The organism is Bacillus cereus group sp. Bc010 (assembly GCF_027716745.1).
Classification (GTDB): Bacteria; Bacillota; Bacilli; order Bacillales; family Bacillaceae_G; genus Bacillus_A; species Bacillus_A pacificus.
The window spans coordinates 288,356-403,698 of the sequence record NZ_JAQFUY010000001.1; the positions used below are offsets into that span (position 1 = coordinate 288,356).

A 115,343-nucleotide genomic window follows, 5' to 3' on the forward strand; every position below is an offset into this window, starting at 1 on the left:
ATAGGACAAGATTTGAAAACGCTGTAAAAAGGGGATTTAATGTATGAATTATGAAGATTTTAAAGAAGTAATTCACGGTAGACGAAGTGTTAGAAAGTTCACGGAACAAGAAGTAGCCACTAGTGATATAAAAGATATTATTGATTGTGCTCGTTATGCACCGAGTGATACAAACTCACAAACTTGGGAGTTCTTGGTCATTATGAACCGAGAGAAAATTAAAGAAATTGAACAAATGACATGGGATGCATTACATAAACTTGCGGCAAAAGCGGCAAAAAACGGAGAAGAGAAAGCGGGGAAATTACTTACACGTTCTTTTGGACCATATGCAACAGCTTTCTCGGAGGCACCAGTATTAATCGTATGTTTGGCAACGCCATATGAATCAAAGTTTCGTGAAAAGATATTTGATCCGATTGCTTTTGTTCCAGCTTCAGTTTGGGAAGAAGAAGGAATTAAGAGCAGTTGTTTAGCGGCACAAAACTTAATGTTGGCTGCACATGCGAAGGGGCTTGGTACATGCCCAATGACAGGACCGGTATTGTTAGCTCAAGATGAACTACGACAATATTTACAAATTGAGCCTGAAAAACAAATAAATATGGTTATATCGCTCGGTTTTCCGAAAGATAAGCCGAAGAAACTTCCAAGAAAAGAAGTAGATGAGATTACAACATTTGTTTTTTAAAGTTCAAAATAAAAGGACATTGAATAAACAATGTCTTTTTATTTTGGATAGGTATGTAATTAATCTGTTAGGCTAAAATGATAGATAAGAGGGAATTACTATTTATCCCAATTTATTTCATAAAAAAAATTAATGTTCTATTAAGGAAAGTATGATACATTAATCGTGAGCAATATTCTATTTGTTCATGAAAGTGTTGAAAATAGTTTTAAAATTTAAAAGTTATTTTTGTATAATAAATTATAATGAAATGACAGGGGGGATGAATTTTGAAAAAATTCATAATCACTGGATTGTCTGTATTGTTATTAGCCGGTTGCGGCGCTCCACAAGAAAAAGAGGGTGCGCAATCAAAGCAGGAAGAAAGAGTTGTAAACGCAAGTAATGAGAATATAGTAGTATTTCCTGAAGGAGCAGTGCCAGTCGGAGAAGGAAAAGTAAAAGTTATTACACCAGACGGTACTTCTGAGAATGGTAATATACCAGCTGTATTCATTAAAAAGGATACTTTAATTCAACACGTTGAATTAGAGCTCTCTAATTTTCAAAATGATAAAGAAACATTCGTATTTGTAGATCGAGTGTTTGCAGATAAATATCAAGTAACTAGTACAACACAGACAACAGTACAATTAAAAGAAAAGACGCTTGAAACAGGTAGTCATACGATTACGGCAGTTCAGTATGAAAACAATGATCCGAAAGGAAAGGTTATTAGTTTTAATCAAGCAACATTCGAAACAAAACCAGCGTCATAAGAAGAATAAAAAGTACATTGCTCAAAAAGTAGTGTACTTTTTTGTTTATACTAGAGGATGTAATAGTGAATCACTTGTTTTGTTTTCTAATATGATTAAATTAGGAAGAGATCACTCGTTACTACTATGACAGAAAAAGCGGTTGAAGAGGTGAACCGGTATATTTGTATCTTCTTGATTAATATGATGATGTCAGTAATTTGGTTTATGATGCAAGTTACGTTCCATTATCAAATTTATGACTTATCGATAGGGTCTATTTGTTTTACCATTGTTTAGCTATTATATGATAAACTCGGAATAAGGTAAGTTTCAGAAGAAAAATGTAGGTATTTCATTTGAAATGTCGAATAGTACGTACGATGTCGTAATAACAAATTTTCTATTGTTTACTGTGAAACAGGAGAAGGAGAGATAGTAATGAAACGAGCTCTTATAAATATTGATTATACATATGATTTTGTAGCAGAGAAAGGTGCTTTAACTTGCGGTAAGCCAGGCCAAGAAATTGAGAAGGAAATTGTCCATTTAACGAAGCAATATATTGAAAATGGAGATTATGTTGTCTTTGCGATCGATAAACATGAAGAAAATGATGTATATCATCCTGAATCAAAATTATTCCCGCCTCATAACATAACGGGTACAAATGGAAGAGATTTGTTTGGTGAATTACAAGATGTGTACGAAACATATAAAAATGCAGAGAATGTATATTACATGGATAAAACGCGATATAGTGCATTTGCAGGAACAGACCTAGAGATGAAGTTACGAGAAAGAGGAATAGAAGAAGTGCATCTTGTAGGGGTTTGTACTGATATTTGTGTTCTTCACACAGCCGTAGATGCTTATAACAAAGGATTTAAAATTGTAGTTTATGAAAAGGCAGTTGCATCTTTTAGTGCGCAAGGGCATGAATTTGCACTTGGACATTTTAAATCTTGCTTAAACGCAGAAGTGAAGTAAAAAAAAGAGGCCTTTAAAAAAAGGTCTCTTTTTACGTTTAAATTGAGACGAGGTTTTGCTCAATTAATTTTTTTATAAATGGGCTAATATTCTCTGGTAGCTTATCAAAATCAAAAAATTGTACACTTAATGATTCGATCCCATCAGCTTTTAGCAAGCCGCCTTTAATGTCTTTGCAAAGATATGCGATTGTTATAGGATAAAACTCATCCCCGTTTGGTAATTTTACAAAAAATTCTTTTCCAGAAAATACGCTTATTAACTGTAAGGTTCCTATTTCAATCCCTGTTTCTTCGAACACTTCTCGTCTCCCAGCTTCTTCTGTTGATTCACCAAGTTCAACGAATCCACCAGGGACACCCCAAATACCATTCTGCCTTTGTTGAAGTAATATTTGTCCTTGTTTATTGAAAACAGCTACAGCAACTCCTGCTAGATTGAGTGGTCTTGATCCGACAACTTTTCTAAGTTCTTCAATATATCCCATTGTATGTAACCTCCGTAAGAAAAAATAAGAGCAAATATACTATTCGTTGTTGTGTAAATATTTTCCTCTTTATAAGAGGGAGAGATGTCCTATAACCTATTTGTTTTATTTGGTAAAATATACATCAAAAAAGGTCAAACAAAATCTTTGACCTTTTTTGACCAAGTGTTATAATAAAGATAGAAAGAGATAATCTTTCATTCATAAATAATAAGGAGGAAAAAATATGCGTAATTTATTTCCAGAGATAACAAAACGTCAAAATGGTATTTTTGATTTTGGGCCTTCTTTATTAGAAGGGATGACAGATGCTTTCTTTAAACCGATGAACATGGATACTTTTAAAGTAGATGTTCATGAACAGTCTGATAAATATACAGTAAAAGCAGATTTACCTGGTTTTCAAAAAGAAAACATTCAAGTTGAATTTGAACAAGATGTATTAACGATTCAAGCAACTAATCATAATGAAGTAGAAGAAAAAAATGAGAATGGCATATATATTCGTAAAGAACGTTCTATAGGTTCTGTAACTCGACGCTTTAATTTTCAACAAGTTGAGGAAGAAAATGTTAAAGCAAATTATAAAGATGGCGTACTGACAATTGAATTGCCAAAATTGAAAGAAGAAAAAAACAGTAAAACAACAATTAATATCGAATAAAAGAGCTGATAAATTCAGCTCTTTTTTTATCTAGTTAATGAATAAATTAGTTGAAATCGTAATGAGTAGAATAAAGTTTTAACGTTTAAAAAATTTCACGATTAGCTCCCCTTAGGTTATTAAAAAGGGTATATTTAAAGGGAAAGGAAAAGAACAGCTAGACATACTGTTTAAAGTGAATTAGTAATAAAGTCAAAATACATAGTAAGGGTAGCAGCATTTTAGAGTAGATAATAGATTGTTCTAGAACAAACTGAGACGATTATGAATTTTTTAATTAGTAAGGAAGTGGTTAGATGAGTTTATTAACGTATACTGAAGAGTTTTTTAATTATGTAAGAGAGTTTTTACTTTTAAGATTTTTACTATTTGCTTTCGTTCTAATCATTATTTCATTTGTCATAAACCGCATTATTGATTGGTTTTTTAGGAAATCAAGCTTTTTTGATGAAGAGGTAGAGCAAACGATTCAAAGTGTGATTCGATCTATTTTTAGATATATCATTATCATTAGTCTAATCATATATTTAATTAGCCAATTTGTAGATATAAAAAGTATCATTGCAGGCGCAGGGATAGCGGGGGTTGTTATCGGTTTTGCTGCACAACAGATGCTGAAAGATGTTATATTAGGCTTTGCGAGATTAGCGGACAAAGAGTTTCGTGTTGGCGATTTTGTTACTTTTAACGGAACAAACTCAGGAACGATTGAGGAAATTAGTATTCGTTTTATGCAAATTCGTGAATGGTCAGGAAAACTCCTTACCATACCACACGGAGAGATTAGAACGATACAAAATTTTAATAAAGGCTGGATGCGCGTAATTGAACGAATTACGGTAAGTTATCAGGAAGATCCGACAAGAGTTAAGGAATTGTTAGAGGAAGTTTGTGTGAACTGTAATGAAAAATTGGCCTCAAGTCTTTATAAAGTAGAGGATGAAGCTGTTGAACCTTTTAAATATGTAGGTGTTACAGATTTAAATCCGAATCTGAAATACGTTGGATATGAATTTTGTATTACAGGTTTAATAAAGCCAGAAGATTATTTTGAAACTTCTAGACAAGTAAGATTTGAATTAATGTCTATATTTCATAAGAATCGAGTACAAATGCCAGCAGCAAATATGGTCGTTACTACTGAAAGTTTACAGCATACCCATAGCGGACAATCTGTATCGGACAGCTAAAGTAGAATAGTTTGGTAACGGAAATGCTGCTTTCAACATTGGATAGAAAAATAATAATAAAATGATCGATATAAACAAAGAGCTGAAGAAATTCAGTTCTTTTTAATTTGTAGAATTTAGAAATTTCTTAATGTTATAATGATAGATGGTGATGAAAATGAACTTTGAAGAAAAAGAGATGCATCGTTTAGAGGCATTAAAAGCAATTGCTGAATTATTAAATGAAGCAACAGACTTACAAGACATGTTGGAAAAAGTGTTACATACATTGTTACAAGTTATGAATTTGCAAACAGGCTGGATCTTTTTTATTGATGAAAGTGGAAAGCACCGTATGCTTGTGGATGAAAACTTACCGCCAGCTCTTACGTGGCAAGAGAAGAAGCCGATGTGTGAAGGAAATTGTTGGTGTGTAGAGCGTTTTGTGAATGGAAGATTGGAAAAAGCGACAAATATTATTGAATGTAAGCGAATAGAGGATGCGATTGAATGTAATTGGGGAGATACCGAAAATGTTACGCACCATGCGACAATTCCCCTTAGGTCTGGATCGGAGAAGTTTGGTCTATTAAATGTCGCCTCTCCTCAAAAAACACATTTTTCAGAGGAAGAATTAGCATTATTAGAATCGATTGCATTTCAAATAGGAACAACTATACAACGTATTCAATTAGTAGAGAAAGAACGTAAATATGTAGTTGTAGCAGAACGAAATCGACTTGCACGTGATTTACATGATTCAGTAAAACAATTGTTATTTTCTATCATGTTAACCGCAAAAGGTACGCTAAATATGACGCAAGATAGAGACTTGCAAGAGATGTTGAGCTATATTGGAGAATTATCACAGGAAGCATTACAAGAGATGACACTCTTGATTTGGCAATTAAGACCGGAAGGATTAGAGAAAGGGTTAGCTGAAGCAATTAAAAATTACGGAAAGTTGTTAGGAATTCACGTGGAAGTTCGAATTGATGGAATGGTTTCAATTGGTGATGAAATAGAAGAAGTTTTATGGCGTATTAGTCAAGAAGCGATACATAATTGTAAAAAACATGCTTCGTGTGAAAAGGTACATGTTCTTTTAAAAATAGAAGATAACCAGTTATATTTTTGCATAGAGGATAACGGAATAGGATTTATACAAGATCAGGTACGAGAGTCAGCACTCGGTTTAAAAAGTATGAAGGAACGTATTCAGTTAATGAGGGGATCATTTCAAATAAAAACGGAGCTGAAAAAAGGTACGAAAATTGAAATTCAATTGCCAGTTTGAAGGGGAGAAGAAGGTTGAAAATTAAATTACTACTAGTTGAGGATCATCATATCGTTCGAAGAGGACTTGTATTCTTTTTGAAAACGAGAGAAGAATTTGAAATTGTTGGGGAAGCAGAAAATGGAGAAGATGCGTTAACATTCGTCCAAACAAAAAGGCCAGATGTAGTATTAATGGATCTATCAATGCCGAAGATGGATGGCATCGAAGCAACAAAACGAATAAAACAATATGATGAAACGATAAAGATACTAATATTAAGCAGTTTTTCAGAGCAAGATTATGTTTTACCAGCACTTGAAGCCGGAGCAGATGGTTATCAATTAAAAGAAGTACAACCTGAGCAACTTGTAGCTTCTATTATTGCAGTACATGAAGGAAATACGAATTTTCATCCGAAAGTAACACCAGCACTATTAGGACGATCAGTAGTCAAGAAAGAAAAAGAAAACCCTTTTTCTATGTTAACGAAAAGAGAACAAGAAGTACTTCGTGAAATTGCGCAAGGGCGAAGTAATAAAGAAATTGCAGCAGTGCTTCATATTACAGAACAAACTGTAAAAACACATGTTTCAAATGTTTTAGCTAAATTAGAAGTAGATGATCGTACGCAAGCTGCATTATATGCGGTGAAATATGGGGTTATTTAGGAGGAGTGTATGAAAGTAAGGACTACATTACAGCGGTACATGTCAAGTTTGTCTGAGGCTAGTTATTTTAATGGTACGGTACTAATTGCAAAAAATGATGAAATATTGTTAAGTGAAGCATTTGGAACAGCGAATTTCACATTTAACATTCCTCATACTATTGATACAAAATTTCGAATTGGTTCATTAACGAAAGGGTTTACCAGTACAGCAATTTTACAATTAGAAGAACGTGGATTGCTCTCGGTAGAAGACTCAATTTCAAAATATATAGAGGGATTCTCTTATGGAGAAGATGTTACAATTCACCACCTATTAACTCACACATCGGGTATTTCAAATTTTACAAGTTGGCCTAATTATTGGTCGGATATAATGAGAAAATCTGTATCTAAAGAAGACATTGTGCATGTATTAAAGACGTACCCGTTAGAGTTTAAACCAGGTGAGAGATATAGTTATACAAATTCTGGTTATATTTTATTAACAATTATAATCGAAAAGATTACTGGTTTATCATATAAAGAATATATACATAAATATATATGTCAACCACTTCAAATGCATAATACCGGATGTGAGGATGAGGGTAGAGAAATAGTAGAATCTTTATCAACAGGATATACGATATTTGGAGATATAAAACAAACTGAACATATTGATATGTCATTTCCATTAGGGGCATATGGAATGTATTCGACAGTTAAAGATTTGTTTAAATGGCATAAAGCATTGCGTAGTAGAGAGGTGATTTCAGAAAGTTCACTTCAAAAAATGTTTACTGCATATTCGGATCATTATGGATATGGTTGGGCTATTGAACAAGAAGAATATATTTCTACTAGTCATTTTGGTGATATAAATGGTTTTGTGAATTATTTGATTCGATATGAAAAAGATAATGTTTGTATTATTGTACTAAGTAATATAAATATTACACCGGTCATAGAGATTGCAAATAACATAGCTAAGATTATAAATGGGGAAGAGATTCAGATGCCGAGACCTATAAAGGTGTATGAGGTGAATTTTTTCGATAAATTAAAATGTGTGGGGAAATATATAACAGAAAACAATGAAGTAATTCAAGTTATAGAAAAACAAAATAAACTCTATGTTATAGTGCCGAAACGTTATGGTGTATTGTATAAACTTGAGCTGTATCTTTGTTCTTTTCAAGAGGAAGTTGCAATGTTTCGAACGAAATACGTTGATGAAAAAATAAAAATAAATACAAAAACAGGATCATTATCTTTTGAAGATGTTACGAAAAAATGCATAAAAGCTAATAAAATATATAGTGAAGCTGAATAAAGGTTTTTCTTCTTTCAATAATTAGGTACAATAAAGTGAAACTTTAATCAGTGGAGGGGCTATTCCCCACTGATTATTAGCGCATACCAATTGTGTTTTTACGGGATAAAGCTACGATGGAGGGAGAAGATATGCTATGCCTGGTACAAGAAGTGGGATTGGAAAGATTCAAGCTTCGTTAAACGGTTTATCACCGAAATTGCGAAGTATTGCTGAACATATTTTAAAACATCCACAAGATGTTGTACATAAATCTATTACTGAATTAGCAGAAGTTACGAATAGTTCCGAGGCTACGATATTTCGCTTATGTAAACACCTTGGTTTGCAAGGGTTCCAAGATTTAAAGATTACATTAGCTCGTGAAATTGTCCATACACCGATGCAAAATATTCATGAAGAAGTATCAGCAGAAGACAGTATGGTAACTGTTGCTAAAAAAGTTTTTCATTCACATATTACAGGACTACAAGATACATTGCATTTGTTAAATGATACGGCATTAGAGCAAGCTGTAAAAGCTTTGCAAGAAGCAAATCGAATCGAGTTTTACGGAAATGGTGGTTCTGGTATTATTGCGATGGATGCATATCATAAATTTATGAGAACGGGTATTTCATGTATTGCTCATACTGATTCGCATTTTCAAATTATGGGAGCAGGTTTACTCTCGAAAAATTCAGTTGTTATCGGCATTTCTCATTCTGGTAGCAATAAAGGGTTACTGGAAGCGTTAGAAGTAGCGAAAGCAAGAGGAGCTAAAATTATTGCGATTACGAGCTATCAGAAATCGGCATTAAGTCAACTGGCTGATATTACATTATACACTTCAACACGTGAAACGGAATTCCGCACAGAAGCAAGTTCATCAAGATTAGCGCAGTTAAGTTTATTAGATACTTTGTACGTTGGGTTATCGTTACAACGCCAAGAAGAAACGTTGCAAAATTTACAAAGTATCCGTGAAACAATTTCGATGAAACGAATATAAAAAAGAGGCTGTCCCAAAAGGTGCTTTTTAGCCAAAATCGAATAAAAAGTGAAAGGCAGAAATGTTGATTTTATAACGTTTCTGCCTTTTCAATTTCATGTGATCTTACTTCGAAAGAGACTTATGAGACAGCCCCTTTTTTATTAGTGAATAGTTTATTTATTTTCTTGTAGAAATATGTGACTTACTTATAGCCAGTGATGACTCTCATTTAAAAAAATAAAAAACGATTTATACAACAATTCAAACATTGTTCATAATTTCACAATTTGTTTTTGAAGTGTCATGTTATGATGAACATGTAATGATGATTGAACACTTAAACTTGGCACAATGATTAGCCAAACTAGTGAAGACAGAAGTTATGAGATGAACTCATGAAAAATTCTAAAACACTAAAGGGGAGATCACATATGAAAGCAGTAGTAGTTAATAAAAATAGTAAAGCAAACATTGAAATTATTGAAAAGGAATTACGTCCGTTACACTCAGGTGAAGCGCTAGTAGATGTAGAGTATTGTGGAGTTTGTCATACTGATTTACACGTTGCAAATCATGATTTTGGAAACACAGATGGCCGTATTCTTGGTCATGAGGGTATAGGTATTGTGACGAAAATTGCTGATGATGTTACTTCACTAAAGGTGGGGGACCGTGTAAGTATTGCATGGATGTTCCAATCTTGTGGGCGTTGTGAATATTGCGTAACGGGTAGAGAAACATTTTGCCGTGAAGTGAAGAATGCTGGTTATTCAGTAGATGGTGGTATGGCTGAACAATGTATTGTTACAGCAGATTATGCGGTGAAAGTACCAGAAGGATTAGATCCTGCTCAAGCATCATCCATTACATGTGCGGGTGTAACTACATATAAAGCTATAAAAGTATCGGATATTAAACCTGGCCAACCTATCGTCATCTATGGTTGTGGTGGATTAGGTAACCTAGCTATTCAATATGCTAAAAACGTATTTGGTGCAAAGGTAATTGCAGTAGATATTAATGACGATAAATTAGCCTTAGCAAAAGAGGTTGGCGCTGATATGACTATCAATCCAATTTCTCAAGGTCCTGCTGATAAGATTGTTCAAGAAGAGTTTGGTGGTGCTTATGCAGCTGTAGTAACAGCCGTTTCTAAAGTAGCATTCAACTCAGCAGTAGATGCGGTACGTGCTTGTGGTAAAGTCGTTGCAGTAGGTTTACCAGTGGAAACGATGGATTTAAACATTCCACGACTTGTACTAGATGGAATTGAAGTAGTTGGTTCTTTAGTCGGTACTCGTAAAGACTTAGAAGAGGCATTCATGTTCGGTGCAGAAGGAAAAGTAGTGCCGGTCGTTCAAACTTGTTCTCTAGATAAAGTACAACATGTATTCGAAGAAATGGAACAAGGTAGAATTCAAGGACGTATGGTAATCGATTTTAAACACAATAATTGTGATTGCAATTCACTTTAAATATAAAAAGTATGAGTCTAGCTAAAGACATGTAAAAAAGTTAGGCGACAGAAAGAAGATGATCCCTGTTAAATGCAGGGATCATCTTCTTTGCATTTCACTACTATCAATATCGAGTAATGGGAAAGGATTAAAGGTTCACTTTATCTACAAACGAAAAAGAATCTTTACCTTTAACAAATTTTTTACGATCTGGAACGCTTTGAATTGCTACAACTTGCGTATCTCTTGCTTTCAGTGCATCTTGAATCCCGATTGTCATAAGCTTAATAAATAGAATCGTAATAAAGAATGAAGCAAGGGTGTAAAAAATAATCCACCATGAAAGATTCATTTCATTACGATTTAATCCAATAAGTCCTGCCCAATCATTAGATAGAGAAACAGGTTTCAGCACTCCGTCATAGAGTTCCCGCATTTGTATCCCGCCAATTACAATGTTAAGCAACGCTAAATGGATAACGAGTATGAGTGTTTGGACGATATGTTCCATAAATAATACAAATAAGCGGTCAAGTAATAAGACTCGTAAGTGTTTTTTCATAATATGAAAACGGCTAGCACCCAATAATTGTGAACTTAAAATGTAATCTCGTTTCATAAATTCATCAACCTCTGAGGATATATATAAAGAAAGTGTAGGCAGAGCGACGAAAATAAGTACGAGTACTTGATAAAACGTAAATGAAATATTTGGATTTAACCCATCAGCATTTGATGTGATTACAATATTAACGGGTGTGATGAGTATGAATGCGATAAATAAAGTTGGAATATAATAAAAAACTTCTGAGCATGCCTGGAAAAATCTCTTGAGTTTTGGAGCAAATAAACTTAAGAGGATTCCTATACATGTTCCGCATAAAATTCGAAAGAAGCTAATTGCCACGGCTAATAAAATAGTGAATTTTGCTCCTTCTATAATTTGTAAGAAAACAGACTCACCAAAACGATCAGATCCAAAAGGCGGAATTAACGATGGTGGAAAGGGGGCCTTTCCAAGTAATTCGTTATTGTCATTGTAAAGTAACTGTGGAGGTTTTGGGATGTTATCTTTAAAGAACCAACTATAAATAAAACTAGCTGAAATAAGTATGAATAAATAAGTGAAACCGATTAAAAAGCGTTTTGATTTCCAAATAGATTTCATAATGCTACTCCTTTCAAGTGCTTGTGCCATCTATTCATCATGAATGAGATTATTTGAAAAATAGTATAAAACGGTAAAATAATCATGACCAGTATGATAAATGCAGCGGGAGGTGAAATAAACGCCTTATTAAATAAAAATTGAATAATGCCATCCATATTAAAAACAAATTCTAAAATGAATAAATTAGAAAGTAAGAAAACAAAAATCGTTTTTAAATGGTGGAAGAAGTGGATAGATATATTTTTGAATAAATGAATGCGTAGTATATAACTTGATGAAAGGCCTTTTCCATAGGCAACTTCTACATAAGCTTTTCCATGTTCTTCTTTTATGTATAACACCATCATCCGAAACATTTGTAATGTAGGTAAGACCGCTAAAGATAAAATAGGGAGTAAATAAGCTCGATTTTCATTAAAAGAAATAATGGTGACAGGAGTTTCCCCGAATTTCTTAAGTAACCATATGAAAAATATTTGTAAACAAATCATCATCATCATATCAGGGACAGCTTCTAATATGAACACAATTCGATTTACCCATTTTTTTATATAATCTTTTGCTAAAAAATAAAAAAATGCCATGCTAGCTGATAGAAAGAGCGCAAGTAAAAAGGCTAAAAATAATACAGTAAATGAATATAGGTAAGGTTCTAAAACGGTTGGGAATAAGGGTGTTTTTTTGAAACTACCAAATTTCGGGTCTGATCCTATAACCACTAATGATTCAGGGGAGAAAACATCCTTTAACATAGTAACAATCTGATTAAAAAAAAGAATTGGTTGAAAGGTAAATCCGTTTTGAGTGATAAATAAATAAGGTAAATTTAATAATAGTAACAGTGATAAAAAAATGGATGAAAGCTTAATTGTGAATTGAGATATTTTATGTAACATTAAATCCCTCCGACATCTTTTTACAACATTATACAATAAAGTTCGAAATATTGTTTTATTTTTCTGAAAAATAAAAATATTATTAGGTTTTATCCTTTTCGGCAAGAAAACTCCATCTAATTTGTGTTATGGGTGAAACCCAACAATTTAGGTGAGATTGTTTCTTCTTTTAGGTTATGTGTGGGGAATTTAAAAAACTCCTAGGGATCAATGAATACCTAGGAGGGCACCTGCGTCATATAACAAATTTACAATTATGTTGTGTTTTTGTTTGAAATGCATATTGTTTCATATACATTGTAATCAATATATTTAAGTTTATAAGAGTTATACTTTTATCTAAACTCGTAACCAAAATAACCACTAAATCCAAATAGTACTATTGCGGCTGATTTAGATATCCATTTAATTAAGATTGGATTTAGAAAAATTCTAGTAAAATGAACAAAGCCTAAAAGATACCAACAGCTATTATGATAAATGTAGATGTACTTGCATTATCTAATGAAGAGACTAGAACCAGACCGAAGACCCCTATCCAAAATACAATATTAGCCGGTGATAGAGCAATCATAAAAGTTCTTCTATTTTATTCAATTACTATTCTTTTCAATTGTTTCAACAAAAAACAAGATTGTGGTGATTCTTTACATTACTTCTAGCGAGTTACAAAAGTATCTCTTTGTTGAAGTTCATTGCTTAAAACCCCATAAGATCCTTTACATGTTTAGCGTTCTGTTTAGATGTTAGTTTTTCAAGTAATAAAAATGCAACATCAAAAGCTGTACCTGGATTTGAAGATGTAATAATATTTCCATCTTGAACAATTAAATCATTTTGTACTTTTGCACCGAAATTCTTTAACTGCTCTTTTCGTTTACTCGTTGGATGACTGTATGTGGTAGCTTTTTTACCTATAAGAATTCCACTTTTACCAAGTGCTAATGATGCAACACAAATACTTGCAATAGGTTTCTGTTTGACATGAAAATGTTGAATAACATGTAAGAATTCTTTACTGTATGCATCCCGATAAAAACCAGCTTCTTCAAACCCTCCTGGAATAGCTAGTGCATCAAACTCATCCAATTGAATATTATCAACCGTTTTTTCGGGTATGATAGTAAAATTCCAAGTACAAGTTAATTTATCCCGAAGACCAACTGTTATGACCTCGGTTGACCCGTCTCCCTCCCACTTATTCCAACCTAGTACGTCTGTAAATACACTAGCTTCTACTGCTTCAAATCCGTCAGCTAATAATAATAAAATCTTTTTCATATAGTAAATCGCCTCCTAATATCCTTATTTTATATGGATATAAAAAGCTGATGAATAAGTTAAATAAGGATATTTAATTGTTTGGCTTTATTATGTAAAGAATTTAGATTATTATATTTTATAAAAAAAGGTTGGGTACTTTATGGATCAAATTGATAAAAAAATCTTAGGGTTATTACAGTCAAATGCAAAAATTTCAATGAAGGATTTAGCTGAAGTAGTTCACTTATCTTCTCCGTCAGTAACTGAGCGAGTAAGAAAGCTAGAGGCGCAACAAATTATTGAAGGTTACCATGCACATATTTCCCTAAAAAAAATTAACCGCCCAATTTCGGCACTTATTCTGTTTAAATCAACGAATTGTAAAGCGTTATCTAACTTTTGTTATAATCATCCGGATGTAATTGAGTGTTACAGAGTAGCGGGGGAAATTAGCTATATTGTCAAATTAGCAACTGATTCTGTAGAAAGTTTAGAACAATTTATTGATGATTCAATGCAATATGGTACGCCATCAACAAATATTGTATTATCTTCTCATGAAAAAAAGGTAATCGCTCCCTTTATTAGTGAAAAATAAAAATACATGCCTAATCAATTAACTATTACTTCCTTAATGTTTTTTTGAAAATAGCCCTTATTTTTCGGACTTGTATAAAAAATAAGGGTCTCTAATCATTTTTCTTATATTGTTTTTCAACACCTTTTTCATGCAAATGAGTAAAAAGTAAAGTTTGGAAGGACTATGTATGAATGTGTTGTTAATGAAAGAAAAATAGTGTGTTGCGTAACGAATATAACGTAACTTTACCGCCGGGGGGAATTTAAATTTAGTATGTAAGTGAAATGTCATGAGGGGAATTATATTTTATTATGAAAAAAATTTTCTTTTTAAAACTTGATTAAAGAAAAAATATTTTATATACTAATTCATGTAAACGGTTTACTAGATCATATTTTGCTAGAAACGAAGGGAAGATTCGCATGGAAACAAGGAGGAGAGTAATCGGGATTGATATCGGTACCACAAGTACAAAAACGGTTGTGTTCACAGAAAAAGGAAAAGTCGTTGCATCACATGCAGTAGATTATCCAATTATTCAACCGAACGTCGGATGGGCTGAGCAAGATCCCGATGTAATATGTGCTGCTGTTTATAAAACTGTAAGCGTTGCCATAGAAAAAAGTGACGTGTTACCAGAAGATATTTCTTCAATTGGTATTAGTACAGCAATGCACGCATTAATTGCAGTAGATGAAAAGGGTGTGCCGTTAACGCGCTCTATCATTTGGGCAGATAATCGTAGTACGAAACAAGCGGAAAAATTATTACAACATATGAATGGACATGAAATTTATAGACGTACAGGTACACCAATTCATCCAATGTCGCCACTATCTAAATTATTATGGATGAAAGAAGAGGAACCAAAATTATATAAAAGTGCTTATAAATTTATTTCTATTAAAGAGTATGTTATTTACCAATTGTTTTCACGCTACGTAGTTGATTATTCCATTGCTTCTGCTACAGGGTTATTCAATTTAGAAACGTTAAATTGGGATGTTGATGTGCTGGAAATGTTAAATATTTCTTCAGAACAATTATCAACCCCAGTACCAACTACATATATTTTATCGGGTATGAAACCGGAATTAGCACAAAAGATGGGTATTCGTGAAGATACTCCAGTTGTTATTGGTGCAAGTGATGGTGTTCTTGCGAATGTAGGCGTTGGGGCCATATCGCCTGGATCAGCTGCAATTACGATTGGAACAAGTGGTGCAGTTCGAACAATTTCATCTAATGTTAATACAGATGAAAAAGGAAGAACGTTTTGTTATGCATTAACAGACGAGCACTGGGTGATTGGCGGACCAACGAATAATGGTGGCATATTACTGAGATGGTTACGTGATGAATTTGGTAGCCCAGAACAAGAAGTTGCAAGAAAACTTGGCATTGATCCGTATGATTTATTAATTAAATATGCGGAAAGTGTACCAGCTGGAGCAGGTGGATTGCTATTTTTACCTTTCTTATCTGGAGAACGTGCACCTTACTGGAATGCAAATGCTCGTGGTACATTCTTCGGAATTAATCTTCAGCATAAACGAGAACATTTTATTCGTGCAGTCATGGAAGGGGTTTGTATGAGCGTATATTCTGTTGCACTCGCAATCAGGGATTGTACAGGGCCACTTACTGAAATACGCGTTTCAGGAGGATTTGCGAGATCTGCATTTTGGAGACAAATGTTATCCGATATGATGGGGAAAGAATTGCTTGTTCCTGAAAGTCATGAAGCATCTGCGCTTGGGGCAGCGGCAGTTGCTTTATATGCTGTAGGAAAAATTGATTCTCTTGAAGAGGTTAAGGATTGGATTGATATTGTTCATCACCATGTACCGAATAAAGAAAATACGGCTATATATTTAGAAATGTTTTATATGTATGAACGACTTTATAATCGCTTGAAAGAAGAATTTGATTGTATAGCTGCTTTCCAACGTAAACAATAGGGGGATTGGGAGAAATGGTAGTTGGAATCGTACTAGCGGCAGTTGTCATACTACTTTTACTTATTACGGTAGTAAAATGGCATCCGTTTGTCGCGTTAATTTTAACAGCAATTGGTGTAGGGCTAGCAATGGGAATGCCATTGATTGGAACTTCACCAAAAGATCCAGGGATTATTGATTCTATTAAACTAGGGCTTGGTAATACGTTAGGGTTTTTAGCGATAGTTTTAGCATTAGGAACGATGCTTGGAAAAATGATGGCCGAATCTGGCGGTGCTGAACGAATTGCTAACACATTAATTGATCGTTTTGGGAAGAAACGTGTTCACTGGGCAATGATGTTTGTTGCATTTTTAGTAGGGATTCCGGTATTTTTCCAAGTTGGATTTGTACTACTAATTCCATTGGTATTTACAATTGCATTAGAAACAGGGGTATCACTTATTACAATCGGTATTCCACTAGTAGCAGGATTATCCGTTGTACACGGACTAGTGCCACCGCATCCAGCAGCGATGGCAGCGGTAGGTATTTTTAAAGCAGATGTAGGGAAGACAATTTTATATGCGTTAATTGTCGGACTTCCAACTGCAATTATTTCAGGTCCACTTTATGGAAAATGGATTGGTGCTCGTATACATAAGGAAGTACCATTAGATATAGCGGAGCAATTTGTTGAAAAAGATAATAAAAAAGAGCTTCCTAGCTTTGGAAATACATTGTTTACAATTTTACTTCCAGTATTTCTTATGCTTGGTGCATCAATAGCGGAAGTTGCATTAAATAAAACGAGTCAACTAGCACAAGTATTACACTTTATTGGAGATCCGATTGTCGCTTTATTAATTGCAACCATTTACTCTTTCTTTAGTCTTGGATATGCAAAAGGTTTCTCAAAAGATAAAGTATTACAATTTACAAATGATTGCCTTGGTCCAATTGCAAACATATTGTTAGTGATTGGTGCAGGCGGCGCATTTAATAAAGTATTATTAGATTCTGGAATTGGAACGACAATTGCAGATATGGCGAAAGAATCGCATATTTCACCAATATTATTAGGGTGGGGAATTGCGGCACTAATTCGAATCGCAACTGGATCGGCAACTGTTTCTATGATGACAGCAGCTGGTATTGTTGCACCGATTGCAGCAAGTACACCAGGTGTAAATGTTGAATTGTTAGCACTTGCAACTGGTGCAGGATCATTAATTTTATCACACGTGAATGATTCAGGATTTTGGATGATTAAAGAGTATTTCGGAATGACTGTGAAAGAAACGTTATTAACATGGACTGCAATGGAGACTATACTATCTGTAGTAGCACTTGGACTCATTTCGTTATTAAATATATTTGTATAGAATGGGAGATTGATTAATATGAAACTAGGTTTAATCGGGTTAGGAAAAATGGGATTCCCATTAGCGGAACACTTATATGAAGACAAGCATGAAGTAGTTGTATATGACGTAAATAAAGAACTTGTTGAAAAAGCGGATAAATTAGGTATCACTGCTCGCCATTCATTAAAAGAAATGATTGCTGAACTAGAAGCTCCTCGTACAATTTGGGTAATGGTACCTGCAGGGGAAGTAGTTGAGTCAGTATTAAAAGAAGTTTATCCATTATTAGAGGAAGGCGATATCGTTATTGAAGGCGGGAATTCATTCTATAAAGATACGTTACGCCGTGCTGAAGAAGCGAAAAGCTTTGGTTTACATTACGTAGATATCGGTACATCAGGAGGTGTAGAAGGAGCTAGATACGGTGCTTGCTTAATGGTTGGTGGAGAAAAAGAAATTTACGATCAATTAGAACCTTTATTTAAAGATTTAGCAGTAGAGAATGGGTATTCTTATGCTGGCCGTGTTGGTAGTGGTCATTTCTTAAAAATGGTTCATAACGGTATTGAGTACGGCATGATGCAAGCAATCGCTGAAGGATTTGAAGTGTTAGATAAAAGTGATTTTGATTTCAATTATGAAGATGTTGCAAAAGTATGGGCGAACGGATCAGTTATCCGTGGTTGGTTAATGGACTTAACTGAAAAAGCATTTGCAGAAGATCCGAAACTAGATGGCATTAAAGGTGTAATGAACTCTTCAGGAGAAGGGAAATGGACTGTTGAAACTGCGCTTGAACTGCAAGCGGCAGCACCAGTAATCGCAATGTCATTATTTATGCGCTACCGTTCTCAAGAAGATGATACATTCCACGGAAAAGTAGTTTCAGCTCTTCGTAATCAGTTCGGTGGACATGAAGTTGTGAAAAAATAGGAAATGATTTTGAAAAGAAACTTGTGTATAAGCGCAAGTTTCTTTTTTTTATAGTGTAAGAAATCTCTAATTTATAAATACCAATCAATCATTGTTTTTTTATCACATATGATGGCTTCAATATGTATTGATTGAACAATGTGCTCTATATTTTCGTCTTTCGCTAATAAAAAAGTTGTAAAGGAATCAAACATACTCATGAATGCATAATCCATGTTTTCATCAGTAATAATGAACTCACTACAGAAAAGGTTCCAAATATTTAAAGGGGTTGTATCATGTATCTGTAATGATTTGTTTGTAGCAAAGATTGGTTCAGAGAAATATAGATTTTTTGCACCTTTCGAACCAAGGAGTTTTAGTAAATTCTGTAATAAAAATATAGATGTATAATCTTCCGTTGGATAATAAAGGTCTTGTTTAAAGTTTGAATGTAGCTTTTTAGCTAAGTCATCTCTTTTATATTCTTCTGAAAAGGCATTACTGGAAGTTAACATGGCTATTGCTAGTTCTGTGTATGAATTTAGTCCACTATAAGACATTATTTCCTTCCAAGAAACGGATTTCCCATTTTGAATGATTTCTTCAGCACTTGGATATATGTGCTCGTAAGGTCTTTTTCTTACTGAGTTTTCCCACCCTAAAGGCATTTGGACAAAAGGATGAAGTAATATAGCAGCAGACTTAAAGTTGCTTGGTAGTTGTTCTAAAATGGGTGATTTGTCATCTAGCCAAATGTAATCCAACAAAATACAACCTCCTCGTAAACTATGTGTAATATACTGAGTTTCTTGTTAATTACTATATATTCATTTTGTACTGATTGTATCAAATATATAGTGAAGCATGAAATATGTCCCAACATAAAAATAAGAATAAATAAAATGAAGTTTTCATAAATAGTAAAAGGATGGTTATGTCATCAGTGTAGCTAAGAAATGATGTTACATATGAAAAGAGCGTGTTAATAAAATATGAGGTGGTTAAATGGGAAATGAGCAAGTGAAGTCTGTAAAGGAAGAAAAAAAGTTATGTCTTTGTATGATTGTTAAAAACGAGTCTAGGATTATGGAAAGATGTTTAAATGCTACGAAATCAATTGTAGATTTTGTTTCTATTTGTGATACTGGATCGACGGATAATACACCTGAAATTATTGAAAATTGGTGTAAGGAAAATGAGATACCTGGGACGGTTCATCATGAGCCGTTTCAAAACTTTGGTTATAACAGAAGTTTAGCTGTTTCGTTGGCACAAAAAACATATCCAGAAGCAGATTATTTATTAATATTAGATGCGGATATGATTTTAGAGGTTGATCCGAATTTCGATAAAACGAGCTTAACGGAAGATCATTATCTTACATTGCAATATGATGTTCATATTAAATATTGGCTTACACGTCTGTTAAAAGCTTCTTTACCATGGAAATCAGTCGGTGTTACTCATGAGTATTGGGATATAGATCGTTCCAAAGTTGGAGAGAATTACAATACGAGAGTAGCTAGACTGGAGACGCTTGTCGTTAATGACCCTGGTGATGGTGGGAGTAAAGCGGATAAATTTGAAAGAGATGAGAGGCTGTTGTTACAAGGATTGAGTGATCCAGAAACTACGCCAGATTTGCATATAAGATATTTATTTTATTTAGCCCAAACTTATTTTCATTTAAGCCAATTTGAAGATTCGATTAAATGGTATAAAAAACGAGTGGAAGCAGGAGGATGGGTTGAAGAGGTGTTCTATTCGTTGTTGCGAATAGGGTTTTGTTATGAACAATTAGCAAACCGTGCAGCAAATAAACAACATGAAGTAACAGAAGCAGATGAAATGGAAAATGCTAAGACGCAAGAAGAGCAATATTCAGCGCTAGCTATTTTTTATTTTCAAAAAGCGTGGGAATATAGACCAACTCGGGCTGAGCCGTTATATCAACTTGCAAGAATGTATCGATTAAAATCTCAAAATAATATTGCTTTGATGTATGCCCTGCAAGGGAAGGAAATTCCTTTTCCAAAAGATGATCTTCTATTTGTAGATTATCATGTGTATGATTACTTATTTGACTATGAAATTTCTATAAGTGCATTTTATATACCACATAAAAAACATTTAGGTGCAGTGTCACAAAAATTTTTGGAATCGAAAAAAGAAGAGCTACCGTTGCATATAGCAAATATGGTAGAAAGTAATGCGAAATTTTATTGAATACAATTTCGGTTAAAGGAGTAGTGGAGTAATAATGGAATTAATACGATGGGCGCTAGAGCTAGGAGAATCTGTGCATGGAAATACGTATGAAGAATTGTTGCCACTACTAGATTATTATTATGATCGTGATCATTTAAAAGCGTATTATATCGCAAATCTTCTGTTAAACATGGACGTATCAGATGAACATCAGCAAAGAATCGAATTAAGAAGGTGCATTGCTGCTTATTATGCTGGACTATATAAAGTAGCAAAAAAACATGCGAAGGATCTTTTACTGAAATATCCGGATGTGGATTTATATAAGAATAATTTAAGGCTAATGGAAGCTTATTTGAATAAAGAATATGATTATTGTTTGTTTATATGCCCAAAGACGTATGGTAGTTTTATAGATGTTGCGCGAGCTTTGAAATGGCGATTGGAGCAAGAGGGAAATACAGCAATCATATCAGAAACAATACTCGAAAATGTGGGGAATACAATTGTTTTTGGAGCGCATACATATGCACATAGCCCACATCTCCTTCCGAAAAATGCAATTATTTATAATTTAGAACAGCTATATGAAGGAAGCCCTTATGCGCATCCTCTTTATTTAATGTTATTAAAAGATAAGGAAATTTGGGATTATAGTAAACAAAATATAGAATGGTTAAAACAAAGAGGAGTAGGAAAAGAAATAAAACATGTAGGCATGAACTATGCACCAACTTTAGAAATAAAAAAAGATGCATTTGATGAAGAATTAACTGAAGACATTGATATACTGTTTATAGGTGCTCTTAACCCAAGACGGCAAGCTATATTGGATCAATTAAAAGTCGTTGCCCCGAATTTAAATATTGTTTTTAAAAATAATGCGTGGGGAATTGTTAGAAATGAGTTAATTGCCAGATCTAAAATTATATTAAATATCCACTTTTACTTATCTGGTATTCTTGAAACTCCTCGAGTTTCTTATGCAGTGGCAAATAAGAAATTTATTATTTCGGAAAATAGCAACCCAGAGGACGAAATAGATTGGCCGGGAATTGTATTTACTCCGTATGAAAAAATAATAGAAAATATTATGAAATATGTAGAATTGCCAGAAGAACGTATCAAATTAGCAGAAAAAGCGTATAACCATTTTGAAGCTAAAAGAAGCAATGGCATACTGAGCAATAAAGAGAAAGAAAAGTAAATGTGAAAAACTCATACTTTCGTATGAGTTCTTTTTTCGTCTATCATACTATTTTATTAAGCTAGTTCCCTCTTTATATTGTGTTTTGTATAGAAATTTCTGATAATATATAAGTATAACTTGAAAACAAAGGGGAGAAATGATGATGAAACTAGTTGTTATTAACGGTACACCAAGAAAATTCGGTAGAACTCGTGTGGTGGCAAAATATATTGCTGACCAATTTGAAGGGGAGTTATTCGATTTAGCAGTAGAAGAACTACCTTTATATAATGGGGAAGAATCACAACGTGAATTAGAAGCGGTAAAAAAATTAAAGGCGTTAGTGAAAAATGCAGACGGCGTAGTGCTATGTACACCTGAATATCATAATGCAATGAGTGGGGCGTTGAAAAATTCGCTAGATTACTTAAGTAGTAGTGAATTTGTTCATAAACCTGTCGCATTACTTGCAGTTGCAGGAGGCGGTAAAGGTGGAATTAACGCATTAAACAGTATGCGTACTGTTGCTAGAGGGGTATACGCCAATGCTATCCCAAAACAAGTTGTGCTTGATGGACTTCATGTACAAGACGGTGAACTGGGAGAAGATGCAAAACCATTAATTCATGATTTAGTTAAAGAATTAAAAGCATATATGGGTGTATATAAAGAGGTGAAAAAGCAACTAGGGGTTGAGTGATATGTCATCTCTTTATAAAGATTCACGCTTGTATTTCATTCTAGGGGCCAATAGTCTATCAGCTATTGGTTCCGGTATTGTAATGATAACGATTCCATGGTTGTTAATTAAAGAGAGTGGAGGAGAGACAACGTTTGGTTATGTTTCCATCATCTCAACACTGATTATGTTTTTGTTAACTCCGTTTATCGGGCAAAGTATTGATCGTTTTTCAAGAAAATCTTTATTATTATGTAATGAAGGTATTGGGATAGCCGTAATCGGAATAATGGCTATATGGGGATTTGCTGGGCAACCTTATCATTCTATTCATTATATTCTAATATATATAGCAGGGTCATTTTACTATTTATTATTTTATCCTACAATATTTGCGTTCAACCAAGAGATATTTCAAGCAGAACATTATAAAAATTTAAGCGGAACAATGGAGATACAAGGACAGTTAACGCAAGTTATTTCAGGAGCCGCTGCTAGCTTCCTTATTGAAATCATTTCTTTAAGATGGATCTTGTTAGTAGATATGTTAACTTTTGCAGGTGCATTTTTCCTTTTCTTATGTATACCGTACGTAAAGAAAAAGGAAGTGAAAAGGAAAGTAACATTTAAGAAGCAATTGTTCGAAGGAATTCACTTTATGAAAAAATATCCTAAACTCTTTTGGTTCTTACTTGCTACTTATATGCCATTTATAGGTGTCATGATGGCAAATTATTTAATACCGGTTTATATTTCGGATATACTCAAAGCTAATGCCTCTGTATACGCAATAGAGGGCATGATGTACGGTGTCGGAGCGGTTGTTGCAGGGATCTGTATTCCACTCATAATGAAATATGTCAAAACAGAAGTTTCAATCGTTATGACGATGTGCATTTATGTAATTTCAATTACCGCAATGATTATTGAACCTTCCGTAATGTTGTTATATGGACTAGCGATTTTTCATGCGATTGGAAATGCGGGGACAAGAGTGGCGAGAAATGTATTGATGATGGAGGAAATCCCAAACGAAGTAATGGGACGTGTTGACAGCTTATTTCGATTAATTGGTACAGGAATAAGAATTGTATTATTAATGCTGTTTACAGCTGGTGTATCTAAAGCTGGGGTAATGCTGCCGTTTTACGTATTAAGCTGCATATTAATCTTCTCATTAGGTATCGCTATTTATTATGTACTATCACAACGTAAAGTAAGAACGAACATTTCTAATAAATCAATCATATAAAAAATACTTCTGCCTTCCTATCTTTTTCTATATAATTAAAAAGAAAGGGAGTGCAAACGTATATATGAACAAATGGATATTACTTATAATCTTATTATTACCACCACTATACATTCTTTATATGACCTTTCGAATGAAGAAAGTTGCTCGTGAAAAGTTGAGCCATCACTCTCCGTACGTTCTTATATTAGGTGCAAAGTTATTTGGAGATAGACCGTCTTTATCTCTTCAAAACCGTTTGGATGTAGCATTGGAATATTTAGTTTCTCATCCTGAAGCGAAAGTAATTGTTTCAGGTGGTCAAGGAGAAGATGAAGATATACCGGAAGCTCATAGTATGAGGAACTATTTAATGGTACATGGTATAGATGAGAGTCGTATTTTAATAGAAGATCAATCTACAAATACGTATGAGAATTTAAAGTTTAGTATAGATTTATATGATGTGAAACATGCGGTAGTTGTAAGCAATACGTATCATTTATATAGAACGAAAATAATTGCGAAGCGTTTAGGCATGAGGATGGAGGCACTAGCTGCTGAAACGCCAATGCGCTCTAAGAGAAAAATGTATGTCCGTGAATATGCCGCTATAATGAAAACAATATTGTTAGACCGTTAGAGCTCAAGTGTGAGCTCTTTTTTTGTTGAATAATGCGTATCATTTGAAATGAATTCCATATTCCATCAAAATAAAGGAAACAACGATAAAGGAGTTGTATTTGTGATTCAGTTTAATCAAGTGTCAAAATCATATGAAGGTGGCACAAAAGCAGTGGATTCATTGCATTTAGAAATTAAAAAGGGAGAATTTTTTGTCCTTATTGGTCCGAGTGGTTGTGGGAAAACAACGACAATGAAAATGATTAATCGTTTAATTGAAACGACAGAAGGCTCAATCTTAATCGATGGAAAAGATATTCAAGAATACAATATTAATGAATTACGCTGGGATATAGGGTACGTGTTGCAGCAAATCGCTTTGTTTCCGCATATGACAATTGCTGAAAATATTGCAGTTGTTCCTGAAATGAGAAAGTGGAGCAAAGAAAAAATAAAAGCTCGTGTCGATGAGTTGCTCCAGATGGTCGGGCTAGATCCAGACGTATATCGCGATCGCATGCCTGATGAATTATCAGGTGGGCAAAAGCAGCGTATTGGTGTTGTACGGGCATTAGCCGCAAATCCGAAAATCGTTCTTATGGATGAACCATTTAGTGCGCTAGATCCATTAAGTAGAGAACAGCTTCAGAAGGATATCGTACAATTGCAAAAGAAGATTCAAAAAACAATTGTATTCGTAACACATGATATGCAAGAAGCATTATCACTTGGAGATCGCATTTGTATTATGAAAGAGGGAAAAATTGTTCAATTAGATACGCCAGAAGAAATTATACATAACCCAAAAAATGAATTTGTAGAAGAGTTCATTGGAAATCGTGGGCGACCTTGGTATGAGGGGAAAAGTATAGAAGATGTATTGCCACTTGATGAAAGTATGCGGATAGAAGGGGAAGCACTATCATTACATTCTTCTTTACAAGAAGCATTAGTTCGCCTGCGAGCTGATGAAGTCGTTCCAGTTGAAGAAAATGGTCGATATGTTGGAGCTTTAACAAGTCGTCATATTGTCAATTATATTGTTGAACAAATGAAGGAAAGAGGCTAAACAGTGACTGATTTTATACAAACGTTTCAAGAACGAAAAATAGAATTACTAACTGCATTAAGTGAGCATTTACAAATATCGCTTATTTCATTATTTTTTGCAGTAATTATTGCGGTACCGCTTGGCATTTTATTAACGAGAAAAGAACGAATGGCTGAGTTTATTATAGGAACTTCTGCAGTTATGCAGACGGTGCCATCACTTGCATTACTCGGATTATTAATTCCGTTAGTAGGAATCGGAAAACTGCCAGCCATTATTGCATTAGTTGTGTATGCACTATTACCTATTTTACGCAATACATATACAGGAATACGGGAGTTAGATGAATCTTTAATCGAAGCAGCGAAAGCTATGGGGATGAATAGCTGGAGAAGACTGTGGAAGGTAGAGCTTCCTCTTGCTTTACCAATTATTATGGCCGGTATTCGTACGGCAATGGTATTAATTGTTGGAACGGCTACATTAGCAGCACTTATAGGTGCTGGTGGGCTCGGTAAACTCATATTACTCGGTATCGATCGGAATGATCATGCACTTATCATTTTAGGGGCCGTACCAGCCGCGTTACTCGCTTTATTCTTTGATGTAGTACTTCGAGTGCTTGAGAGGCCAAAACGCTCGTCTAAGCGTGTTATATTGACGATATGTATTGTTTGTATAATGGTTGCTTCTCCATTTCTTTGGAATACAGAAAAGAAAGATATTGTTATTGCGGGCAAACTTGGATCAGAACCTGAAATTTTAATTCAAATGTATAAGCAACTTATCGAACAAGATACCGATTTACACGTACAATTAAAACCAGGTCTTGGAAAAACAGCATTTGTATTTGAAGCGTTGAAATCAGGAGAAGTAGATATATACCCTGAGTTTTCGGGAACAGCTTTATCTACTTTTGTGAAAGAAGAGCCAAAAAGTACAAATCGGGATGAAGTATATGAACAGGCTCGCGTTGGAATGGAACAGAAATATAATATGGTTATGTTGAAGCCGATGGAGTATAACAATACATATGCACTAGCTATGCCGAAAAAAATAGCAGATCAAAATAATATAAGTACAATTTCTGATTTAGGAAAAATTGCACAGAATGCGAAAGTAGGATTCACATTAGAATTTGCTGATCGTGAAGATGGTTATAAAGGAATGCAAAAATTATATAACTATAAGTTTTCAAATGTGAAAACGATGGAACCAAAATTACGTTACAGTGCAATTCAATCAGGGGATGTGAATGTAATTGATGCATACTCAACAGATAGTGAATTGGAACAATATGGACTTAAAGTGCTAAAAGATGATAAAGGATTATTTCCACCATACCAGGGTGCACCTTTATTAAGAAAAGAGACGTTACAAAAATATCCTGAACTTGAAAAAGTATTAAATAAATTATCTGGAAAGATTACAGATGAAGAAATGCGAAAAATGAATTATGAAGTAAATGTAAATGGTAAAAGTAGTGAAGAAGTAGCGAAACAATTTTTACAAAAAGAGAACTTACTTCGTTAAATTTACAAGAAATATACAAATTTATATGTATGAAATGACCGTTCATTACAAAATGAACGGTTTTTTTGTGCATACTTATACATTTTTTCAAAAAAGTATTCCATTTTTCTTCATTTTCTTTTAGAATAAGTAATGTTTTCCTGAAAAAATATAAGAGAAGCGTCTATTAGAGAAAAAGGTGACTTTAATAGTTGAACGAACATAACACCTAGAATGACAGATGGGGTGGTACAAATAGAAAAGAAGTTAGGTTTTTTTCCATTAATTGCATTAGTAGTTGGAACAATGGTTGGTGGCGGTGTTTTTAGTTTACCGCATGATTTAGCAGTAGGAGCAAATAGTGGTTCTATAATAATTGGCTGGTGTATTACAGCGATGGGAATGATTCCACTCGCGCTCGTATATCAAACGTTAGCAAGAAAAAAACCAGAGCTTGAGGGCGGAATTTATAGTTATGCACGTGCTGGTTTCGGTGAATATATTGGATTTAACAGTGCTTGGGGATACTGGCTAGCAGGAATTTTAGGAAACGTTGCAACAATCATGTTACTGTTTAGTACATTAGGCTATTTCTTCCCAATTTTTAAAGGTGGAAATAGTGTTGCGTCTATCGTAGGAGCATCACTTTTATTATGGACACTTCATTTTCTAATTTTATTTGGAATTCGTGAAGCATCTATTATGAATGTGATTGCAACAATAGGGAAATTGGTACCAATCGTATTATTTATTGTTGTAATGGTAACAGCGTTTCGCTGGGATACATTTACACATGATTTTTGGGGAGAAGGAACTATTTCAGTTTCCTCTATACTTGGTCAAGTGAAGAATACAATGCTTGTAACTCTTTGGGTTTTCATCGGGGTTGAAGGAGCGGTAGTATTATCTGGAAGAGCGAAAAATAGTCGAGACGTCGGTAAAGCGACAGTATTAGGACTTATTTTAGTAATGTCTATTTATATTTTAATTTCTGTCTTGTCAATGGGAGCGATGACAAGAGGAGAGCTTTCTGTTTTAGAAACGCCGTCAATGGGACATGTATTAGAACATGTTGTTGGGACGTGGGGCGCAGTAGCGATTAACATCGGGTTAGTTGCTTCACTTGTAGGTACATTAATAGGTTGGTTTTTACTTGTTTCTGAAATTTCCCATGTAGCAGGAAAAGATGGTGTGTTTCCGAAAGTCTTTACGAAAACAAATAAAAAACAAACGCCGCATATGGCATTATGGATCTCAAATGGCGTTGCCCAAGTTATATTTATAATCGTTCTGTTTTCAGAGTCAACATATCAAATTATGTATTTCATAGCGTCAACATCAATTTTAGTACCATATTTATTATCAGCGTTATTCCAATTCAAATTAGTAATTACAAATGAACTAAAAGATGCAAAAGTGAAAAATGGTTCGCTAGCTTTAATTGCTTCACTTTACTCTATATGGCTTATTTATGCAGCTGGTTTGAAGAATTTATTGCTCGTTTCAATCGTATACGGGATTGGGATCATTGTTTATGTGTATGCAAGAAAAGAAAAAGGAAATCGTTGTTTTACTCGTATAGAGAGATATGTAATGTGTGCAATTGTCGTAGCAGCTGTTACATCTCTTTATATGTTATTGACTGGAAATATAAAAATGTAAAAGTCCTTTTCATTTAAAGGGCTTTTTTCTTTGTCTATAGAATATTTAATACATAAGATATTCAGGAGGGATGAAAATGGAAGAAAAAGAACAGTTGAACAGAATTGTTGATTTAGCGAGTGAAGTAAGGAAAGTATTAGTGCAAGAATCTTTTTTTAATCATCATCCTGAACTACGAGGAGTGATTGAAAATTTAGCGAGTGCGGTAGAGAATTTGGCGGAATTACAGCAACATAAAGATGAAAACGCTGAAGATCGTTTACGATATGTACTTGCTAAAATGAAAATTGCTCATAATGCCATCTTACAAGAGAAAAACGCATTTCCATCTCATTAATATACGATTTCATTTTGAACCTGGCGGATAACGTCAGGTTTTTTGTTTCTAGTTTTGCGTTTCTTTCATACACTAAGAATAGTATGAAAAAAAGAAGGTGACGAAGGTGAAATTACATAAAGCTCTTCAGCCAAGTTTTATAAAACGAATGTACTATATGAGGTTTATTGGGAAGTTTACAAAAGCAGAGAGTGAGAAGAGTGGAGAGAATTTCTTTGTACAATGCCTATCGCCAATACCATTCACATTGCAAGAGCAATTGAAAAATGAACCATATGTATTTGAAGGTTTATGTAGCAATAAAAAGAATGAAAAAGTTTTTTCGGAATTAAAGAAAAGAAAACTAGAAAAGCAATTGATTATGTTTCGTCTCTATTATGAAAGAGGACATATATACGTGGAGTTAATTTGTACAGAAGAAGCGCGAGAAATAGCAAACGGTTATAAAATGATTCCAGTACCTAAAGTTTCCGATTATAAAAAGGGAGAGTCTTTAGAAAGAAAACTTAGTAATGGTTATTTGTCATTTCTAATGCCAAAATATCCGAAAGACTTTGAGCCTCCTGAGTTATTGTGGCATGAGGGAAGGTTATATGGAAATATATCTTTAAAGTCATCGTCAATTAGTTCAATCGCATATTTTGAACAGCAGCGGGAATGTAAGTATATAGAACTTAATGACTGGATGAAGTATGTAGAAATAGCGGTAGAAGATCAATTATATTTTGTAAGCAATCATGTGTATGAGCAATTAAAAAAACGAATAACTGAAGAAGGTAAGCTTGTAGAGGTAGAGGAAATAAAAGTGCAAAAGGATGAATGGGAATGGGATGAGCGTGAATCCGTCTTTTTACAGTATGTGAAAAGTTTTGTACGTAATAAAGGGCTATATTTGGATGAAACAGATATTTATAACTTTCATATAAGTACAAAAACAAATATGTTGACGATTCTGGGTGGTATACCAGGCGCTGGAAAATCCCGTTTTGTGCAAGCTTATGCAGAAGCACTTGGATTACAATACGGGGAAGAATTGGTTTGGATCCCGATTTCACCATCATATCAAGAACCACATGATTTACTTGGTTACCTTCACCCAAATGGTACTTTTATTGAAAGTGAAACAAAATTAGTTAGGGCGTTAATGAAGGCAAAAGAAAATCAAAATCAGCTGTATATAATCGTTTTTGATGAAATGAATATGTCACATATTGAGCATTGGTTTACTCCATTTCTATCTGTTCTTCAACTTGAAAAGCAAAATCGTATTTTAAATTTATATGAAGGTGTGCAAGAAAAAGAAAATCCAATTCCGCCAACAATTGAAATTGGAGAAAATATTATATTTGTTGGTACTGTGAATTTTGATGAAACGACGAAGGAGCTCTCAGATCGATTATTAGATCGGACGAATGTAATAACTTTACGAAAGATTCCGTTTTGTGAGATGTGCATGGAGCAAGAGAAAGTTGTATTACAACCACCTCTGAAAGTAACTGCAGGAGAATTTCGCATAAATTGGGTCAGGAATAAAACGATGATTGAGGTGTTTTCTGAAGAAGAGTTAGAGCTATTAGATAAGTTACATGGTGTATTGTCATCACACGATACGTCAAAGGGAATTTCTTTTCGATGTGCAAATGCAATTGCTACTTATTTGCAAAATATACCGTTCCAAAATAATCATTCTTATATGATTAGTAGAGAGGAAGGATTTGATTTACAAATAAAGCAACGTGTATTGACGAAAATAAGAGGGACTGAAATGATGGTTGGGTCTTTACTTTCAGAGGAAGTAAAAAGGGGGGCAACATTAGTACCTCTTTTGCAATCTCCACTTGCAAACAGAGTATCTACATTTGAACACTCTTTAGCATATATAAGAGAAAAGCGTAGAGAACTGGAGTTGTATGGTTATGCAAAATGATGGACGATACGAAACAGAAATCGTTGATACGAAAGAAACGCTTCCTTTTGTATTAAAGTTAATTATTGGAACGGAGTCAAAAGGAGAATATATTTTATTAAATCGTCTTTGTACCTCTGCAACAGCATTAGCTCAATGTATTTATAAAGTGCAAGAATTAAAACCAATTAGATTGCAATACCATTATGAAAATCCAATGAATATTACTTTTATATGGAATAAAGTCTATGAGGGACAGAAGAATATAAAAGAGACAAAATATGAAATAAATGACCAAAAACAAAAGGTATTAATATATGAACATGGAAAAACGGAATTCTTTTATCCATGGCGTTGTGGTTTATATCATTTTGAAGTGAATATAGAAGATCGAACGTATTATGGCGCTTTTCAAGTCGTCCCCAAAAATTTTTTTGATGATCAATTTGAAATGATTCAAAACTATGTGAAGTCGATTTTAAATGAGTTGATTTTAGATAGAGGTTATTATAAAAAGACTTTCTCTGCACTTAGCGATATTGAAGATTCTTCTTATTTAGTGTTACTTAGAAAGTTGCCGCAAAAAATGAAAAAGATAAAGCAAATTTTTAAGAAAATAGAATCGAGTTCAAAATTTATACATGAATATAAATGGGAAGAAAAGGAGCGGAAAGCAACGAGGAAAGGAGCGGTAGTGGCGGAAAGAAAACCGTATGCAAAATATTATAATCGTAAGTTTATCGAACAAAAAAATAGTATGGAAAATGCATTTCTTAAATTTAAAGCGATGCAATTTTATCTTTATTTACTTGAAGCGGAAAATTTTTTGCGTCAAACAATTGAAATATTAGAAAGAGAAAAAAAGAAGAAATCAGAAGAATTTCAAGCTGTAAAAACGATTATACAAACAATTGAGCGTAATGGATCAGTGACCGATAGAGAGAAACAAAAATATAAAAATATACATTTACTAAAAGAGGCGGATTTACGAAAAAGTTCTATGAAGATACAAGAATATAGAATTTTAGCGCATTTTGTACATGATAGTGTACAATACTTTCAAACTTTAATGTATTCTCCATTTTGGAGAGAAGTTTCTGAAACGGGTAAGATGAACTCACATAATTTACCGATACCACATCAACAATTACTACAGCATTTAGATTTACTTCCACAATATACAGATCAATCTCCATCTTTATTATTTGTTTATAAACCAACTTTTTTAGTGTATGAATATTACGCTTTCTTTATCGTTATTTCCATGTTAGAGCAAATTGGTTTTGAAGCTAGAAATTCCATTCGTGAACAAATACAAGAACATTTTTATGTAGATGGATTACAAGATGGAACGACAGTAGTTTTACATCGAGATGATATGAAAGTCCATGTCGCATTTAATGATTTAATTGAAACACATCCTCTTATTGCATTAAGTAAAGGGAGTAATTTTTATAATGGAGAAGACACGAAGAAGCCAGATATTCGATTAGACTGTTATGTAAAGGAGGAAGAGAAATACGTATATCAATCTTCTATTATTATTGAAGTGAAGTATAGCCCAATGTACAATATTTTTCAGCACGTTGGGAATACGAAAGCAACTGAGCAAATGTATAAGTACTGGTCTATAAAATTTGTAGAAGAACAGGATGGAAAGCGAATCTATCATCGAAGGGCCATTTATGAAGTCATTTGTGTATACCCAGGAAGTCATATGCATAGTAAAAAAATTGAGTCTGGATGCGGTGTTTTCTTGCAATTATATCCATATAAAACGAAACAAGGAGAAGAGAAATTAGCGGGAAAACATGGAATGGTACAAATTTTTGAGAAGTGGTTAAAAAGCATGAAGAAGTAAAAGAAATCCTTTTTTATAAAGGATTTTTTTAGATTAAGAAGAATTATATGCAGTATGGGAGACAGCTTCATATGATATGAATTTGCAAGTGATAGAAATATATTTTGAGAAGAATGGTACATGAGGGATAAAAGGCGAATATGATGGAATTTAATTTATTTTGCAGAATATAATAAGGCGTAAATGTTTTTAGTTGCATACGAAGATTTGTTCTTATATGATAGATAGTGAAAGCGTTATCAAAAACAGGGCGGCGATGGGAAAGGCGGGGAAATATGTTCCAGCGTGTTCAAACAAAGGAAGAACATTTTTGGTTCGAGCAACTATGGGGAGATTTTTGTGAAGAAAGAAACTTAATGTTCGTAGAACGTAATTTAAATCCATCACGATTTTTATTAATAGAAGATGAACATCATATCGGTACAGTAGAATGTATTAAGTATACGGTACCAGAACAATCAAATTCTGAGTTTTTCTATCCGTTTTCTAAAAATGATTTAGTGAAAGATTTGCAAAATGTATATGAAATAGGCAAGTTAAGTATCGCGAAAACGTCTCGTGGGAGAGGACACTTCAAAAGACTAACAGCTATTTTATTTATGCATGCATTAGAAACGAAAGCAGAATGGTATATTGCAGCGGTTACAAAAAGAATGTATATGTATTTATTAACACTCGGTTTCCCAATTGAACCGATAGATAAGCCATTTCGATTTCATGATACTTTACAAGGTGTACCAGTACGAATTCATGCCCGAAAAGGGGCTACGCATTTGTATTCTTTAAAAGAATTTCGAGATGTAATTCAAGGAAATGCCCATGCACAGGCATTAATCGCAGAATACAGTAAGAATATTATGTTAACCAAATAAAACGAAATGAATATGTATAATAAAGAGAATGCGATTTTAAAATGAAATCATTCTTCATGAAAAAGACCCTTATTTTTTTAATAAGGGTCTAAAAATTATAATCCAAATATACTAAAAATCATTTTACGGCGCTTCGGTTTCTTTTCACGTTCATATATTGGCTTTGTATCGGGAGTAATATAGATTGGTTCTTCTTTCTTGAGGGTAGCTTCTAGTTTTTGAATTCGCTCTAACATTTCCTCCATTTCACGGCGATGTTGTAAAAGTTGGTACGTAACAACATCATTTGCCTTATCTTGCATTTGTTCTTCCATTCGATCTAGTCTTCTCGTAATTGTGTTTAATTGAGCGGTTAATTGCTCAAAATCATGTGATGATATGTTTTGAACAATTGTATTTACTTGAGTTTTCAATTCTTCAACATCATTTGATGATGTTTTTTGAGTAGGGTGAGTGTTTTGGGACTTCTCTATTTGTGAAAGATGGTATTCTAACATTTGGTCTAAATCATCTTGTGTAAAAATAAAGTGACCATATTTATTTTTTTCTATAGTAAGATTTAATTGTTGTGCAATCCGGACAACAGCCTTTGGGCTAACACCTAATTTTTTTGCGATAAATGGTGTTTTATATTCCAAAATAATCCCTCCTATATATATCCTGTTGAATGATTTCGATCTATGAAGTAAGTTCCCTTCCAGTGTGACAAAAGAAGTGTGGAATCGGCAAAGAAAGTGTTTTTTCACGAAATGAAGTTAGGAAGAATATATCGTGAATATAAAAGTTTTTATCTTAAAATTTAGAATCATTTGACTGAGGGAAATGAATTAGATTATCATAATGATAAATATCTTTTTTATGTATGCATATAATATATAAAAAGGTGGTTGCTAATGTAGAATTTTGTTAGAGTATTAGAATGCTTACTTCACTTGAATAAAATTAAGTAGGAGGTGGCTTCCTTGCTTACAATGTAAGTAAGGAAAAGTATTTGGACATATATAGTATAAGTATAGTGATTGTTTTAATTGCCTTAACGGCATTTTTCGTTGCAGCAGAATTTGCAATTGTTAAAGTGCGAAGTTCAAGAATTGACTATTTAATTGCAGAAGGAAATAATCGCGCAACATCTGTCAAAACAGTCATTACAAACTTAGACGAATATTTATCTGCTTGTCAGCTAGGAATAACAGTTACAGCACTGGGAATTGGGTGGTTCGGTAAACCTGCGTTAAAGCAAATGTTTGACACATTTTTTGTGAATTTGAACATTTCTACTCAACTAGCAGATATTTTTGCTGTAATTTTAGTGTTTTTGTTTATTACATTTTTACATGTTGTAATAGGGGAATTGGCTCCAAAAACATTTGCGATTCAAAAAGCTGAACAGGTGAGTTTATTTGTTGCTAAACCGTTAACTTTCTTTTATCGTATGGCGTTTCCTTTTATTTGGCTATTAAATGGATCAGCCCGAATAATTACGAAATTGCTAGGGCTGAAACCACCGAAAGGGCACGATGAAGTTCATTCAGAAGAAGAATTACGGTTATTAGTTTCAGAAAGTTACAAAAACGGAGAGATTAATCAGTCTGAATATAAATATGTAAATAAAATCTTTGAATTTGATGATCGTATAGCAAAAGAGATAATGGTACCCCGAACTGAGATGCATATTATAAGTAAAGAAATGCCTGCTGAAGAAGCGTTGCAAAAAATGTCTCGGGAAAAATATACGAGATATCCAGTTGTTGATGGCGACAAAGATCACGTAATAGGCTTTGTGAATTTTAAAGATATTTTCACAGATTTTGTGCAGCATAATGCGGTTAGTAATAAGAAAGTAGAGCAATATATTAGGCCGATTATTTTAGTTATCGACTCCATCCCAATACACGACTTATTTTTAAAAATGCAAAAAGAAAGAACACATATTGCTATATTGATAGATGAATATGGTGGTACGTCTGGACTTGTTACTGTTGAAGACATTTTAGAAGAAATAGTTGGAGATATTCAAGATGAGTTTGATACAGATGAACAGCCAGAAATCCAACAAGTTAGTGAAACGAAAACAATACTAGAGGGAAAAGTACTTGTTAGTGAAGTAAATACGTTATTAGGTTTAACGATTGATGATAATGGTGTTGACACAATAGGTGGATGGATTTTAACGAAGAATATAGAAATTGCTGAAGAGGATTTCATTGAAATCGAAAATTATAAGTTTTGCGTAAAAGAATTAGATGGACACTATATAAAGAGACTAGAAGTTACAAAAACTGTAGAATCAATTGTTATTTTAGAAGATGAAAAACAAATTTCATTGCAAGAACAAATTAGTTCGTAGACTCTGCTAGATGGCAGAGTTTTTTTGAGCATAATGTTTTTTGCAGAATAAGGGCTATGTTACAATGACATAAGTCAGACCTTTCACTAGGTGAAGTATTGTTGTATACATATATTTGAAAGGGGAAGAATTATGAAAAAGCATTTATATATAAATGGAGATTGGAAGTCTGTAAATACGTATAAACCATTATATGCACCATATTCTGAAGAAACATTAGCGGAAATCGCGCAAGGAACGGAAGAAGATGTAAAAGAGGCTGTTATTGCTGCAAAGAATGCAATGAAAGAAATGAATAGATTATCTGCATATGATCGTGCGACTATTTTAGAGAAAGTCGCACAAAAAATGGATGAAAGAAGAGAAGAATTTGCAGAGATTATTGCAAAAGAGGCTGCAAAACCAATACGTGCTGCAAGGGGAGAAGTAGATCGTACCGTTCAGACATACAAATTTGCAGCTGAAGAAGCGAAGCGTATATACGGTGAGACACTGCCACTTGATGCAGCACCTGGTGCAGATGGGCGCATTGCATACACAATACGAAAACCGATTGGGGTTATAGGAGCTATTACACCATTTAATTTTCCATTAAATTTAGTGGCACATAAAGTGGGCCCTGCAATTGCTGCTGGAAATACAGTTGTGTTAAAACCAGCTGATCAAACGCCTCTATCATCTTATGCATTAGTTGAACTATTTGAAGAAGCAGGATTGCCAAAAGGGACTTTAAATATTATTACTGGTCCTGGTTCAACTGTAGGAGAAGCAATAGTTACAAATGATGATGTTGCTTCCATTACTTTTACGGGAAGTCCGAAAGTTGGACTTGGAATTAAGGCAAAGGCTGGGTTAAAGCGAGTTACGTTAGAACTAGGATCGAATGCTGCTGTTATTATTGATGAAGATGTTGAATTAACAGATGAATTAATTGAACGAGTAAAATGGGGAGCATTTGTTAATAATGGACAAGTTTGTATTTCGGTACAACGTGTTTTTGTACATGAAGAGAGAATGGATGAATTTTTATCTAAGTTACAGAAAGCGATGGAAACAGTTGTTGTTGGTGATCCGTTGCTTGAGGAAACGGATGTATCAGCTTTAATTTCGAAAAAAGATGTCGAGCGTATCGATAACTGGGTGCAAGAAGCAGTTAAAGAAGGAGCGAGCGTTTTGTATGGTGGTAACAAACGTGATGAAAGGATTTTTAAACCAACTGTATTAACGAATGTTCCAGAGCATGTATCTGTACAGTGCCAAGAAGTATTCGGTCCACTTATGACAGTAAATACATTTAAAGAATTTGATGAGGCCATAGAGCAAGTAAATCATTCGCGTTACGGTCTACAAGCAGGCGTATTTACAAATAATTTGTTTAAAGCAATGCGTGCAATTGATGAATTAGAAGTTGGTGGTGTCATGATAAATGATATTCCAACGTTCAGAGTAGACCATATGCCTTACGGTGGTGTGAAAGAAAGTGGTACGGGGCGTGAAGGAATTAAATATGCAATCGAAGAAATGACAGAAATGAAATTAGTGTGTATTAAAAAATAAAGTAACTAGAACTTAAACATCGCAAAAAAACGAGTAGGAAATGTTTACGATTCCATACTCGTTTTTTTGTTTATTTGGCGTTTCTTAGAATGATTTCATTTAATCAAGTGTACCTTTTACTTCATTTCTTGTTTGAAAATAGCATCTTCTACATAAATTTGTTCTTTGTCGACAGCAGTGCTATGAGATAATACTAAACCGATTGGTGTTTCTATACCTTTATTTTGAACAATTGTAAAAGGAACATTTTTTTCATTCGCTAATTTAATGTATTTTGATAAATGTGGGTAAGCAATGCCACCATTTAGGAATATTTGTAATGATTGAGAAGAGCGCATGCTACTAGCTACTTCAGAATATACATTACTTTGCATTACTTGACCGATAGTTAAAGCGATTTCTACACGCTCACGTAATGTAGTTAAATACATATTACGTTCTTCTGGTTTGTTTTGCTTTTGGCCGTAAATGCCTTCTTGGAGATAATCTTCCACATTTTTATTTACCATATTTTTCACACCTTTCCTTTTCTATTGTACGAAAGAATGAAGCAGGATGCAAAAAAAGTCGCATCGAATATAAAAAATTTGAATGAAAGGAAGGAAAATGGAATGTAACAATCTAAACAATTAATAAAGTTATAAAAATTTTATCAACACATATTAACAAAATGTGACAATAATCTATTAACGAATCATGTTTTTTGTGTTAATATTCAAAATATAAAGGGTGTTCGTCGCATGGAAATGGAGGAATGGAGGTTTTTCCAATCGATAAGGATATTAAAGAAGTATTTTGTTCGCACTTGAAAAACAACAGGCACCAATTCGTTGAGAACTGGAAAAACAAAATGATAATTTCCGATAAAGATCCATTTAGACTAGAAGCAGTTCAAAATGGAGAGGATTTATTAGAGTTTATTATTGAACTTACTATGGAAGAAAAAGATATAAATTATCTTCAGCCATTATGCGAGAAAATTGCTATTGAACGTGCAGGAGCAGATGCGAATATAGGTGATTTTGTTTATAATGCAAATGTGGGAAGAAATGAGCTTTTCGAAGCGATGTGTGAATTAGATGTTAGTGCACGTGAATTGAAACCAATTATGGCCCAAATACATACTTGTTTTGACAAATTAATTTATTACACTGTTTTAAAATACTCGGAAATTATATCAAGAAATTTAGAGGAAAAACAGCAATATATTAACGAAACACATAAAGAAAGGCTGACGATTTTAGGGCAAATGTCAGCTAGTTTTGTACATGAATTTCGTAATCCACTTACTTCCATTATGGGGTTTGTCAAATTATTAAAGGCAGACCATCCTAGTTTATCGTATTTAGATATTATTTCTCATGAATTAGACCAATTAAATTTTCGCATTTCGCAATTTTTACTCGTATCGAAAAAAGAAATGTGGACTGAATCTGAACGGTTTTGGCTAAATGATTTGTTTCAAGACATTATACAGTTCTTATATCCAAGTTTGGTCAATGCAAATGTTTCTATTGAAAAGAATTTGCCATATCCAATTCCGCTTACTGGTTATCGGAGTGAAGTGAGACAAGTATTTTTAAATATATTAATGAACTCAATTGACGCTCTTGAATCAATGAAAGAAGAACGAAAAATTATCATTGATGTATTTGAAGAAGATCAATCGATTCGGATTGTAATAAAAAATAACGGGCCAATGATTCCAGCTGAAAATGTAGAAACGATTTTTGAACCATTTGTAACTACTAAAAAGTTAGGAACTGGTATTGGGTTATTTGTATGTAAACAAATTGTAGAAAAGCATAATGGGTCCATCATGTGTCGTTCAGATAATGATTGGACAGAATTTCAAATTGCATTTCAAAAATAAACAGTCTACACCAAATGAATGGTGTAGACTGTTTTAATTCGTAAGTATAACGGCTTTTAATTTAGGATCTTTCGTTGAATAACCTAAAATTGAAATTGTATAAATAATGTTCGGTTCGACTTTGAAATCCGGTATAGTTAGCAAGACACTTTGATTATCTGCGAGTGAAACTTCTATATCCGCTGTACCAGGGCTAACTTCTAAAAAATCTGTTATTTGTTTAAAGAGTACATTTTCAAATAAATGATCGCCACCTTTTAAACTTACATTTACAACAGGGGTATCGGGAGAAAAGTGCGCAAAGCGTATTTTTGCCTGGCCTGCTGGTAAATGAGTATTATCAAGCATAGGTTGTAATTGTAGATGATTATCACTATTTATTGCAGCAAAAGTATAAGTGTGATTTCCCATTATTGGTACTAAAGCTGAAAAGATGGGCGTTTCATTTCCGACAGGAACAATATCTATTCGGTACTTACCTTGTACTAATGTTAAATAGGGACTAAATTGTTTAAATGAAATATTTTTAATTACCTTTTGCCCATTTACTAAAATGTCAACGGCAGGTGTATTTGAAGCAGAGTGAAAAAATCTTATGTGCGATGGTAAAGCAGCTTCTTGTGAATCTCTTTTTTCGTATGCCTGTACAAGATTCGTAAGCGCATCATAATATTTCATATATAGTTCTGCATATTTTTTTGGATTATGAAATTGATAGTAACGAGCGAGCTGTTCGTAACGTGCAGCTTCTTGTCCATATTTTTCGATTTCAGATTGAGACATGAACATTCCTCCTTTGTCATCATTAAAACTATATGCTTAGCAAGAATGAGGTTATGCGAAAAAAATTGTTTTTTAAAGGAGAAAGGTTGAAAATTAATAATAAGTATTTTTTAAGGATACGTTAAGTTTAGGTGAACGAGAGTTATAATTTTCTAGAGGATACAAAAATATATCATCCATATTGGCTGAGGAAGTGTATATTTCGAAATGAAAAATTTGAGAGCATAACACGTGACATGTCGAAACCATGTCCTGAAACCCTTAGGAAACTAGGGATTTTTTAAATTATGGGCAAATACACATACAAAGTAATAATTGTCCTACATAAATTATAAAGGAAAGGTAGTTTGAAATTAAGGAAAGGAATGAAACCTTGGGATGGGGATATCCCGCAAGGAATTGTGAATGGAGTTATGGACGGTGTTGTGCTTTATACTGTAGGATGAATTGTGATTTTGTAATACTATTGTTTCTATTTACGTTAGCAAGTGACGGTATTAACTGATAAAAGAGCGTCGTGCCGAACTGATTAATGTGGTTAATCGGTTCTTTTTTTATCCGATTTTAATGGGCAGTAAGACCCACATCTCAAAATTCAGCGAAAACAAAGAAGTTAGGTGGGGGTCGGGCTGCCCATAAAAGTCCGATTGGTGAGGGCTGATTAAAGATTCACTTTATTGTATAAATGGAGGAGAATGTATGTGAAATATTGGGTTCTATAAAAATAATTGCTATGCATTTAGTAGGATTAATTGTCGAGATTTGTTTGAAAATATGCAATATAAAGTAGGAGAACAGGAAGGAGTTTAAAGGGAGTTTCGTCGAAGTTTACACAATGTCGGCATTTGAGGGAAGCTGACATTATGTTGGAAAAATATTTAGTGAAGCGTTAATTTTATATAAGGGAGGGTTATTTGGGCGTATAGATAAGGGTTGGTCTTTAATTTAAGTTCTGAATTTTCTGTTTTTAAATTGATATTTAGCACTCATTTGTATATTTTATAATAGTTTTTTGATAAATTCACTGCTTTCGCAGAGGGTTCTTTTTTATGAAAGAAACGTCAATTTTCTTCATATATATATACAAATTGGAGAAATGGGGGAGCGCTATGCGCGATTACTTAATTAAACCACTTGTTGGTCAGCCGTATCCAATGATTTCACATGGAAAAGGTGTGTATTTGTATGATCAAAACGGAAATAAATATTTTGATGGCTCGTCAGGAGCAATTACGGCAGGTATTGGGCATGGCGTAAAGGAGATTGCGGACGTTATCAAAAAGCAAGCAGAGGAGATTGCTTTCGTTTATAGATCACAGTTTACGAGTGAACCAGCTGAAAAATTAGCTAAGAAATTAAGCGATTTAAGTGTAGGAGATTTGAACTGGAGCTTTTTTGTAAATAGTGGTACGGAAGCAAATGAAACAGCTATGAAAATTGCAATTCAACATTTTCAAGAGCGAGGTATTCAAGGGAAACATAAAATTTTGTCACGATGGATGAGTTATCACGGTATTACGATGGGCGCCTTATCAATGTCTGGGCATCCACTGCGTAGACAACGTTTCGTGTCAATTTTAGAAGATTATCCAACTATTCCAGCTCCATATTGTTTTAGATGTCCGGTGCAAAAAGTATATCCAACTTGTCAGCTTGCTTGTGCGACTGAACTAGAAAGATCAATCGAAAGAATTGGTGCAGAACATATCGCAGCTTTTATCGCTGAACCGATTATCGGAGCAGCTGGAGGCGCAGTCGTTCCGCCGAAAGAATATTATAAAGTTATTAAAGATATTTGTAGTCATTACGATATTTTATTTATTGCTGATGAAGTAATGACTGGGCTTGGTCGTACTGGCGCATGGTTTGCGATGGAGCATTGGGGTGTAGAACCGGATATTATGACCCTTGGTAAAGGTTTAGGAGCTGGATACACACCGATGGCAGCGACGGTTGTAAGTGACCGTGTAATGGAGCCAATTTTACGAGGATCGCGTTCTGTTATGAGTGGGCATACGTTAAGTGCAAATCCATTATCTGCAGCAACAGCTCTAGCTGTTATTGAATATATGGAGAAACATAATCTACCTGAAAAAACAGCTGAAAAGGGAGAGTATTTAATAAAGGGATTACAGAAAGTTCAACAACAATCGACAATCATTGCTGATGTGCGCGGAAAAGGGTTGCTAATTGGAGTAGAATTGCAACCGTTTACAAAAGCGTCGGAACTTATTTCGGTTGCAGCTAAAAATGGTCTTCTTTTATACCAAGCTGTTTCAGGGCAAGCAGGAAAAGAAGATAGTGCACTGCTTGTAGCACCGCCAATGACAACTACATATTCCGAGTTAGATGAATTACTTTCAATTTTTGCAAAAAGTGTTGAAGAAATGATGCAAAAAGGAGGGCATAGTATCGCATGACAACTATTACGAATACATTCAGTAAATTAAAAGAGATAGAGGAAGTAATTTCTTTATTCCACGATGATATGACATTAATGTTTGGGGGATTTGGGGGGATTGGATCCCCTCCATCTTTAATACAGGCGATTTTAGAAAAAGGAGTTACAAATTTAAATTTAATTGGAAATGATACAGGATTTCCTGATGTAGGAATCGGTCGTCTCGTTACGAATGAAAGAGTAAAATCATTAATTACTTCTCATATTGGATCAAATCCAAATGCAGGAAGACAGTTAAACGAAGGAAGGTTACAAATTGAGTTTTCTCCTCAAGGAACATTAGCAGAGCGTATTCGCGCTGGTGGTGTAGGACTTGGTGGCGTATTAGTTGATGTAGGTGTTGATACGATTGTAGAAGAAGGAAAACGTACTGTTGAAATGAATGGTAAAACATATTTAGTTGAAACAGCATTAACTGCTGAGGTTGCGATTGTATACGCGAAAAAGGCGGATCCATTCGGTAACCTTGTGTTTGATAAGAGCGCTCGTAACATGAACCCTCACGTAGCTATGGCCGGGGATATAACGATTGTAGAAGCAGAAGAAATTGTTCCACTTGGAAGTTTAGATCCAGAAGAAATTGTTGTCCCAGGAGTATTTGTAAATTATATCGTACCGTCGGAAGGAGTGAATTGGAAATGGGTATGGGCGTAGAAGTGAGAGATAAGATTGCTAAACGTGCGGCGAAAGAAATACAAAATGGTATGATTGTAAATTTGGGAATTGGTATACCATCGCTTGTACCGAATCATTTGCCTGACGATATAAACGTTATGTTTCATGCAGAAAATGGAATTGTAGGTATGGGACCTACGCCAAGTAAAGGAAATGAAGACGAAAATTTATGTAACGCAGCAGGTTTGCCAACTTCTCTTATTACAGGAGCAAGTTATTTTGATAGTTGCACAGCGTTTGGGATGATTCGAAAAGGTTTACTAGATATAACGATTCTTGGTTCATTACAAGTAAGTGAGAATGGTGATTTAGCAAACTGGATTGTTCCAGGGAAACGCGTTCCAGGTATTGGAGGAGCAATGGATTTAGCTCAAAAAGCGAAGCGGGTCGTTGTTGTGATGAATCATGTCGATAAATATGGAAATGCAAAAATTGTTTCCGAGTGTACATTACCATTAACTTCAAAAAAATGTGTGGATTTAATTATTACGGATATGGCAGTAATGGAAGTAACGCAGGGTGGACTTATTTTACAAGAATTGATGAGCCCATACACAGTAGAAGATATAAAAAAACATACAGAAGCGGATTTTAAAATTGGCTCTAACTTACTAGTAATTGAATGAGGGGAGATGTAATATATGGAGCAATTAAAAAAACAAGTTTGTGATTATATTGAGAGTCATGAAGAAGAAAGCGTAAAATTTTTAAAACGATTAATTCAAGAAAAGAGCGTATCTGGTGAGGAAAGTGGTGCGCAGGCAATTGTAATTGAAAAATTACGTGAGCTAGGTTTAGATCTTGATATATGGGAGCCATCATTTTCTAAAATGAAAGATCATCCTTATTTTGTATCACCGCGTACAAGTTTTTCAGATAGCCCGAACATTGTGGCAACCCTTAAAGGAAGCGGCGACGGGAAATCTATGATATTAAATGGGCATATTGATGTCGTACCAGAAGGAGATGTGAATCAGTGGGATCATCATCCTTATAGTGGTGAGAAAATAGGAAATCGTATATATGGTCGTGGAACAACAGATATGAAGGGCGGCAATGTCGCATTAATGCTTGCGATGGAAGCAATTATTGAATCTCGTATTGAATTAAAAGGAGATATTTATTTTCAAAGTGTAATAGAAGAAGAAAGCGGCGGAGCAGGAACATTAGCAACTATATTACGAGGATATAAAGCAGATGGTGTTATTATTCCGGAGCCAACAAATATGAAGTTTTTCCCGAAACAACAAGGATCCATGTGGTTTCGTCTACATGTGAAAGGGAAAGCAGCACACGGTGGGACGCGTTATGAAGGAGTAAGTGCAATTGAAAAAAGTATGTTTGTTGTAGATCATTTGAGAAAGCTGGAAGAGAAGAGAAATGACCGAATTACAGATCCATTATTTAAAGGAATCCCGATCTCAATTCCAATTAATATTGGGAAAATTGAAGGCGGTAGCTGGCCAAGTTCTGTTCCTGATTCGTTAATTTTAGAAGGAAGATGCGGTATTGCGCCGAATGAGACTATAGAGGCAGCAAAAGAAGAGTTCGAGAATTGGATCGCTGAATTAAATGATGTGGACAATTGGTTTGTTGAAAATCCTGTAGAAGTGGAATGGTTTGGAGCAAGATGGGTTCCAGGTGAACTAGAAGAAAATCATGAGTTAATTACAACGCTCGAGCATAACTTCGTTGAAATCGAAGGGAACAAACCGATTGTTGAAGCATCTCCGTGGGGGACTGATGGAGGCTTATTTACACAAATCGCCGGTGTACCAACGATAGTATTTGGCCCAGGAGAAACGAAAGTAGCGCATTATCCAAACGAATATATAGAAGTTGATAAAATGATAGCTGCCGCAAAAATTATTGCATGTACATTACTAGATTGGTGTGAGGTGAAAAAATGAAATACTATGAATCTTTTAGAGAACAGACGAATGGCCATACAGTAGAAGGCGTTTTGGACTATTTTAATAAACGTATTCGAGTAGACCACTACACAGGAAATATTGAGAGAATCATCCAAACAATTGACGAATTAGCAGAGAAACATTCTTTCACTAAATGTATTGTTAAAGGAAAGGGAGAGCATGTTTCAACATGGCTCTCTTTCGGTTTTTTATTAGAAGCAACAATACCACATTATTTTCAAGGTCACGATGCATACTTCTTCGTGAAATTTAATAATGATGAAAGACGAAATAGTATTCATTGGGCTGAGGAAGATACCATTTTAAGCGGTGTAAAAGCAAAAGAAGTAAAGGAAAAAATAGTTCCGGAAAAATTCCTATTAAGAAAAGCGACAGAAGAGGACGCAGAAGAATTAGCAGCTGTCTTTGGAGAAGTATTTGAAGTGTATCCGACTCCTTTAAACGAAGCGAGTTATGTAAAACAAACGATGAAAGAAGACGATACAATTTACTATGTGTATGAATTCGAGGGGAAAATAATTAGTACAGCGTCTGCAGAAATGAATATAAAAGAAGGAAATGCAGAATTAACGAATTGTGCGACCTTACCCGAATATCGTAAACATGGGTTTATGAAAAGTTTATTAATTAAGTTAGAAGAAGAACTTCAAGAAAAATCGATTTTCTGTTCTTATACAATTGCTCGATCGCTTTCTTTCGGAATGAATGCAGCCTTTCATCAGTTAGGCTATACGTATACAGGAAGATTGGCGAACAATTGCTACATTTTTGATAAGCTAGAAGATATGAATATATGGGTAAAAGATTTGTCTAAATAGTACGTTATAAAAATAGAACGGAATCGTCATGCTTATAATCGCACATAGGTGTGCCGGAAATTCGGCATAGTATTTGCTGGATTTTCGGCAAGAGGGGGGATGACATTGCTAGCAGTTTCGACACAAGAAGTCATTGAGGCGATTTTGGGCAGTATTGATGAGGCTATACACGCAGTAGATGAAAATGGTATTACAATTTTCTATAATACTGTAGCTGCAAAACACGATGGATCAAAAATTGAAAAAGTGTTAGGTAAACATTTGTTAGAAGCGTTTCCTTCTTTATCTAGGGAAACAAGTACGTTGATGAAAGTATTAGATACAAAAAAACCAATCGTTCATCAAGTGCAGCATTATCAAAACTTAAATGGGGAAGACATTTGTACAGTAAATACGACGTTACCTATTTTCATAGATGGAAATATTGCTGGAGCTGTTGAAATTGCAAAAGATTATTCCACAGTACAAAAACTTACCGATACAATAGTCGATTTGCAGTCGAAAATAAAGCGGTCATCTAGAAAAAAAGCGGTCAAAAAGGATGTTGCATTTGAAACGATCGTGACGAATGATGCTCGGTTTAAACAGACGAAAGAATTAGCACAAAAAGTAGCCCCAACCGATGCGAATGTTTTAATATATGGGGAAACAGGAACAGGGAAAGAGTTATTTGTACAAGCGATTCATGAAGCCTCTAAGCGAAAGAACAAGCCGTTTATTGCACAAAACTGTGCAGCTTTGCCAGAGTCTCTATTAGAAAGTTTATTGTTTGGAACGACGAAAGGTAGTTATACGGGGGCAATTGAACGAGCGGGATTATTTGAACTTGTAGATGGAGGGACATTGTTTTTAGATGAACTGAATTCAATGCCACTCGATTTACAAGCGAAAATGCTACGTGTATTAGAAGATGGTGTTATTCGTCGTATTGGTGATAATAAGACGAGAAAAGTAGATGTTCGCGTTATTACCGCAATGAATCAGCCACCAGAAATATGTTTAAAAGAGAATAAAATTCGCACTGATTTATACTATCGATTAAATGTCTTTTCATTATATATTCCGCCGCTCCGTGAAAGAACGGAGGATGTATTATTGTTAGCGTCTTATTTTTTGAAAGAATATAATAAAAGTTATAAAAAAGGTGTACTTCAAATGGATAAGGAAGCGAAAGAAAGACTACAAGCTTACCAATGGCCTGGAAATGTTCGGGAGTTAAAACATACGATTGAACATGCTGTCATTATTGCAGAAGGGAATACATTAACAGCTAATTGTTTACCGCGTACATTTCGAAAAGAGAGTTTTCCAAAGAAGAAGGGCATATTGCCTCTTAGAGAAGCACTTCATCAAACGGAAAAAGAATTAATAGATCAAGCGTTAATTGAAACAGAAGGGAATATATTACAAGCTGCAAAAATGTTAGGTATCCCTCGTCAGACGCTTCAATATAAACTGAGTAAGTACGACAAAACCGCCGAATAATTGGCGGTTTTTGTGTGTTTGCACCAATAAAAGAGCGTTTACATATATAAAAAGTAATGAATATGATAGTATGTATGGATTTCATACAGTGCTTAAAAATATTTTTTTCGCTTATATAATAGGGTTATCCGTACATTTACTTATCAATAAAGTAAAGTTGGCATAACTATTGCTTATATAAAGGATGAGCGTATAAAAAGGGGGAATAGCAATGTTACATGATGTATACAAACCAAATCGTCACTGGAAGGATATCGAATTATGGAAAGATGTTACTGAAGAGCAATGGAATGATTGGGTTTGGCAATTAACGAATACGATCAAAACGTTAGATGACTTAAAGAAAGTGATTAACTTAACACCTGATGAAGAAGAGGGCGTTAAAATTTCAACGAAAACGATCCCGTTAAATATTACACCGTACTATGCTTGGTTAATGAATCCTGATGACCCACGCTGTCCGATTCGGATGCAATCTGTACCGATCTCGGAAGAGTTATATAAAACAAAATATGATTTAGAAGATCCGCTTCATGAAGATGAAGATTCACCAGTTCCAGGGTTAACACATCGTTATCCTGACCGCGTACTATTCTTAGTAACGAATCAATGTTCTATGTATTGTCGTTACTGTACACGCCGTCGTTTTAGTGGACAAATTGGAATGGGTGTGCCGAAGAAACAATTAGATGATGCAATTGCTTACATTCGTGAAACACCACAAGTACGAGATGTATTAATCTCTGGTGGTGATGGTCTTCTTATTAACGATAAAATTTTAGAATATGTATTAAAAAATTTACGAGAGATTCCGCACGTTGAGATTATTCGTATCGGAACGAGAGCGCCGGTAGTATTCCCGCAGCGTATTACAGAAAACTTATGTAACATTATTAAAAAATATCATCCAGTATGGTTAAATACACATTTCAATACATCTATTGAAATTACTGAAGAATCGAAAAAGGCATGTGAAATGTTAGCGAATGCTGGTGTTCCAGTCGGAAACCAAGCAGTAATTTTAGCTGGTATTAATGACAGCGTTCCAATTATGAAAAAACTAATGCATGACTTAGTAAAAATCCGTGTACGTCCATATTATATTTATCAATGTGACTTATCTGAAGGTATTGGTCATTTCCGTGCACCAGTTTCTAAAGGTCTTGAAATTATTGAAGGTTTACGCGGACATACGTCTGGTTATGCAGTACCAACATTCGTTGTTGATGCACCAGGAGGGGGCGGTAAAATTGCGCTTCAACCAAACTATTTAATCTCGCAAAGTGCAGATAAAGTTGTACTTCGTAACTTTGAAGGTGTTATTACAACGTATCCAGAGCCAGAAAGCTACATTCCAGGAAGAGCAGAAGGGTACTTTAAAGAAATTTATCCAAACTACGAAGAAAAACGTTCAGATGTTGGTATCGCAGGCCTTATGAGTGATAAGAAATTCAACCTTGTTCCAGACGACTTACAGCGTATGAACCGTCGTAAAGACTATGAAGAGAATGAAACGCATGCAACATTAAAAGATAAACGTGATAAGCGGGACCAATTGAAAGATAAAAAATATCAAGCACAAATGGCTAAATTAGAAGAAAACGACAAAAAAACCGAGGGTGATGCAGTATGAATTGTATGTGGTGTGACAGTACAGAAGCAAAAGAAAGCTTAAATACTGTATATTGGGAATTGCCAGATGGTACGAAAGCCATTGAAATCCAAGAGACACCATGCATTTCTTGTTCCTCATGTGGTATGGACTATCAATCAGATCAAACAGTGAAAGAAATAGAAGATCAATTGTTTTTAATTTATACGAAAGATTTACCAAAACAACTAACATATGAAGAATTAATGGGAAGACCCCGTCTATTAAAAAGAAATTATTTTGACTTTTAACCAGCTTTTCTGCTGGTTTTTTTCTTTTTTGCCTTGTATAATGTACCCAAGTTAGAAAGGTAGGGAATATTTTTGAAAAAGACATTTTACCACTATATGATGAAGCATCGTGCAGCTTTATTTAGTAATGAAATATCGAATTTAGCAGAGGCAATGTACGATGATTTAAGTTTTCCGAAGCAATCTGAAGATTACGATGAAATTAGTTCATACTTAGAGCTAAGTGGAATGCTAGCAAGTATGTCTATATTTGATGAAGCGTGGGAGTTATACATACAAGATAGATAAAAACTATATGAACTTTTTTGACGTGAAGCTAGTCTATTTGCTAGCTTTTTTTACGTTGTAAATAAATTTTCATATAGTGATATTTTTTATTGAAAAAATTTATGAATATACGCTTCTGTGATAAGCGTTTTTATGTAGGTTGCATATACTGTTATCAAAATCACGACGTCAAAAAAAGGAGAGATATAGATGGCAAGGAAAAAGCAACCTAAATATAACGTAGGGGACATAGTCGTGATTACGCTATATGGAACCGTTGGTAAAATCACAAATATGAAGGTTTTAGATGGAGTTTACGTATACGAAGTCAATAATCATGATGGATTTTACGTAGAGCAAACATTGCAGCATGTTACTGAGCAAGATATGAAAAAAGGTGAAACTGAGTGGATTGAATTAAACTATAATTTCACATTTGGTGATCTCGTGCAAGTAACAGGATACGATAAAGATGTGTTTCGAATTGTTGGTTTTCGTACAGAAGTATGGAGATATAAAAATGACGCATGGGAAGATACAATATATGAACTATCACGAATTACGGATGGTGAATGGTTAGAAGCGGATGAGTCAGATTTAACGTTACTTGCTAATGCTCAAACGGCAAATGCAATTTTGAAGAAAATGAAACAAGATAAAGCAGGTATGAATAAATTAGATTTAGGAAAATTAAAGTCAATTAACAACTCAAAAAAAGTGAGTGTTAAGACAAATCGTCAAGAAATCATTGATGGATTACTTGATATTTATAACGATTATCAATTGTTATTTGATACATTTAAAGATGAAGAATACAAAATTGTTATGGATGTTGTTCATAATTATTTAGTTAAATTGACAGAGAAAAAATAGTTAACTAGAAAGAGAGAATGAATTGAACAACAACATATGCAGTATAAGGTATGCCTACAACTATTAAAAAAATAAAAAGCCATTTAATAAGAGAGTCTGCCCATTGATCTTCATGCATGAACTCTTCTTTTGTTTGCCCTACTTCTTGCGTTACCTCGTATTGATATTCCATAATTATTTCCCCCTTTTGATAGCTTGTACTACCATCGTATGCATCTCGTCCAAAGGATATGACCTATAAAAAAAGAAAAACTATTTTTCTAATCTCATATACATAATTTTGAGATTTTTTCATAAAACAGAAATAAAGGAGTGATGCTCATGAAGGAAATTGAAGTCGTAATTGATACGGAAGAGATTGCGGAGTTTTTTTATGAGCAACTAATTGAAAGAGGATACGTCCCAAAACGAGAAGAAATTGAAGATCTTGCAGATATTACATTCGAGTACTTATTAGAGAAATGTATGATTGATGAAGTTTTTGATGAAGAGGATGAGTGAAAGTAACGACGGGCCTAACTCGTCGTTTTTTACTCTTTACAAACTTGTCACAAATGTAGCCAGCAATAGTTGGTATAATTAAAAGAAAATTTTACTCAAGAGGTGAAGGGATGTTCAAAAAAATTATTGATTCTTTATTAGGAAAGAAAAAATATCGTTCGTATTCTAGTAGTGATTATCGCCATAGAGGTCGCTCTTATTCAAGTAGCGATTATAAACGACGTTCATCTGGTTATGGGCATCATCATTATAAAAGAAAACGTAAAAGCCGTAGCTTCTTTTCAAGTAGCTAATGAAATGGCGTCGTATACTAGCTTTATTAGATAGACCACTACGAAAAAACACAATTGTCGCAGAACGTTATAAAATTGAATCAGTAATTGGAATGGGCAGTTATGGGGTTACATATGTCGTTAATGATTTACAAATAAATAGATATAAAGTCTTAAAACAATTAAGACAAAGTAAACAAAGATATGAGTCCGGTAGAAAATCATTTGAGCATGAGAAAATGATTTTACAAACATTAAACCATCATGCAATTCCTAGTTTATATGATCATTTCGTATGGGAGAAAAAAAGCTTTTTTGTGATGGAATATATGCCTGGTAAAAATTTCGAGGATTATATTTTCTCGGATGGGCATGTATATACAGAACGTGAAGTTTTTAAAATTTTATATGAAATATTAGAAATTGTATCAGTTTTTCATAGTAAAGGTATTATTCACCGAGATTTACGCATTCCAAACATATTAATGAAAGAAAACGAAATTAGTATTATTGATTTTGGATTGGCGAAATTGAAAGGCGAGGGGGATGAACGAGCTACAACTTATGAGGGTGAACAAGCTTTGATGCGAGAAGTTCACTTTCGTAGCGATTTTTATGCGCTTGGTCATTTCTCATTATTTTTATTATATGCAGGCTATGAATCTAATGAAAAACATGAAAAGCCATGGTATGACGAATTAACTTTGGAAAATTACAACCGTGAAATGTTGATGCGAATGTTACAAATAAAAACGCCGTACTATGAGAATGTACAAGATTTAAAAAAAGATGTAGCTTTTGCTTTAGAAAGGATGGAGGATCCATGTTTCAAAAGTTTTTAGCAAGCGTTGGTATCGGTAATGCAAAAGTAGATACAGTTCTTGAAAAAGGTGAGTATATTGTTGGTGAAGAGATATACGGGAAGGTTCATATAACGGGAGGTTCCGTTAGCCAACAAATTGAAAGCATTTACTTAACGTTATCAACATCATATGTACGAGAAGTGGATGATAAAAAAGTAACAACAACATATGATTTAGAGCGAGTTCGTTTAACAGAGCCTTTTTCTGTTGAGCCGAATGAAAAAAGAGAAATTCCATTTTCATTTAAAATGCCAGTTGAAACACCGCTTACTCTTGGAATGAAAACAGTTTGGGTGCACACAGGCCTTGATATTAAACGTAGTATAGATCCAAGTGATCGTGATTACATTCAAGTGTTGCCAAATGCGCTATTAAATAGTGTGTTAGAGAGTGTGAATCAATTAGGTTTTAAAGCGCGTCATATAGAATGTGAAGAATTACCGTATCGATTACGTAAGCAAATTCCATTCGCACAAGAATTTGAGTTTGTTCCTGTTTCCGGAGAGTATTATGGAAAATTAGATGAACTAGAATTGTTGATTTTGCCAAATACTTACGATCGCTTAGAGATTATTATGGAAGTAGACAGAAAATCTCGTGGATTAGCAGGTTTATTTGCAGAAGCACTTGATCTTGATGAGAAAGTGATTCGCTTTACAGTAACGAATGAAGATATTCCAACGATGAAAGAAACAATTAACAATTATATTTTTTAATAAACTATGCATAAAAAAGAAATGGAGAGGAAAACTAAAACAACCGCTCCATTTTTTGCATAGTGAGGTTATGTATGTGAAACGATATCGACATTTATACTTGTTAAGTTCAACGCTACTCATTTGTTTTGTCGTATTATCACTTTCGTATCATACCGCTTGTATTGAGAAATTTGACAATATAGTCGCGCATTTTATTCAAAGTTTTCGAAACGATTATTTGACAGCCTACTTTACTTGGGTGTCTTTTATCGGTTCCAAAAGAATATATTTTCCGTTACTCATTATTCTTGTAATGTATTTTCTCGTTAGAAAAAAGTTGCTTAGTGCATTACTTCTAACAATTAATTATTATGGATCTCGTTATTTAAACAGTATGCTTAAACTATGGTACGAGCGAGCAAGACCTGATGTAACACAGCTTGTTACTGCAACTGGATATAGTTTTCCGAGCGGTCATACGATGAATGCTACTGCTTTTTTAGGATTTATTGCATACGTCACGATTACAGAAGAACGTATTACATTGCATAAAAAATTGTTGATTATTTTTATAGCGAGCTTTGTTGTATTATCTATTTCAGTTAGCCGAATATATCTTGGCGTTCACTATCCATCTGACATATTAGCAGGATGGGCAGCTGGCGGTAGCTGGCTCGTTTTATGCGTAATATTTCATAAAACGTTCATTAAAAAAGAACCTATGTCATAATAGGTTCTTTTTCCATTGGCTCAACATGAATGTGCGCATGATAAATGCCAAACTTTTTCCGAAGCATAGCCTCGATGTTGTCAGTGATACAATGACTTTCTCCAACATCCATACGAGCATCTACCTCGATTGTAATATCAACGTACGTTTGATTCCCGTACATACGAGCACGAATATCTACGATGTTTTCCACGCCACCAATATGTTCAATCGCATCAGCATACTCTTCCATCTTATCTGGATCGATTCCATCCGTTAACATATGAGAAGCTTCTACGAAAATCTCCCATGCAGTTTTACAAATAATAAGACCGACAATTAAAGCAGCAATAGGATCTAAAATAGGCATTTGGAACTGTGAACCGACAATGCCTACTACTGTACCGATACTTACGAGGGCATCTGATAAATTATCCTTTGCAGCTGCTTCTAATGATTTACTTCTTGTTCGTGCTGCAATCTTTTTCGTATACAAATACACACAGTACATAACGACAGCAGAAAATAAAGCTACCCATGCAGCAAGTACATTAGGTGCTGCTTGTTTCGGATTTAAAAAAGATTGAATGGCACTAATAACAACTTCTAATCCGACCGTTGCCATAATAAAAGAAGCAACAAGTGATGCAATTTGTTCTGCACGCGAATGCCCATATGGATGATCTGGATCACGAGGTTTTCGAGAGATTTTTAGACCAATTAATATCGCTAAAGAAGCACCGATATCTGTTAAGTTATTTAAACCGTCAGCACGTAATGCGCTAGAGAGGGTAATATAACTGATGATGATTTTCATAGAGGATAAAAATATGTAGGCCAAAATGCTGACAATAGCACCTTTATCAGCTTCTTTATGAGAAAGAGTATCCATTTTAATCACTCACCTTTCTACAAGGAATTTCTTTCTATAAATAGAGTATCAAACGAAAGTCGTGTGGGTCTATACAAACATTGTTGACGTTTTATAGCTTTTTAAGAAGTGGATAACAAAGTTTCATGAAGGAAAAATATGTTGTAAAGTGCAAAGTTAGAATATGAACGCGATTTGGATCTATGTATAGGGGGGAGGAGAAGGGAGTTTAAATATGTACACTTCTGACAGCTGATTTGGAAAAAATAAAAAACCCTCTAGAAAATATTTTTCAGAGGGTTTTCATCTTAGTATGCTTCTAAAAACTCAGTAACTTGCTCTTCAGTTTTTGCATTAGCACTATGTAAGTGGCCTAGCTTCTCGCCATTTTGATATACAAGTAAACTTGGAATACCCATTACTTGATACTCTTCAGCGATACTTGGGAACTCATCTTTATTAATAGAATACCATTCAAACTTATTGAACTCTTCCATCACATCTCCGATAAAGTTGTCCATACGCACGCAATCTGGGCACCATGTAGTAAAGAACTTAACAACTACTGGCTCCTCGCTTGCGATGATGTCTTTGAATTCCTGTTCAGATTTGATTTCTTTCATGTTAGTTTCTCCTTTTTCACTATCAATATTTTTGGTTATTTAGTTGGTGTATTTGCTGTGAAAGGAAAACTTACAACGAGAGCCTTTCTTTTCGAATAATTCGTTAGCAAATTCATCCACCGCAGTTTATTGAAGTCCTAGCATAACATGTGAGTAGATATCCAGTGTGATTCTACTTTTTATGTCCTAGTCTTATATGCATCTTAAATCTAGAAATAAATATTAGGAACCTCACTTTTCTTTATAAGCTTTTTCGTGAGCTGTGTCAAACTTCTGAAATTGTAAGGCTACTATTTATTAGTAAGGTAAATTGTATTCATGATAGCCATTGCTAAAACGTTCTTTTCCTCAGATATTTTTATGAGGTGGTGTGAGAGAAGAGATTAAGCGGAGTTCCAGCAACAATTACACCCAAATAAAGTAATCCATGTAAAAGAAGCAAGGCTAACTAGAAGGGGGAATTGCGGCACTGTATAGAGTGAAAGAAAAACATGATGTGGAGCGCGAAAGAAATCGTAAGAACATGTTAGGAAGTATTTAGCGGTAGAAGTCAGGGGGAATGTAGATGTGATAGAAAGACAGTATTACATTATTCTTTCAAAGGGGGTAATTAGGATGATGAAATGGGTAAAGAAACTATTTTTTAAAATGCCCACCCTGCATTGTTTGTGAGAAACAAGAAGGTGAGCTTCCATTAAACGAAAAGAATGTAATTTGTAAAAAATGTGACCAAATTACGTATGAACAAGACATAGAAAGAGATTCCTAAAACCTTTACATCTTATTCCATAAATAACAAAGCTGGTGAGCTTCTGATTCAAGAGCTATTACATGATCATTATTAATAGAGTTATTCGTATACATTTTGTTCTTTTGGATATTAAGGACCGTATAATTCACATCGTTATGTTCATTTGAAAATGTTGAGTCGTTTAATAATGTTAGTGTTGAGTTGATGTTATATTTATCAATTCGCTCTTTTTTTCCTTTGAAAAACAGTTTAATAAGATGCGGCTCATCATTAATGAGCAAACCGAGTTCAGGCGATGAGCGGACGATTAAATTATTTGATAACCAATGCGATTTACCTGGATCAAACCAAGAGACGTCTTTGTTTTTAATAAATTTTTTGTACTGCTTTATAACATCAATGTAGTTTTGCTTTTTCTTCTGGTCAACAGTCTGTACTAATGTCTCAAAACAGTCAAAAGGTAGTTCGTTTTTATGAAATTTAATAACAGTTTCTCGTAATTGTTTCCAGTAATCAAAAACCGGGTGATATTCAGGTTGAGATTTTAAATTCTTTACAAAATTTGTTTTAGCAGCACTACTTTTCAGTGTGAAGTCTAAAAATTGTGTAAGTCCCACTTTAATTTCCGCCATGTTACACCCCCTTTCCGAACATTATTAATTCGATAGCGGAAAGGGAAATCCTGCATTTTGAAGGCGGTGAAAGAAATGCTAGATGATGAAGAGTTGATGGAACAAGAACGGCTCTTTTGTTTGTATTATGTGAAATACTTTAAAGGGAAACAAGCTGTACGGAAAGTTAGGTATGTAAAGAGAAGCACGCATAGTACGAGTAGTCGATTACTTAGAAGAGAACGTATAGCATTTCAGGTCAGAGAGCTTAAAGCAAAATGGTTGAAACTATATTTGGGGAAGTAATGAGTGGGTTAAATGAGTAAATCAAGATTGCTTTTACTAATACGAAAAAAGGTCCTGTTGTTTCCAACAGGACCTTTCCTAAAATGGCAAAGAGTAACTCTTACCTTACTCTTCTCGTATATAATACATGAAAAAGATAGATGTGTATACAACAAGAAATTTCAATATAATTATTCGAATATAGTGTTTAAAAATAAAAGGGTGGAATTTTAAATAAGGAATTAAATTACAAACGCTGATTTATCAGGTGATACAAATGAATTTCTATCAAATTGTAGTTAATAAAGTGATATTGAGATAATAAGATATGTAATTTTGCATACCGGATTGTAAAAGCGAACAAGGGTATAAATGATCTAAATAATACGGAAGTTGAGGGAGAGTAATACTAAAATTTCATTTGTTTTTTTACTGTAATAAATTCATTTGAATAGAAGTGAAAAATAGAGGTTTGCCTTAGTCATTTATGAAAGTCAAGAATATTTATAACCATAGGAGTAAATACACAGGTCCGATTTTTGTAATGATGGAGGGAATTGATGTGGACATAACTCAAAGCATGGCAAGAATAGTGGTGAATGGGAAAGATCTTCCGTTTCGTTCAGTTAGTACTTCTGTATGGAATCAAGGGCCTGTAAATGATTTAATTGTTTCAACAAACCAAAGAGTCGAGGATTTTTATCAATTTATGTGGTCGCAAGTACCAGTAATGCTTGCAATGTATTTTCTTCAAGGGGCAGACTTAATGAGATTTGCTAGAATTACTGGGATTAATCAAAATGTAACGGGAGAATATATTTATCATTTCTCTTGGGGATAAAATGAATGTAAAGTAGCGTAACAGCTGCTTTTTTAATTTGTAAAGGAATTTAATGAGGTTAAGAAAATAAGATTAAAGCGTGATATAGATAATTTGTGACTGTATTTAAGCTCATAAAGATACTCGGTTACTTCTTTTAATACAATGGCTTTTACAAACAAATGTATAGAAGTATACATAAGAAAAAATGAAATAAGTCGAATAATATTTCTCTATGTATATTATGATTAACACGAAGCACGTAGGGGACTGCTATAAATATGAAGTTTTTAAGGAGCACAAGAAAATAAAAAACAGAGAGACATATTTTTGGTCTCTCTGTTTTTTTGTTTTATTCACAAATAGTTCCGGTTGCTATACCAGTTGGAGCGACACCTACTGGGACATTAGTGATAACAGTATTCGTAGCAATATCAATAACGGAAACAGTATTACTAGCTTGATTTGTAACATATGCAAGAGTGCCATCAGGTATGATGGTTACTTGATCAGGGGATAAGCCAACAGAAATTGTATCAATCACAGTATTTGTTGCTACATTTATAACTGATACATTATTGCTCACTTTATTTACAACGTAAATAAGATTTCCACCCGGTGTAATATCTATACCAACAGGTTCTGTACCTACGTTAATTGTATTAATAACTGCATTGGTAGCGGTGTTAATAACAGAAACAGTATTGCTGTTTTGATTTGTTACATAAGCACGAGTACCATCTAGTGTGAAGACGATTATTCTAGGACGAATACCAACAGGAATCGTAGCGCTAACGGTATTCGTAGCAGTATTAATAACAGAAATATTGTTGCTTAATTCATTTGCAACATATGCAAAGGCTCCATTTGGAGAAACAGTGATTCCTTGCGGAGCGTTACCAACAGGAATTGTATCAATGACAGTGTTAGTAGCAGCATTAATAACAGAAACCGTATTATTACCGTGATTTCCAACATAAACAGTTGTGTTATTTGGAGAAACAGCTACACCAATCGGGTCGCTTCCAACAGGAATGGTAGCGATAACGGAATTTGTAGAGGTATCAATAACAGAGACAATATCAGAAAAAATATTAGTAACATAAGCGCGAGTTCCATTTGGTGAAACTGTTACTTCGAGAGGTGCATTATCTACAGTAATTGTAGCTACAACTGTATTTGTTCCGGTGTTGATTACAGATACTGTATCATCGGTAGGATCATCTATGACTCCTGCGTTTGTAACATAAACAAGGAAATTACATGCAGGTCCAGTTGGACATTCACATTCCCCAGTAGGTCCTGGTGGCCCTTCTGGCCCTTGAATTCCTTGCGCACCTTGAGGTCCAGTGGGTCCTTGAATTCCTTGCACACCCTGAGGTCCAGTGGGTCCTCCTGGTCCTTCAAGCCCTTGAATTCCTTGTATACCCTGAGGTCCAGTGAGCCCTGCCGGTCCCTCCGGTCCTTGAATCCCTTGTATACCCTGAGGTCCAGTAGGTCCCGGTGGTCCTGGTATTCCCATTCCGGTCCCTGAACCAGTCGGCCCCGGTGGTCCTGATGGTCCTTGAATCCCTTGTACGCCTTGAGGTCCTTGAGGCCCTGCCGGTCCTTCCGGTCCTTGAATTCCTTGAGAACCCTGAGCTCCTTGAGGCCCTGCTGGTCCTTCCGATCCCTGGATCCCTGGCACACCTTGAGGTCCTTCCGGTCCTTCAGGCCCCTGAATTCCTTGAGAACCCTGGATACCTCTAGGTCCAGGGAATCCTCTAGGTCCACGAAATCCTCTAGGTCCAGTGGCTCCAGTCGGACCTGGTGTTCCGATGTTACTTAATAACGAACTATTCAAGATTCCTTGTAAAATTAAGTTGAATATTTGCTGCAATAATGGGTCCGATATATTTGAACAGCTAATAAGTGAAGATAAGTTTTGGAATAGAAATTGGAATAATGCTGAAATTTGAGTAAGAGATGCGGTAGGTAAGGAATTGATTAATTGATTTATAGTTCGTATAACTAAATTTTTATTTGGAGTATTTGGTTGTACTGCAATTAATAAATCATTTAACGCTTGTAATGATGATTGGAGTATTTGTATAGTTGTTGGATTTGGTGTTGTGAAAAAAGAAAAGATAGCTTGGTTTAATTGGTTAATTAGGGACAATAATTCTTGTTGCTGAGAAAATGAGAAAAAAACAGGTGTACAACAATTAGTTTGATTACAAGAGGAAATAGAAATAAAACAGGGGAATTGAAACTTTTCGCACGGATCGTTTGAGTTTTGATTATGCTTCATAATTACCTCCTTTTAAAAAATTTACATGTTAAGTATGTCTTGAAAATTTGTATCCTCTACTGAATGTGAATTATTGGTAAGTGTATGTGTAATGTAAAATGTTCAGGAATATTTTTCTTCTAAGTATATGTTTAGAAAATCGAGACGTTCTTATGGGATGTATAATCAATACTTGGTTATTAACAGGAAGTGTAAGTAAGACTACAAAACAAAATGGAAGTATATTTTTATTAGCTTAAAACATAAAAAGAGTAATCTATGAGATCGTTGCTTGCAACTACTGATTTAAATGCTTTTTTATTGAACAAAACGCCCATTTGAATAGGAGGAGGTTAATGGTGAGGAAGACATTAGAAGAATTAGGAAGGTGTTATAATGAAGCCTTAAATGAAGGAGCAGAGTATGTAGCTGTTCAGATTAAAATAGATGGACTTTCTAGCGATGAAGTAATTGTTAACGACAAATATAACATAGATTCTAAACTAGCGTATTACAAGAAAACGTACAATGAAGATCTAGAACATAAATGGAATCCAAGAATTCGTATTGTAGGTTTTGCATATAGTTATTCATTTTCAGGAATTGTACGCAAATTAGGATTACTAGTTTAGTAGTGATGAAACTTAAGATAATTATTGAGGTGGATACCACAATTTAAGTGGTATCTTTTTTTGTTAAGGAATAAATAAAAAAGAGAGCTTAAGCCCTCTTTTTATAAATGCCTAACTTTTATGCACAGATTGGAATTCCTAATGCTATTAAAGTCAATGCTACTTGAAGAGAAAGTTCTAATCTAGCAATTTCGATTCCAGCAACTGATACCACTAAAAGAGGTTGTCCATTAACGAACAAAACACAACTTTCCATATTTACACCTCCCTTCTGGTAATCTACTACAATATATGAATTAAATTTAAATAACTTTATAGTTAAATTAATGAATTTTATAAAATTGATAAATTAATCTATCATATAAAATGAATTTTCATTGGTCTAACAACTGCTTCTTTATCACCTTATATAAAGGGTATGAATATATTAGTAGTATATAAAAGCATAGGAGTGATAGATATGTTTTTTACAAAGCTACGTGGTAGAAATGAAGTTCCACCAGTAGAAACAGACGCTCGAGGGGAGGCTTTCTTTAAATTAAGCCAGGACGAGCTTAGCCTAAAATTTAAGTTAGATTTATTTGATATAGAAGGATGTAGTAGTTGCCCATCTGCATATTGGAGCAAAAGGAACTAATGGTCCTGTTGTAGCTTTTTTATTTGGACCTATAACAAATCCGGTTTCAATAGAGTGTGCAACGCTTACGGGAATAATTACTCAAGAAGATTTGGTTGGGCCGTTAGCGGGTCAAACATTAGCTACTCTTGTAAATGAAATATGAAAGTGTAAGAGAGAATAGAAATTTTTAAACCTAATCAAAGCTAATAGACTAACTTTCAGCACCCACTGAAATAAAGAATCATAACATAATTTGTAATAACTTATATGAAAGTGAGCTGAAAAAAATGTTTTATTCGTATTTTTATTCTCAAGCGGGTATGCGACCAGCATATGGTACATCAATAACGTTTAGCGGAGCACAAAGTACAGTTCAAGCTGTTCAACAAGCGTTACAAATGCAACAACAAATGCAACTGCAACAACAAGGTATCCAGCCGTATTATTCATCTATGGAGTATTTTTATCCAGTGCATCAAATCACACCGTATGGAAGTTCTTTTCTTACGATTCCATATGGAACTGTCTTCAATCTATAAGCTGAAAATTTTATGAATAGGAGCAGGTATCCCAAACCGATTATTAACCTAACCATTACCAATTGGATATATACGGGAAACCCAGCTCCCACCTATCTTTATCACAGATGCCGAATTTTGAGGTATCCGCAAATAGCGGAAATAATTGAGGGGGATGAGTGTATATGTAAGCGTCAAATAGTTCCATCTACAATTTGTAAATAGCTGATGAGATAATCTTTGTACATACTCTACAAGTTGTTTTTTGATAAGAAAATATCGTCGATCGAAGAAAGAATGAGAATTATCTTATCATGACAAATGATGGATAGTGGCACTATATGAAAAGATACATGAACATTTACTAACGCGAACCAGGACGAGAGGTAGCAACGAAATCCTATCTGTGGTTATATCGTACAGGAAGATTGTCCTATGACTATCAATTTACAAGAGCAGGAGAACATCCGAACCGTTTTTCCCCATTTTGAAGTATATTTATAGCCATAACATCTTATGTTTTGTTTATAATTGTAAATATTTATTGAAATGTATAAATATTTTTTATGAATAAAAAGGAAAAATAATGCAACTTTTTAATTTGTTTATTCGTGTTATATATGAAAGGAGGAGGGGGATGGAGATTGAAGAAATATATAAAGTTTATATAAACGATGTGTACCGATATTTATTTTCCCTTTCTCGTAGCCATCATGTAGCGGAGGACTTGATGCAGGAGACTTTTTATCGGGCGTTTCTTTATCTAGAAGACTATGAAAACCAAAAGGTGAAATCATGGCTTTTTAAAGTGGCATATCATACCTTTATTGATTTTGTTAGGAAAGAGAAAAAAGTAGCTTTTGTAGGAACGGAGGAATTAGAAACAATTCAAGCAGGTGAATCTACAGAAGAGTATGTAGTCGCAAAAAATAGTTATGAAAAATTTATTCAGATTATTCATACTTTGCCAGTGGTAGAGGCGCAAGCTATTTTATTATGTGACGTACATCAATTAACGTACGAAGAAGGTGCTTCTGTATTAGATTTAAAGTTAAACACGTATAAAAGTCACATATTTCGCGGGAGAAAGAGATTAAAAGAATTGTTAAAGGAGGAAAAGAGTCAAAATGACAAATGATAAACCTCATTCTGAACAAGATGATTATAAAGAAATGTTACAAGAAGCTCTTCATCAAAGGCCGGATGCACTTTCTAATGGAAAACAGGAACAAGTGATGAAAATAGGAAAAAAAAGAGCGCGTATTACGAATGTTTTAATTGTATTTACTTTTTTATTACTTATTCAACCTATTTTATATATATCTACACTTATATATTATACATCGGCACCTACCAACGCAATGGAGATACGGAATGTAGTAAATCAAACATTAAGTGTAACAGAACCAAATGTATTTTTGAAAGATAGGGACATGGAGCAAACATTGTTACCGCTTAGTTTACAATTGCATTTTGATTTGTATAAAAGGGTAGGGAAGAAAGATATTCGAATAGGGGAAGAGAAAACAGATTATATATTTAGTAGAGCAACGAAAGTTAGCCGTGAATATACAACAGATGAAAAAATTCCGGAAGTCCCATATATAGATAACGAGGTATTGTCTCATCCTAATAATTATAATTCATCCTATAATAGTAGTGAAGAAGCGCAAGTATTAAAGGGTCTTCCGCAAGAATCTGTTGTAGAAGCATTTATATCTTTTAGAGAATTGTTGAGTGTACAAGAGGTAACGAATATGTTTCCCACTATTGATATCGTCTGGTATGCCGTTAATACAGGGTTAGAGGAGAAGCAAACGAATGACGAGGGTATGTATGTTGCTCCGATTGGCTTTCCAGCAGATATGATTTCAAGACCAAGTGGTGCTTTTGTGAGTGATTCACCTCATGAGGAACAATTTATTGATGTGTTAAAGTCATTACAGAAGCATGAAAATTTAGCAGTGAAGCTATCTAGAGCGAAAGTATTAGAGTTGTCAAAACGTATTTCTTTCCTTGAAAAAAATGGGGTAAAAACATATGGGGCAGTTGTAACTGGACCTAAAGCAGAAGTTGAAAAATTAATGAGTCACGAAAAAGTTAGAAAATTGAAAGTAGGTGAAGCGAGATTATGGAATTGGCATTCTTAAAAAAAAGAAAGAATCATATTTATAAACAGGAAACGTGGATGGGGACTATTTCATTAATTATTGCCTTTCTGGCGTTATTGTATTTGAACATTATATTGCTTATACAAGAAACATTTATAGGTAAAGGTTTTCTGCAAATAGTTGGTATTGGATTGGTATGCTCAGTTATAGGAATGATCACAAAAAGAAAAAGTCGGAAATATGCATTGTGGGCATGTAGTTTATATCTTTTTGTGCTACTGTTTTCTATATTTGGATTTATGTTAGGTTGGATGATAAGCTTTGGACCATAAAAATGTGTGAAAGGACGAATGTAAGTTCGTTCTTTTTTATGCATAAAAAGTAAAATAGAAAGTAAAGGGATTTATCAAATTTGAATAGAGATTATTATACTACTAGGTTGTTGTGTTATTGAAATGTCTTCCGCTTACGTGTATATAAATAGGCGACAAGTATAGGGGGAAAACAATAGTTCGTCCAAACATTGCGAATCTTTTTTACATAATCTGAAGTAATAAGCATGAAAGGGGAACGAGTATGTCTTGCTATTACTACTGTAAGTATTGTAAAGAATATAAAAAGAAACAGCATAACTGTTGTAAGAACGATAGTAAGTGTAATGACAACAAGGATAGTCTTGTTAGGGCATCAGCATTTAGAGCTAGAAATACGGTGAATCAACCTGTTCCTGCTAATACTTTTGTGAAAGTGTTATTCCAAAATGAACAATTTGATTTAGCGAATGAGTATAATCCAGCAACGTCTATTTTTATTCCGAAGACTAAAGGAGTATACTCTGTTATTGGAACGATTGGTTTTTTTCCAAACGATCCTAGCTTAAATTATAGAGCTCGTGTAGAAATTCGTGTGAATGGAAACGCGGCAATAGCTATAGATAATGACTTTTTTGGTCCAATCGGTTTTGGAAATGTAGTAAGTGTTTCGACGATTATTCAATTGCATGCAGGAGATCAAGTTGAGGTTTATGCACAAAGTAGCATAGATGGAGTTTTAAGTACTTCGGAAGACGGCTCACATTTTGAAGCAGCAAGATTCCCTTCTCCAATTAAATAAAGTTGAGTATACAGCAGATAAAGTGTAATCCTCACCGAAATGGTGGGGTTTTTTCTATTGAAAATAGTATCAGTTTGTCCAAACTATTCTAATCTATATTGCATAGTATGTAATAATAAATTTAAGGGGGATTTACTACGTCTTATTATTACTGTAAGTATTGTAAAGATTATAAAAAGAAAAGTCATAATTGCTTTAGAGAAAATAGTAAATGTGATAAAAAGTATGTAAAAGAAAATTGTTGTGAGGATAAGAAGGAAAAACTTGTAAGGGCATCTGCCTTTAGAGCTGTTAATACAATGAATCAACCTGTCCCGGAAAATACTTCTGTTAAAGTATTGTTCCAAGATGAACAGTTTGATTTAGCGAATGAATATAACCCAGCAACATCTATTTTTATTCCGAAGACTAAAGGGGTATATAGTATATTAGGGAATATAACATTCTCTCCAAATGATTTTAATGTGAACTACAGAGCTAGAGTTGAAATTCGTGTGAATGGAAATCCAGCGATAGCAATAGATAATGATTTCTTTGGGACTGGAGTATTTTTTAACAATGATGTTTCAGTAACTTCTATTCTTCAATTAGAAGCAGGGGATTCAGTTGAAGTTTTTGCTGAGAGTAGTGTCGCCGGAGTAATTGTTCAAAATGTTAATGGCGTGAATACGGTTCATTTTGAAGCTGCAAGATTTCCTTCTCCAATTAAATAACGAAGAGAATAAAATACTTTTCAGTAGGTTTAGTTAATCCCCTGTACCGAATGGTGGGGGATTATTATTGTTATTTTTTTATAAGTAAATTGGTTAAATAGAGTTTGTTTCATGAGAATTTCACATGCTAAAGATGTAATGATGAAAGGTAAAGTTTTAAAATTATTTTTTACAGTTTTGATGTTGAAAGGGCTATCTTATTTTAAGTATTAGATTTTCTGCAGGTAATAAAAAGAGTAAGTAACAAGGGTGTAAAAGTTCTTTGGCATTACATTTGCTAGTTGCCTAACGGTATAAAAAGACATCTTAATTTATGTCCGTATAATTAAAGATTTTTTCATTACTATATAGAAATTACATATTTAACATCGGTTTGTGCAGGTATTACTATTGTATGGAAAGGAATAACATGAAGGCAAGTACACTATATAAAAATAAAATAAATCCTAAGATGAGTAGTATGGGATGCAACTTGAACATATTTGACCTCCTGGAGTATATAAAGAATTTTAATACATCTTTGGTGAATTTAGAAGGAAAATATATTAGATGAATGGTGCTTGAATGGATACACGAATTTAATAGAGTAGTGAATGTCTAATAAATAAAGAAGTATTATGGGGGACACCTTGACTAGATTATTTATAAAGGGCAGGTCGATTTACCCGACGTGAAATAAAAAGGTGATCAGATTTATATGTACAGAATAAGGGATAAATAAAAAAAGAGCATACATAAAAAGTACGCTCTAAAGAAAGATAGGTTTTATGAGTGGATAATCTCCATACGATAATATATGTTCGGTTGATGTAAATGTGTGAAAAATCAATAAATTATCAATGAAATATCATGAAATGAGTAATATTAGTCTATTAATAAGGTTTTGTAGTTAACCAAATTGTAAGGATTTTGTATAGAATGGATTAACAACTCGATAATGATCGTACTTCAGTTTTATATTTCGTATAGTTTGGATATTGTGTAATAGTTTGACATTTAGGTGTGGAAAGTTGATTAATTATAGAAACATTTGTAATTACTTCGTTACAAGGACCGAAAAATGTAACTTTTAATTTTGAATTTGGTGGAACTTTGAAAACAATAGGTTTTTTCTCCATGAAATCAGCTCCTATGATGCAGTATTGTATACTGCGTTTTTTCGTTCATATTATAAAGACGTACTAATATAATATGAAATTTTAGTTGAGTTGATAATGATATGGAGTTCTATGGCATGGTGAAAATGTGGAAAATACAGTAAAAACTGAGAATGTTCTATACAATGTATAATCAATATAATAGGTAAAATTAAAAAATAAGTAATTTATCTAATACGCTTTTTTTCTTGCTACATATTATAGTAGTAAGAATTGTATTAGGAGGTAATGAAAGATTGCAAGAAAATGTACAAGCTCAACCTCAGCTTTCACCACCATGGATCACATATTTCAATGAGTTAAAAAATTCAATTGGTGCTGATCCAACAGTTACAGTTGGTCCGCTAATTCCAGTTGGCGGGAATTATATTATTTTAGTGCACGCGTTAAGTGATGAAAAAGCGAGAGCGTTAGCAACGCTCCTAAAATCTTTTGTAGAATTTGGGAATGTAAGTGTAACAGTTATTGTAACTAATAATGAAAATGACATTGTAAATCCACTGCCATGTCCACTAGATGCATTTGAAATTGCCCATTTATTTCAAGTGGCGCTAGAAAATAATCCTTATTTCGAACAAGTTGTTGTACAGCCTCAACTCCCTGGTGGGGCAAATGTTGTCTTTCCTGTTTTTGCTGCACAAGTAATTCAATTTTTTAATGATGATATTTCAAATTTATGTCAAACATTTACTGGTGTTGCTGCAGATGTATTTCATGATGTAATGAACGATGATGTTTGTGGTATCCCAATATTATTCTCCACAAGCTGTGTTCCGAGCAGTGAAAGTGCACAATTACAAAATACAGATTTAACACCAAAACTGTTTTATTAAATTGTGAGAAGACATTTTCATTAATAGAAAATGTCTTTTTCGTATGCATTAACGTTATTTTGTAGAGTTATTGCGGACGATAAACGAGGCTTCCACTGATAAAATTGTTACTGAATCTTATATAGAGTGTAAAGATAGTATTTTTGAATTGAAATATAAAAGAAATGAGAGATAAATTGTTTTCGTTAATATAGAATAATCACAAAAAATACAGTAAATTAACTTTCATACATATGTTTCATAGTATAAAGAAGATTAATTACAAAAAACGAAGATTAGTAATAGAGAAAATGGTTCTAATATTAGCGCAAAAGATAGATTGATTAACTAATGTTATCTACTGATACATAGTTTTTTTACATGAAATGAATTACATGTAGAAAACACATTGTTTACACAAGTCTATTGTATAGTTATTCTTATATAATAATAAAAGTGAGGTATTTTGAATTGAAAAAGAAAAAGTTATTTTTAGGAACAATTATTTCATGTGTAGTACTGGCATTATCTGCATGTGGTTCCTCAGACAACGTAGTAACATCAAAAGTAGGAAATGTTACAGAGAAAGAGTTAAGTAAAGAATTAAGACAAAAATATGGGGAAAGTACTTTATACCAAATGGTGTTAAGTAAGGCGTTGCTAGATAAATATAAAGTTTCAGATGAGGAAGCGAAAAAACAAGTTGAAGAAGCAAAAGATAAAATGGGCGACAATTTCAAATCGACTCTAGAGCAACTTGGATTGAAAAATGAAGATGAATTAAAAGAAAAAATGAAGCCAGAAATTGCATTTGAGAAAGCGATTAAAGCGACTGTTACAGAAAAAGATGTAAAAGATAACTATAAACCAGAAATGAAGGTAAGTCACATTTTAGTAAAAGATGAAAAGACTGCTAAAGAAGTGAAAGAGAAAGTAAATAACGGAGAAGATTTTGCGGCTTTAGCGAAGCAATACTCAGAGGATACTGGTTCAAAAGAACAGGGCGGGGAAATAACTGGTTTTGCTCCAGGGCAAACGGTAAAAGAATTTGAGGAAGCTGCATATAAATTAGATGCAGGACAAGTAAGTGAACCAGTAAAAACAACTTACGGTTACCATATTATTAAAGTGACAGATAAAAAAGAATTAAAGCCATTTGATGAAGTAAAAGATTCAATTCGTAAAGATATAGAACAGCAAAGACTACAAGACACGACAGGTAAATGGAAACAACAAGTAGTCAATGAATTATTGAAAGATGCTGATATTAAGGTGAATGATAAAGAGTTTAAAAATACATTTGAATTTCTAGAAAAGAAATAATGACTGTAATTAGAAAAGGGAACCTTTAAAGGTTCCCTTTTCTAGTTAGTGTGTGAGTTATAAATAGATAGTAAGACAATACAATATTACATATAAATATTAAGAATTACAATGGAAATTTATGTAATTGTCTTGAAGTAGGTTAATCATCACTTCATAGAATGTTTATATTATAATGTTTTGTTTCATCTCATTAAATATAAAACGAATTAATTAATTTTATCCCATTATTTGTAGGCAGTAAGATTTGCGTAGGCTAATTATTAGTCAGGAATGAACAAAGCTTGAGTGGATTAAAGTTTCACTTTATAGAAGTCGATAAACATAATTTGCAGAATGAAACATACAATAAGATTGAAATATATTGACGTTAAATGAAGTGAAAAGCAGAGCATTCTATTAAGATGGATGTTCTTTTTCGTATGAAATTTTAAGGTGAAGAATGAATTATTGGATAGATAAATAAATGATGTAGGGGGAGAAAATGTGAAAGTAATTTTTCAAAGAGAAGACGGAGGGAAAATTTTTGAATCGTATGATGAAGATATAAATAACCTATTAGCTATTTTAAAAGAAACGAAAGGGATTAAAATCGGGATGGTTGAATATGAGGTATTAAAATACGAATTAGAGTATTTTCGAAACCCGAAAAAAGCAGTAACAGAGAGGGAGTTACATATAATAGTACAACCAAAATATATTTAATAATTAGAGTGAATTATTAATGAATAGTTTTATGTAGTATGTACGAAAAGAGAGTGTTTAAATTGCTCTCTTTTCATAGAAATTCATAAGGAACGAATGGAGGTCCATTATAAATCCCTTAAATTTTGTGAGTTCGTTCTTTATAATATATGCTTTCATTTATAGATGGTTAATAAACTCGAAAAAATTAAAACTTTTTAGTTGATCTTTTCACCTCCCATTTAATAGGAAGTGAAAAGATCATTTGATGAAGAAAAAATAAATCTCTTCTCAAAAGAACGTAAGTTCGTGTATAATTAGAACGAATGTTCTTGTAAGTGTAGATAGTATAAGATTTAGAAATAAAGTGAAACTGTAATTAGCGGGTGTTTAAGGGGAGTTGATCTTCGACTTACTTTCCTTGTATGTCTTGAATTTTGAGGTGGGAGATTTCTTACCTGTTCATGCGGGAGAAATATGAGCCGAGCAATTATTAAAGAATAATCGAAGCGCAATATGTTTGAAATAGAATGGATAAATAATCGAGGAGATAGAGAAATGAATGATGTAAAGATGCAAAGAGCAAAAAGAGAATGGGTTCCATTTACAGTAATGTCGGAACAGTTATTAAGTATGCGAAAGGTTATTGGGGAGAAATTTAAAGTACAAAAACCATTCTTAACAAAAGAAGCAAAAGAGGGAATTTCTGATAAATTATTAATGTCATTATTGTCTGAGAAAGAAATATTGGTGACATATTTTGAAGATGGGTACATACTTACAAGCTATATGACAGTTGTACATATAAATCCGCTAAAGCGCATTGTAATGTGTACTGACGCGTTTTATAAAACTTACGTATTTAATACTACGGATATTATTGAAATAACGTAAAGTAAGCTAAAATTTAACTTTTAGCTTACTTTACGTTATGTTAGATGTGGAACAGAAAAAATGAAACGGAAAAGCAGCTAGCTTCATACTAGCTGCTAAGCCCCAGGGAAAGGGAGAAAAAGATAGGGTACTCCAAAAATCAACAATAGCTGTATAACAGCCTGATTATAGTATGGACAAATTTAAAATTCTTAAACAGAACGATGAAAAAATAGGGTTAAGCTGTACCGACTTGGTTTTGATCCGCAAGGTCAGAATCAAACGTATTAGTCGCACTCACACCATTAAAAGTATTAACAACAAAACCAACGTTGGAAGCGCCAGATCCATTATAAGCCTTCGTATTTTCTTTTGGAGAAACGTTGTAGAAATCACCTAAGTTAAATGAACCGTTACTATTTTGTACAACTAAATTCCCTACAACTGAGGGCATAGTTTTCACCCACTTTACAATCATTTGTTAACACTACTATATGGTCTTATAGTCCAAATGGTTCATCTAACAAAAATTGCGGAATAGTAAAACGTTTGAAGTGTAGCTTAATCCCATAATAAAAGTGTGTTAAACTGAATGTAAGGTTACGTAATTAAAAATGAAAATTGTATAATTATCATATACGAAAACAAAGGAGGCAAAATGTAATGAATAATGTTATAAAAAAAGTAGATTTAACAGATGCAAAGTCAAGTAATCTTGTTGCACTTATTTATAGCAATGAAGTTATATTGATTGAAGAAGCATTTTGTCCAAATGAAATAAAATTAAAGTTTAATGAAATTGCAATTTTATCGGCTATTAAAACGGCGCATATAATGAAAGTATCCATTAGAAAAGAGCTTGACGCGTTTTTTCATGATACGGGTGTTTTATTGGTGAAGCATAGTGCTGAGTATGGAAACAGTCAATCTATCACTATGCATTTTGAACAATTTAAAAAGTTACAACATGAGATTGAGTATTTGAGTAAAAGTATGTAATAAGACAAGATGAAGATTCTTTCATAGAGGTGAACAGTTCTATGTTGAAAAAATGGTTTGAAAATTTTTTAGACGAATCTCACTGTAAACATAAATATAGTTTTATTAAGATGCAGGATAATGAAGATTTCAAAAGTGGTAAGCTAGGTGTAGCTTATGTGTATAGGTGTGAGAAGTGCGGGAAAGAGAAGTTGAAATTTAAAAGCAATAACGAAATAAATAATGATTTTTTTGATATATAGGAAAGAGTAACTGTTATGGGTTACTCTTTTTTTGTATTTTTAACACACTATAGAATGCACAAAATTAAATGTAGAAAATAAATATGAGTTAAAGGAGGCCATTTATGTATTTCGAAAGTACTAGAAAACTTCTAAATAGGTGATAAGAATGAATCTAAGCGGTTTAAAAGTGACAGGAGCATGGTTTCAAGTAGGAGGAAATCTTACAGCGGCAATTGGGACGACAAGAGGATTTATCGGGGAGGAGAAAGCTGAATCGAAAATTGTAATTGTAGGAAGCTCATTACAAGCCCTCGGGTATATATTGCAAATTATAGCGAGTAATGAAACCGAAGATGAAGGTGAAAGAGAAAATCAAAGTATGTGTTTGGAGAATAAAAGTGAAATGCTCGATAAAATGGGCATTGAGTTATTAGCGTTAGGAAATATATCAAATGTAATAGGAATATATTTTAATATAAAGGAACAATTGAAAGAGAATGATTATCTTATAATTATAGGGAATAGCTTACAATCGATTGGAGCTTTTTTAGGAGTAGAAGCGGCTTTGCTTCAGATGAAAACGGTACAGAAAATAATAATACTAGGCAATTCTCTGCAAAGTTTAGGGGCTGGACTTCAAGCGTATCAAGGCATTATTAATGTGATGAAGAATAGAATCGAAAATGAAGACAGTATAGTTGATCAGAAAGATGAGAGAATAATAGCACTCATTGGTGTTTGGATACAAGCGATAGGAACTGTTATTTCTGCAATTGGATTAACTATAATAGAGAAAGAAGAAAGATTAGAAAAAATAATCATATGAAATTGTTCATGGAAAGATTGTATGTAAAATTTCAATTTTACATAAGTAGAAAAGTTGAAGTGGTAGGTTTTTTGACATTGAAAGAGAATATATAACAGTAGAACAGTTATTAGTGGTTAATAAAAATATTAGAAATGCAAAAGTCATTGGTTTGTATAGCGTATGGAGAGAGAAAAATACAAAATAAGGAGTTTTCAAGAAATGATGTATTTGTTGGCAATTCTTCTTCCACCTGTAGCCGTATTATTTTGTGGAAAACCATTTCAAGCAATAATTAATTTCATATTAACATTAATATTTTGGGTTCCAGGCGTTATTCATGCGATATTAGTTGTACATGATAAAAAAGCAGATCGGCGTTTAAAAAAACAAATTCAAGCATATGATGAAATAAATAAAAAGAACAGAAGATAGCTGAGTTGTGAAACGATTTTAAAAAGAAAGGGGGGACCACCTCCTTTCTTTTTTTATTCTGGTTAAGTTTATATTTTGGTGTAGCGGTAAGAATTTTTAATATAAGTATTGTGATAATTCGTTTTTGAGTGTGCGTTTAGTAAACCGGTGTAAATGTTTTCAGGAACGTTAAAGAAATCATACAGTCCATTCTTTAATTGAATGCGTAAAATCATAGAAAAAGGATTATATCCAACAGCAACTATAGTTTTGGAAATCACGGGAGATAACTCCATCATTACGCAACTCCTCACTTTTCATTTTTAATAATTTCTTATAGCTGTTGAGGTTGTGATGTTGAAATTTTTATAATTAAAGAGGTATTATACTTATATGCAATATATTAAATGTTCGTTATACGTAATTATAAGGAAGTTCACACGAAGTACATATCGTTGTGCTATTTTTATTTCACCTTTGATTTATAAATAAGAAAATATTGACCATTTGAAAAAAAGGTATATTATTTATACGAGGTATTAAAAATTCACTTTTTACATTCTATGCTTAAAGGGGCAGCATTATTAGAAAAATAGAAGTGAAAATACTTTGTGTAACAAGCATTCTAAAATTTATAATCTGTGAATTAGGAAAATATTGAATGCTCCAGGTCAATATACTTTCTTAATTAAATTTATTTTAGAAAGTGACCTCAATATTTTTAAGTAAATCAACGGGAGAATTGAAAGGCAGGAGAAAGTAACATGTCAGAAAATTATCGTTCTCGAGAGGAGCGACGACAAGTTAAAAAGAAAAAACAGCCAGCTTCTAAAACACAAAAACCAAAAGGTAAAACATCATTTTTTCGCAAGTTTTTAATTACTTGTTTATTACTTGGTATTGTTGGTTTAGTGGGGGGAGTTGCTACCTTCTTCGTAATGATTAAGGATGCACCGAAACTTGAGAAAGCAAAACTTGTTAATCCGTTATCCTCAAAAATTTATGATAAAAATGGCGATTTGGTATATGAATACGGGAAAGAAAAGCGGACGAATGTTACGTATGATCAAATTCCTAAATTAGTAGAAAATGCATTTTTAGCAACAGAAGATTCACGTTTTTATGAGCATAGTGGAGTAGACTTTAAAGGTACTGCCCGTGCTGTCTTGGTGAGTCTTAAAGGAGATTACGGTTCACAAGGTGGAAGTACAATAACGCAACAGGTTATTAAAAACTACTTCTTATCGATGGAAAAAACATCAAAACGTAAGGTCCAGGAAATATATTTAGCGTATAAACTAGAACAACAATATTCAAAACATGAAATTTTAGAAATGTATTTAAATAAAATTAACTTAGGAAACCGTTCATATGGTATCGCAACAGCAGCACAAAACTACTATGGTAAAGAATTGAAAGATTTAACATTACCAGAAGTTGCGATGCTTGCAGGTTTACCGAAAGCACCGAATAACTATGATCCAACGAAAACGGAAAATATTCAAAGGGCAACAGAAAGAAGAAATGTTGTACTAGGATTAATGAATCGACATGGCTATATTACGAAGGCAGAAATGGAAGAAGCTTCAAAAGTTGAAGTGACAAAGGGACTTAAGACAGCAACGGAACTTCAAACAATGCCGCATACTGCATTTATGGATGCCGTAGTGAAAGAAGTAGAAAAAGAAATACCAGATGTTAATATTGGATCTGATGGCTTAGAAATTTATACAACATTAGACCCGAAAGCACAAGAATTTGCTGATAAGATTTTAAATGACAATATTATTAATTATCCAAATGATAAGTTCCAAGGTGCTTTCACATTTATGGATACGAAAACAGGAGAAGTTCGTGCTATAGGTAGTGGACGCGGTGAAAATAAAGCAGTATTTAAAGGGCATAATATGGCAATTGAATTAGATCGTGCAGCTGGTTCAACTATGAAGCCAATCTTTGATTACGGTCCTGCAATTGAATACTTAAAATGGGCTACGTATCATCAAATTGATGATTCTCCATTTAAATATTCAACTGGACAAGAACTTCGAAATGCGGATAGAAGTCACTTAGGCCCAATTACTATGCGTGAAGCGCTAAAAATGTCACGTAACGTTCCAGCAGTTAAAACTGCAAAAGAAGTAGGACTGAATAAATCAAAGGAATTCTCTGAGAAATTAGGTATTACATTTAATAAACCGCCGGCAGAATCTACAGCGATTGGTACAAACGAAGTATCACCAACTGAAATAGCAGGTGCTTATGCGACATTTGGTAATGGTGGAAAGTATGCAAAACCGCATTTTGTTAAGAAAGTAGTTTATCCAGACGGTAAGTCACAAAGTTTTGAGCAAAAACCAAAACAAGTTATAGCTGACTCTACAGCATATATGATTACTGATATGCTTCGTTCAGTAGTAACATCTGGTACTGGTACAGCGGCAAATATAAGTTCTTTAGATGTAGCTGGTAAAACAGGTACAACAAACTATGATTCAAAACAACTAGCGAAATATAACATTCCAGAAAGTGCAACCCGGGATAGTTGGTTTGCAGGTTATACGCCGCAATATACGATGGCGGTATGGACTGGATATATGAAAGATGGTAAAGACGAGTATATTAGTAGTAAAAATACGAAAATTGCACAGTTGATCTTTAAAGAAATGATGAGTAAGTTTGCTACTGACAAATCAAGCTTTAAAATGCCAAGTAGTGTTATTCAAGAAGGTAGTGAGCTACGTATAAAAGGGGAAAAACGTGATTCTTCTCCAAATACGAGCGTACCTGATACAACGGAACAACCAAAACAAGATCAGCAGCAAAAGACTGAAGAAGAGAAAAAGCAAGAAGAATTAAAGAAACAGGAAGAACTGAAAAAACAAGAAGAACAAAAGCAACAAGAGGAACTTAAGAAGCAAGAAGAACAAAAGAAACTAGAAGAGCAAAAGAAACAAGAAGAAGAAAAGAAACAAAATGAACAAAATAATGGTAATGGTCAAGGAACGACCCCTCCAGCAAATAACGGAGGAGGTCAAGGAAATACGACCCCTCCAGCAAATAACGGAGGAGGCCAAGGAAATACAACCCCTCCAGCAAATAACGGGGGAGGTCAAGGAAATACGACCCCTCCAGCAAATAACGGGGGAGGTCAAGGAAATACGACCCCTCCAGCAAATAACGGAGGAGGTCAAGGAAATACGACTCCACCAGCGACCACACAACCAGAGACTGGCGGTAATGCAGGAGAGGCCCCTGCTAATAATGGACAATAAGAAAATTTTATAAAAAATATTAAAAAGCACTTAAGATTTGTAAAAATTACAATCTTAAGTGCTTTTTTCTTTTAAATGCAGTAGCTATGAGACAATGTATTTTAAATATTAAAAGTACCATAGAAGTTTTGAAAATAAATTGAAGGAAAATGATAAAAAATTTGAGACTGGGGTAACGGAGGATAAGCGTGGCTTTGAAAGGTGGTACTACTTGGATGTGCGCCATGATGCCAAAATGAGGGAGTAATTTGACCTGGAATTTGATATTGTTGCCAAGTTGCAGGAAGTTCAATTCCTACATCGGAACTAGCTGTATGAATGGCTGGAACGTGTATCCCAGGAGTCGAGGGAACGACGGCTGTTACTCTTGAAGAGATCCACATAACATAATCACTCCTAAATTGCGATAATAAAGTAGTATATTCTTTTCACACATATAAAGGTACAAATAAATGGGACTTTAGGCTAAAACATACGTATAAAGTTGTAAGACCAATTTAAATTGATTTTGGACCATTTATTATAAAAAGATACGTCTATTTACGGACGGAAAAGGAACGAAGAAACTGTAAAATGGAGGTGTTAATTGCAATAACTTACGTGTTTATGGAGGAATATGAATGGAACGATTATGGACGAAATCATTTATTCAAATGACTTTCGCAATGTTATTTTTATTTACAGGATTTTATTTACTTGTTCCAACGCTCCCACTTTTTATTAAAGAGATAGGTGGCAATGAATCACAAGTCGGACTTATGATGGGAATGTTTACAATAGCGGCGGTTGTAATACGACCAATTATTGGAGGGATGTTGGATCAATATGGTAGAAGATCCTTTACTATTTTCGGGCTCATCTTTTTTGGGTTAACGATGTACTCTTATAATTTAGCGACGACTATTATCCTTTTAGCTATTTTACGTGTTATTCACGGAGTAACATGGGCTGTTTCTACAACAGCTATTGGAACAGCGATAACTGATATTATTCCAGATTCACGCCGTGGCGAAGGTATGGGTTGGTATGGGATGGCTATGACGATTGCAATGGCAATCGGCCCAATGATTGGATTATTGGTTGTACAAAATTATTCATTTCACGGCCTTTTCTTATTAGCAACTCTTTTATCCATTATGGCAGTCTTATTATCATTAATGACGAAAATGCCATTCACACCACAAAAAGAAAAAGGGAAAATGCAACTGTTTGAAAAATCCGTACTATCCATTACGATAGTTGTATTTTTTTTATCATTTGCATATGGAGGGATTACGACGTTTTTACCGCTATTTGCATCGTCAATTGATGTGAATCCTGGGACATTCTTTCTTGTGTATGCAATTGCTTTAACAATTGTAAGGCCAATTTCAGGGAAACTATTAGATAAACTTGGAGAAGTATTCATCATACTCCCAGCATTATGCATTACTATTTTAGCTATCGTTGTATTAACTCTTTCAAATGGTTTGACGGGTGTAATGATTGCAGCAATATTATACGGTATTGGATTTGGCTCAGCACAACCAGCTTTGCAAGCGGCGATGCTTACAATTGTTGACCCGAGTAAAAGAGGAGTTGCTAACGCTTCATTTTTTACTGCATTTGATTTAGGAATTGGATTGGGTGCGATTTTACTTGGAGTTGTTTCGCAAATGTTTGGTTACCGTATTTTATTTGCGGGTAGTGCAATTTCAGGGTTAATTGCTTTAATTATTTTTGTCGTTCTTGTAAAACAACGATTAAGTAAAAAAGAATTTGCGTAAACTGGAGGAACAAAGATGAAAATTTCAATTGATGATAAAGCTCTACAATGGTTTAAAGAAGAATTACGTATATCTTTAGAGATTGTTGCAGAGCAACCAGATGGGGAAATCGTGTCAGTTGAGAAGGAAGGCATTCTATTTTTTGTAGATGTTGATGATCTTTGGTACTTTCAAAACTATGATTTAGTTGTAGGTTATCATGAGGAAATGGAAGGAATTTAATTTAATTACGTAAAATAATAACTTTATTAAAAATAAATAAATTTTATATGGAAATTATATTTAGAGAATAGTGAAATAAATATAATGCGAAAAGCGAGCTGTATATGAATACAGCTCGCTTTTTTATTTAGTAAAAGCAATTGCAAAGTAGATACATATTTAATGGGATTATATGAATCAACTTTATATTTTGTTTTAAAGATAAATAAAGAGAAGTCTGTCCTTTCTTTATAAAATATGAAAATTATTGTTGAAAAACTGTATTGTTACATCGGTAAAAGTATAGGAAACTTATCATTATAAAATAAATTGAAATCTTCTAAAAACTCTGATACATTGAAATAGAAATGTAGTTTCGCAATATTGTAAAGGCTTACAGTTATGTGCACGAAGATCTATTAGGATTGGAGGAAATAATGATGAAAGCTGAAGAAAAATTTTCACCGGGATTAGATGGTATAGTGGCAGCGGAGACGAAGATCTCGTTTCTTGACACAGTAAAAGGTGAAATTGTAATTCAAGGGTATGATTTAATCGAACTCTCAAAAACAAAAGAGTATTTAGACATTGTGCACCTTTTATTGGAAGAACATCTACCAAATGAGGATGAAAAAGCAAGACTTGAAAAGAAATTAAAAGAAGAATACGCGGTACCAGAAGGTGTATTTAACGTATTAAAGGCATTACCGAAAGAAACACACCCTATGGATGGATTGCGTACAGGTGTGTCCGCATTAGCTGGTTACGATAATGATATTGAAAATCGCTCGTTAGAAGTAAACAAAAGCCGCGGATACAAATTATTGAGTAAAGTACCAAACATTGTAGCGAATAGCTATCATATTTTAAATAATGAAGAGCCAATCGAACCACTTAAGGAATTATCATATAGTGCGAATTTCTTCTATATGTTAACAGGTAAAAAACCAACTGAACTTGAGGAGAAGATTTTTGATCGTTCCCTTGTTTTATATAGTGAACATGAAATGCCAAACTCTACATTTACAGCGCGCGTTATTGCGTCTACGCAATCCGACTTATATGGTGCTTTAACAGGTGCGGTTGCATCTTTAAAAGGTAGCTTACATGGCGGTGCGAACGAAGCGGTTATGTACATGCTTTTAGAAGCTGGTAATGTTGAAAAGTTTGAAGAGTTATTACAGAAGAAACTATATAACAAAGAAAAAATTATGGGCTTTGGACATCGTGTATACATGAAGAAGATGGATCCAAGAGCATTGATGATGAAGGAAGCTTTAAAGCAGTTATGTGATGTGAAGGGTGATTATACACTGTATGAGATGTGTGAAGCTGGAGAAAAGATTATGGAGAAGGAAAAAGGAATTTATCCAAACCTTGATTATTACGCAGCTCCAGTATATTGGATGCTTGGTATTCCAATTCAACTGTACACACCAATCTTCTTTAGCTCTAGAACAGTAGGGCTTTGTGCACACGTTATTGAGCAACATGCGAACAATCGTTTGTTCCGTCCACGTGTAAATTATATTGGCGAGCGACATGTGCTTAGTAAATAAGAACAACTGGGGAGTTGTTAGCGCCGCCCGCCAGATGGGTGTTTGACCGACACCCATCCTTAATAATAACGAATTTTCGACAGAAAGGGAAGGATAGCATGATTAAAACAAATGAAATTAAACAAAAAGATGCATTATTAGAAGAGATTACCGATTATGTATTAAATAAAGAGGTAACAAGTGCAGAAGCATTTAGTACTGCTCGTTACGTATTACTTGATACACTTGGATGCGGAATTTTAGCATTACAATATCCAGAATGTACGAAATTATTAGGACCAGTTGTACCAGGAACAATCGTGCCAAATGGTACACGTGTACCAGGTACGTCATATGTACTTGATCCTGTGAAAGGTGCATTTAATATCGGCTGTATGATCCGTTGGTTAGACTATAACGATACTTGGCTTGCAGCAGAGTGGGGACATCCATCTGATAACCTAGGCGGAATTTTAGCTGTGGCAGATTATATTAGCCGTGTTCGTATTTCAGAAGGAAAAGAACCGTTAAAAGTACGTGAAGTATTAGAAATGATGATTAAAGCACATGAAATTCAAGGTGTACTTGCTTTAGAAAACAGCTTAAACAGAGTTGGTCTTGACCACGTATTATATGTAAAAGTAGCAACAACTGCAGTAGTTGCAAAAATGCTTGGCGGAACACGTGAAGAAATCTTTAATGCATTATCACATGCATGGATTGATAATTCTAGTCTTCGTACATATCGTCATGCTCCAAATACAGGCTCACGTAAATCATGGGCAGCAGGTGATGCAACGAGTCGCGGTGTTCATCTTGCAATGACTGCCTTAAAAGGTGAAATGGGTTATCCGACAGCATTATCTGCACCGGGCTGGGGATTCCAAGATGTATTATTTAATAAACAAGAATTAAAATTAGCAAGACCACTAGAGTCATATGTAATGGAAAATGTATTATTTAAAGTTTCATATCCTGCAGAATTCCATGCACAAACAGCTGCAGAATGTGCTGTGAAATTACATCCAGAAATTAAAGAAAGATTAGATGAAATTGACCGTATTACAATTACAACTCATGAATCAGCAATTCGTATTATTGATAAAGAAGGTCCATTAAATAACCCGGCTGATCGTGATCACTGCTTACAATACATTACGGCAATTGGTTTATTAAAAGGAGATATCGTTGCGGATGATTATGAGGATGCAGTAGCAAATGATCCACGTGTAGATGAATTACGTAATAAGATGGTTGTTGTTGAAAATAAACAGTACAGTTTAGATTACCTTGACCCGAACAAGCGCTCAATCGCCAACGCTGTTCAAGTTCATTTCAAAGATGGAACTGTAACAGAAAATGTGGAATGTGAATATCCACTTGGTCACCGTTTCCGTAGAGACGAAGCAATTCCAAAAGTTGTTCAAAAATTCACTGCAAATATGGCAGGTCATTATTCTAGTAAGCAACAAGAACAAATTCATGAAGCTTGTTTAAATGAAGAGAAACTAGAAAATATGAATGTAAATGAATTTGTAGATCTATTCTTAATTTAATAATAGGGGGAATTTAGAATGGCTTGGGTTGTGAATAAACAGTCAACACAAGAGGAGCTTGCGAATCGCTTCCGAGCTTTAGTAGAAGCAAATGAAATTTTGCAAATTCCAGGTGCTCATGACGCAATGGCAGCTCTTGTTGCGAAAAATACAGGTTTTTCAGCTCTTTATTTATCAGGAGCAGCTTATACTGCAAGTAAAGGGCTACCTGATTTAGGAATCGTGACTTCTACTGAAGTAGCAGAGCGAGCGAGGGATCTAGTAAGAGCTACAGACTTACCAGTTCTTGTTGATATTGATACTGGATTCGGTGGTGTCCTAAATGTAGCGAGAACAGCAGTAGAAATGGTGGAAGCGAAAGTAGCAGCTGTTCAAATTGAAGATCAACAATTACCAAAAAAATGTGGACATTTAAATGGTAAAAAACTCGTTACGACAGAAGAATTAGTTCAAAAGATTAAAGCGATTAAAGAAGTTGCACCGAGCTTATACATTGTAGCGCGCACAGATGCTCGCGGTGTAGAGGGCTTGGATGAAGCAATTGAAAGAGCAAACGCCTATGTAAAAGCAGGTGCAGATGCAATATTCCCAGAAGCGCTTCAATCAGAAGAAGAGTTCCGTCTATTTAATAGTAAAGTAAATGCACCTTTACTTGCCAACATGACTGAGTTTGGGAAAACGCCGTATTATAGTGCAGAGGAATTTGTGAATATGGGCTTCCAAATGGTTATTTACCCTGTAACTTCACTTCGTGTTGCAGCGAAAGCGTATGAGCATGTGTTTACTTTAATTAAGGAAACTGGTTCTCAAAAAGATGCACTTTCAAATATGCAAACGAGAAGTGAGTTATATGAAACAATTTCATATCATGACTTTGAAGAATTAGATACTGGAATTGCAAAAACAGTATTATCAGAAGATCAATAGATAAAGTGAAACTTTAATCAGTGGGGGTTTTCTTCATCCCTCACTGATTATTAGTTGAACCAATCGGACTTTTATGGGCAGTTGATCCCCCGCCTAACTTCTTTGCTTTCGCTGAATTTGGAGGCGGGGGTCTTACTGCCCATTAAAGCGGGATAAAACAACTAAGGCGATGAGAGTACATCTTTGGCAAAATAAACTGCTTGATGTGAAAATTCATCGCCTTCTGTTTTCAAAAATAAGATATTCCACTCATCGTAGACGAGCATATGTAGTAGCAAGTAAGGCCGAAATGATAGGGGGATTCAGATGGAGAAAACGAAGTTACCGTGGGATGAATTTTTTTCACTTAATAAAGATGTGAATCATGCTTTCTTTACGCCAGAAGATTTTTCAGGAGATGAAGATTTAATCGCAAAAACGACAGAACAATTCGTTAAACAAGAAATTGTTCCACAAATGGAGAATATTGAACAACATAACTATAAAGTTTCTCGTCAATTGTTTGAGAAAGCTGGAGAACTTGGATTATTAAGTATCGAAGTCCCAGAAGAATATGGTGGATTCGAATTAGGAAAGGCAGTTTCAGGGCTTGTAGCAGAAAAAATGGGATACGCTGGTGCATTTAGCGTTTCATTTAATATACACGCTGGTGTAGGTACATTGCCTTACATATATTACGGAACGAAAGAACAAAAAGAAAAATATTTGCCGAAAATTGCATCAGGAGAATGGGTTGGGGCTTATGCTTTAACTGAGCCAAATGCTGGTTCTGATGCTTTAAGCGCAAAAACGAGCGCAGTATTAAATGAAGATGGAACTGCTTGGAAGTTAAATGGTGAGAAGCAGTGGATTACAAATGCTCATATGGCAGATGTATACGTTGTTTTTGCGAAGACAAATAAAGGAATGACAGCGTTTATTGTCGAAAGAACATGTGAAGGCGTATCCATTGGACTAGAAGAAAAGAAAATGGGGATTAAAGGATCTTCAACAGCGACTCTTATTTTAGAAGATGTTGTCATACCTGCTGAAAATGTTTTAGGGGAAGTTGGGAAAGGGCATCACGTAGCTCTTAATATTCTTAACTTCGCTAGATTAAAACTTGCCTTTGGAAATATTGGAACAGCAAAGCAAGCAATTGGATTGTCCGTTCAATACGGAAAAGAACGCAAACAGTTCCAAACGGAATTAGTAGACTTTACGATGATTCAAGAGAAAATTGCAAATATGATCATTGCTACATATGGAGCAGAAAGTGCAGCTTATCGTACAGCAGGTGTAATTGATGAAGCAATTCATGAGAGTGATGAGGATCTTATGAAGCAAATGTCTCAATTTGCTATTGAATGTGCACTGAATAAAGTAAATGCTTCTGAAACACTTGGTCATATCGTAGATGAAGCTGTACAAATTCATGGTGGTTACGGTTATATGCAAGAGTATGAAGTAGAACGATTATACCGTGATGCTAGAATTAGTCGTATTTTTGAAGGGACGAACGAAATTAATAGATTAACAGTTGCCAAAATGTTAATGAAACAAATGAAACAAATGGAACAAATTGAAGATACTGAAATAGAGATTGATGTAGAAAATGTCGAAAGAAACCATCGTTACATTTTATTAGCGAAAAAATTGTTGAAACAATCTTTGAAAACGCTCTCTAAAACTCCAGGTTTAAAAATTGATCAAGAGCAAGAATATTCACGTGTATTATCAAATATGTTAACGGACGTGTACGTCATGGAATCAGCATTTTTACGTACGAGTAAAGCAATTAGTAAAAATGGTGCAGAAAAAGAGGGTACGAAACAAATGATAACTGACGTTATTTGTGAAGAAGGCTATCGCAAAGTAGAAGAAGCTGCGATTTCTATACTTTCCGCAGCTATTACAGAAGAACAAGATAGACACGTGATTTTAACTGAAATTCGTCAATTACTAGTGCCTTTATACACGAACGTATTTACAAAAAAGAGAGAAATTGCGAAAGCTATTATAAATCGCGGAAAGTATATTGTGTAAATAGGAGGAAAGCGATATGAAAAAGATTGGTTTTATCGGTTTAGGTAACATGGGTCTTCCAATGTCTAAAAATTTAGTTAAATCAAGTTACACAGTATATGGTGTGGATTTAAATAAAAATGCTGAAGCTTCTTTTGAAAAAGAAGGCGGAATTATCGGCTTATCAATTTCAAAACTAGCAGAAACATGCGATGTAATTTTTACAAGTTTACCTTCACCTCGCGCTGTTGAAGCGGTATATTTTGGCGAAGAAGGATTATTTGAAAATAGTCACTCGAATGTAGTTTTAATTGATACAAGTACTGTATCTCCACAGTTAAACAAACAGTTAGAGGAAGCTGCAAAGGAAAAGAAAGTAGACTTTTTAGCAGCACCTGTTAGTGGTGGGGTGATTGGAGCTGAAAACCGTACATTAACATTTATGGTTGGTGGATCAAAAGAGGTATATGAGAAAACGGAATCTATCATGGGTGTACTAGGTGCGAACATTTTCCATGTTAGTGAGCAAATTGATAGTGGGACAACAGTTAAATTAATTAATAACCTATTAATTGGTTTTTATACAGCTGGTGTGAGTGAAGCTTTAACATTAGCGAAAAAGAACAATATGGATTTAGATAAAATGTTTGATATTTTAAATGTAAGTTACGGTCAAAGTAGAATTTATGAACGTAATTATAAAAGTTTTATAGCACCCGAAAACTACGAGCCAGGATTTACTGTGAATTTATTAAAGAAAGATTTAGGGTTTGCAGTTGACTTAGCTAAGGAAAGCGAACTCCATTTACCAGTAAGCGAAATGTTATTAAACGTATATGACGAAGCGAGTCAAGCTGGATATGGAGAAAACGATATGGCTGCCTTATATAAGAAAGTTAGCGAGCAATTAATTTCTAATCAAAAATAAATTATACAAAGGAGAGAATACAATGATTACAACTGAAATTAAACGAGTAAAAAATCATATTAATGGTGAGTGGGTAGAATCTACTGGTACAGAAGTAGAAGCAGTTCCAAATCCAGCGACTGGAAAAATTATCGCTTACGTTCCGCTATCTCCGAAAGAAGATGTTGAAAAAGCTGTTGAAGCGGCAAAAGCAGCATACGAAACGTGGTCTAAAGTACCAGTTCCGAATCGTTCAAGACAATTGTATAAATATTTACAGCTTTTACAAGAAAACAAAGAAGAACTTGCAAAAATCATTACGCTTGAAAATGGTAAAACATTAACGGATGCAACTGGTGAAGTACAACGTGGTATTGAGGCAGTAGAACTTGCAACATCTACTCCAAATTTAATGATGGGACAAGCACTTCCGAATATTGCTAGCGGCATTGATGGATCAATTTGGCGCTACCCAATTGGAGTTGTTGCTGGAATTACGCCGTTTAACTTCCCGATGATGATTCCATTATGGATGTTCCCGCTTGCAATTGCTTGTGGTAATACATTCGTATTAAAAACATCTGAAAGAACGCCACTTTTAGCAGAGCGACTTGTAGAGTTATTCTATGAAGCTGGTTTTCCAAAAGGAGTATTAAATTTAGTACAAGGCGGAAAAGATGTTGTAAATAGCATTTTAGAAAATAAAGATATTCAAGCTGTTTCGTTCGTTGGTTCTGAGCCGGTAGCTCGTTACGTATATGAAACAGGTACGAAACATGGGAAACGTGTACAAGCGTTAGCTGGTGCGAAAAACCATGCGATTGTTATGCCAGATTGCAATCTTGAGAAAACGGTACAAGGTGTAATTGGATCTGCATTTGCAAGTAGTGGAGAGCGCTGCATGGCATGTTCAGTAGTAGCAGTAGTTGATGAAATTGCAGATGAGTTCATCAACGTACTAGTAGCAGAGACGAAGAAGTTAAAAGTAGGTGACGGTTTCCACGAAGATAATTATGTTGGACCATTAATTCGTGAGTCTCATAAAGAACGCGTATTAGGCTATATTAACAGCGGTGTAGCAGATGGAGCTACTTTATTAGTAGATGGCCGTAAAATTAAGGAAGAAGTTGGAGACGGTTACTTTGTAGGTGCGACAATCTTTGACGGTGTAAATCAAGAAATGAAAATTTGGCAAGATGAGATTTTTGCTCCAGTATTAAGCATTGTACGAGTTAAAGATTTAGAAGAAGGTATTAAACTAACAAATCAATCTAAATTTGCAAATGGTGCAGTTATTTATACGTCAAACGGTAAACATGCACAAACGTTCCGTGATAACATCGATGCGGGTATGATCGGTGTAAACGTAAACGTTCCAGCACCAATGGCATTCTTCGCATTCGCAGGAAATAAAGCTTCATTCTTTGGTGATTTAGGTACAAATGGTACAGATGGCGTTCAATTCTATACACGTAAAAAAGTTGTAACTGAGCGCTGGTTTTAATATAAAGTAGACAGCCAAATCAGTTGTTAAAAGAAAACCACCACTATGAATAGTGGTGGTTTTCTTCTTGTTAATTGCTTTTTTCAAAAGCTAGTTTAATACCAAAACCAATTAAGACAATTCCCGTTAACCCTTGAATATAACGTTGTGTCTTCGGTTTTTTCATAAAAGCACTAATTTTATCAATTAAAAATATATAAAAAGCGAACCAAATAACTGTTAAAACTAGGTAAGTAAGGCCCATTATAAGAAGTTGGATAAACGTATTATGATTTGGATTTAAAAATTGCGGTAAAAATGTTAAAAAGAAGACTGCGATTTTAGGGTTTAATAAATTTGTAAGAAACCCTTGGCGAAAGCAAGAAGTATGCTCGTTTGCGTTATTCAAAGATATATCGTTCGTATTGACGCCTTCTTTATTTCTTACTGTTAAAAGGGCTTTAATACCAATATAAATTAAATATAGAGCTCCAACGTACTTGAAAATAGAAAATAAAAGAGCTGACTTTACAATAAGTGCGGAAAGTCCGATTACTGCTGCTAAAGTATGAATCAATAGTGCAACACATGTACCGAACACTGTTTTCACCCCGCCTACCTTACCAGCAACTAATGTGTTTTTCGTAGCCATTGCAGTATCAGGACCAGGTAAAATAATAAGACAAATAGACATAATGATGAAAAGAAAATAATTTTCAATCATAGTCGCTCCTCCTTCTTTTATTTTTAGAATATTTAATTAAAAATAGTGTAGCACATAATTCGATTTAATAAAATTAAATTTTATTAAAATTTATTAAATAGGAAAAAGGCTATATAGGCGTGTAATTATACGACTATATAGCCTCAATTTTATCCCGTATGAAAGGGCGATTGCTTCTACTAATAATAAGAGGGAGATAAACCCTACTTATTAAATTTTCACTTTACGCATTAAGTAAGTTAAAGAACCTGTTTACATCTTCTTCTGAAACATCACTTAACTGCTTATATTTATAATTTGGATTTTGGTCTTTATCAACGACAACAGATCGTACTCCTTCAAAGAAATCTTCATGTCTCATGAAGTTTTTAGCAAGTACAAGGTCAGTAGCGAAACATTCTTCAACGGACTTATCTTGTCCATCAATAAACTGTTTTAATGTTACTTTTAGTGAAATAGGAGATTTTGATAATAACGTTTCTTTCGCTTTTAAAGCAAAGGAACTTTGATCTTTCTCTAATGAATGAATAATTTCTTCAATTGTATCGAATGCAAAATGTGAATTAATTTCTTCTAATGAAGGAGCAAGCTCGCTTTCTAATGTTGGAGCAGTTGCAAATGTACGAATGACTTCTTTTAAATGAGTATGTACATCATCTTCTTTATGCCAATTTACACTTTCCAGTTCAGTAAGGAAATTTGGTAATGAATCAGATGCCATAAAATAATCAGCAGCGTTTATAAATAATACGTCAGAAGCTTTTAAAATAGATGCTGTTAAAGCGACATAGCGGCCAGCATACCCTGGAGCTTTATTCAAGAAATAAGCAGCACCGACATCTGGGAAGAAGCCAATATTCATCTCTGGCATTGCCCATTTCGTACGCTCAGTTACAATTCGGTATTTCGCACCATTTGTAAGACCGACACCACCACCCATTACAATTCCATCTAAACAAGCGATAATCGGTTTTTTATATTGATAAATATATGTATCAATTTCATACTCTTCTTCAAAGAAACGTTCCGCATGCTGCAATGCAGCTTCATTTGAACGTGCTTCATAAAGAGTTTTAATATCGCCACCTGCACAAAAACCTTTTGTGCCAGCTCCTTTTAATACGATAAGCGCAATTCGCTCATCATTTTCCCACTCTTTCAGTTTTTGCCCAATTGGTTGCAACATGTCATAAGATAAAGAATTAAGTGCTTTTGGGCGGTTTAAAGTAATTGATGCAACGCCGTTTTCGCTAACAGAAAATAAAACGTGTTCAGTCATAATTCATCCTCCCTTACATATCTTCTTATTCTTAATTCTTTATACGTACTGAAATGTCCTTTATAAATTTTGTCTAAAGTTGGCGGTATATGTTAATTTGTTCACTGCATATTTTGACGAGTTATATTTGCAGGATTTTGGAGGTTGAAAATGAATATTACAACATTACTGTAATTGTAATTATTTGAAGTTACCATGATAAACACGCTATTATATATGTGTAAATTGTACATAATCACTTCGAAAAGAGTATTTGAAGTGATTATAATGAAAGAAAAATTGCTTTTCATTAGAAATAGAGAAAGGAGAAATCGGAATGCCAGTACCTTTACTATTGTCGGTGATTATTTTGTCTTCTTTAATGATAGGGATAACGCAGTATTTTCATCATACAGATACGACAGAGGAAGTGAAGGATAAAGTACGACTTGTATTTCCGATTTTTATCATATCTATTTCTTTTTGCATTTTATTAAATAAAGATGGGTACATTGTTGCAGTATTTTCATTTTTTGTAGCGATTGTTTTCATTACAGTTTTATATTATGTAATGAAAGACTTTATCCAAAAATAAAGATGTCATATGAGACATTTTTATTTTTGGAAAGAGTAAAATTTCACATACCGTATTATATATGAAAATAAAAAAACATATCGCAATAGAAAAGTATGTACTTTACCGTGTATTTACTTGTCAATCTTGCATAGCCAATATACTATTAATAGTGTAGAGATTAGAAAAAGGGGTTGTATCTATCATGAAATTTGAGATGCACACAAAAATTATTTCAAATGAAAAAGAAGTAAGATTACATATAGAAGAAAACATATTTCAATTAAAATTGGATGGTTATCACTTATTTACAGTTCAAGAAATATTACCTTTATATAAATCAAATGAAGAAAGAATCGGTAGTGCAATGATACAAAAGTTAGAATGGGAGAACGGAAAAACTACAATAAACTATCAACTTGTATCACTAAATTCAGTAAATTAAAAGGAGCAGGAAACCATGAAGTTATTTCATACAGCCGATTGGCATTTAGGAAAGCTTGTTCATGGCGTGTATATGACTGAAGATCAAAAGATTGTACTAGATCAGTTTGTACAAGCTGTTGAAGAAGAAAAACCAGATGCCGTAATTATTGCAGGGGATTTATATGACCGAGCAATTCCACCTACAGAAGCAGTAGACTTATTAAATGATGTGCTGCAAAAAATAGTGATTGATTTACAAACACCAGTTATTGCAGTTGCTGGGAACCATGATAGTCCAGATCGTATTCATTTTGGAAGTAGTTTAATGAAGAAACAAGGATTATTTATTGTGGGGCAATTTCAATTTCCATATGAGCCGATTATATTAAATGATGAATATGGGGAGGTTCACTTCCATCTCATTCCTTATGCGGATCCAAGTATAGTTAGACATGTATTGAAAAACGAAGACGTACGTTCTCATGATGATGCGATGCGTATTTTTATGAATGAGCTATCTGAAGCGATGGATAAAAAAGCTAGACATGTGTTTGTTGGTCATGCATTTGTAACTTCTGCTGGAGAAGCGGAAGAGAATACAAGTGATGCTGAACGACCACTTTCAATTGGTGGTGCTGAATACGTGAATAGTCATTATTTTGATAAATTTCATTACACAGCGCTTGGACATTTACATCAAGCGCATTTCGTACGTAATGAGACGATTCGATATTCCGGTTCGCCACTTGCCTATTCTATTTCTGAAGAAAAACATAAAAAAGGATATTATATTGTGGAACTGAACGAGCAAGGTGAAGCAACAATTGAAAAAAGGTTACTTAATCCACGCCGTAAAATGCGAACAGTAGAAGCGAAAATAGATGAATTGTTACAACATCCAGTAAGTGAAGATTACGTGTTTGTAAAATTATTAGATGAAAATCCTGTCTTGCAGCCAATGGAAAAAATACGCTCTGTTTATCCAAATGCAATGCATGTTGAAAGAGCCATTCAAAGACGAGAGTTCACGGAGTCAAATGAAGTAACTGTTTCAAGACATAAAATGGATGATTTATCATTATTAAAGGCTTTTTATAAAGAAATGAAAGGCTTAGATTTATCAGAAGAGAAAGAACGTCTATTTGTAGAAGTATTACAAACAGTGCAAGAACGGGAAGGTGAACGAGGATGAGACCGATTCAGCTTATTATGACGGCATTTGGCCCATATAAACAGAAAGAAGTAATTGATTTTGACGATTTGGGAGAGCATCGTATTTTCGCCATTTCTGGAAACACGGGCGCTGGAAAGACAACGATTTTTGATGCAATTTGTTATGTTTTATATGGTGAGGCAAGCGGAGAAGAACGAAGTGATACGAGCATGCTCCGCAGTCAATTTGCTGATGATAATGTGTATACAAGCGTAGAATTAACCTTTCAGTTAAAAGGGAAACGTTATGAAATAAAACGACAACTGGGACATAAAAAACAAGGGAACAAGACGATTACGGGACATGCAGTAGAATTATATGAAGTAATTGATGAAGAGAAGATTCCGGCTGTTGATCGTTTCCATGTAACGGATGTAAATAAAAAAGTAGAAGATTTAATTGGCTTAAGTAAACATCAATTCAGCCAAATTGTTATGTTACCGCAAGGGGAATTCCGAAAACTATTAACATCTGAGACAGAAAACAAAGAAGAAATTTTGCGTCGTATTTTTAAAACAGATCGTTATAAGTTAATGCGTGAGTTACTTGACCAAAAACGAAAACAATGGAAAGACGTCTTACAAGAAAAACAGAAAGAGCGAGAGCTATATTTCCGTAATGTTTTTAAATTACCAATTCGAGATGGAGCATTATTAGAGACTTTAGCGGAACAAGAGCATGTAAATACACATCAAGTAGTAGAAGCATTAGAACAAGAAACAGCTGTGTATAAGGCAGAGGTTGAGCAATTACAAGTAGAACAAGATGTTCAAACGAAGCAATTAAAGGATGCTGAAACACGTTTTCATGCAGCGAAGTCTGTAAATGAGAAATTTATAGATTTACAACAAAAGAATGAGAAATATAATACTTTACAAGAAAACCGTTCAGTAATTGAAATGAAAGAAATATCTTTTAAGCGTGCGGAACAAGCGAAGCGCTTATTACCATTTGAACAATGGCACGAAGAAGCGATGGGAAATGAGCAGAAAGCTGAAAGTTTGTTAAAACAAATTATCGCTAAAAAAGAAAATATAATGAATAATTTTGAACTTGCTCAGGAGAAATATGAAGCAATAAAGAATAAAGAACCTGAGAGAGAAAATGCAAAAAAACTTGTTCAAAGATTAGAAGAGTTACAACCGATTATTGCATCATTAGCTGAGAAACAGTTGAATTTACAAAATGCAGAAATTCAACTAGGAAAATTAAAAGAAAGTATGCAAAACTTAGATCGACAATTAGAAGAGCATACAAATCAAAAACAGCTAATGTCTGGTGAATTACAGCAATTAGAGCGAGCGCTTGAACGATATGTAGATAAAGTAGAAGAACTAACGAATATGCGAGAAGATGCAAAAGTTTTAAAGCAAGCATATGATGTATGGCAAGAAAAACAAAAATTCGAGCAAGAAAAAGAAACTGCATTTACTAAGATGCAAGAGACAGTTCGTGCATATGAGAATATGGAACGTCGCTGGTTAAGTGAACAAGCTGGTATATTGGCTCTTCATCTACATGATGGTGAATCTTGTCCAGTATGTGGCAGCACGAACCATCCGAAAAAAGCTTCAGAGCAAAGTGATGCCATTAATGAAAAAGAGTTAAATGATTTAAGAGACAAGAAGAATATTGCCGAAAAATTACATGTGCAAGTAGAGGAGAAATGGAATTTCTATCATCTTCAATATGAGCAAGTAATAGAAGAAGTTAAGAAGCGAGGCTACCAATCGGAAGAATTAGTTGAAACATATAGTGCGCTTGTTCAAAAAGGAAAACAATTAGCAACTGAAGTGAATACGTTAAAAGCAAGTGAAGAAACGCGTAAGCAAACAGCTGTGAAAATAAAAAGCATAGAAGAAAAAGTAGATGCACTTCAGAAACAAAAACATGAGGTAGAAACAGAACAGCACCGTATAGAAATGGATTGTATGCAGCTTCGTACGTCATATGAACATGATAAGAAAAACATTCCTGAAAACTTACAAACAGTCCAAGCTTGGAAAGTTCAGTTTGACCAAGCTATGCATGAGCTCAAATTAATGGAGGACGAATGGAAGAAAGTGCAGGAGGCGTATCAACATTGGCAAAATGAAAATATACGTATTCAAGCAGAACAGGAAGGTGCTTCTAATCAATTTGAAAGTGCAAAATTGAAGAAAGAAGAGACTTTCACGCGCTTTATGAAAGAGCTTGAACAGAGTGGATTTACAAATCAAATTACGTATAAAGAAGCGAAATTAAGTGATGCCGAGATGGATATGTTACAAAAAGAAATTCAAAGCTATTATTCATCTCTTGAAGTACTTGCAAAACAAATTGAAGAGTTACATGCTGAATTAAAAGATAAAGAGTATATGGATATTACGGCGTTAGGTGAACACATTAAAGAATTAGAAATTAACCTTGATATCATTAAAGAAAAACGTCAACGTGCGCAAAATGCGGTAACATATATTTCTGATTTACATGAAAATATTAGACGTATCGATGAGCAAATTCATGAGGAAGAAAAAGCTTTCCAAGAACTTGTTGACTTATATGAAGTAATGAAAGGTGATAACGAAAGCCGTATATCATTTGAACGTTACATCTTAATTGAGTATTTAGAACAAATTGTTCAAATTGCAAACGAACGATTACGTAAATTATCAAATGGACAATTTTATTTAAAACGAAGTGAACGAGTTGAAAAGAGAAATCGTCAAAGTGGATTAGGGTTAGATGTATACGACGCATATACTGGCCAAACACGCGATGTAAAAACATTATCTGGCGGCGAGAAGTTCAATGCCTCACTTTGCTTAGCGCTCGGCATGGCAGACGTGATTCAAGCGTATGAAGGCGGTATTTCAATCGAAACGATGTTTATCGACGAAGGATTCGGTTCATTAGATGAAGAATCATTAACGAAAGCAGTTGACGCCTTAATTGACTTACAAAAATCAGGCCGATTTATTGGTGTAATCTCACACGTTCAAGAGCTGAAAAACGCAATGCCAGCTGTATTAGAAGTAACGAAGCAGAAGGATGGGTGTAGTCAGACAAGGTTTGTGGTGAAGTAAGTTCAATTGTAATTCATATTATTTGTGATTCTTTAGTATAGAACTTTTGATAAAATAAATGCCTCCTCTGTATTGAGGAGGCATTTATTTGTTATTCAAAATTAGATAATTCATCTATGAGTTATCTGTAGACGGCGGCGTATTTTCCAAACGGTTATAAGTTTTAAAAGCCGAAATTGCAGATATAACACCACCTACTAAAAATAAAGCCGATCCACCGACCAAGATGATACGACTGACATATGTTTCGCGCGCTTCTTCAACTTCTTCTTGTAACATTGTAGGCATTTGAATTCCCCCTAAACAACATTTATTTTGTAGATAGTATATACAAATGCCTAAAATATGTTAAAATCACTGGATAGTGTTAGGAGGAAGTGAATAGTTACATGTGAATTGTTTGAAAAATCTTCATTACAAATTTATGCGAACTTCACATAGAGCACATATTAACATTGTATTATGTATATGTACCAAATAAATAAAGTGAATTGTATTTCGTTCTGTTTTTAAAAATTTAAAATTCTATTATTTTTATATAAAGGTTTCTCGTCGGAGTTTTAAATATTTTGGAAATAGATCTAAATAAAAGGAATTCATATAAAAGGGGAATGTCTTATGACAACATATACGAGTGAAATGAGAAAAAGTTTAGTTTCAGAAGAAGATGTAGATATTTTAAAAATTATGGCGCACCCAATCCGATTACAAATTGTAAATGAATTAAGCACGAGAAAAACTTGTAACGTAACACAACTAACAGAATTACTAAATATTCCACAATCGACTGTTTCGCAACATTTATCAAAAATGAAAGGTAAAGTGTTACGAGCTGAGAGAAGAGGTTTAGAAATTTATTATCATATTAATAATTTAAAAGCGAGTAAGATTGTAAGTGTTTTAGGATATATAAACTAATGAAGTATTTTCATATAAAATAGCCGCTGCTGATGAGCAGGGGCTATTTTGTGTTGTTTTATCCCGTGTTAACGGACAGTAAAACTCCCATCTCAAAATTCAGTTGGAGCAAAGAAGTTAGATGGGAGTCGGGCTGTCCGTAAACGTCCGATTGGTTCAACTAATAATCAGTGGGGGATGAACAAAACCCCCCACTGATTAAAGTTTCACTTTATGTATTCGTATTTAATATTTTATAGTTTTTATGATTTACAATTGTTCGTTCAAATTCAAAAGTACCACCGCTTACATTTGTAATTTCAACTAAGACCGATTCAGTATAAAGTTTTAGTACAGATCCTGTAATCTTTAAATTGTTTCGTTGAAAAAGTATAGTATCCCCTACGTTTGCTTTCATAGTACCTCCTCATTAAAGACAGAAATATTTTTTATTATATATATTAAACCACGTATAAGTATATTAGTGAATATTTAGTTTTATTTATCAAAAAAATATTTGTTGTCTATGTGTGCAGAATGAAAAGAAGTTTTAACAAAACGTATTAAAAATGCTTTCATTATAATGGAATTTGTAGAGCCGATTGTTACATTTGAAGAAACAATGATAAACGTATAAAGAAAGTCAGGATTATGAATTGACCTAATAAAACCGTCTCTTTTATGAACATTAAAGAGACGGTTTTATTGTTTCATTTTTTAGAAAGGGTTCAAAAACAAATGTGAATCAAACTTATACAAACCAATTTAAATAACTGTTACGTATTTAATAAGTAGTTTTTTGTATTTCATCCTTCGTTTTCTGTAACTGATTCCATGTTTTTGACGCTCTGTCTTGTAAGTGCTTACATAACTGAAAACATCTTATACAATGAAGGTGTTAAATCAAAAGAGGTGACCAAAATGAATATAAAAAAACAAGACTTAGCGAAAAGCATTGAAATAGAAAGAGGAGGCGGAAAGGTATGAAAAAATCAGCTGTTAATCCATGGCTTGTTGTCCTTGGTACAGTCATAGTTCAAATGGGACTTGGAACGATATATACATGGAGTTTATTCAATCAGCCTTTAGTTAGTAAATACGGTTGGAGTCTTAACGCGGTTGCGATAACTTTCTCAATTACTAGTCTTTCCTTAGCATTTTCAACTTTATTTGCAAGTAAATTACAAGAAAAATGGGGACTTCGTAAACTTATTATGATAGCTGGACTAGCATTAGGACTAGGATTAGTACTTAGTTCACAAGTTTCTTCGTTAATATTGCTTTATGTACTAGCAGGAGTTGTTGTAGGTTACGCAGATGGTACAGCTTATATTACTTCACTATCTAATTTAATTAAGTGGTTCCCTGAACGTAAAGGTTTAATCTCTGGTATATCTGTAGCTGCATATGGTACAGGTAGCTTAATTTTCAAATATATAAATGCAAAGTTAATCGATTCAGTTGGTGTATCGCAAGCGTTTATATATTGGGGTTTAATTGTTACAGCTATGATTGTCCTTGGAGCTTGTTTAATCCATCAAGCTGCTGATCAAGGTGCAGTTCAGGAAACAAACACTCATGAATATACAATGAAAGAAATGTTAGGCACAAAACAAGTATACTTATTATTCATCATGTTATTTACATCATGTATGAGTGGCTTATACTTAATTGGTATGGTAAAAGACATTGGTGTTCAACTTGTAGGGCTTAGCGCAGCGACAGCAGCTAATGCGGTGGCTATGGTTGCAATATTTAACACATTAGGTCGTATTATTCTAGGACCGTTATCAGATAAAATCGGCCGCTTAAAAATCGTTACGGGTACTTTTGTGGTTATGGCGAGTTCGGTATTAGTTCTAAGTTTCGTAGATTTGAATTACGGTATCTACTTCGTATGTGTAGCAAGTGTAGCGTTTTGCTTTGGTGGAAATATTACTATTTTCCCAGCTATTGTTGGTGATTTCTTCGGTATGAAAAACCATAGTAAGAATTACGGAATTGTGTATCAAGGATTTGGATTTGGAGCGCTTGCAGGTTCCTTTATCGGTGCACTTCTAGGTGGATTCAAACCAACCTTTATGGTGATCGGTGTATTATGTGTCGTGTCATTCATTATCGCAATTTTAATTCAAGCACCTAAACAGAAAAAAGAACAAGAAGAAGAGTATCGCAGTGTAGCATAAGTATATAAATCTTCTATAACACTATAGTTACGAAAAAGCATCCTGTTAAATAGGGTGCTTTTTTTGAGTTATTTTAACAAGGTTAAATTATTTTTTATTTTTTTTTGATATAAAAGTGAGTGAAATGTCCATTTGGATTATATTGGAATATAATAAATCGATACATCATATTCGAAATATGTATTAAATCTTAAATAATAAAGAAAATATGCATTGATGTTTGCAAGATATATTTTCAGAAAAATATTGAGAAAATAAATGCTCGATTTTTTGTTAAGGCTTTGTAACTGAAGGGATCTCCAGTTTAGCATCTTCAATTTTTACAAAGAGGAGTAAGAATTAAAGTATTAATGTAAGTATTTATTAATACTTTTAGATGTAATTGTATTGAAAAGAACTAAAGTTTTTGTCTGAAAAATAAAAATAGGTTGACAAGTTTATTGAGAAAGATTATCATTTCGGTGTAAGAACGTTAAATGAAAAACATTATCAATGAATAATATTTTAATGAAAAGTACACTTGACCAATTAGTTTAGTAAGTGTATTATTTTTTACATCGATAATGATAATCATTATCATTTTTGTTTAATTAGATTGATTTTTAAATGAAAGGATAGAGGAAATGAACTTAGGGGAATTTGATGGGAAAACTGTTTTAGTAACAGGTGCAGCTCAAGGTATAGGTAGTGTTGTTGCCAAAATGTTTTTAGAAAGAGGAGCTACAGTTATTGCGGTTGATCAAAATGAAGAGGGATTAAACGAACTCTTAAATGAAATACATTTGAAAACGTTTTGCTTAGATGTGAGTGATAGTACCGCAGTTGAACAGATGGTAAATGATATTGAAAATGAAATAGCGCCAATAGATATATTAGTAAATGTTGCAGGGGTTTTACGTATGGGAGCGATTCACTCGTTAAGTGATGAAGATTGGAATAAAACGTTTTCTGTAAATTCTACAGGAGTTTTCTATATGTCCCGAGCAGTAAGTAAACATATGATGCAAAGAAAGTCAGGGGCAATTGTTACAGTTGGTTCAAATGCAGCAAATACGCCGAGAATGGAGATGGCTGCATATGCTGCATCAAAAGCTGCTACGACGATGTTTATGAAATGTTTAGGATTAGAACTTGCAGCGTACAACATTCGCTGTAACGTAGTTTCTCCAGGTTCTACTGAAACTGAAATGCAAAGGCTACTATGGGCTGATGAGAATGGAGAAAAAAATATAATTGCTGGTTCTCAAAGTACATATAGACTCGGTATACCGTTACAAAAAATTGCACAGCCTTCAGAAATTGCTGAAGCAGTATTGTTTTTAGCTTCAGATAAAGCTAGTCATATTACAATGCATAATTTATGTGTTGATGGCGGAGCTACATTAGGCGTTTAATAAAAAATTCAGGGGGTTACTATACAATGAAGGAATTTACGGCTGTAAAGGAACTGTCAGAAAAATTACTAGAAGATTATAAGACTGAATCTTCATTCTTTTTCGCTTCACCAACTCGAACGATATTAGCAGAAGGAGAGTTTACTACAGTAAAGCATCATGAAATTGAAAGTTTCCCAGAGCTTGTACAAGCAGTATTATGTAATGCAAAACAAGCCGGAAATCCGAATCCTATCGTTGTCGGTGCTTTGCCATTTGATCATAGAAAAGAAGTCCAACTTATCGTACCAGAATATAGTAGGACTTCTGAGCGATTACAATTGGATACAACAAATCAGCTTGAAATAAATGAGAACTTAACATTCGAAATGACGCCTGTACCAGCGCCTGAAGTGTATATGAATGGTGTGAAGCAAGGAATTGCAAAAATAAAGGGCGGGGATTTAAAAAAAATCGTTCTATCCAGATCGTTAGATGTTAATTCTTCCGAAAAGATTGATAAGCAAAAACTTCTTCGAGAATTAGCAGCGCATAATAAGCACGGATATACATTTGCTGTGAATTTATCGAAAGATGAAAATGAGAATAGTAAGACGTTAATTGGAGCGAGCCCTGAATTACTCGTCTCACGTAATGGTATGCAAGTTATTTCTAATCCGTTAGCTGGTTCAAGGCCACGTAGTGAGGATTCAGTTGAAGATAAGAGAAGAGCAGAGGAATTACTTTCTTCTCCAAAAGATTTACATGAACATGCGGTAGTAGTAGAAGCAGTTGCTGCAGCGCTTCGTCCGTACTGTCATACATTACATGTTCCGGAAAAGCCATCCGTTATTCATAGTGAAGCGATGTGGCATTTATCTACTGAAGTGAAAGGTGAATTAAAGGATCCGAATACTACTTCTTTGGAATTAGCAATTGCTCTTCATCCGACGCCAGCAGTTTGCGGCACACCGATGGAAGAAGCGAGAGAGGCGATTCAAAAAATTGAGCCATTTGACCGTGAATTCTTTACAGGAATGCTAGGGTGGAGTGATTTAAATGGAGACGGTGAATGGATTGTTACAATTCGTTGTGCTGAAGTACAAGAAAATACACTCCGTTTATATGCAGGAGCGGGCGTTGTTGCTGAGTCAAAACCAGAAGATGAATTAGCAGAAACATCAGCTAAGTTCCAAACAATGTTGAAAGCTTTAGGATTAAATGATAGTTCACTTAATGAAAAGTAGGGGGCAGAAAGAATGCTAACAGGTTATACAAAATGGCCAAAAGAATTTGCTGATCGTTATCGAGAGGAAGGCTGTTGGCTTGGGGAAACATTTGGCGTGATGTTAAGAGAGCGAGCTGAAAAATATGGCGATCAAATTGCAGTTGTAAGTGGTAATACGCATATTACGTATAGTGAGCTTGATAAAAAAGTAGATCGATTAGCTTCAGGGCTACTGAATTTAGGAATAAAGCAAGAGGATCGAGTTGTAATCCAGCTACCTAACATTATTGAGTTTTTCGAAGTATGTTTTGCGCTATTTCGAATTGGGGCACTTCCTGTTTTTGCATTACCTTCACATCGAAGCAGTGAAATTAGTTATTTTTGTGAGTTTGGTGAGGCGAGTGTTTACGTTATTTCAGATAAAACTCTCGGTTTTGATTATCGAAAACTAGCAAGAGAAGTGAAAGAGAAAGTGCCAACTTTACAACATGTAATTGTAGTGGGAGAAGAAGAAGAATTTGTGAACATAAGTGATTTATATATAGATCCCGTTCCATTACCAGAAGTTCAGCCAAGTGATGTTGCGTTTCTCCAATTATCAGGGGGGACAACAGGACTTTCTAAATTAATTCCTCGAACGCATGATGATTATATTTATAGTTTACGTGTTAGCGCTGAAATTTGTAATTTAAGTGCAAAGAGTGTCTATATGGCCGTTCTTCCAGTAGCACATAATTACCCGATGAGCTCTCCTGGAACATTTGGAACTTTCTATGCGGGTGGAAAAGTAGTGCTGGCAACTGGAGGTAGTCCAGATGAGGCGTTTGCACTTATTGAAAAAGAAAAAGTTACGATTACTGCTCTCGTACCGCCATTAGCAATGATATGGCTTGATGCTGCATCTTCACGTAATAACGATTTATCGAGTCTAGAGGTGATTCAAGTAGGTGGCGCGAAATTTAGTGCTGAAGTTGCAAAACGTATACGCCCTACATTTGGATGTACATTACAGCAAGTATTCGGTATGGCGGAAGGATTAGTGAACTATACAAGATTAGATGATCCTGAAGAAATTATTATTCATACACAAGGTAGACCAATGTCTGCACTCGATGAAGTACGAGTTGTTGATGAAAATGACAACGATGTAAAACCTGGCGAAGTAGGTAGTTTATTAACAAGAGGGCCATATACAATTCGTGGTTATTATAAAGCAGAAGAGCATAATGCACGATCGTTTACAAAGGATGGATTTTATCGCACAGGAGATCTTGTGAAAGTAAATGAACAAGGTTACATCATTGTAGAAGGAAGAGATAAAGATCAAATTAATCGTGGCGGTGAGAAAGTTGCCGCGGAAGAAGTTGAAAATCATCTATTAGCACATGATGCAGTACATGATGTAGCGATTGTATCTATGCCTGACGATTATTTAGGAGAACGTACTTGTGCATTTGTTATAGCTCGCGGACAAGCTCCGGCAGTAAGTGAATTAAAAATGTTTTTAAGAGAACGCGGTATAGCAGCTTATAAGATTCCAGATCGAATTGAATTTATTGAATCATTCCCGCAAACAGGCGTTGGAAAGATAAGCAAAAAAGAATTACGTAAAGTCATTGCTGAAAAACTTATTACAGTAAAATAATAATAAAAACAGGAAGGAAGTGATTAGATGGCTATCCCATCTATTTCAGTATATAAAATGCCAATTGAATCAGAACTACCAAAAAATAAAGTGAATTGGACACCAGATCCGAAACGTGCAGTACTTTTAATTCATGACATGCAAGAATATTTTCTTGATGCATATAGCGATAAAGAATCACCGAAAGTAGAACTTATTTCAAATATTAAAATGATAAGAGAAAAATGTAAGGAACTTGGTATACCAGTTGTTTATACAGCGCAACCTGGTGGGCAAACGTTAGAACAACGAGGTTTATTACAAGACTTTTGGGGTGACGGTATTCCTGCTGGACCAGATAAAAAGAAAATTATTGATGAACTTACTCCTGATGAGGATGATATATTCTTAACAAAATGGAGATATAGTGCATTTAAAAAGACAAATCTATTAGAAATTTTACATGAACAAGGAAGAGATCAACTCATTATTTGCGGTATTTATGCGCATATTGGCTGCCTTTTAACAGCTTGTGAAGCATTTATGGATGGTATTCAGCCGTTCTTTGTAGCAGATGCAGTTGCTGATTTTTCACTAGAACATCATAAACAAGCATTGGAGTATGCATCTAATAGATGTGCAGTAACGACATCAACAAGCCTATTGTTAAACGATTTACAAAGTGTCAAAGGTGATGAGAGTGAAGGGATCACTATACAGGAAGTGCATGAATTAGTTGCACAATTACTTCGTGAGCCAGTAGAGAGTATTGATATTGATGAGGACTTATTAAATAGAGGGCTTGATTCGGTCAGAATTATGAGTTTAGTAGAGAAGTGGCGTCGTGAAGGGAAAGAAATCACTTTTGCAGATTTAGCAGAACGTCCAACTGTTGCGGGTTGGTACAGTTTACTATCTTCACAAACAGCACAGGTGCTGTAACAAATAGACTACATAATAAAGGGGTAGTAAAGAATGCCTAACAGTCAAAAGATTCGTCATTCGTTATCATCTGCGCAGTCTGGCATGTGGTTTGCGCAACAATTAGATCCACTTAATCCGATTTATAATACTGGGGAATATGTAGAAATAAACGGAAATATGAATCAAGAAATTTTCGAATTAGCAGTACGTAAAGTTGTAATGGAAGCTGAGGCACTTCATGTTCGTTTCGAAGAAGATGAAATTGGCCCATGGCAAGTTATTGAAGAATCACAGTTTCATATGCATTTTATTGACGTTCGTAAAGAAGAAAATCCTGAAGAGGCTGCTAAAGCATGGATGAAAAATGATTTATCTATGCCAGTCGATTTGAAAAAAGATACTTTATTTATTGAAGCACTTATTCAAGTTGAAAATAATCGTTTCTTTTGGTATCAGCGCATCCATCACATTGTGATGGATGGCTATGGATTTTCACTTCTTAGCCAAAAGGTAGCGAATGAGTATACATCACTTATAGAAGAAACAAACAAGAATGAAAAGACATTTGGTTCTCTTGCAAAAGTTGTGCAAGAAGATATGGAGTATCGTGAGTCTAAACAATTTCAGGAAGATCGTGCTTTTTGGTTAGAAAAATTTGCGGATGAACCAGAAGTTGTAAGTTTGGCAGAACGAGCACCGAGAACATCAAATGGATTTTTACGCGAAACAGCTTGTTTATCTAGTTCTAGTACAAAAACTTTACTAGAAGATATCAATATTTCGTTAACAAGTTGGCCGGAATTCATTGTCGCTGTCACAAGTATTTATATGCATAAATTAACAGGTGAAAATGATATTGTTTTAGGTTTACCGATGATGGGGCGTCTAGGTTCTGCATCTATTCATACACCTAGTATGGTAATGAATTTAGTACCACTTCGTCTTACTGTAACTCCAAATATAACTCTCGTAGAATTATTACAGCAAGTTTCTAAAGAAATCCAAGATGTACGTCGCCATCATAAATACCGTCATGAGGAATTAAGAAGAGACTTAAAGTTATTAGGTGAAAATCAAAGATTATTTGGACCGTTAGTGAATGTTATGCCTTTTGATTACGGGCTTAACTTTGGTGGGAATCGTGGTATTACGCATAACTTATCAGCAGGACCTGTGGATGATTTATCGATAAATGTATATAAACGTTTTGATCAAAATGAGCTAATGATTCATTTTGATGCGAATCCGGAAGTATATAATGGTGCGGAGCTAGCATTGCATAAAGAAAGATTTATGCAATTATTAGAATTAATGATAAATGCTTATCAAAAAGACGAGTCGATTGGAAAGATAAATATTACTCTTCCTGAAGAAAATCATAAAGTTTTATTGGAATGGCATGAAACGAAGGAAGACGATGAGTTAATCAGTCTACCTATATCATTTGAAAAACAAGTGCAAAAAACTCCAAATAAACTAGCGATTACTTGTGACGGTGTAAACTTTACGTATAAAGAGCTAAATGAACGAGCGAATGAACTAGCACATTATTTAGTAGAAGAAGGAATACGACCAAATCAGTTTGTAGCTTTAGTATTTCCAAGATCAACGGAAATAGTGGTTAGTATGCTAGCAGTTTTAAAGGCTGGTGCAGCGTATTTACCAATAGATCCAGAATATCCAGCTGAGCGAATAAATTATATAGTAAATGATGCAAAACCAGTTTGTATCATAACACATTCATCTGTTTCATCTAAGTTAGTTATAAAAAATGATATAAAAAAAATTGTATTAGATGATGAAGAAACGAAACTAGCATTACATACATCTTCTCGTATGAATATAGCATGTAAGAATGATGTATCACTTTTAAACTCAGCCTATACAATATATACTTCAGGCTCAACAGGAAACCCAAAAGGTGTAATTGTTCCTATGAGAGGTTTAAGTAACTTTTTAATGGCTATGCAACAAAAGTTTTCGTTACATGAACATGATCATTTATTAGCAGTTACAACATTTGCGTTTGATATTTCTGCTCTAGAAATTTATTTACCTCTTATTAGTGGCGCGAGTTTAACAATTGCGCAAAAGGAAGACATACAAGAGCCTTCTGCATTAACGACACTTTTACATGAAGAAAGAGTGACCATTATGCAGGCTACACCGACGCTTTGGCAGGCGTTAGTAACTGATTATCCAGAGAAGTTACAAGGGCTAAATATACTTGTTGGTGGTGAAGCTCTTCCAGGGCATTTAGCAAATAAATTAAGAGAATTAGGCTGCTCAATAACTAATTTATATGGGCCAACTGAAACGACGATTTGGTCTACCTTCATGAACATTGATGAAAGTGAAAAGGGGATACCTCCTATCGGAAAGCCAATTTGCAATACAGAAGTGTATGTATTGGATGCAGGGTTACAACCAGTTCCACCTGGAGTTATTGGTGAATTATATATTGCAGGGGAAGGACTTGCAAGCGGATATTTAGGAAAACCAGAGTTAACAGCTGAACGGTTTGTTGCAAATCCTTATGGAAAACCAGGGCAGCGCATGTACCGTACAGGTGATCTAGTAAAATGGCGCAGTGATGGTGTTTTAGAGTACATGAACCGCGCAGATCATCAAATTAAAATTCGTGGTTTCCGAATTGAATTAGCTGAAATCGAAATGGTAATACAACGACATGAAAATGTTAAGGAAGCAGTGGTTATGGTACGAGAAGATCGTCCAAATGATAAACGAATCATTGCGTATATTGTTGCCAAAGAGAAGGAAATGATTAACCTTGCAGAAATTCGTTCTTATGTTTCAGAAAGTTTAGCGAATTATATGGTGCCATCAGCATTTGTATTACTAGAAGAATTACCATTAACGCCAAATGGTAAGGTTGACAGAAAGAAATTACCTGCTCCTGATTTTAATGGAATGAACAATGAGAGGGTTGCTAGAAATCCGAAAGAAGAAATATTATGTCATTTATTTGCAGAAGTACTTAGTGTTTCTCGCATTAGCATTGATGATAATTTCTTTGAAATGGGTGGACATTCGCTTCTTGCATCGCGTTTAATGGCAAGAATTCGTGAAATGTTAAGTGTCGAATTAGGAATTGGAAAACTATTTGAATCGCCAACTGTTGCTGAATTAGCGAAACAATTGGATCAAGCGAAAACTGCAAGACCAGCGATTAAGAAAGTAAGAAGACCAAATGAAGTTCCACTTTCATTTGCACAACGTAGATTATGGTTCTTGAATTGTTTAGAAGGTCCAAGCCCTACTTATAATATTCCGTTAGTTATACGTTTGTCTGGAAAGTTGAACGAGGAAGCATTGCAAGGTGCCTTTTATGATGTAGTCGAGAAACATGAAACACTTAGAACAATTTTCCCTAACGTATTAGGTAGTTCCTACCAGGAAATTTTACATATGGAAAATTTAAATCTAGAAATGATTAGAACAAAAACATGTAAAGGTGAATTAGAAAGTGCACTTGCGGAAGCGGTAAGATATAGCTTTAACCTCGATGTTGAACCAGCAGTTCGTTTGCAAATTTTTACAGTGAGTGAAAACGAACATGTAATATTAATTCTATTACACCATATTGTAGGGGATGGCTGGTCATTACAACCGTTAACGAGAGATTTTACAGCGGCGTATAAAGCGCGATGTCAAGGTAACAAAGTACAGCTAGAGACACTTCCGGTTCAATACGCAGATTATGCACTTTGGCAACAACAATTGTTAGGGGATGAAACTACACAAGAAAGTCTCATTTCAACACAATTAGATTTTTGGAAGAAAGAGTTAAAGGGATTACCAGATCAATTGGAGTTGCCTACAGATTATCAGCGTCCAATGGAAACGAGTTACAGAGGAGAAACCATTCATTTTCATATAGATGTAGGTATGCATAGTAGGTTAGTAGAGCTCGCACGGAAAAACGGAGTTAGTTTGTTTATGGTATTGCAAGCAGGACTAAGTGCGCTATTTACAAGATTAGGTGCAGGTACTGATATACCAATCGGTAGTCCGATTGCTGGAAGAAACGATGATGCACTCTCTGACATAGTCGGTTTATTTGTAAATACGTTAGTGTTACGTACAAATACTTCAGGAGATCCAAGTTTTAAAGAATTATTAAATAGAGTGAAGCAGGCAAATCTTGCAGCTTATGAAAATCAAGATGTTCCATTTGAACGACTCGTTGAAGTGTTAAACCCGGTGCGTACTCGAAATAGTCATCCGCTATTTCAAGTTATGTTAGCTTTCCAAAATACGCCAGAAGCAATCTTTGATGTCCCGGATATAGAAGCGAGCCTTGAAATTCAAAGTGTTGGCTCTGCGAAGTTTGATTTAACATTTGAAATTAGTGAGAGTAACGAGGTTGATGGTACTCCGAACGGTTTACATGGATTACTAGAGTTTAGTACCGATTTATATAAACGTGAAACGGTTCAAAAACTAATAGAACGATTCATTTTGTTATTAGATGATGCGGCGACAAATCCGGATCAATCCATTGGCAGATTAGAAATATTAACTTTAGCAGAGAAAAATGCAGTGTTAGAAAAGTGGAATGGTGGTTTTCAAATTGTACCAGAAATGACATTATTACAATTATTTGAAAAGCAAGTTCATATAAATCCAAATGCTATTGCTGTCGTCTTTGAAAATAAGAAATTAACTTATGAAGAGTTAAATAGAAAAGCAAATAAAATAGCTCGATTCCTAATAGCAAAAGGAATTGGTCCTGATCAACTCGTTGCTTTAGCGATGCCAAGATCATTAAACATGGTTGTAAGTTTATTAGCTGTTCTTAAAGCTGGTGCTGGATACCTTCCGTTAGATCCAGATTACCCAGCAGACCGTATTTCATTTATGCTACACGATGCGAAACCATCATGTGTTTTAACGAATTCAGAAGTGGAAATTGAATGTAATGAGGCACTAAAAGTTTTAGTTGATAATGTAAAAGTAATAGAAGAAATTGAGAAACATAGTGAAGACAATATTGATGAAATGGAGCGCGTGAAGCCATTAACTCCATCACATATTGCTTACGTTATTTATACATCAGGTTCAACAGGTAGACCGAAAGGTGTTATGATACCTCATCAAAATGTAGTAAGACTTTTAGGAGCAACTGATCATTGGTTCCAGTTTGATGGAAACGATGTGTGGACGATGTTCCATTCATATGCTTTTGATTTCTCGGTTTGGGAAATTTGGGGACCTTTATTATACGGAGGGCGTTTAGTTGTAGTTCCACATACTGTAAGTCGCTCGCCGAAAGAATTTTTACAACTTCTTGTTAAAGAAAAGGTAACTGTTTTAAACCAAACTCCATCAGCGTTCTATCAATTGATGCAAGCAGATCGTGAAAATGAAGAGATTGGCCAAAAATTATCTTTACGATATGTTGTTTTTGGAGGTGAGGCACTTGAGCTAAGTCGATTAGAAGATTGGTATAGTCGACATCCTCATGACGCACCGAAGCTTATTAATATGTACGGTATTACTGAGACGACAGTACATGTTAGTTATATTGAGTTAGACGAAACAATCGTTTCTTTACGAGCAAACAGTTTAATTGGGTGCAGTATACCTGACCTTAAAGTATACGTATTAGATCATTATTTACAACCAGTGCCACCTGGAGTAGTGGGAGAAATGTATGTTGCAGGTGCAGGGCTTGCTCGTGGATATTTAGGAAGGGCAGGTTTAACTGCAGAACGTTTTATTGCAGATCCATTTGGCAAGCCAGGTACAAGAATGTATCGTACTGGAGACTTAGCTCGTTGGCGTCATGATGGGACGCTCGATTATATAGGACGTGCAGATCATCAAATAAAAATTCGCGGATTCCGAATTGAATTAGGAGAAATAGAAGCGGTCATAATGAAACACCCTACAGTTGAGCAAGTAGCAGTTATTGTACGGGAAGATCAACCAGGGGATAAACGATTAGTTTCTTATATCGTCGCATCAAATAATGAAGCGATTGATACGAATGAAATGCGTCTGTTTGCTAGTGGTAGTCTACCAGATTATATGGTTCCATATGCTTTTGTAGTAGTAAATGAGTTGCCTTTAACTCCAAACGGTAAATTAGATAGAAAGGCATTGCCAGTTCCAGAATTTATCGCATCATCTTCTAGTCGTGGACCAAGAACACCGCAAGAAGAACTGTTATGTGACTTGTTTACAGAAGTGCTAAGTGTACCTCAAATTGGAATTGATGACGGATTCTTTGATTTAGGTGGTCATTCACTCCTTGCAGTGCAGCTTATGAGCCGTATTAAAGAAGCGCTTGGGATCGAATTAAATATCGGAACTTTATTTGCAGCACCTACTGTTGCAGGCCTTGCTGAAAGACTTGAAGTGGGAAATGGACAAAGTGCACTCGATGTGTTGCTTCCGTTACGAGCAAGCGGAAACCAATTGCCACTATTTTGTGTACACCCAGCAGGTGGATTAAGTTGGTGCTATGCAGGACTTATGAAATCTTTAGGAACAGATTATCCAATCTACGGCGTGCAAGCACGTGGTATCGCTAAAAATGAAGAACTTCCAAGAAGTTTAGAGGAAATGGCAGCGGATTATTTAAAACACGTTCGTGAAGTACAGCCTCACGGACCATATCGTTTACTCGGTTGGTCGCTCGGAGGAAATGTTGTGCATGCAATGGCAGCGCAACTACAAAATGAAGGGGAAGAAGTAGAATTACTCGTTATGCTAGATTCTTATCCTGGTCACTTCCTACCGAATACGGAAGCGCCTACTGAAGAAGAAGCGTTAATCGCACTACTGGCTCTAGGTGGATATGATCCAGACAACATGGATGGCAAACCACTTACGATGGAAAGTGCGATTGAAATACTTCGTAAAGATGGAAGTGCATTAGCAAGTCTTGAAGAAGAGACCATTTTAAATTTGAAAGAAACATATGTAAATTCGGTAGGATTGTTAGGGAGATACGTACCGAAAGTTTATAACGGAGATATTTTATTCTTTAGATCTACTGTAATACCGGACTGGTTTGATCCTATCTCTCCAAATACGTGGTTAAATTATTTAGACGGACAAATTGTGCAACATGATATTGATTGTAGACATAAAGATTTATGTCAACCAGGGCCACTTACGGAAATTGGACAAGTATTAGCGAAATATTTACAGAATAAGAAAGGGGTAGGGAGAGTATGACGAATCCATTTGAAAATGATAATTACACATATAAAGTATTAATAAATGAGGAGGGCCAGTATTCTCTCTGGCCTGTCTTTCTTGATGTACCTATTGGGTGGAATGTCGTACATGAAGAAGCTAGCAGGCACGATTGCTTACAATATGTTGAGAATAACTGGAAAGATTTGAATCCAAAAAATAATCAAGCTGACGAAAAAATAATAGTAGGAAAACGATAATGAAAGAAAAAATAAATCCAAAAGTAGTGGTAAGTATCGTATATATAACAGCGATGTTTATGGCTGCTATGGATGCAACGATTGTAAATGTAGCACTACAAACGATAAGTAAGGAACTGCAAGTGCCACCATCTGCTATGGGGACAGTTAATGTTGGATATTTAGTTAGCTTAGCTGTTTTCCTTCCGATTTCTGGTTGGCTAGGAGATCGATTCGGTACGAAAAGAGTATTTCTAACTGCTCTTTTCGTATTTACAACCGCATCTGCGTTATGTGGGATAGCGAACGATATTACTTCATTGAATATTTTTCGTATTATTCAAGGTGCTGGTGGGGGGCTTCTAACACCAGTTGGGATGGCGATGTTATTCCGAACATTTTCACCAGAGGAAAGGCCGAGAATTTCTCGGTTTATTGTGTTGCCAATTGCTGTCGCACCGGCAGTAGGACCAATTATTGGTGGCTTTTTTGTAGATCAAATGTCTTGGCGCTGGGCATTTTATATTAATTTACCATTTGGAATTATGGCGTTACTATTCGGTCTTCTATTTTTAAAAGAGCATATTGAAAAATCAGCTGGTCGCTTTGATTACCTCGGTTTTGTTTTTTCAGCACCAGGGTTTGCGATGCTAATCTATGCGCTCAGTCAAGGACCATCAAGAGGCTGGATTTCTACAGAGGTTATAAGTACTGGAATAGCTGGGATTGTATTTATTACACTGTTTATCATTGTAGAACTTAAAGTAAAGCAACCGATGCTAGATTTACGCTTATTCAAAGAACCAGTCTTTAGAAAAATGAGTCTTATTTCATTGTTTTCTTCAGCTGGTTTACTAGGAATGTTATTTGTTTTTCCGCTTATGTATCAAAATGTAATAGGGGTATCCGCACTGGAATCAGGCCTTACTACATTCCCAGAGGCCATTGGATTAATGATATCGTCACAGATCGTACCATGGTCATATAAGAAATTAGGAGCTCGTAAGGTAATTTCTATAGGGTTAATTTGTACGGCGATTATCTTTATTTTATTAAGTTTTGTAAATCACGATACGAACCCTTGGCAAATACGGGTATTATTGTTTGGCATAGGTATTTTCTTAGGCCAATCAGTTGGAGCAGTTCAATTTTCTGCATTTAACAATATAACGCCGCCTTCTATGGGGAGAGCAACTACTATATTTAATGTGCAAAATCGATTAGGTTCAGCGATAGGAGTTGCTGTTTTAGCTAGTATACTAGCCGGTTTTGGAAATAGCAGTGTACAACATAATACTCATTCAGATTTATTGCCATATCAAGCAGCATTAATTGGATCAGCAATATTTTTACTCGTAGCATTACTATTTTCTTTACGTATTTCTGATAAAGAGGTAATGTCAAAAAAGAAGAAAAAACCGTTACCTGTATTACAAAAAGAGAAAGAAATTGTCAATGAATAAGTTTGGTAATATTATTTTGGAATAAATCTACATTGGGTATTTAGAAGGAGAGAGTTTACATGATAGAAAGTAAAGTTGTAGATTCTATACCAATTTTGAATGAGAATGATTGTCAAATATGGTGGGGAAGGATTTCGGATTTACAATCATGGCATTACAATTTACTAAATGATGTTGAACGAGAAAAAGCAAATTCATATCATCATTCGGCAGATCGTGCCCGTTTTATAATAGGCTGTGTAATTAGTAGATTAGTTCTAGGTAAAATGCTTTCTATGTCGCCAATTCAAGTTCCAATTAATCGAATGTGCCCAGTATGTAAGCTACAACATGGTAGACCACAATTACCAGAGGGGATGCCGCAGTTATCTGTTTCGCATTCGGGTGATTGGGTTGTTGTTGCATTTACAAAGTCTGCACCTGTAGGCGTTGATGTTGAACAAATGAATCCAAATGTTGATGTTATGAAAATGGCAGAAGGCGTATTAACCGACATTGAAATAGCGCAAGTTATGAAATTACCTAATGAACAAAAAATAGAAGGTTTTTTAACATATTGGACTAGAAAGGAAGCTGTGCTCAAGGCGACAGGTGAAGGTCTAATGATTCCACCAGTGGATATTACTATATCAGCTCCAAATGATTCTCCAAACTTGTTAGTTTTTAAGGATAGACAAGAGTTAGTAGAAAATACAGTGATGAGAGATTTAAGGCCAAGTGTAGATTATATGGCTTCAATTGCAATATTTAGTAAAGAAGTCACCGAAATCATACAGCTGGATGCAGTAGCGCTTTTAAATTATAAATAAGTTTAATAAAATATTTTATAGAAGAGGTGTTCCTCATGCTAGTAGCGGAAAATAGAACAAATGAATTCACTTATCATGTACAAGCAATTAAAAATATTTTATTTTCTGGAGATACATCATCTATTCATGCTTTAGAAAAGTTATTGAATGATACAGTTCAGTTTGATGTTCTAGAACAAGAGGTGCTGGATAGACAGTATATCCCGAAAGAAGCAAAGAGTTTCTTTGATAAAAACGGAACATTTCTTTACCGTGTATCCAATATTAGTTATAAAGGAAAAGTATTATCTGAAAATCTCATTTTTGCGGATACCTCGTTTTTACCAAATACAATAAAGAGGGAGCTAGAGAGTGGAAACATTCCAGTTGAAAAACTTATAGAGAAGATGGAAGTAAGAAGGAACGTATTATATGAAGGATATCAGCCTTCTGGGAATATTATTGAATTGTTCGATGGATGCTCTGTTTCGGCGCATGTGTATCCAACAAGAAAATATCAAATTGTAAGTAACTGCAGATGCATATTTTATATTTGCGAGGTGTATCATGCAGAAAATATAAAGCAATTACTAAATTAAAACAAGAAACCAGCCTAAAATGGCTGGTTTCTTGTTTATTTCACAGCTTCTTTTAACTCTTTACCTGCTTTAAATGCAGGAACTTTACCAGCAGCGATTTGAATTTCTTCGCCGGTTTGTGGATTACGTCCTGTACGAGCAGATCTTTCACGCACTTCAAAAGTTCCAAAGCCGATTAATTGAACTTTATCGCCAGACTGTAATGCAGTAGCAATTGTGTCAAATACAGATTGTACAGCTGCAGAAGCATCCTTTTGAGAAATATCAGCTGATTGTGCGACATTTTTAATTAATTCTGTTTTGTTCATGTTTTCACCTCATAAAAAAATTTTTTGGAATGAATGATTTAGTATAATAGATAGTAAAGATAAAGCTATTTATATTGTTAGAAAGAATGCTATATAGTTATGTTAATTTCGTTGCAAGAAACTGAATCCCTGCTAACAATTAGGGATTAATTAAGAATTGATGAATAGAAAACGCTGTAATATGAGGATGAGGGGGAGTATACGGATGATTTTTCGTGAAAAGGATGAGAAAGAAAGTATATTAATTCGTCAACATGATCATGGTTTTTTAGCTGGAGAGATTGCAAAGCATATAAAAGAAGATTTTTTTGAAGATGATACATATTTAAAAGAGACAATTGATGCAATATATGAGCATGATAGAGGATGGATAGAACTTGATAAAGTACCAATTTTGAATGATGCTAAAAATATCCCATATACATTTATGGATTGTCCAAGTTCATTACGCTTTGTCTTTTATACGATTGGTTTGAATGAAATTGAAGATTCCAATCCATATGGAGCATTACTTTGTAGTAAGCATTTTTTATCATTTCCATTAAATGAGGAAGATGAAGAGATGATGACATTTTATGCAGGTGAATTGGAACGACAAAAAAGAATATTGACAACGCTAACAAAAGAGCAATTTGTGATGTTCGATAAACATTATAGATTATTAAAGTTTTGCGATGAACTTTCTTTATATGTCTGTATGAATAAATCAGGTGTAGAAAAGAAAGATGAAATTGATTTGTTTAAAGATGGTTTTGAAGGAACAGAAATGTTTAATAGTAAAGAAGAGAAACCTATTCAAGCTGAATGGATAGATGAGGAAACTATTCGGATTACACCGTTTCCATTTCAAACGGAATTTCAGACGTATGTAAAATATAAAACGGTAAATAAATATGAAATGAAAGAAAAAGGGATTGCAAAAGTTGATAGGGAATCAGAAATAAAGAAACAAACTATTCGTTTCATACAATAAGGAGGCGATTTCGATTGAAAGAGTACATGTTAAAACAAGTGGATTACCATGCTTGGGCTAATATACGATTATTCAATCGACTAAAAGAATTACCAAAATATGATACTATTTTTACTGAACAGATGCAGAGTGCATTTCCATCAATCAAGGATACGTTTGCCCATATTTATATTACAGATCAAGTGTGGTTACACATATTGCATGGTAAAAGTATGAATGAAGCAATACAAGGCCGAGAAGAATTACGAAAACAAATGGAAAACAAATCGTTACATGAATTAGAAAAAATGTTTGAAAACATGGCAAATCAATATAAAGACTTTTTAAGTACAATACAAGATGTGAATGCTGTATTTGTTATCGAGAATCCATATGTAGGAAAATTAGAAACTTCAATTTTAGAGTTAGTACAACATGTTGTAAATCACGGTACATATCATAGAGGAAATATAACAGCGATGATCCGTCAACTTGGTCATTCGTCGACAATGATGGATTTTGTTCTGTATTTACATATGGTTAAAAAGCAGGGAGAGTAATATAGTTTATAAGAAGGAGAGGGAGAGGCTTTAGTTGTGGAAGTCTCTCCTTCTATTTTAGTAGATCAACTGATTAAAGTTTTACTTTATTTCTTAAGAAGCTTTATTTTCTTGTAATTGCTTCGCATATTGTACAGCCTTATATGCATTGACTCTACCGTTTTTCCAGTACGTACCTGTACCACTAATTTTATCAGAAGTTGACTCAATAATTTGGCGAATTTGTGTATTGCTATATCCTTGATTTGCTAAAAGAGCAGCGACTCCTGCAACGTGAGGTGTTGCCATAGATGTACCACTTAATGATTGATACGTGCTTCCTTTATAAGTAGAATATATATTTGATCCTGGAGCTGCAACATCTACCCAGCTACCATAAGTAGAGAATGAAGATTTTTTATCTGATTGATCTGTAGAAGCGACTGAAATAACTTCGTTGTAATAAGCAGGGTAATTAGCTTTTGTGTTTCCAGCATTCCCAGCAGCTGCAACAATAACAGAGCCTTTATTCCAAGCATATTGTACAGCTTGTTGTAATGCAGTACCACCATTTGGAGCACCTAAACTTAAACTAATTACTTTTGCACCTGAATCTGCAGCTTCTCTAATACCTTGGGCAACAGCGTCAAGAGTACCACTTCCTTGACTGTCTAATACACGAACAGCATAAATCGATGCTTGTGGTGCAACACCAGCTATTCCGACGCCATTATTCGTAAGTGCCCCAGTAATTCCTGCACAGTGTGTACCGTGTCCATTGCCATCATCAGAGATATTGTCATTATCAACATAATCATATCCGTAAATAACTTTAGAAGCTAAATCGGGATGTGATCCTTGAACTCCTGTATCAATAATAGCCACTTTTACACCAGAATCGCTTCTTTGACTATCCCAAGCTTGCGGGGCTTGAATTTTTTGTAATCCGTATTGATTATTAAAATAAGGATCGTTCGGAGTCCAAAATGCATGAACGTAATAGTTAGGCTCCGCATATTCTACATCTGGATTATTTTTATAACTTTTTATTTTTTCTTTTACAGTACCTTTTGAAAATTGTACGACTTCAAAACCTAACTTATCATCTTTAGATAAGACATTAGCTCCGACAGATTTATGAAAAGATTGCACATTACTTAAAGATGCATTTTGTTTGAACTTAACGATTAATTGGTTA

At 34.4% G+C, this 115,343-nt stretch carries 110 protein-coding genes and 3 pseudogenes (1 of these 113 cut by a window edge); 88 read left to right on the forward strand and 25 right to left on the reverse strand.

Features of this window, described 5'->3' with window-relative positions:
• Positions 1-43 precede the first annotated feature (43 nt).
• The 3 genes from PDQ68_RS01485 to PDQ68_RS01495 all read left to right on the forward strand — a co-directional run bounded on the left by PDQ68_RS01485 (position 44) and on the right by PDQ68_RS01495 (position 2,418).
• Positions 44-691 carry a nitroreductase family protein gene (locus PDQ68_RS01485; protein WP_061183506.1) on the forward strand — a complete coding sequence of 216 codons (648 nt, stop codon included), beginning with the start codon at positions 44-46 and terminating at the stop codon, positions 689-691.
• Between the two features lie 269 nt (positions 692-960).
• Positions 961-1,449 (forward strand): putative periplasmic lipoprotein, encoded by a 489-nt coding sequence (locus tag PDQ68_RS01490; RefSeq protein WP_000713485.1) that lies wholly within the window; start codon positions 961-963, stop codon positions 1,447-1,449.
• Positions 1,450-1,869: 420 nt separating this feature from the next.
• Entirely contained in the window at positions 1,870-2,418 is a 549-nt protein-coding gene (locus tag PDQ68_RS01495; RefSeq protein ID WP_061183507.1) for a cysteine hydrolase family protein, read from the forward strand.
• A gap of 37 nt (positions 2,419-2,455) precedes the next feature.
• Here PDQ68_RS01495 and PDQ68_RS01500 read toward each other — a convergent pair whose 3' ends face one another.
• Positions 2,456-2,905, reverse strand: a complete 450-nt coding sequence (locus PDQ68_RS01500; RefSeq protein WP_000540519.1) for an NUDIX hydrolase — start codon at positions 2,903-2,905, stop codon at positions 2,456-2,458.
• 226 nt (positions 2,906-3,131) lie between these two features.
• Between PDQ68_RS01500 and PDQ68_RS01505 the strand changes: the two genes are divergently transcribed.
• The 7 genes from PDQ68_RS01505 to adhP all read left to right on the forward strand — a co-directional run bounded on the left by PDQ68_RS01505 (position 3,132) and on the right by adhP (position 10,447).
• Positions 3,132-3,569, forward strand: coding sequence for an Hsp20/alpha crystallin family protein (locus PDQ68_RS01505; RefSeq protein WP_001245060.1), 438 nt, complete (start codon positions 3,132-3,134; stop codon positions 3,567-3,569).
• Between the two features lie 296 nt (positions 3,570-3,865).
• Positions 3,866-4,759 carry a mechanosensitive ion channel family protein gene (locus PDQ68_RS01510; RefSeq protein ID WP_000055419.1) on the forward strand — a complete coding sequence of 298 codons (894 nt, stop codon included), beginning with the start codon at positions 3,866-3,868 and terminating at the stop codon, positions 4,757-4,759.
• A gap of 157 nt (positions 4,760-4,916) precedes the next feature.
• Positions 4,917-6,035, forward strand: a complete 1,119-nt coding sequence (locus PDQ68_RS01515) for a GAF domain-containing sensor histidine kinase (protein ID WP_061183508.1) — start codon at positions 4,917-4,919, stop codon at positions 6,033-6,035.
• 14 nt (positions 6,036-6,049) lie between these two features.
• Positions 6,050-6,685: a response regulator gene (locus tag PDQ68_RS01520; protein WP_000694641.1), complete on the forward strand. Its 636-nt coding sequence runs from the start codon at positions 6,050-6,052 to the stop codon at positions 6,683-6,685.
• Between the two features lie 9 nt (positions 6,686-6,694).
• A complete protein-coding gene (locus PDQ68_RS01525) occupies positions 6,695-7,999 on the forward strand; it encodes a serine hydrolase domain-containing protein (protein WP_014893780.1) in 1,305 nt (434 codons plus the stop codon).
• 136 nt (positions 8,000-8,135) lie between these two features.
• Positions 8,136-8,990, forward strand: coding sequence for a MurR/RpiR family transcriptional regulator (locus PDQ68_RS01530; protein WP_001119639.1), 855 nt, complete (start codon positions 8,136-8,138; stop codon positions 8,988-8,990).
• 413 nt (positions 8,991-9,403) lie between these two features.
• Positions 9,404-10,447, forward strand: coding sequence for an alcohol dehydrogenase AdhP (gene adhP / locus PDQ68_RS01535; protein WP_000649103.1), 1,044 nt, complete (start codon positions 9,404-9,406; stop codon positions 10,445-10,447).
• Between the two features lie 130 nt (positions 10,448-10,577).
• Here adhP and PDQ68_RS01540 read toward each other — a convergent pair whose 3' ends face one another.
• The 4 genes and pseudogenes from PDQ68_RS01540 to PDQ68_RS01555 form a co-directional block, all read right to left on the reverse strand.
• Entirely contained in the window at positions 10,578-11,597 is a 1,020-nt protein-coding gene (locus PDQ68_RS01540; RefSeq protein WP_000836561.1) for an ABC transporter permease, read from the reverse strand.
• A complete protein-coding gene (locus PDQ68_RS01545) occupies positions 11,594-12,496 on the reverse strand; it encodes an ABC transporter permease subunit (RefSeq protein WP_049112871.1) in 903 nt (300 codons plus the stop codon). Before PDQ68_RS01545 ends, PDQ68_RS01540 begins: the two co-directional genes overlap by 4 nt.
• A 335-nt stretch (positions 12,497-12,831) precedes the next feature.
• Positions 12,832-13,073, reverse strand: a pseudogene (locus PDQ68_RS01550) (LysE family translocator); the annotation flags it as partial.
• 122 nt (positions 13,074-13,195) lie between these two features.
• The gene (locus PDQ68_RS01555; protein ID WP_000722332.1) at positions 13,196-13,777 is read right to left on the reverse strand and encodes a DJ-1/PfpI family protein; all 582 of its coding nucleotides are present in this window, start codon (positions 13,775-13,777) and stop codon (positions 13,196-13,198) included.
• Between the two features lie 142 nt (positions 13,778-13,919).
• Here PDQ68_RS01555 and PDQ68_RS01560 point away from each other — a divergent pair, with 142 nt between their 5' ends.
• From PDQ68_RS01560 to gnd, 4 genes are all read left to right on the forward strand, one after another.
• Positions 13,920-14,357, forward strand: coding sequence for an Lrp/AsnC family transcriptional regulator (locus PDQ68_RS01560; RefSeq protein WP_049112869.1), 438 nt, complete (start codon positions 13,920-13,922; stop codon positions 14,355-14,357).
• A 404-nt stretch (positions 14,358-14,761) separates the two neighbouring features.
• Positions 14,762-16,300 (forward strand): gluconokinase, encoded by a 1,539-nt coding sequence (gene gntK / locus PDQ68_RS01565; protein WP_061183509.1) that lies wholly within the window; start codon positions 14,762-14,764, stop codon positions 16,298-16,300.
• A gap of 14 nt (positions 16,301-16,314) precedes the next feature.
• Positions 16,315-17,664 carry a GntP family permease gene (locus tag PDQ68_RS01570; RefSeq protein ID WP_000260196.1) on the forward strand — a complete coding sequence of 450 codons (1,350 nt, stop codon included), beginning with the start codon at positions 16,315-16,317 and terminating at the stop codon, positions 17,662-17,664.
• A gap of 18 nt (positions 17,665-17,682) precedes the next feature.
• On the forward strand, positions 17,683-18,579 hold the full coding sequence (gene gnd, locus PDQ68_RS01575; RefSeq protein ID WP_000765989.1) for a phosphogluconate dehydrogenase (NAD(+)-dependent, decarboxylating): 897 nt from the start codon (positions 17,683-17,685) through the stop codon (positions 18,577-18,579).
• Between the two features lie 71 nt (positions 18,580-18,650).
• Here gnd and PDQ68_RS01580 read toward each other — a convergent pair whose 3' ends face one another.
• On the reverse strand, positions 18,651-19,358 hold the full coding sequence (locus PDQ68_RS01580; protein ID WP_229144474.1) for a DUF2711 family protein: 708 nt from the start codon (positions 19,356-19,358) through the stop codon (positions 18,651-18,653).
• Positions 19,359-19,566: 208 nt separating this feature from the next.
• On the opposite strand from PDQ68_RS01580, the gene PDQ68_RS01585 reads away from it, so the two are divergent.
• The 12 genes from PDQ68_RS01585 (at position 19,567) to PDQ68_RS01640 (ending at position 33,693) form a co-directional block, all read left to right on the forward strand.
• Positions 19,567-20,787 carry a tetratricopeptide repeat-containing glycosyltransferase gene (locus PDQ68_RS01585; RefSeq protein WP_061183511.1) on the forward strand — a complete coding sequence of 407 codons (1,221 nt, stop codon included), beginning with the start codon at positions 19,567-19,569 and terminating at the stop codon, positions 20,785-20,787.
• A gap of 34 nt (positions 20,788-20,821) precedes the next feature.
• A complete protein-coding gene (locus tag PDQ68_RS01590) occupies positions 20,822-21,976 on the forward strand; it encodes a CgeB family protein (RefSeq protein WP_061183512.1) in 1,155 nt (384 codons plus the stop codon).
• A gap of 145 nt (positions 21,977-22,121) precedes the next feature.
• Positions 22,122-22,658, forward strand: coding sequence for an NADPH-dependent FMN reductase (locus PDQ68_RS01595; RefSeq protein WP_014893779.1), 537 nt, complete (start codon positions 22,122-22,124; stop codon positions 22,656-22,658).
• A 1-nt stretch (position 22,659) separates the two neighbouring features.
• Entirely contained in the window at positions 22,660-23,889 is a 1,230-nt protein-coding gene (locus PDQ68_RS01600; protein ID WP_000097176.1) for an MFS transporter, read from the forward strand.
• A gap of 64 nt (positions 23,890-23,953) precedes the next feature.
• Entirely contained in the window at positions 23,954-24,511 is a 558-nt protein-coding gene (locus tag PDQ68_RS01605) for a YdcF family protein (protein WP_001045793.1), read from the forward strand.
• A gap of 102 nt (positions 24,512-24,613) precedes the next feature.
• Entirely contained in the window at positions 24,614-25,561 is a 948-nt protein-coding gene (locus tag PDQ68_RS01610) for an ABC transporter ATP-binding protein (RefSeq protein WP_061183513.1), read from the forward strand.
• Between the two features lie 3 nt (positions 25,562-25,564).
• Positions 25,565-27,076, forward strand: a complete 1,512-nt coding sequence (locus PDQ68_RS01615; RefSeq protein ID WP_073530205.1) for an ABC transporter permease/substrate-binding protein — start codon at positions 25,565-25,567, stop codon at positions 27,074-27,076.
• A 213-nt stretch (positions 27,077-27,289) separates the two neighbouring features.
• Entirely contained in the window at positions 27,290-28,717 is a 1,428-nt protein-coding gene (gene arcD / locus PDQ68_RS01620; RefSeq protein WP_046646911.1) for an arginine-ornithine antiporter, read from the forward strand.
• A 76-nt stretch (positions 28,718-28,793) separates the two neighbouring features.
• On the forward strand, positions 28,794-29,054 hold the full coding sequence (locus PDQ68_RS01625) for a hypothetical protein (RefSeq protein ID WP_000391444.1): 261 nt from the start codon (positions 28,794-28,796) through the stop codon (positions 29,052-29,054).
• A 106-nt stretch (positions 29,055-29,160) separates the two neighbouring features.
• Entirely contained in the window at positions 29,161-30,981 is a 1,821-nt protein-coding gene (locus tag PDQ68_RS01630) for an AAA family ATPase (protein WP_061183515.1), read from the forward strand.
• A complete protein-coding gene (locus tag PDQ68_RS01635; RefSeq protein WP_061183516.1) occupies positions 30,971-32,821 on the forward strand; it encodes a hypothetical protein in 1,851 nt (616 codons plus the stop codon). Before PDQ68_RS01630 ends, PDQ68_RS01635 begins: the two co-directional genes overlap by 11 nt.
• A gap of 275 nt (positions 32,822-33,096) precedes the next feature.
• Positions 33,097-33,693, forward strand: a complete 597-nt coding sequence (locus PDQ68_RS01640; protein WP_061183517.1) for a hypothetical protein — start codon at positions 33,097-33,099, stop codon at positions 33,691-33,693.
• A 95-nt stretch (positions 33,694-33,788) separates the two neighbouring features.
• On the opposite strand, the gene racA is transcribed toward PDQ68_RS01640, so the two are convergent.
• Entirely contained in the window at positions 33,789-34,331 is a 543-nt protein-coding gene (gene racA, locus PDQ68_RS01645; RefSeq protein ID WP_000456007.1) for a chromosome-anchoring protein RacA, read from the reverse strand.
• A gap of 353 nt (positions 34,332-34,684) precedes the next feature.
• Between racA and PDQ68_RS01650 the strand changes: the two genes are divergently transcribed.
• A complete protein-coding gene (locus PDQ68_RS01650) occupies positions 34,685-36,040 on the forward strand; it encodes a hemolysin family protein (protein WP_002163665.1) in 1,356 nt (451 codons plus the stop codon).
• 132 nt (positions 36,041-36,172) lie between these two features.
• Positions 36,173-37,597, forward strand: coding sequence for an aldehyde dehydrogenase family protein (locus PDQ68_RS01655; RefSeq protein WP_061183518.1), 1,425 nt, complete (start codon positions 36,173-36,175; stop codon positions 37,595-37,597).
• Positions 37,598-37,713: 116 nt separating this feature from the next.
• Here the strand turns inward: PDQ68_RS01655 and PDQ68_RS01660 are convergent, their stop codons facing one another.
• On the reverse strand, positions 37,714-38,106 hold the full coding sequence (locus PDQ68_RS01660) for a YueI family protein (protein WP_000247570.1): 393 nt from the start codon (positions 38,104-38,106) through the stop codon (positions 37,714-37,716).
• Between the two features lie 245 nt (positions 38,107-38,351).
• Between PDQ68_RS01660 and PDQ68_RS01665 the strand changes: the two genes are divergently transcribed.
• The gene (locus PDQ68_RS01665; protein WP_000451748.1) at positions 38,352-39,470 is read left to right on the forward strand and encodes a BA2291 family sporulation histidine kinase; all 1,119 of its coding nucleotides are present in this window, start codon (positions 38,352-38,354) and stop codon (positions 39,468-39,470) included.
• Positions 39,471-39,503: 33 nt separating this feature from the next.
• Here PDQ68_RS01665 and PDQ68_RS01670 read toward each other — a convergent pair whose 3' ends face one another.
• Positions 39,504-40,253 (reverse strand): DUF4397 domain-containing protein, encoded by a 750-nt coding sequence (locus tag PDQ68_RS01670; RefSeq protein WP_061183519.1) that lies wholly within the window; start codon positions 40,251-40,253, stop codon positions 39,504-39,506.
• Positions 40,254-41,362: 1,109 nt separating this feature from the next.
• On the opposite strand from PDQ68_RS01670, the gene PDQ68_RS01675 reads away from it, so the two are divergent.
• From PDQ68_RS01675 to PDQ68_RS01720, 10 genes are all read left to right on the forward strand, one after another.
• On the forward strand, positions 41,363-42,673 hold the full coding sequence (locus PDQ68_RS01675; RefSeq protein ID WP_001205894.1) for an aspartate aminotransferase family protein: 1,311 nt from the start codon (positions 41,363-41,365) through the stop codon (positions 42,671-42,673).
• A complete protein-coding gene (gene atoD, locus PDQ68_RS01680; protein ID WP_000208119.1) occupies positions 42,670-43,368 on the forward strand; it encodes an acetate CoA-transferase subunit alpha in 699 nt (232 codons plus the stop codon). The genes PDQ68_RS01675 and atoD overlap by 4 nt, the downstream gene beginning before the upstream one ends.
• Positions 43,353-44,015, forward strand: coding sequence for a CoA transferase subunit B (locus tag PDQ68_RS01685; RefSeq protein ID WP_061183520.1), 663 nt, complete (start codon positions 43,353-43,355; stop codon positions 44,013-44,015). The genes atoD and PDQ68_RS01685 overlap by 16 nt, the downstream gene beginning before the upstream one ends.
• A gap of 15 nt (positions 44,016-44,030) precedes the next feature.
• Positions 44,031-45,299 carry a peptidase gene (locus PDQ68_RS01690; RefSeq protein WP_061183521.1) on the forward strand — a complete coding sequence of 423 codons (1,269 nt, stop codon included), beginning with the start codon at positions 44,031-44,033 and terminating at the stop codon, positions 45,297-45,299.
• Positions 45,296-46,141, forward strand: coding sequence for a putative beta-lysine N-acetyltransferase (gene ablB / locus PDQ68_RS01695; RefSeq protein WP_000878610.1), 846 nt, complete (start codon positions 45,296-45,298; stop codon positions 46,139-46,141). Before PDQ68_RS01690 ends, ablB begins: the two co-directional genes overlap by 4 nt.
• Positions 46,142-46,240: 99 nt before the next feature.
• Positions 46,241-47,626, forward strand: coding sequence for an arginine utilization transcriptional regulator RocR (rocR, locus tag PDQ68_RS01700; protein ID WP_011040293.1), 1,386 nt, complete (start codon positions 46,241-46,243; stop codon positions 47,624-47,626).
• 211 nt (positions 47,627-47,837) lie between these two features.
• On the forward strand, positions 47,838-49,259 hold the full coding sequence (kamA, locus tag PDQ68_RS01705; protein WP_000902137.1) for a lysine 2,3-aminomutase: 1,422 nt from the start codon (positions 47,838-47,840) through the stop codon (positions 49,257-49,259).
• The gene (locus PDQ68_RS01710) at positions 49,256-49,528 is read left to right on the forward strand and encodes a YokU family protein (RefSeq protein WP_000995764.1); all 273 of its coding nucleotides are present in this window, start codon (positions 49,256-49,258) and stop codon (positions 49,526-49,528) included. Before kamA ends, PDQ68_RS01710 begins: the two co-directional genes overlap by 4 nt.
• A 72-nt stretch (positions 49,529-49,600) precedes the next feature.
• Positions 49,601-49,816, forward strand: coding sequence for a YozE family protein (locus PDQ68_RS01715; RefSeq protein WP_000750723.1), 216 nt, complete (start codon positions 49,601-49,603; stop codon positions 49,814-49,816).
• Between the two features lie 189 nt (positions 49,817-50,005).
• Positions 50,006-50,668, forward strand: coding sequence for a hypothetical protein (locus PDQ68_RS01720; protein WP_000101501.1), 663 nt, complete (start codon positions 50,006-50,008; stop codon positions 50,666-50,668).
• A 4-nt stretch (positions 50,669-50,672) separates the two neighbouring features.
• Here PDQ68_RS01720 and PDQ68_RS01725 read toward each other — a convergent pair whose 3' ends face one another.
• Positions 50,673-50,840, reverse strand: a complete 168-nt coding sequence (locus PDQ68_RS01725) for a DUF3930 family protein (protein ID WP_011040294.1) — start codon at positions 50,838-50,840, stop codon at positions 50,673-50,675.
• A 149-nt stretch (positions 50,841-50,989) separates the two neighbouring features.
• Between PDQ68_RS01725 and PDQ68_RS01730 the strand changes: the two genes are divergently transcribed.
• The 5 genes from PDQ68_RS01730 to PDQ68_RS01750 all read left to right on the forward strand — a co-directional run bounded on the left by PDQ68_RS01730 (position 50,990) and on the right by PDQ68_RS01750 (position 53,732).
• Complete coding sequence (locus PDQ68_RS01730; protein WP_000658451.1) at positions 50,990-51,169, forward strand: YozD family protein; 180 nt, start codon at positions 50,990-50,992, stop codon at positions 51,167-51,169.
• Between the two features lie 110 nt (positions 51,170-51,279).
• Positions 51,280-51,462 carry a hypothetical protein gene (locus PDQ68_RS01735; RefSeq protein WP_000473370.1) on the forward strand — a complete coding sequence of 61 codons (183 nt, stop codon included), beginning with the start codon at positions 51,280-51,282 and terminating at the stop codon, positions 51,460-51,462.
• Entirely contained in the window at positions 51,462-52,283 is an 822-nt protein-coding gene (locus tag PDQ68_RS01740) for a serine/threonine protein kinase (RefSeq protein ID WP_000872048.1), read from the forward strand. Before PDQ68_RS01735 ends, PDQ68_RS01740 begins: the two co-directional genes overlap by 1 nt.
• Positions 52,265-53,020, forward strand: a complete 756-nt coding sequence (locus tag PDQ68_RS01745; RefSeq protein WP_000486608.1) for a sporulation protein — start codon at positions 52,265-52,267, stop codon at positions 53,018-53,020. The genes PDQ68_RS01740 and PDQ68_RS01745 overlap by 19 nt, the downstream gene beginning before the upstream one ends.
• A 76-nt stretch (positions 53,021-53,096) precedes the next feature.
• Positions 53,097-53,732: a phosphatase PAP2 family protein gene (locus PDQ68_RS01750; RefSeq protein WP_000833372.1), complete on the forward strand. Its 636-nt coding sequence runs from the start codon at positions 53,097-53,099 to the stop codon at positions 53,730-53,732.
• On the opposite strand, the gene PDQ68_RS01755 is transcribed toward PDQ68_RS01750, so the two are convergent.
• The 3 genes from PDQ68_RS01755 to PDQ68_RS01765 all read right to left on the reverse strand — a co-directional run bounded on the left by PDQ68_RS01755 (position 53,722) and on the right by PDQ68_RS01765 (position 56,588).
• Positions 53,722-54,603, reverse strand: a complete 882-nt coding sequence (locus PDQ68_RS01755; protein WP_000380376.1) for a cation diffusion facilitator family transporter — start codon at positions 54,601-54,603, stop codon at positions 53,722-53,724. The two genes, PDQ68_RS01750 and PDQ68_RS01755, sit on opposite strands and share 11 nt — an antisense overlap.
• 287 nt (positions 54,604-54,890) lie before the next feature.
• A complete protein-coding gene (locus PDQ68_RS01760) occupies positions 54,891-55,232 on the reverse strand; it encodes a thioredoxin family protein (RefSeq protein ID WP_223290742.1) in 342 nt (113 codons plus the stop codon).
• 747 nt (positions 55,233-55,979) lie between these two features.
• Positions 55,980-56,588, reverse strand: a complete 609-nt coding sequence (locus PDQ68_RS01765; protein WP_061183522.1) for a hypothetical protein — start codon at positions 56,586-56,588, stop codon at positions 55,980-55,982.
• Between the two features lie 75 nt (positions 56,589-56,663).
• Here PDQ68_RS01765 and PDQ68_RS01770 point away from each other — a divergent pair, with 75 nt between their 5' ends.
• Both PDQ68_RS01770 and PDQ68_RS01775 read left to right on the forward strand, forming a co-directional pair.
• Positions 56,664-56,873, forward strand: a complete 210-nt coding sequence (locus PDQ68_RS01770; RefSeq protein WP_227585420.1) for a terminase small subunit — start codon at positions 56,664-56,666, stop codon at positions 56,871-56,873.
• A gap of 466 nt (positions 56,874-57,339) precedes the next feature.
• Entirely contained in the window at positions 57,340-57,693 is a 354-nt protein-coding gene (locus PDQ68_RS01775) for a hypothetical protein (RefSeq protein WP_061183523.1), read from the forward strand.
• 331 nt (positions 57,694-58,024) lie between these two features.
• Here the strand turns inward: PDQ68_RS01775 and PDQ68_RS01780 are convergent, their stop codons facing one another.
• Positions 58,025-59,962: a YVTN family beta-propeller repeat protein gene (locus tag PDQ68_RS01780; RefSeq protein ID WP_061183524.1), complete on the reverse strand. Its 1,938-nt coding sequence runs from the start codon at positions 59,960-59,962 to the stop codon at positions 58,025-58,027.
• Positions 59,963-60,300: 338 nt separating this feature from the next.
• Here PDQ68_RS01780 and PDQ68_RS01785 point away from each other — a divergent pair, with 338 nt between their 5' ends.
• Complete coding sequence (locus tag PDQ68_RS01785) at positions 60,301-60,573, forward strand: hypothetical protein (protein WP_153016944.1); 273 nt, start codon at positions 60,301-60,303, stop codon at positions 60,571-60,573.
• 118 nt (positions 60,574-60,691) lie between these two features.
• On the opposite strand, the gene PDQ68_RS01790 is transcribed toward PDQ68_RS01785, so the two are convergent.
• The gene (locus PDQ68_RS01790) at positions 60,692-60,829 is read right to left on the reverse strand and encodes a DUF3956 family protein (RefSeq protein ID WP_000443219.1); all 138 of its coding nucleotides are present in this window, start codon (positions 60,827-60,829) and stop codon (positions 60,692-60,694) included.
• A 204-nt stretch (positions 60,830-61,033) separates the two neighbouring features.
• Here PDQ68_RS01790 and PDQ68_RS01795 point away from each other — a divergent pair.
• The 7 genes and pseudogenes from PDQ68_RS01795 to PDQ68_RS01825 form a co-directional block, all read left to right on the forward strand.
• Positions 61,034-61,352 (forward strand): annotated as a pseudogene (locus tag PDQ68_RS01795) (CHRD domain-containing protein); the annotation flags it as partial.
• 127 nt (positions 61,353-61,479) lie between these two features.
• Positions 61,480-61,731 carry a DUF3947 family protein gene (locus tag PDQ68_RS01800; RefSeq protein WP_061183526.1) on the forward strand — a complete coding sequence of 84 codons (252 nt, stop codon included), beginning with the start codon at positions 61,480-61,482 and terminating at the stop codon, positions 61,729-61,731.
• 616 nt (positions 61,732-62,347) lie between these two features.
• Complete coding sequence (locus PDQ68_RS01805; RefSeq protein ID WP_062822547.1) at positions 62,348-62,848, forward strand: sigma-70 family RNA polymerase sigma factor; 501 nt, start codon at positions 62,348-62,350, stop codon at positions 62,846-62,848.
• On the forward strand, positions 62,838-63,860 hold the full coding sequence (locus PDQ68_RS01810) for an anti-sigma factor (RefSeq protein ID WP_061183528.1): 1,023 nt from the start codon (positions 62,838-62,840) through the stop codon (positions 63,858-63,860). The genes PDQ68_RS01805 and PDQ68_RS01810 overlap by 11 nt, the downstream gene beginning before the upstream one ends.
• Positions 63,842-64,153 (forward strand): hypothetical protein, encoded by a 312-nt coding sequence (locus tag PDQ68_RS01815; RefSeq protein WP_061183529.1) that lies wholly within the window; start codon positions 63,842-63,844, stop codon positions 64,151-64,153. Before PDQ68_RS01810 ends, PDQ68_RS01815 begins: the two co-directional genes overlap by 19 nt.
• 244 nt (positions 64,154-64,397) lie before the next feature.
• Positions 64,398-64,934 (forward strand): C1q-like domain-containing protein, encoded by a 537-nt coding sequence (locus tag PDQ68_RS01820; protein WP_061183530.1) that lies wholly within the window; start codon positions 64,398-64,400, stop codon positions 64,932-64,934.
• Positions 64,935-65,074: 140 nt separating this feature from the next.
• A pseudogene (locus PDQ68_RS01825) lies at positions 65,075-65,647 on the forward strand (C1q-like domain-containing protein); the annotation flags it as partial.
• Positions 65,648-66,570: 923 nt separating this feature from the next.
• On the opposite strand, the gene PDQ68_RS01830 reads toward PDQ68_RS01825, so the two are convergent.
• Positions 66,571-66,765, reverse strand: a complete 195-nt coding sequence (locus tag PDQ68_RS01830) for a hypothetical protein (protein ID WP_061184286.1) — start codon at positions 66,763-66,765, stop codon at positions 66,571-66,573.
• 275 nt (positions 66,766-67,040) lie between these two features.
• On the opposite strand from PDQ68_RS01830, the gene PDQ68_RS01835 reads away from it, so the two are divergent.
• From PDQ68_RS01835 to PDQ68_RS01850, 4 genes are all read left to right on the forward strand, one after another.
• Positions 67,041-67,637 (forward strand): hypothetical protein, encoded by a 597-nt coding sequence (locus PDQ68_RS01835; RefSeq protein ID WP_001157704.1) that lies wholly within the window; start codon positions 67,041-67,043, stop codon positions 67,635-67,637.
• 450 nt (positions 67,638-68,087) lie between these two features.
• Positions 68,088-68,939 (forward strand): peptidylprolyl isomerase PrsA, encoded by an 852-nt coding sequence (locus tag PDQ68_RS01840; RefSeq protein WP_061184273.1) that lies wholly within the window; start codon positions 68,088-68,090, stop codon positions 68,937-68,939.
• A gap of 486 nt (positions 68,940-69,425) precedes the next feature.
• Positions 69,426-69,644 (forward strand): hypothetical protein, encoded by a 219-nt coding sequence (locus PDQ68_RS01845; protein ID WP_000864286.1) that lies wholly within the window; start codon positions 69,426-69,428, stop codon positions 69,642-69,644.
• A gap of 537 nt (positions 69,645-70,181) precedes the next feature.
• Positions 70,182-70,517, forward strand: a complete 336-nt coding sequence (locus PDQ68_RS01850; protein ID WP_001000621.1) for a YolD-like family protein — start codon at positions 70,182-70,184, stop codon at positions 70,515-70,517.
• Positions 70,518-70,734: 217 nt separating this feature from the next.
• Here PDQ68_RS01850 and gerPF read toward each other — a convergent pair whose 3' ends face one another.
• A complete protein-coding gene (gerPF, locus tag PDQ68_RS01855; RefSeq protein ID WP_001141565.1) occupies positions 70,735-70,950 on the reverse strand; it encodes a spore germination protein GerPF in 216 nt (71 codons plus the stop codon).
• A gap of 209 nt (positions 70,951-71,159) precedes the next feature.
• Between gerPF and PDQ68_RS01860 the strand changes: the two genes are divergently transcribed.
• From PDQ68_RS01860 to PDQ68_RS01875, 4 genes are all read left to right on the forward strand, one after another.
• The gene (locus tag PDQ68_RS01860; protein WP_001066864.1) at positions 71,160-71,495 is read left to right on the forward strand and encodes a hypothetical protein; all 336 of its coding nucleotides are present in this window, start codon (positions 71,160-71,162) and stop codon (positions 71,493-71,495) included.
• Positions 71,496-71,536: 41 nt separating this feature from the next.
• Positions 71,537-71,737 (forward strand): hypothetical protein, encoded by a 201-nt coding sequence (locus tag PDQ68_RS01865; RefSeq protein WP_000915130.1) that lies wholly within the window; start codon positions 71,537-71,539, stop codon positions 71,735-71,737.
• 148 nt (positions 71,738-71,885) lie between these two features.
• On the forward strand, positions 71,886-72,545 hold the full coding sequence (locus PDQ68_RS01870; RefSeq protein WP_016717423.1) for a DUF6944 family repetitive protein: 660 nt from the start codon (positions 71,886-71,888) through the stop codon (positions 72,543-72,545).
• A 201-nt stretch (positions 72,546-72,746) separates the two neighbouring features.
• The gene (locus PDQ68_RS01875; protein WP_000990223.1) at positions 72,747-72,959 is read left to right on the forward strand and encodes a YqaE/Pmp3 family membrane protein; all 213 of its coding nucleotides are present in this window, start codon (positions 72,747-72,749) and stop codon (positions 72,957-72,959) included.
• Positions 72,960-73,027: 68 nt separating this feature from the next.
• Here the strand turns inward: PDQ68_RS01875 and PDQ68_RS01880 are convergent, their stop codons facing one another.
• Complete coding sequence (locus PDQ68_RS01880; protein ID WP_000970366.1) at positions 73,028-73,237, reverse strand: KTSC domain-containing protein; 210 nt, start codon at positions 73,235-73,237, stop codon at positions 73,028-73,030.
• A 465-nt stretch (positions 73,238-73,702) separates the two neighbouring features.
• Between PDQ68_RS01880 and PDQ68_RS01885 the strand changes: the two genes are divergently transcribed.
• Positions 73,703-76,213 (forward strand): PBP1A family penicillin-binding protein, encoded by a 2,511-nt coding sequence (locus PDQ68_RS01885; RefSeq protein ID WP_228919794.1) that lies wholly within the window; start codon positions 73,703-73,705, stop codon positions 76,211-76,213.
• Positions 76,214-76,314: 101 nt separating this feature from the next.
• On the opposite strand, the gene PDQ68_RS01890 is transcribed toward PDQ68_RS01885, so the two are convergent.
• A complete protein-coding gene (locus tag PDQ68_RS01890; RefSeq protein WP_000265000.1) occupies positions 76,315-76,596 on the reverse strand; it encodes a hypothetical protein in 282 nt (93 codons plus the stop codon).
• Between the two features lie 237 nt (positions 76,597-76,833).
• On the opposite strand from PDQ68_RS01890, the gene PDQ68_RS01895 reads away from it, so the two are divergent.
• The 8 genes from PDQ68_RS01895 (at position 76,834) to PDQ68_RS01930 (ending at position 86,616) form a co-directional block, all read left to right on the forward strand.
• A complete protein-coding gene (locus PDQ68_RS01895; RefSeq protein WP_061182552.1) occupies positions 76,834-77,979 on the forward strand; it encodes an MFS transporter in 1,146 nt (381 codons plus the stop codon).
• A gap of 15 nt (positions 77,980-77,994) precedes the next feature.
• Positions 77,995-78,201 carry a hypothetical protein gene (locus PDQ68_RS01900; RefSeq protein ID WP_000703223.1) on the forward strand — a complete coding sequence of 69 codons (207 nt, stop codon included), beginning with the start codon at positions 77,995-77,997 and terminating at the stop codon, positions 78,199-78,201.
• A 416-nt stretch (positions 78,202-78,617) separates the two neighbouring features.
• Complete coding sequence (gene mmgD, locus PDQ68_RS01905) at positions 78,618-79,739, forward strand: citrate synthase (protein ID WP_016717425.1); 1,122 nt, start codon at positions 78,618-78,620, stop codon at positions 79,737-79,739.
• 98 nt (positions 79,740-79,837) lie between these two features.
• Positions 79,838-81,274 carry a 2-methylcitrate dehydratase gene (prpD, locus tag PDQ68_RS01910; RefSeq protein WP_000598132.1) on the forward strand — a complete coding sequence of 479 codons (1,437 nt, stop codon included), beginning with the start codon at positions 79,838-79,840 and terminating at the stop codon, positions 81,272-81,274.
• Between the two features lie 18 nt (positions 81,275-81,292).
• Positions 81,293-82,201 carry a methylisocitrate lyase gene (gene prpB, locus PDQ68_RS01915; protein WP_061182551.1) on the forward strand — a complete coding sequence of 303 codons (909 nt, stop codon included), beginning with the start codon at positions 81,293-81,295 and terminating at the stop codon, positions 82,199-82,201.
• 306 nt (positions 82,202-82,507) lie between these two features.
• Positions 82,508-84,226 (forward strand): acyl-CoA dehydrogenase family protein, encoded by a 1,719-nt coding sequence (locus PDQ68_RS01920; protein ID WP_016717426.1) that lies wholly within the window; start codon positions 82,508-82,510, stop codon positions 84,224-84,226.
• A gap of 16 nt (positions 84,227-84,242) precedes the next feature.
• Complete coding sequence (locus tag PDQ68_RS01925) at positions 84,243-85,133, forward strand: NAD(P)-dependent oxidoreductase (protein ID WP_000719434.1); 891 nt, start codon at positions 84,243-84,245, stop codon at positions 85,131-85,133.
• Between the two features lie 22 nt (positions 85,134-85,155).
• A complete protein-coding gene (locus PDQ68_RS01930; RefSeq protein WP_000633360.1) occupies positions 85,156-86,616 on the forward strand; it encodes a CoA-acylating methylmalonate-semialdehyde dehydrogenase in 1,461 nt (486 codons plus the stop codon).
• A gap of 70 nt (positions 86,617-86,686) precedes the next feature.
• Here the strand turns inward: PDQ68_RS01930 and PDQ68_RS01935 are convergent, their stop codons facing one another.
• Both PDQ68_RS01935 and PDQ68_RS01940 read right to left on the reverse strand, forming a co-directional pair.
• Positions 86,687-87,319: a LysE family translocator gene (locus PDQ68_RS01935; RefSeq protein ID WP_061182554.1), complete on the reverse strand. Its 633-nt coding sequence runs from the start codon at positions 87,317-87,319 to the stop codon at positions 86,687-86,689.
• A 223-nt stretch (positions 87,320-87,542) separates the two neighbouring features.
• On the reverse strand, positions 87,543-88,598 hold the full coding sequence (locus tag PDQ68_RS01940) for an enoyl-CoA hydratase/isomerase family protein (protein WP_000134913.1): 1,056 nt from the start codon (positions 88,596-88,598) through the stop codon (positions 87,543-87,545).
• A gap of 316 nt (positions 88,599-88,914) precedes the next feature.
• Between PDQ68_RS01940 and PDQ68_RS01945 the strand changes: the two genes are divergently transcribed.
• From PDQ68_RS01945 to PDQ68_RS01960, 4 genes are all read left to right on the forward strand, one after another.
• A complete protein-coding gene (locus PDQ68_RS01945) occupies positions 88,915-89,172 on the forward strand; it encodes a hypothetical protein (RefSeq protein WP_001145040.1) in 258 nt (85 codons plus the stop codon).
• A 184-nt stretch (positions 89,173-89,356) separates the two neighbouring features.
• Entirely contained in the window at positions 89,357-89,596 is a 240-nt protein-coding gene (locus PDQ68_RS01950; protein WP_000667348.1) for a DUF2584 domain-containing protein, read from the forward strand.
• 15 nt (positions 89,597-89,611) lie between these two features.
• Entirely contained in the window at positions 89,612-90,769 is a 1,158-nt protein-coding gene (locus tag PDQ68_RS01955; protein WP_061182469.1) for an exonuclease SbcCD subunit D, read from the forward strand.
• On the forward strand, positions 90,766-93,855 hold the full coding sequence (locus PDQ68_RS01960; protein WP_061182470.1) for an AAA family ATPase: 3,090 nt from the start codon (positions 90,766-90,768) through the stop codon (positions 93,853-93,855). The genes PDQ68_RS01955 and PDQ68_RS01960 overlap by 4 nt, the downstream gene beginning before the upstream one ends.
• A gap of 114 nt (positions 93,856-93,969) precedes the next feature.
• Here the strand turns inward: PDQ68_RS01960 and PDQ68_RS01965 are convergent, their stop codons facing one another.
• Positions 93,970-94,143, reverse strand: a complete 174-nt coding sequence (locus PDQ68_RS01965) for a hypothetical protein (RefSeq protein WP_001142748.1) — start codon at positions 94,141-94,143, stop codon at positions 93,970-93,972.
• A gap of 330 nt (positions 94,144-94,473) precedes the next feature.
• Between PDQ68_RS01965 and PDQ68_RS01970 the strand changes: the two genes are divergently transcribed.
• A complete protein-coding gene (locus PDQ68_RS01970) occupies positions 94,474-94,773 on the forward strand; it encodes an ArsR/SmtB family transcription factor (RefSeq protein ID WP_000214798.1) in 300 nt (99 codons plus the stop codon).
• Positions 94,774-94,984: 211 nt separating this feature from the next.
• On the opposite strand, the gene PDQ68_RS01975 is transcribed toward PDQ68_RS01970, so the two are convergent.
• Positions 94,985-95,170 carry a YkvS family protein gene (locus PDQ68_RS01975; protein WP_000646794.1) on the reverse strand — a complete coding sequence of 62 codons (186 nt, stop codon included), beginning with the start codon at positions 95,168-95,170 and terminating at the stop codon, positions 94,985-94,987.
• 565 nt (positions 95,171-95,735) lie between these two features.
• Between PDQ68_RS01975 and PDQ68_RS01980 the strand changes: the two genes are divergently transcribed.
• The 10 genes from PDQ68_RS01980 (at position 95,736) to PDQ68_RS02025 (ending at position 112,346) form a co-directional block, all read left to right on the forward strand.
• Positions 95,736-96,938 (forward strand): L-lactate MFS transporter, encoded by a 1,203-nt coding sequence (locus PDQ68_RS01980; RefSeq protein WP_061182471.1) that lies wholly within the window; start codon positions 95,736-95,738, stop codon positions 96,936-96,938.
• Between the two features lie 623 nt (positions 96,939-97,561).
• Positions 97,562-98,332: a 2,3-dihydro-2,3-dihydroxybenzoate dehydrogenase gene (gene dhbA / locus PDQ68_RS01985; protein WP_001048422.1), complete on the forward strand. Its 771-nt coding sequence runs from the start codon at positions 97,562-97,564 to the stop codon at positions 98,330-98,332.
• 26 nt (positions 98,333-98,358) lie between these two features.
• Positions 98,359-99,558, forward strand: coding sequence for an isochorismate synthase DhbC (gene dhbC, locus PDQ68_RS01990; protein ID WP_016717434.1), 1,200 nt, complete (start codon positions 98,359-98,361; stop codon positions 99,556-99,558).
• Between the two features lie 12 nt (positions 99,559-99,570).
• Positions 99,571-101,184: a (2,3-dihydroxybenzoyl)adenylate synthase gene (locus PDQ68_RS01995; protein WP_061182857.1), complete on the forward strand. Its 1,614-nt coding sequence runs from the start codon at positions 99,571-99,573 to the stop codon at positions 101,182-101,184.
• A 27-nt stretch (positions 101,185-101,211) separates the two neighbouring features.
• On the forward strand, positions 101,212-102,105 hold the full coding sequence (locus tag PDQ68_RS02000; RefSeq protein ID WP_016717435.1) for an isochorismatase: 894 nt from the start codon (positions 101,212-101,214) through the stop codon (positions 102,103-102,105).
• 33 nt (positions 102,106-102,138) lie between these two features.
• Complete coding sequence (locus tag PDQ68_RS02005) at positions 102,139-109,296, forward strand: amino acid adenylation domain-containing protein (protein ID WP_061182858.1); 7,158 nt, start codon at positions 102,139-102,141, stop codon at positions 109,294-109,296.
• A complete protein-coding gene (locus PDQ68_RS02010) occupies positions 109,293-109,517 on the forward strand; it encodes an MbtH family protein (protein WP_016717437.1) in 225 nt (74 codons plus the stop codon). The genes PDQ68_RS02005 and PDQ68_RS02010 overlap by 4 nt, the downstream gene beginning before the upstream one ends.
• The gene (locus tag PDQ68_RS02015) at positions 109,517-110,959 is read left to right on the forward strand and encodes an MDR family MFS transporter (protein WP_016717438.1); all 1,443 of its coding nucleotides are present in this window, start codon (positions 109,517-109,519) and stop codon (positions 110,957-110,959) included. Before PDQ68_RS02010 ends, PDQ68_RS02015 begins: the two co-directional genes overlap by 1 nt.
• Before the next feature lie 59 nt (positions 110,960-111,018).
• Positions 111,019-111,768 carry a 4'-phosphopantetheinyl transferase Sfp gene (gene sfp, locus PDQ68_RS02020; protein WP_016717439.1) on the forward strand — a complete coding sequence of 250 codons (750 nt, stop codon included), beginning with the start codon at positions 111,019-111,021 and terminating at the stop codon, positions 111,766-111,768.
• Between the two features lie 35 nt (positions 111,769-111,803).
• Positions 111,804-112,346 carry a hypothetical protein gene (locus PDQ68_RS02025; protein ID WP_000959131.1) on the forward strand — a complete coding sequence of 181 codons (543 nt, stop codon included), beginning with the start codon at positions 111,804-111,806 and terminating at the stop codon, positions 112,344-112,346.
• A 35-nt stretch (positions 112,347-112,381) separates the two neighbouring features.
• Here the strand turns inward: PDQ68_RS02025 and PDQ68_RS02030 are convergent, their stop codons facing one another.
• Positions 112,382-112,654 (reverse strand): HU family DNA-binding protein, encoded by a 273-nt coding sequence (locus PDQ68_RS02030; RefSeq protein WP_001043907.1) that lies wholly within the window; start codon positions 112,652-112,654, stop codon positions 112,382-112,384.
• A gap of 205 nt (positions 112,655-112,859) precedes the next feature.
• Here PDQ68_RS02030 and PDQ68_RS02035 point away from each other — a divergent pair, with 205 nt between their 5' ends.
• Positions 112,860-113,627, forward strand: coding sequence for a DUF3891 family protein (locus PDQ68_RS02035; RefSeq protein WP_270786567.1), 768 nt, complete (start codon positions 112,860-112,862; stop codon positions 113,625-113,627).
• A gap of 14 nt (positions 113,628-113,641) precedes the next feature.
• Complete coding sequence (locus PDQ68_RS02040; protein WP_016717442.1) at positions 113,642-114,166, forward strand: DinB family protein; 525 nt, start codon at positions 113,642-113,644, stop codon at positions 114,164-114,166.
• 93 nt (positions 114,167-114,259) lie between these two features.
• On the opposite strand, the gene PDQ68_RS02045 is transcribed toward PDQ68_RS02040, so the two are convergent.
• Positions 114,260-115,343, reverse strand: the 3' portion of a protein-coding gene (locus PDQ68_RS02045) for a S8 family peptidase (RefSeq protein ID WP_016717443.1). 110 nt of this gene lie beyond the right edge of the window; the window shows 1,084 of its 1,194 coding nt (coding positions 111-1,194); the start codon falls outside the window, past its right edge — the gene reads right to left on this strand; it ends in the stop codon at positions 114,260-114,262.

Bases quoted from the DNA above. Each gene is read 5' to 3' on its own strand.
- ablB (WP_000878610.1), top strand. From the start codon at position 45,296: ATGAAATACTATGAATCTTTTAGAGAACAGACGAATGGCCATACAGTA.
- kamA (WP_000902137.1), top strand. From the start codon at position 47,838: ATGTTACATGATGTATACAAACCAAATCGTCACTGGAAGGATATCGAA.
- gnd (WP_000765989.1), top strand. From the start codon at position 17,683: ATGAAACTAGGTTTAATCGGGTTAGGAAAAATGGGATTCCCATTAGCG.
- PDQ68_RS01920 (WP_016717426.1), top strand. From the start codon at position 82,508: ATGGAGAAAACGAAGTTACCGTGGGATGAATTTTTTTCACTTAATAAA.
- PDQ68_RS01980 (WP_061182471.1), top strand. From the start codon at position 95,736: ATGAAAAAATCAGCTGTTAATCCATGGCTTGTTGTCCTTGGTACAGTC.
- PDQ68_RS01655 (WP_061183518.1), top strand. From the start codon at position 36,173: ATGAAAAAGCATTTATATATAAATGGAGATTGGAAGTCTGTAAATACG.
- PDQ68_RS01895 (WP_061182552.1), top strand. From the start codon at position 76,834: ATGGAACGATTATGGACGAAATCATTTATTCAAATGACTTTCGCAATG.
- PDQ68_RS01820 (WP_061183530.1), top strand. From the start codon at position 64,398: ATGTCTTGCTATTACTACTGTAAGTATTGTAAAGAATATAAAAAGAAA.
- PDQ68_RS01545 (WP_049112871.1), bottom strand. From the start codon at position 12,496: ATGTTACATAAAATATCTCAATTCACAATTAAGCTTTCATCCATTTTT.
- PDQ68_RS01725 (WP_011040294.1), bottom strand. From the start codon at position 50,840: ATGGAATATCAATACGAGGTAACGCAAGAAGTAGGGCAAACAAAAGAA.
- PDQ68_RS01790 (WP_000443219.1), bottom strand. From the start codon at position 60,829: ATGGAAAGTTGTGTTTTGTTCGTTAATGGACAACCTCTTTTAGTGGTA.
- PDQ68_RS01500 (WP_000540519.1), bottom strand. From the start codon at position 2,905: ATGGGATATATTGAAGAACTTAGAAAAGTTGTCGGATCAAGACCACTC.
- arcD (WP_046646911.1), top strand. From the start codon at position 27,290: ATGACAGATGGGGTGGTACAAATAGAAAAGAAGTTAGGTTTTTTTCCA.
- PDQ68_RS01870 (WP_016717423.1), top strand. From the start codon at position 71,886: ATGAATCTAAGCGGTTTAAAAGTGACAGGAGCATGGTTTCAAGTAGGA.
- PDQ68_RS01730 (WP_000658451.1), top strand. From the start codon at position 50,990: ATGAAGGAAATTGAAGTCGTAATTGATACGGAAGAGATTGCGGAGTTT.
- dhbA (WP_001048422.1), top strand. From the start codon at position 97,562: ATGAACTTAGGGGAATTTGATGGGAAAACTGTTTTAGTAACAGGTGCA.
- PDQ68_RS01540 (WP_000836561.1), bottom strand. From the start codon at position 11,597: ATGAAATCTATTTGGAAATCAAAACGCTTTTTAATCGGTTTCACTTAT.
- PDQ68_RS01945 (WP_001145040.1), top strand. From the start codon at position 88,915: ATGCCAGTACCTTTACTATTGTCGGTGATTATTTTGTCTTCTTTAATG.
- PDQ68_RS01960 (WP_061182470.1), top strand. From the start codon at position 90,766: ATGAGACCGATTCAGCTTATTATGACGGCATTTGGCCCATATAAACAG.
- PDQ68_RS01505 (WP_001245060.1), top strand. From the start codon at position 3,132: ATGCGTAATTTATTTCCAGAGATAACAAAACGTCAAAATGGTATTTTT.
- PDQ68_RS01670 (WP_061183519.1), bottom strand. From the start codon at position 40,253: ATGTCTCAATCTGAAATCGAAAAATATGGACAAGAAGCTGCACGTTAC.
- PDQ68_RS02030 (WP_001043907.1), bottom strand. From the start codon at position 112,654: ATGAACAAAACAGAATTAATTAAAAATGTCGCACAATCAGCTGATATT.
- mmgD (WP_016717425.1), top strand. From the start codon at position 78,618: ATGATGAAAGCTGAAGAAAAATTTTCACCGGGATTAGATGGTATAGTG.
- PDQ68_RS01515 (WP_061183508.1), top strand. From the start codon at position 4,917: ATGAACTTTGAAGAAAAAGAGATGCATCGTTTAGAGGCATTAAAAGCA.
- PDQ68_RS01605 (WP_001045793.1), top strand. From the start codon at position 23,954: ATGAACAAATGGATATTACTTATAATCTTATTATTACCACCACTATAC.
- PDQ68_RS01600 (WP_000097176.1), top strand. From the start codon at position 22,660: ATGTCATCTCTTTATAAAGATTCACGCTTGTATTTCATTCTAGGGGCC.
- PDQ68_RS01555 (WP_000722332.1), bottom strand. From the start codon at position 13,777: ATGAAAAAGATTTTATTATTATTAGCTGACGGATTTGAAGCAGTAGAA.
- PDQ68_RS01880 (WP_000970366.1), bottom strand. From the start codon at position 73,237: ATGATGGAGTTATCTCCCGTGATTTCCAAAACTATAGTTGCTGTTGGA.
- PDQ68_RS01745 (WP_000486608.1), top strand. From the start codon at position 52,265: ATGTTTCAAAAGTTTTTAGCAAGCGTTGGTATCGGTAATGCAAAAGTA.
- rocR (WP_011040293.1), top strand. From the start codon at position 46,241: ATGACATTGCTAGCAGTTTCGACACAAGAAGTCATTGAGGCGATTTTG.
- PDQ68_RS02025 (WP_000959131.1), top strand. From the start codon at position 111,804: ATGCTAGTAGCGGAAAATAGAACAAATGAATTCACTTATCATGTACAA.
- PDQ68_RS01995 (WP_061182857.1), top strand. From the start codon at position 99,571: ATGCTAACAGGTTATACAAAATGGCCAAAAGAATTTGCTGATCGTTAT.
- PDQ68_RS01595 (WP_014893779.1), top strand. From the start codon at position 22,122: ATGAAACTAGTTGTTATTAACGGTACACCAAGAAAATTCGGTAGAACT.
- PDQ68_RS01690 (WP_061183521.1), top strand. From the start codon at position 44,031: ATGGAGCAATTAAAAAAACAAGTTTGTGATTATATTGAGAGTCATGAA.
- PDQ68_RS01970 (WP_000214798.1), top strand. From the start codon at position 94,474: ATGACAACATATACGAGTGAAATGAGAAAAAGTTTAGTTTCAGAAGAA.
- PDQ68_RS01900 (WP_000703223.1), top strand. From the start codon at position 77,995: ATGAAAATTTCAATTGATGATAAAGCTCTACAATGGTTTAAAGAAGAA.
- adhP (WP_000649103.1), top strand. From the start codon at position 9,404: ATGAAAGCAGTAGTAGTTAATAAAAATAGTAAAGCAAACATTGAAATT.
- PDQ68_RS01950 (WP_000667348.1), top strand. From the start codon at position 89,357: ATGAAATTTGAGATGCACACAAAAATTATTTCAAATGAAAAAGAAGTA.
- PDQ68_RS01805 (WP_062822547.1), top strand. From the start codon at position 62,348: ATGGAGATTGAAGAAATATATAAAGTTTATATAAACGATGTGTACCGA.
- PDQ68_RS01940 (WP_000134913.1), bottom strand. From the start codon at position 88,598: ATGACTGAACACGTTTTATTTTCTGTTAGCGAAAACGGCGTTGCATCA.
- PDQ68_RS01890 (WP_000265000.1), bottom strand. From the start codon at position 76,596: ATGTGGATCTCTTCAAGAGTAACAGCCGTCGTTCCCTCGACTCCTGGG.
- PDQ68_RS01510 (WP_000055419.1), top strand. From the start codon at position 3,866: ATGAGTTTATTAACGTATACTGAAGAGTTTTTTAATTATGTAAGAGAG.
- PDQ68_RS01530 (WP_001119639.1), top strand. From the start codon at position 8,136: ATGCCTGGTACAAGAAGTGGGATTGGAAAGATTCAAGCTTCGTTAAAC.
- PDQ68_RS02010 (WP_016717437.1), top strand. From the start codon at position 109,293: ATGACGAATCCATTTGAAAATGATAATTACACATATAAAGTATTAATA.
- PDQ68_RS01955 (WP_061182469.1), top strand. From the start codon at position 89,612: ATGAAGTTATTTCATACAGCCGATTGGCATTTAGGAAAGCTTGTTCAT.
- PDQ68_RS01585 (WP_061183511.1), top strand. From the start codon at position 19,567: ATGGGAAATGAGCAAGTGAAGTCTGTAAAGGAAGAAAAAAAGTTATGT.
- PDQ68_RS01765 (WP_061183522.1), bottom strand. From the start codon at position 56,588: ATGGCGGAAATTAAAGTGGGACTTACACAATTTTTAGACTTCACACTG.
- PDQ68_RS02035 (WP_270786567.1), top strand. From the start codon at position 112,860: ATGATTTTTCGTGAAAAGGATGAGAAAGAAAGTATATTAATTCGTCAA.
- PDQ68_RS02015 (WP_016717438.1), top strand. From the start codon at position 109,517: ATGAAAGAAAAAATAAATCCAAAAGTAGTGGTAAGTATCGTATATATA.
- PDQ68_RS01815 (WP_061183529.1), top strand. From the start codon at position 63,842: ATGGAATTGGCATTCTTAAAAAAAAGAAAGAATCATATTTATAAACAG.
- gerPF (WP_001141565.1), bottom strand. From the start codon at position 70,950: ATGCCCTCAGTTGTAGGGAATTTAGTTGTACAAAATAGTAACGGTTCA.
- PDQ68_RS01720 (WP_000101501.1), top strand. From the start codon at position 50,006: ATGGCAAGGAAAAAGCAACCTAAATATAACGTAGGGGACATAGTCGTG.
- PDQ68_RS01775 (WP_061183523.1), top strand. From the start codon at position 57,340: ATGAAAGTCAAGAATATTTATAACCATAGGAGTAAATACACAGGTCCG.
- atoD (WP_000208119.1), top strand. From the start codon at position 42,670: ATGACAACTATTACGAATACATTCAGTAAATTAAAAGAGATAGAGGAA.
- PDQ68_RS01800 (WP_061183526.1), top strand. From the start codon at position 61,480: ATGTTTTATTCGTATTTTTATTCTCAAGCGGGTATGCGACCAGCATAT.
- PDQ68_RS01810 (WP_061183528.1), top strand. From the start codon at position 62,838: ATGACAAATGATAAACCTCATTCTGAACAAGATGATTATAAAGAAATG.
- prpB (WP_061182551.1), top strand. From the start codon at position 81,293: ATGGCTTGGGTTGTGAATAAACAGTCAACACAAGAGGAGCTTGCGAAT.
- PDQ68_RS01590 (WP_061183512.1), top strand. From the start codon at position 20,822: ATGGAATTAATACGATGGGCGCTAGAGCTAGGAGAATCTGTGCATGGA.
- PDQ68_RS01710 (WP_000995764.1), top strand. From the start codon at position 49,256: ATGAATTGTATGTGGTGTGACAGTACAGAAGCAAAAGAAAGCTTAAAT.
- PDQ68_RS01635 (WP_061183516.1), top strand. From the start codon at position 30,971: ATGCAAAATGATGGACGATACGAAACAGAAATCGTTGATACGAAAGAA.
- PDQ68_RS01665 (WP_000451748.1), top strand. From the start codon at position 38,352: ATGGAGGTTTTTCCAATCGATAAGGATATTAAAGAAGTATTTTGTTCG.
- PDQ68_RS01925 (WP_000719434.1), top strand. From the start codon at position 84,243: ATGAAAAAGATTGGTTTTATCGGTTTAGGTAACATGGGTCTTCCAATG.
- dhbC (WP_016717434.1), top strand. From the start codon at position 98,359: ATGAAGGAATTTACGGCTGTAAAGGAACTGTCAGAAAAATTACTAGAA.
- PDQ68_RS01780 (WP_061183524.1), bottom strand. From the start codon at position 59,962: ATGAAGCATAATCAAAACTCAAACGATCCGTGCGAAAAGTTTCAATTC.
- PDQ68_RS01625 (WP_000391444.1), top strand. From the start codon at position 28,794: ATGGAAGAAAAAGAACAGTTGAACAGAATTGTTGATTTAGCGAGTGAA.
- PDQ68_RS01875 (WP_000990223.1), top strand. From the start codon at position 72,747: ATGATGTATTTGTTGGCAATTCTTCTTCCACCTGTAGCCGTATTATTT.
- PDQ68_RS01885 (WP_228919794.1), top strand. From the start codon at position 73,703: ATGTCAGAAAATTATCGTTCTCGAGAGGAGCGACGACAAGTTAAAAAG.
- PDQ68_RS01495 (WP_061183507.1), top strand. From the start codon at position 1,870: ATGAAACGAGCTCTTATAAATATTGATTATACATATGATTTTGTAGCA.
- PDQ68_RS01755 (WP_000380376.1), bottom strand. From the start codon at position 54,603: ATGGATACTCTTTCTCATAAAGAAGCTGATAAAGGTGCTATTGTCAGC.
- PDQ68_RS01935 (WP_061182554.1), bottom strand. From the start codon at position 87,319: ATGATTGAAAATTATTTTCTTTTCATCATTATGTCTATTTGTCTTATT.
- PDQ68_RS01485 (WP_061183506.1), top strand. From the start codon at position 44: ATGAATTATGAAGATTTTAAAGAAGTAATTCACGGTAGACGAAGTGTT.
- PDQ68_RS01570 (WP_000260196.1), top strand. From the start codon at position 16,315: ATGGTAGTTGGAATCGTACTAGCGGCAGTTGTCATACTACTTTTACTT.
- PDQ68_RS01770 (WP_227585420.1), top strand. From the start codon at position 56,664: ATGCTAGATGATGAAGAGTTGATGGAACAAGAACGGCTCTTTTGTTTG.
- PDQ68_RS01640 (WP_061183517.1), top strand. From the start codon at position 33,097: ATGTTCCAGCGTGTTCAAACAAAGGAAGAACATTTTTGGTTCGAGCAA.
- PDQ68_RS01675 (WP_001205894.1), top strand. From the start codon at position 41,363: ATGCGCGATTACTTAATTAAACCACTTGTTGGTCAGCCGTATCCAATG.
- PDQ68_RS01930 (WP_000633360.1), top strand. From the start codon at position 85,156: ATGATTACAACTGAAATTAAACGAGTAAAAAATCATATTAATGGTGAG.
- prpD (WP_000598132.1), top strand. From the start codon at position 79,838: ATGATTAAAACAAATGAAATTAAACAAAAAGATGCATTATTAGAAGAG.
- PDQ68_RS01525 (WP_014893780.1), top strand. From the start codon at position 6,695: ATGAAAGTAAGGACTACATTACAGCGGTACATGTCAAGTTTGTCTGAG.
- PDQ68_RS01860 (WP_001066864.1), top strand. From the start codon at position 71,160: ATGAATAATGTTATAAAAAAAGTAGATTTAACAGATGCAAAGTCAAGT.
- PDQ68_RS01975 (WP_000646794.1), bottom strand. From the start codon at position 95,170: ATGAAAGCAAACGTAGGGGATACTATACTTTTTCAACGAAACAATTTA.
- PDQ68_RS02005 (WP_061182858.1), top strand. From the start codon at position 102,139: ATGCCTAACAGTCAAAAGATTCGTCATTCGTTATCATCTGCGCAGTCT.
- PDQ68_RS01685 (WP_061183520.1), top strand. From the start codon at position 43,353: ATGGGTATGGGCGTAGAAGTGAGAGATAAGATTGCTAAACGTGCGGCG.
- sfp (WP_016717439.1), top strand. From the start codon at position 111,019: ATGATAGAAAGTAAAGTTGTAGATTCTATACCAATTTTGAATGAGAAT.
- PDQ68_RS01965 (WP_001142748.1), bottom strand. From the start codon at position 94,143: ATGCCTACAATGTTACAAGAAGAAGTTGAAGAAGCGCGCGAAACATAT.
- PDQ68_RS01865 (WP_000915130.1), top strand. From the start codon at position 71,537: ATGTTGAAAAAATGGTTTGAAAATTTTTTAGACGAATCTCACTGTAAA.
- PDQ68_RS01735 (WP_000473370.1), top strand. From the start codon at position 51,280: ATGTTCAAAAAAATTATTGATTCTTTATTAGGAAAGAAAAAATATCGT.
- PDQ68_RS02000 (WP_016717435.1), top strand. From the start codon at position 101,212: ATGGCTATCCCATCTATTTCAGTATATAAAATGCCAATTGAATCAGAA.
- PDQ68_RS01740 (WP_000872048.1), top strand. From the start codon at position 51,462: ATGAAATGGCGTCGTATACTAGCTTTATTAGATAGACCACTACGAAAA.
- gntK (WP_061183509.1), top strand. From the start codon at position 14,762: ATGGAAACAAGGAGGAGAGTAATCGGGATTGATATCGGTACCACAAGT.
- PDQ68_RS01850 (WP_001000621.1), top strand. From the start codon at position 70,182: ATGAATGATGTAAAGATGCAAAGAGCAAAAAGAGAATGGGTTCCATTT.
- PDQ68_RS01830 (WP_061184286.1), bottom strand. From the start codon at position 66,765: ATGGAGAAAAAACCTATTGTTTTCAAAGTTCCACCAAATTCAAAATTA.
- PDQ68_RS01660 (WP_000247570.1), bottom strand. From the start codon at position 38,106: ATGGTAAATAAAAATGTGGAAGATTATCTCCAAGAAGGCATTTACGGC.
- PDQ68_RS01560 (WP_049112869.1), top strand. From the start codon at position 13,920: ATGGATCAAATTGATAAAAAAATCTTAGGGTTATTACAGTCAAATGCA.